Origin of the sequence: Providencia xihuensis (assembly GCF_041953405.1) — a bacterium.
Classification (GTDB): domain Bacteria; phylum Pseudomonadota; class Gammaproteobacteria; order Enterobacterales; family Enterobacteriaceae; genus Providencia; species Providencia vermicola.
In genome coordinates this window covers 2,249,187-2,364,529 of the sequence record NZ_CP169565.1, presented here as the reverse complement: position 1 = coordinate 2,364,529, position 115,343 = coordinate 2,249,187, and the positions used below count along the sequence as shown (strand labels likewise).

90 protein-coding genes, 3 pseudogenes and 1 other annotated feature (1 of these 94 only partly in view) are annotated in these 115,343 nt (G+C 39.4%); of the genes and pseudogenes, 62 read left to right on the top strand and 31 right to left on the bottom strand.

Annotated features, from left to right (window positions below; translation table 11 throughout):
* On the top strand, positions 1-280 hold the final stretch of the coding sequence (locus tag ACE2AL_RS10480) for an ArsR/SmtB family transcription factor (protein WP_375083474.1). Its footprint begins 386 nt before the window's first position; only the last 280 of its 666 coding nucleotides appear in the window; its start codon lies off the left edge, out of view; it ends in the stop codon at positions 278-280.
* Positions 281-325: 45 nt separating this feature from the next.
* Here ACE2AL_RS10480 and mnmH read toward each other — a convergent pair whose 3' ends face one another.
* Positions 326-1,414 (bottom strand): tRNA 2-selenouridine(34) synthase MnmH, encoded by a 1,089-nt coding sequence (gene mnmH, locus ACE2AL_RS10475; RefSeq protein ID WP_206086201.1) that lies wholly within the window; start codon positions 1,412-1,414, stop codon positions 326-328.
* Positions 1,415-1,600: 186 nt separating this feature from the next.
* Between mnmH and ACE2AL_RS10470 the strand changes: the two genes are divergently transcribed.
* Positions 1,601-1,864, top strand: coding sequence for a DUF3811 domain-containing protein (locus ACE2AL_RS10470; protein WP_206086030.1), 264 nt, complete (start codon positions 1,601-1,603; stop codon positions 1,862-1,864).
* 109 nt (positions 1,865-1,973) lie between these two features.
* Here ACE2AL_RS10470 and ACE2AL_RS10465 read toward each other — a convergent pair whose 3' ends face one another.
* Positions 1,974-2,225 carry a hypothetical protein gene (locus ACE2AL_RS10465; protein ID WP_206086031.1) on the bottom strand — a complete coding sequence of 84 codons (252 nt, stop codon included), beginning with the start codon at positions 2,223-2,225 and terminating at the stop codon, positions 1,974-1,976.
* 576 nt (positions 2,226-2,801) lie between these two features.
* Between ACE2AL_RS10465 and ACE2AL_RS10460 the strand changes: the two genes are divergently transcribed.
* The 18 genes from ACE2AL_RS10460 to ACE2AL_RS10375 all read left to right on the top strand — a co-directional run bounded on the left by ACE2AL_RS10460 (position 2,802) and on the right by ACE2AL_RS10375 (position 38,016).
* Positions 2,802-3,524 carry a type IV pilus major pilin gene (locus tag ACE2AL_RS10460; RefSeq protein ID WP_375083473.1) on the top strand — a complete coding sequence of 241 codons (723 nt, stop codon included), beginning with the start codon at positions 2,802-2,804 and terminating at the stop codon, positions 3,522-3,524.
* Between the two features lie 63 nt (positions 3,525-3,587).
* Positions 3,588-5,213, top strand: a complete 1,626-nt coding sequence (locus tag ACE2AL_RS10455; RefSeq protein ID WP_349415131.1) for a hypothetical protein — start codon at positions 3,588-3,590, stop codon at positions 5,211-5,213.
* A 14-nt stretch (positions 5,214-5,227) separates the two neighbouring features.
* Entirely contained in the window at positions 5,228-5,677 is a 450-nt protein-coding gene (locus tag ACE2AL_RS10450; protein WP_375083472.1) for a TcpQ domain-containing protein, read from the top strand.
* Between the two features lie 15 nt (positions 5,678-5,692).
* Entirely contained in the window at positions 5,693-7,165 is a 1,473-nt protein-coding gene (locus tag ACE2AL_RS10445) for a type II and III secretion system protein (RefSeq protein WP_206086035.1), read from the top strand.
* A gap of 3 nt (positions 7,166-7,168) precedes the next feature.
* Positions 7,169-7,711, top strand: coding sequence for a hypothetical protein (locus ACE2AL_RS10440; RefSeq protein ID WP_349421845.1), 543 nt, complete (start codon positions 7,169-7,171; stop codon positions 7,709-7,711).
* Positions 7,712-7,721: 10 nt separating this feature from the next.
* Positions 7,722-8,540, top strand: coding sequence for a hypothetical protein (locus ACE2AL_RS10435; protein ID WP_206086037.1), 819 nt, complete (start codon positions 7,722-7,724; stop codon positions 8,538-8,540).
* Positions 8,528-9,043 (top strand): hypothetical protein, encoded by a 516-nt coding sequence (locus ACE2AL_RS10430; protein WP_206086038.1) that lies wholly within the window; start codon positions 8,528-8,530, stop codon positions 9,041-9,043. The genes ACE2AL_RS10435 and ACE2AL_RS10430 overlap by 13 nt, the downstream gene beginning before the upstream one ends.
* 1 nt (position 9,044) lies before the next feature.
* Positions 9,045-10,589: an ATPase, T2SS/T4P/T4SS family gene (locus tag ACE2AL_RS10425; RefSeq protein ID WP_349421847.1), complete on the top strand. Its 1,545-nt coding sequence runs from the start codon at positions 9,045-9,047 to the stop codon at positions 10,587-10,589.
* Entirely contained in the window at positions 10,573-11,601 is a 1,029-nt protein-coding gene (locus ACE2AL_RS10420) for a type II secretion system F family protein (RefSeq protein ID WP_206086040.1), read from the top strand. The genes ACE2AL_RS10425 and ACE2AL_RS10420 overlap by 17 nt, the downstream gene beginning before the upstream one ends.
* Positions 11,602-11,612: 11 nt before the next feature.
* On the top strand, positions 11,613-12,827 hold the full coding sequence (locus ACE2AL_RS10415) for a hypothetical protein (protein ID WP_375083471.1): 1,215 nt from the start codon (positions 11,613-11,615) through the stop codon (positions 12,825-12,827).
* A 70-nt stretch (positions 12,828-12,897) separates the two neighbouring features.
* Positions 12,898-13,659, top strand: coding sequence for a prepilin peptidase (locus ACE2AL_RS10410; protein ID WP_375083470.1), 762 nt, complete (start codon positions 12,898-12,900; stop codon positions 13,657-13,659).
* A gap of 440 nt (positions 13,660-14,099) precedes the next feature.
* Positions 14,100-21,263, top strand: coding sequence for a neuraminidase-like domain-containing protein (locus ACE2AL_RS10405; protein ID WP_375083469.1), 7,164 nt, complete (start codon positions 14,100-14,102; stop codon positions 21,261-21,263).
* A 44-nt stretch (positions 21,264-21,307) separates the two neighbouring features.
* A complete protein-coding gene (locus ACE2AL_RS10400) occupies positions 21,308-25,705 on the top strand; it encodes a SpvB/TcaC N-terminal domain-containing protein (RefSeq protein WP_375083468.1) in 4,398 nt (1,465 codons plus the stop codon).
* Between the two features lie 13 nt (positions 25,706-25,718).
* Positions 25,719-28,601, top strand: coding sequence for an RHS repeat-associated core domain-containing protein (locus ACE2AL_RS10395; protein WP_375083467.1), 2,883 nt, complete (start codon positions 25,719-25,721; stop codon positions 28,599-28,601).
* A gap of 35 nt (positions 28,602-28,636) precedes the next feature.
* A complete protein-coding gene (locus tag ACE2AL_RS10390) occupies positions 28,637-31,501 on the top strand; it encodes an RHS repeat-associated core domain-containing protein (protein WP_375083466.1) in 2,865 nt (954 codons plus the stop codon).
* Positions 31,502-31,526: 25 nt separating this feature from the next.
* Positions 31,527-34,376 (top strand): RHS repeat-associated core domain-containing protein, encoded by a 2,850-nt coding sequence (locus ACE2AL_RS10385; protein ID WP_375083465.1) that lies wholly within the window; start codon positions 31,527-31,529, stop codon positions 34,374-34,376.
* 35 nt (positions 34,377-34,411) lie between these two features.
* On the top strand, positions 34,412-37,267 hold the full coding sequence (locus ACE2AL_RS10380) for an RHS repeat-associated core domain-containing protein (protein WP_375083464.1): 2,856 nt from the start codon (positions 34,412-34,414) through the stop codon (positions 37,265-37,267).
* Between the two features lie 218 nt (positions 37,268-37,485).
* Positions 37,486-38,016, top strand: a complete 531-nt coding sequence (locus tag ACE2AL_RS10375) for a beta/gamma crystallin-related protein (RefSeq protein ID WP_206086049.1) — start codon at positions 37,486-37,488, stop codon at positions 38,014-38,016.
* Positions 38,017-38,092: 76 nt separating this feature from the next.
* Here the strand turns inward: ACE2AL_RS10375 and ACE2AL_RS10370 are convergent, their stop codons facing one another.
* Positions 38,093-39,220, bottom strand: coding sequence for a DNA alkylation repair protein (locus tag ACE2AL_RS10370; RefSeq protein WP_375083463.1), 1,128 nt, complete (start codon positions 39,218-39,220; stop codon positions 38,093-38,095).
* A gap of 124 nt (positions 39,221-39,344) precedes the next feature.
* On the opposite strand from ACE2AL_RS10370, the gene ACE2AL_RS10365 reads away from it, so the two are divergent.
* Positions 39,345-39,944, top strand: coding sequence for a TetR/AcrR family transcriptional regulator (locus ACE2AL_RS10365; protein ID WP_272573576.1), 600 nt, complete (start codon positions 39,345-39,347; stop codon positions 39,942-39,944).
* Between the two features lie 53 nt (positions 39,945-39,997).
* The gene (locus ACE2AL_RS10360; protein WP_206086052.1) at positions 39,998-41,098 is read left to right on the top strand and encodes an alkene reductase; all 1,101 of its coding nucleotides are present in this window, start codon (positions 39,998-40,000) and stop codon (positions 41,096-41,098) included.
* A gap of 112 nt (positions 41,099-41,210) precedes the next feature.
* Here the strand turns inward: ACE2AL_RS10360 and ACE2AL_RS10355 are convergent, their stop codons facing one another.
* Positions 41,211-42,518 carry a type II toxin-antitoxin system HipA family toxin gene (locus tag ACE2AL_RS10355; protein ID WP_206086053.1) on the bottom strand — a complete coding sequence of 436 codons (1,308 nt, stop codon included), beginning with the start codon at positions 42,516-42,518 and terminating at the stop codon, positions 41,211-41,213.
* Positions 42,515-42,862, bottom strand: coding sequence for a helix-turn-helix domain-containing protein (locus tag ACE2AL_RS10350; protein ID WP_206086054.1), 348 nt, complete (start codon positions 42,860-42,862; stop codon positions 42,515-42,517). The genes ACE2AL_RS10355 and ACE2AL_RS10350 overlap by 4 nt, the downstream gene beginning before the upstream one ends.
* A 188-nt stretch (positions 42,863-43,050) precedes the next feature.
* Here ACE2AL_RS10350 and ACE2AL_RS10345 point away from each other — a divergent pair, with 188 nt between their 5' ends.
* A complete protein-coding gene (locus ACE2AL_RS10345) occupies positions 43,051-43,593 on the top strand; it encodes a hypothetical protein (protein WP_206086055.1) in 543 nt (180 codons plus the stop codon).
* A 394-nt stretch (positions 43,594-43,987) separates the two neighbouring features.
* Here the strand turns inward: ACE2AL_RS10345 and ACE2AL_RS10340 are convergent, their stop codons facing one another.
* The 3 genes and pseudogenes from ACE2AL_RS10340 to ACE2AL_RS10330 form a co-directional block, all read right to left on the bottom strand.
* Complete coding sequence (locus ACE2AL_RS10340) at positions 43,988-44,440, bottom strand: GNAT family N-acetyltransferase (RefSeq protein ID WP_272680992.1); 453 nt, start codon at positions 44,438-44,440, stop codon at positions 43,988-43,990.
* Positions 44,441-44,810: 370 nt separating this feature from the next.
* A pseudogene (locus ACE2AL_RS10335) lies at positions 44,811-45,140 on the bottom strand (type II secretion system protein GspD); the annotation flags it as partial.
* Positions 45,141-45,239: 99 nt separating this feature from the next.
* A pseudogene (locus ACE2AL_RS10330) lies at positions 45,240-45,413 on the bottom strand (ASCH domain-containing protein); the annotation flags it as partial.
* Positions 45,414-45,589: 176 nt separating this feature from the next.
* Between ACE2AL_RS10330 and ACE2AL_RS10325 the strand changes: the two are divergent.
* The 5 genes from ACE2AL_RS10325 to ACE2AL_RS10305 all read left to right on the top strand — a co-directional run bounded on the left by ACE2AL_RS10325 (position 45,590) and on the right by ACE2AL_RS10305 (position 49,289).
* Complete coding sequence (locus ACE2AL_RS10325; protein ID WP_241016886.1) at positions 45,590-45,997, top strand: hypothetical protein; 408 nt, start codon at positions 45,590-45,592, stop codon at positions 45,995-45,997.
* 105 nt (positions 45,998-46,102) lie between these two features.
* A complete protein-coding gene (locus tag ACE2AL_RS10320; RefSeq protein WP_272538402.1) occupies positions 46,103-47,731 on the top strand; it encodes a DUF4139 domain-containing protein in 1,629 nt (542 codons plus the stop codon).
* A gap of 74 nt (positions 47,732-47,805) precedes the next feature.
* The gene (gene ydfG / locus ACE2AL_RS10315; protein ID WP_375083462.1) at positions 47,806-48,555 is read left to right on the top strand and encodes a bifunctional NADP-dependent 3-hydroxy acid dehydrogenase/3-hydroxypropionate dehydrogenase YdfG; all 750 of its coding nucleotides are present in this window, start codon (positions 47,806-47,808) and stop codon (positions 48,553-48,555) included.
* An 81-nt stretch (positions 48,556-48,636) separates the two neighbouring features.
* The gene (locus ACE2AL_RS10310) at positions 48,637-49,011 is read left to right on the top strand and encodes a DUF1283 family protein (RefSeq protein ID WP_206086059.1); all 375 of its coding nucleotides are present in this window, start codon (positions 48,637-48,639) and stop codon (positions 49,009-49,011) included.
* A 44-nt stretch (positions 49,012-49,055) separates the two neighbouring features.
* Entirely contained in the window at positions 49,056-49,289 is a 234-nt protein-coding gene (locus ACE2AL_RS10305) for a DUF1161 domain-containing protein (RefSeq protein WP_206086060.1), read from the top strand.
* Between the two features lie 64 nt (positions 49,290-49,353).
* Here ACE2AL_RS10305 and bioD read toward each other — a convergent pair whose 3' ends face one another.
* The 3 genes from bioD to ACE2AL_RS10290 all read right to left on the bottom strand — a co-directional run bounded on the left by bioD (position 49,354) and on the right by ACE2AL_RS10290 (position 52,382).
* Complete coding sequence (gene bioD, locus ACE2AL_RS10300) at positions 49,354-50,028, bottom strand: dethiobiotin synthase (RefSeq protein WP_206086061.1); 675 nt, start codon at positions 50,026-50,028, stop codon at positions 49,354-49,356.
* A gap of 140 nt (positions 50,029-50,168) precedes the next feature.
* A complete protein-coding gene (locus ACE2AL_RS10295; RefSeq protein WP_375083461.1) occupies positions 50,169-51,380 on the bottom strand; it encodes an ROK family protein in 1,212 nt (403 codons plus the stop codon).
* Positions 51,381-51,476: 96 nt separating this feature from the next.
* Positions 51,477-52,382 (bottom strand): LysR family transcriptional regulator, encoded by a 906-nt coding sequence (locus ACE2AL_RS10290; RefSeq protein WP_206086063.1) that lies wholly within the window; start codon positions 52,380-52,382, stop codon positions 51,477-51,479.
* 115 nt (positions 52,383-52,497) lie between these two features.
* On the opposite strand from ACE2AL_RS10290, the gene ACE2AL_RS10285 reads away from it, so the two are divergent.
* The 3 genes from ACE2AL_RS10285 (at position 52,498) to tus (ending at position 55,457) form a co-directional block, all read left to right on the top strand.
* Positions 52,498-53,769 (top strand): MFS transporter, encoded by a 1,272-nt coding sequence (locus ACE2AL_RS10285; RefSeq protein ID WP_206086064.1) that lies wholly within the window; start codon positions 52,498-52,500, stop codon positions 53,767-53,769.
* A gap of 82 nt (positions 53,770-53,851) precedes the next feature.
* Complete coding sequence (locus ACE2AL_RS10280; protein WP_206086065.1) at positions 53,852-54,430, top strand: lytic polysaccharide monooxygenase; 579 nt, start codon at positions 53,852-53,854, stop codon at positions 54,428-54,430.
* A gap of 118 nt (positions 54,431-54,548) precedes the next feature.
* Positions 54,549-55,457: a DNA replication terminus site-binding protein gene (gene tus / locus ACE2AL_RS10275; RefSeq protein WP_272538400.1), complete on the top strand. Its 909-nt coding sequence runs from the start codon at positions 54,549-54,551 to the stop codon at positions 55,455-55,457.
* 58 nt (positions 55,458-55,515) lie between these two features.
* Here tus and fumC read toward each other — a convergent pair whose 3' ends face one another.
* The gene (gene fumC, locus ACE2AL_RS10270) at positions 55,516-56,913 is read right to left on the bottom strand and encodes a class II fumarate hydratase (protein WP_206086067.1); all 1,398 of its coding nucleotides are present in this window, start codon (positions 56,911-56,913) and stop codon (positions 55,516-55,518) included.
* Positions 56,914-57,092: 179 nt separating this feature from the next.
* On the opposite strand from fumC, the gene manA reads away from it, so the two are divergent.
* The 3 genes from manA (at position 57,093) to add (ending at position 61,223) form a co-directional block, all read left to right on the top strand.
* On the top strand, positions 57,093-58,268 hold the full coding sequence (gene manA, locus ACE2AL_RS10265) for a mannose-6-phosphate isomerase (RefSeq protein ID WP_206086068.1): 1,176 nt from the start codon (positions 57,093-57,095) through the stop codon (positions 58,266-58,268).
* 110 nt (positions 58,269-58,378) lie between these two features.
* Positions 58,379-60,025, top strand: a complete 1,647-nt coding sequence (locus ACE2AL_RS10260; RefSeq protein WP_375083460.1) for a YdgA family protein — start codon at positions 58,379-58,381, stop codon at positions 60,023-60,025.
* Between the two features lie 196 nt (positions 60,026-60,221).
* Positions 60,222-61,223, top strand: a complete 1,002-nt coding sequence (gene add, locus ACE2AL_RS10255; protein WP_272573569.1) for an adenosine deaminase — start codon at positions 60,222-60,224, stop codon at positions 61,221-61,223.
* A gap of 240 nt (positions 61,224-61,463) precedes the next feature.
* Here add and ACE2AL_RS10250 read toward each other — a convergent pair whose 3' ends face one another.
* Positions 61,464-62,438, bottom strand: a complete 975-nt coding sequence (locus ACE2AL_RS10250) for a bile acid:sodium symporter family protein (protein WP_206086071.1) — start codon at positions 62,436-62,438, stop codon at positions 61,464-61,466.
* A 393-nt stretch (positions 62,439-62,831) separates the two neighbouring features.
* Between ACE2AL_RS10250 and ACE2AL_RS10245 the strand changes: the two genes are divergently transcribed.
* The 11 genes and pseudogenes from ACE2AL_RS10245 to nadS all read left to right on the top strand — a co-directional run.
* Positions 62,832-63,272 (top strand): DUF2569 domain-containing protein, encoded by a 441-nt coding sequence (locus ACE2AL_RS10245; RefSeq protein ID WP_206086072.1) that lies wholly within the window; start codon positions 62,832-62,834, stop codon positions 63,270-63,272.
* Between the two features lie 88 nt (positions 63,273-63,360).
* Complete coding sequence (gene rsxA, locus ACE2AL_RS10240; protein ID WP_206086073.1) at positions 63,361-63,942, top strand: electron transport complex subunit RsxA; 582 nt, start codon at positions 63,361-63,363, stop codon at positions 63,940-63,942.
* Entirely contained in the window at positions 63,942-64,556 is a 615-nt protein-coding gene (rsxB, locus tag ACE2AL_RS10235) for an electron transport complex subunit RsxB (protein WP_206086074.1), read from the top strand. Before rsxA ends, rsxB begins: the two co-directional genes overlap by 1 nt.
* A complete protein-coding gene (rsxC, locus tag ACE2AL_RS10230) occupies positions 64,549-67,083 on the top strand; it encodes an electron transport complex subunit RsxC (RefSeq protein WP_375083459.1) in 2,535 nt (844 codons plus the stop codon). Before rsxB ends, rsxC begins: the two co-directional genes overlap by 8 nt.
* A gap of 11 nt (positions 67,084-67,094) precedes the next feature.
* Positions 67,095-68,174, top strand: coding sequence for an electron transport complex subunit RsxD (gene rsxD / locus ACE2AL_RS10225; RefSeq protein ID WP_375083458.1), 1,080 nt, complete (start codon positions 67,095-67,097; stop codon positions 68,172-68,174).
* A 9-nt stretch (positions 68,175-68,183) separates the two neighbouring features.
* Positions 68,184-68,813 (top strand): electron transport complex subunit RsxG, encoded by a 630-nt coding sequence (gene rsxG, locus ACE2AL_RS10220; RefSeq protein WP_206086077.1) that lies wholly within the window; start codon positions 68,184-68,186, stop codon positions 68,811-68,813.
* Positions 68,813-69,526 (top strand): electron transport complex subunit E, encoded by a 714-nt coding sequence (locus ACE2AL_RS10215; protein WP_375083457.1) that lies wholly within the window; start codon positions 68,813-68,815, stop codon positions 69,524-69,526. Before rsxG ends, ACE2AL_RS10215 begins: the two co-directional genes overlap by 1 nt.
* A gap of 20 nt (positions 69,527-69,546) precedes the next feature.
* Complete coding sequence (nth, locus tag ACE2AL_RS10210; RefSeq protein ID WP_206086079.1) at positions 69,547-70,188, top strand: endonuclease III; 642 nt, start codon at positions 69,547-69,549, stop codon at positions 70,186-70,188.
* Between the two features lie 134 nt (positions 70,189-70,322).
* Positions 70,323-72,266 carry an exoribonuclease II gene (locus ACE2AL_RS10205; RefSeq protein WP_206086080.1) on the top strand — a complete coding sequence of 648 codons (1,944 nt, stop codon included), beginning with the start codon at positions 70,323-70,325 and terminating at the stop codon, positions 72,264-72,266.
* A 200-nt stretch (positions 72,267-72,466) separates the two neighbouring features.
* Positions 72,467-72,685, top strand: coding sequence for an osmotically-inducible lipoprotein OsmB (gene osmB, locus ACE2AL_RS10200; protein WP_225819467.1), 219 nt, complete (start codon positions 72,467-72,469; stop codon positions 72,683-72,685).
* Positions 72,686-72,764: 79 nt separating this feature from the next.
* Positions 72,765-72,926, top strand: a pseudogene (gene nadS, locus ACE2AL_RS10195) (NadS family protein); the annotation flags it as partial.
* A gap of 55 nt (positions 72,927-72,981) precedes the next feature.
* On the opposite strand, the gene yciH reads toward nadS, so the two are convergent.
* The 5 genes from yciH to ACE2AL_RS10170 form a co-directional block, all read right to left on the bottom strand.
* Positions 72,982-73,308 (bottom strand): stress response translation initiation inhibitor YciH, encoded by a 327-nt coding sequence (yciH, locus tag ACE2AL_RS10190; protein WP_272539854.1) that lies wholly within the window; start codon positions 73,306-73,308, stop codon positions 72,982-72,984.
* A complete protein-coding gene (pyrF, locus tag ACE2AL_RS10185) occupies positions 73,305-74,030 on the bottom strand; it encodes an orotidine-5'-phosphate decarboxylase (RefSeq protein ID WP_206086083.1) in 726 nt (241 codons plus the stop codon). Before pyrF ends, yciH begins: the two co-directional genes overlap by 4 nt.
* Positions 74,031-74,075: 45 nt before the next feature.
* Positions 74,076-75,248 carry a lipopolysaccharide assembly protein LapB gene (gene lapB / locus ACE2AL_RS10180; RefSeq protein WP_206086084.1) on the bottom strand — a complete coding sequence of 391 codons (1,173 nt, stop codon included), beginning with the start codon at positions 75,246-75,248 and terminating at the stop codon, positions 74,076-74,078.
* A 6-nt stretch (positions 75,249-75,254) separates the two neighbouring features.
* Entirely contained in the window at positions 75,255-75,572 is a 318-nt protein-coding gene (locus ACE2AL_RS10175) for a LapA family protein (protein ID WP_206086085.1), read from the bottom strand.
* A 127-nt stretch (positions 75,573-75,699) separates the two neighbouring features.
* Positions 75,700-76,440 (bottom strand): phosphatase PAP2 family protein, encoded by a 741-nt coding sequence (locus tag ACE2AL_RS10170; protein ID WP_375083456.1) that lies wholly within the window; start codon positions 76,438-76,440, stop codon positions 75,700-75,702.
* A 215-nt stretch (positions 76,441-76,655) separates the two neighbouring features.
* On the opposite strand from ACE2AL_RS10170, the gene ribA reads away from it, so the two are divergent.
* Positions 76,656-77,252, top strand: a complete 597-nt coding sequence (gene ribA, locus ACE2AL_RS10165; protein WP_206086203.1) for a GTP cyclohydrolase II — start codon at positions 76,656-76,658, stop codon at positions 77,250-77,252.
* Between the two features lie 182 nt (positions 77,253-77,434).
* Positions 77,435-78,412, top strand: a complete 978-nt coding sequence (gene hemB / locus ACE2AL_RS10160; RefSeq protein ID WP_206086087.1) for a porphobilinogen synthase — start codon at positions 77,435-77,437, stop codon at positions 78,410-78,412.
* Between the two features lie 110 nt (positions 78,413-78,522).
* On the opposite strand, the gene ACE2AL_RS10155 is transcribed toward hemB, so the two are convergent.
* The 5 genes from ACE2AL_RS10155 to cysB form a co-directional block, all read right to left on the bottom strand.
* Complete coding sequence (locus ACE2AL_RS10155; protein WP_206086088.1) at positions 78,523-78,966, bottom strand: hypothetical protein; 444 nt, start codon at positions 78,964-78,966, stop codon at positions 78,523-78,525.
* A 270-nt stretch (positions 78,967-79,236) separates the two neighbouring features.
* Positions 79,237-81,909, bottom strand: a complete 2,673-nt coding sequence (acnA, locus tag ACE2AL_RS10150; RefSeq protein ID WP_375083455.1) for an aconitate hydratase AcnA — start codon at positions 81,907-81,909, stop codon at positions 79,237-79,239.
* 214 nt (positions 81,910-82,123) lie between these two features.
* Entirely contained in the window at positions 82,124-82,636 is a 513-nt protein-coding gene (locus tag ACE2AL_RS10145) for a GNAT family N-acetyltransferase (protein WP_375083454.1), read from the bottom strand.
* Complete coding sequence (locus ACE2AL_RS10140; protein ID WP_375083453.1) at positions 82,633-82,926, bottom strand: DUF1778 domain-containing protein; 294 nt, start codon at positions 82,924-82,926, stop codon at positions 82,633-82,635. The genes ACE2AL_RS10145 and ACE2AL_RS10140 overlap by 4 nt, the downstream gene beginning before the upstream one ends.
* 135 nt (positions 82,927-83,061) lie before the next feature.
* On the bottom strand, positions 83,062-84,036 hold the full coding sequence (gene cysB / locus ACE2AL_RS10135) for an HTH-type transcriptional regulator CysB (RefSeq protein ID WP_206086092.1): 975 nt from the start codon (positions 84,034-84,036) through the stop codon (positions 83,062-83,064).
* A 310-nt stretch (positions 84,037-84,346) separates the two neighbouring features.
* On the opposite strand from cysB, the gene ACE2AL_RS10130 reads away from it, so the two are divergent.
* Positions 84,347-86,380, top strand: coding sequence for a M13 family metallopeptidase (locus ACE2AL_RS10130; RefSeq protein ID WP_375083452.1), 2,034 nt, complete (start codon positions 84,347-84,349; stop codon positions 86,378-86,380).
* A gap of 335 nt (positions 86,381-86,715) precedes the next feature.
* Here ACE2AL_RS10130 and sodC read toward each other — a convergent pair whose 3' ends face one another.
* Positions 86,716-87,240: a superoxide dismutase family protein gene (gene sodC / locus ACE2AL_RS10125; protein ID WP_206086094.1), complete on the bottom strand. Its 525-nt coding sequence runs from the start codon at positions 87,238-87,240 to the stop codon at positions 86,716-86,718.
* 509 nt (positions 87,241-87,749) lie between these two features.
* Here sodC and ACE2AL_RS10120 point away from each other — a divergent pair.
* Both ACE2AL_RS10120 and ACE2AL_RS10115 read left to right on the top strand, forming a co-directional pair.
* On the top strand, positions 87,750-89,102 hold the full coding sequence (locus ACE2AL_RS10120) for an MFS transporter (protein ID WP_206086095.1): 1,353 nt from the start codon (positions 87,750-87,752) through the stop codon (positions 89,100-89,102).
* Positions 89,103-89,179: 77 nt separating this feature from the next.
* Complete coding sequence (locus tag ACE2AL_RS10115) at positions 89,180-90,025, top strand: phosphatidylinositol-specific phospholipase C domain-containing protein (RefSeq protein ID WP_272539861.1); 846 nt, start codon at positions 89,180-89,182, stop codon at positions 90,023-90,025.
* Positions 90,026-90,092: 67 nt separating this feature from the next.
* On the opposite strand, the gene topA is transcribed toward ACE2AL_RS10115, so the two are convergent.
* Entirely contained in the window at positions 90,093-92,699 is a 2,607-nt protein-coding gene (gene topA, locus ACE2AL_RS10110; RefSeq protein WP_206086097.1) for a type I DNA topoisomerase, read from the bottom strand.
* A 289-nt stretch (positions 92,700-92,988) separates the two neighbouring features.
* On the opposite strand from topA, the gene ACE2AL_RS10105 reads away from it, so the two are divergent.
* Positions 92,989-93,246, top strand: a complete 258-nt coding sequence (locus ACE2AL_RS10105; RefSeq protein WP_206086098.1) for a DUF2498 family protein — start codon at positions 92,989-92,991, stop codon at positions 93,244-93,246.
* 92 nt (positions 93,247-93,338) lie between these two features.
* Here the strand turns inward: ACE2AL_RS10105 and sohB are convergent, their stop codons facing one another.
* Positions 93,339-94,385 (bottom strand): protease SohB, encoded by a 1,047-nt coding sequence (gene sohB / locus ACE2AL_RS10100; RefSeq protein ID WP_375083451.1) that lies wholly within the window; start codon positions 94,383-94,385, stop codon positions 93,339-93,341.
* Positions 94,386-94,563: 178 nt separating this feature from the next.
* On the opposite strand from sohB, the gene ACE2AL_RS10095 reads away from it, so the two are divergent.
* From ACE2AL_RS10095 to ACE2AL_RS10085, 3 genes are all read left to right on the top strand, one after another.
* Positions 94,564-95,328, top strand: a complete 765-nt coding sequence (locus ACE2AL_RS10095) for a YciK family oxidoreductase (protein WP_272539862.1) — start codon at positions 94,564-94,566, stop codon at positions 95,326-95,328.
* A 6-nt stretch (positions 95,329-95,334) separates the two neighbouring features.
* Positions 95,335-95,925, top strand: a complete 591-nt coding sequence (cobO, locus tag ACE2AL_RS10090) for a cob(I)yrinic acid a,c-diamide adenosyltransferase (protein ID WP_206086101.1) — start codon at positions 95,335-95,337, stop codon at positions 95,923-95,925.
* Positions 95,926-96,407: 482 nt separating this feature from the next.
* Entirely contained in the window at positions 96,408-98,555 is a 2,148-nt protein-coding gene (locus ACE2AL_RS10085; protein WP_375083450.1) for a filamentous hemagglutinin N-terminal domain-containing protein, read from the top strand.
* A 60-nt stretch (positions 98,556-98,615) separates the two neighbouring features.
* Here the strand turns inward: ACE2AL_RS10085 and aphA are convergent, their stop codons facing one another.
* The 4 genes from aphA to ACE2AL_RS10065 all read right to left on the bottom strand — a co-directional run bounded on the left by aphA (position 98,616) and on the right by ACE2AL_RS10065 (position 102,429).
* Positions 98,616-99,329 carry an acid phosphatase AphA gene (aphA, locus tag ACE2AL_RS10080; RefSeq protein ID WP_225819487.1) on the bottom strand — a complete coding sequence of 238 codons (714 nt, stop codon included), beginning with the start codon at positions 99,327-99,329 and terminating at the stop codon, positions 98,616-98,618.
* Positions 99,330-99,681: 352 nt separating this feature from the next.
* On the bottom strand, positions 99,682-100,599 hold the full coding sequence (gene rluB / locus ACE2AL_RS10075; protein ID WP_206086104.1) for a 23S rRNA pseudouridine(2605) synthase RluB: 918 nt from the start codon (positions 100,597-100,599) through the stop codon (positions 99,682-99,684).
* A gap of 164 nt (positions 100,600-100,763) precedes the next feature.
* Entirely contained in the window at positions 100,764-101,384 is a 621-nt protein-coding gene (locus ACE2AL_RS10070; RefSeq protein ID WP_206086105.1) for an L-threonylcarbamoyladenylate synthase, read from the bottom strand.
* A 148-nt stretch (positions 101,385-101,532) separates the two neighbouring features.
* Positions 101,533-102,429 (bottom strand): PHP domain-containing protein, encoded by an 897-nt coding sequence (locus tag ACE2AL_RS10065; RefSeq protein ID WP_206086106.1) that lies wholly within the window; start codon positions 102,427-102,429, stop codon positions 101,533-101,535.
* Between the two features lie 141 nt (positions 102,430-102,570).
* Positions 102,571-102,673: a sequence feature (Trp leader region), on the top strand.
* Positions 102,674-102,699: 26 nt separating this feature from the next.
* On the opposite strand from ACE2AL_RS10065, the gene ACE2AL_RS10060 reads away from it, so the two are divergent.
* The 8 genes from ACE2AL_RS10060 (at position 102,700) to ACE2AL_RS10025 (ending at position 114,216) form a co-directional block, all read left to right on the top strand.
* Entirely contained in the window at positions 102,700-104,274 is a 1,575-nt protein-coding gene (locus tag ACE2AL_RS10060; protein ID WP_375083449.1) for an anthranilate synthase component 1, read from the top strand.
* Complete coding sequence (locus ACE2AL_RS10055) at positions 104,274-104,885, top strand: gamma-glutamyl-gamma-aminobutyrate hydrolase family protein (protein WP_206086108.1); 612 nt, start codon at positions 104,274-104,276, stop codon at positions 104,883-104,885. The genes ACE2AL_RS10060 and ACE2AL_RS10055 overlap by 1 nt, the downstream gene beginning before the upstream one ends.
* A gap of 20 nt (positions 104,886-104,905) precedes the next feature.
* A complete protein-coding gene (gene trpD / locus ACE2AL_RS10050; protein ID WP_206086109.1) occupies positions 104,906-105,907 on the top strand; it encodes an anthranilate phosphoribosyltransferase in 1,002 nt (333 codons plus the stop codon).
* Between the two features lies 1 nt (position 105,908).
* Positions 105,909-107,285: a bifunctional indole-3-glycerol-phosphate synthase TrpC/phosphoribosylanthranilate isomerase TrpF gene (trpCF, locus tag ACE2AL_RS10045; protein ID WP_206086110.1), complete on the top strand. Its 1,377-nt coding sequence runs from the start codon at positions 105,909-105,911 to the stop codon at positions 107,283-107,285.
* A 59-nt stretch (positions 107,286-107,344) separates the two neighbouring features.
* A complete protein-coding gene (gene trpB, locus ACE2AL_RS10040; protein WP_272539865.1) occupies positions 107,345-108,535 on the top strand; it encodes a tryptophan synthase subunit beta in 1,191 nt (396 codons plus the stop codon).
* Positions 108,535-109,341 (top strand): tryptophan synthase subunit alpha, encoded by an 807-nt coding sequence (trpA, locus tag ACE2AL_RS10035; RefSeq protein WP_206086112.1) that lies wholly within the window; start codon positions 108,535-108,537, stop codon positions 109,339-109,341. Before trpB ends, trpA begins: the two co-directional genes overlap by 1 nt.
* Before the next feature lie 507 nt (positions 109,342-109,848).
* Positions 109,849-112,005: a filamentous hemagglutinin N-terminal domain-containing protein gene (locus ACE2AL_RS10030; protein WP_375083448.1), complete on the top strand. Its 2,157-nt coding sequence runs from the start codon at positions 109,849-109,851 to the stop codon at positions 112,003-112,005.
* Positions 112,006-112,536: 531 nt separating this feature from the next.
* Positions 112,537-114,216, top strand: a complete 1,680-nt coding sequence (locus ACE2AL_RS10025) for a ShlB/FhaC/HecB family hemolysin secretion/activation protein (protein ID WP_206086114.1) — start codon at positions 112,537-112,539, stop codon at positions 114,214-114,216.
* Positions 114,217-114,561: 345 nt separating this feature from the next.
* Here ACE2AL_RS10025 and ompW read toward each other — a convergent pair whose 3' ends face one another.
* Positions 114,562-115,200 (bottom strand): outer membrane protein OmpW, encoded by a 639-nt coding sequence (gene ompW / locus ACE2AL_RS10020; protein WP_375083447.1) that lies wholly within the window; start codon positions 115,198-115,200, stop codon positions 114,562-114,564.
* Positions 115,201-115,343: the final 143 nt, after the last annotated feature.

Genomic DNA, 115,343 nt, shown 5'->3' with positions numbered 1-115,343 from the left:
ATTAACGGATGGCAGTGTCACTTTATTAGATGTTCGTCCTGAACGCGAATTTAACCAAGGTCATCTACCTGGTGCACTAAATATTAGCGTGGAGAAGCTTGCAGAGCAGTTGTCCCAACTCCCTAAAGGAATGGAAATTGTGGCGTATTGCCGTGGCCCGTATTGTTTGTTATCACTTGACGCCATTGAATTACTTACAGCCCAAGGATTTAAAATTAGGCGGCTTGAGGAAGGTTTCCCTGAATGGAAAGCAGCAGGCCTGCAAATAGAAAATGCTTAAACTTTTAAATGAGAAAAGGCCCACAGCGTGGGCTTTTAACGTCTATTAACGGAGGTTTAGCCACTGTTCAACTTCTTGATATGTACCTTGAAAAACAATTCTCTCTTGTTTCTGGCTTAATTGATAACGATACATTGGGTCATAATATTCATGTAGTAATGGGCAAAGCCAAGAAAAATGTGATTGGGTTTCGCCCGTCACTTGCTGGTGAATTAATGCAGTATCTAATAACGCCGTTAATTCAGCAGCCCGTTGAGAGCCCAATCGCTTTCGAATTGCAAACAGGCCATGATGTAAATACTCACTGTAAAATTGCCAGCCTTTCTCTTCACCGTATGCACCAAGGAAATCATGTGTCATCCGGTCAAAATATTCATTTTTAAGGCGTTCAAGACGTAATTCAAAAGGGTCATCAATAACAGCGATAGCCGCTGTTTCCATTTGAGAACGTAATGATATAGGCAGGCTATTTGCACCAATTGCTCGCCCTTCATCTTCAAGTACCCAACGCGTATGATTTGAAGACTTTTTGAGCATATCGACAGCAAGATGATTTTCAAAAGTCGCTTGGGAAAATTGTGCTTGCAAAGTGCGACCGAAAGACGAGCCGCGGTGATGGGCAATACCTTCTAAATCAATCCCATCTGGTTGGTTATGTACCAGAGTTGTTTTACCATTTCCTGTGCATCCACCGATTAAAATAGTCGGGCGTAGGGATAACTCATTAATGGCATCAATAGTGGTTTGACGAAGTTTTTTATAACCGCCATTAATTAGAGGGTAGTCTATGCCATTCTCTTTAAGCCATGCTTGTACAATATGTGAACGCATACCACCGCGAGCACAACAAATAAAACCACTTGGATATTGTTGGCAAGCCGTTTGCCATGCAGTGATACGGTTGGCTTTGGTTTCACCACTCACTAATTGATGACCAAGCTCAACCGCTTTATGTGACCCATACTGTTTGTAGCAAGTACCAACAGCAGCGCGTTCTTCATCATTCATTAGTGGAAGATTTACCGCGGCAGGCATTGCACCTTGTTGAAACTCAATGGGAGCACGGACGTCAATAATGGGGGTATCAGAAACAAGTATCTGGTGAATATTTTGCAGTGAAGGGATTAATTCCATAATAGTAAAAATACGCTTATCCAAGTAGCAATACCGAATACTATACGCCTAATTCCGTATTTTTACAGCTATCGCTGAATCAAAAAAGGCCTATTAAGGTATAACGATTGTTGTTTTTCATATTATGGTGTTGCGAATAGTGTTATATTGTAAATCGGAATTTGAACATGAGTAAGGGGCTGTACGATGAAAATGTTAACTATCCAGGAAATGACAGAGACACAAAAAAACCGAGTGCGAACACGACTTGCACAAGAACGTAAGAAATTAGAACGTGAATTAACCAATTCTGAGCAAACGAAAGTCAAAAAAGAAATTATTGCGGAAATTTCTAAAGAAGTTGATAAAGAAACTAGAAAAATTCGAGCGCAACAGAAAAAAGATAAACTAGTTCCAAGCGATACAACATACAGTTGGTCTTCGAGTAATCATCGACGGGGTTATCGCTAAATTAAATGAATGAGTAATATATTTTTTAATTGTTAGTATAAAAGAATCGCGTATTTCATTAAATATGAAGTACGCGATTCTTTTATTAGATACTAAATACTAATATAGGTCACGAATCAAGCCGTGAAACATCACAAATAATTTTCTCCTTCAATGCTTCAATAAGATAAGAGGAGAAGGATAGTGAGGTATAACCTTCATTTTTTATGTTTTCAAAAGCATCTATATATATCATTGGGACTTGTATTAACTTTGCTTTTTTTAAGTCAGGTTTCATCGGTTTTTCTGTTTTTTGATTCAGCGTGGATTCATGATTAGAGGTAAAAGATGTACTTGAAAAAATTAATTTAGAATATGTCATATTATTAATCTCATATCAATGCTATCTGCCACACAGGTTATTGAGGCTATAGCTATATCATCTAGTAAAAGTAGTAGTTCGGCTAAAACACATGTCATTGTGTTAAACTAATTCAGTGAACTTGCAATATATTAATTACCTAAAATAAGTGTATTTAGCCGAATACAGAGTAAAATATATTAATATTACTTATTTGTATATATTTATAATGATTGTATTTAAATAAATAATGTAAGAGAATGTTTCTTTTGGCTTAAATAACATTAGGAATAATCCTAATAATACTTTATATGCATACAGCTCTATTATTTAAAATATATGATAGGCATATAGTCGGTGTATGTAATATTAAGATTAAGTTAATGTTTTTCACAATTGATTTACTGTCTAAATATTTTTTTGAATAAAACTATATTGACTGATAAATAATTTAAACTAATAATTATTGTAATGAAGGGAAGTTATAAGGAACTTAATTAGTAAGCGTAGTTATTGGTTTAATTAATATAGTTTTTGCCTGTAATATTATTTTATAAATTATCAAATTAAATTTGATTAAATTCTTGAGGAATACCTATGTTTAAAGTCTATCAGCAGACACAGAGCTTAAAAATGGAATTACTAAAAAAATCACGTAAACATCACGAAGCTAAAAAACAAAGAGGGATGACTCTATTAGAGATTATCATTGTATTAGGTATTATTGGGACAATTGCAGCGGGTGTTGTGATATTAGCGCAGCGTGCATTTGACAGCCGTGCTATTTCTGATGTCGTCAGCAATACCAATACAGTGAGAGTTGCTATGAAAGATGCATATCAGCGGGCTGCGGGATACCCAATTTCAACAGGTGCAGCGAGTGGTTATAATGTCGATAGTATTAAAGATACTGCAAAATCTAAAGAGCCGATTGCACGCCTTGTTCAATTAGGTAAGTTATCTATCGATGAAGCGCGTAATAGCATTTCGAATGACTTCCTGAATATTGGTGGTGCAAAAACAGCGACAACACAAGTTGATACGGGTCTTAAAGGTTTTGTGATTGAGATTAATGGGTTAAATCAAGATCAGTGTCGTAATATTATTTCCCAAGTGGGTAATCAGTGGGATTATGTTGCTGTAGGTGTAGCGGCAGCGGGTGCATATAGTGTAGCAGAAGCTGTTGATATGTCTGTTGAGCCATCAGCGAGCATATTACGTACATTAAATGCGAAGGGTAATCTCAATATTACACCAGATAAAGTTGCTGGTGTATGTACCGACAGCCCTGGAAACTCGGTTATTTTAGGTAGCCGTTAATAATAAGCAGTAATAACTTGCTAAAGAACCTCCCTATAATTAGGGAGGTTCAAGAGAATAAATATGAAAAATAATAGAATAGCTGGTTATTCATTATTTGAAGTTATTGTCGTTCTTGGAATTATTGGTGTGATTATGATTCCGTTGAGTCGCTTTATGATTAATCAAATTGAAAATAACCACAGGCAACATATTTCAGATGCTATTGTTGATGAAATTTATCGGTTTATTGATTTTATTAATAATGATGAACTGGAAAAAAAAGATAACAATTTTATTCGTAATCCTTTATTTCAAAAAGAACAAAAAAACATAGCTTACAGTAAGCGAACGAGTAATTATAAAATTGAAGATGCAATCACGACGGATGGTAAACATTTTAATTGGGGGACGGGGGAGAACAGCGATAGAAATTTGTTTATTGATGAAACATGTAAAGGAAGCTTGTTAGGAATTTCATTAAAAAAAGAATTTTTAAAATGCACAATGGATGCATTACTTGTTGAACATCCTGAGTTTTCTATTGAAAGAGTTGATCTTGTTGGCGATGAAGTAAAAAAAACAATTGAACGCGTAGATTTTATTATTTTATATCACCCAATTGAGGATAAGCAGGGTTTATATATTGAGTCCTTCTATGGCAATTTTAGTGAGGCGTTTAAAAATAAATTTTTATATTTAACACAGGCAAGTTTTGTTAAAAGAAATCGCTCTATAGCTAGTACTGGTTGGGAACTCATTAAGGTAGATAATGAGAATCTTCAGTTTGGTAATTTGGCATCCCATGCTGAATTAGTCAAAAGCTCGAGCTTTGATTATGGATTAAGACTTAGTTTTAATGTTAAGGCAGGGAAGTTTTTAAGGGCTGACGGCTCGGTGAATGCCGACAAGTTATGTTGGAACACCAAAACCAATCAATATGGCCCATGTTTAAAAGCTAAAGATGAAAATACGTTAGTATTGACGAGTGGTAAAACAGATAACGAAGAAAAATCACCGACTCTTTGCTGGGACAGGGAAAATAAAACAAAAGCGACATGCTTAGCATTAAAAGGACAAGACCAAAAATTTCCAATTACAGAAGCACAATATCTTCCTGAAAGTAACTTTATTTTAACAGAAACGGATATTAGAGGAAATGAAATTGCAGGTACGTTAGTAGCGAACGTTATTATCGAGGATAGTCATTATGAGGGTAATAAATTAATAAAAGAATATCGTACTGTGCCAGAGGTTAACTATCATAATTTTACGGGAAATGATGAAAAAATGATTAAGGAAGAAGACTATGTTGGAGATGACCAAAAAGAAGACGGTAAAATCATTATCCCACGTATAGTATGCCCAGTAGTGCAAAATGTTAGATTGTGGCCAAGGCTTACTGTCGCCGTTTCATCGATGATGCCTGTTGTATACCAAAATGATAAAAAGTTAGATATTGATCTTAGTAAGGAATATAGCACGCGAAAAAATAAAATCACGAATGTGGGGTTAGCTGCAGGCGTTGTTTTACAACCCCGCCTTGGTTTTATTGATGGTAAACGTGTTTGGGTGATTAGCGCCTCTTTAGGGGTAAATAATCCAGCACTGGCGGAATCAAAAACATATGTTAACCCAAAATCGTTATCCATCATGTCGGTTGAATGGTGTAGCTCAACTAAAGGTGATTACCAAACAGTATTTGATTAAAAGGTACAAGCAATATGAAATATAATTATTTGATTGTGTTATGTGGTTTTACGTTAAGCAGCTTTGCAAATACAGATATAGAAGTGCAAGAGTGGATTAATTTAAAGCCTATGAAAGAAATAAAAGCAATAGCTAACGAGCCCCAAATTAACGGACAGTTTAATACAGAAATAAACAGTGAAAAAAAATTAGTAGGTACAGAAAATAAAATTGATGCTCTTAGTGAGTTAGTATTGAAAAAGAATGAGCTTCTCAGCCAAAGTGTTGAGGATTGGGCTCGGTTTAATGGAATTGATTTTATTTGGAACAGCCCAAAAGATATTGTCGTTTTTAATGAAATAAAAATTGATGGTAAGAATAAAATTGAAGTTATGGAAAAACTAGGTAAGCAATTGTCTTACCAAAAAGCAGGGTTTTACCTTAAATTTTATGAAAAAAATAATGTTCTTGTTATAGATAACTAATAAGTAGAAACAGTAATGAAACTAAATAAAATGATTTTTTTACTAATTCCTTTTTTTATTCAAGGATGCAACAGCTTTTTTGAAGAAAAATATGATGAAAAAGAGTTGTTCGACCGTGTGACAGGATTGCAAGATATCAATGATAGTAAGCAAAGTGCATTTATGTCATTAGATTCACCTTATTTGGGAAAAGAGGTTGATTACGATCGCCAACAAAAAAAAGTCTTGGACAGAGAAATTTCATTAACTTCTTATTCGCCAGTTAATATCTATACGGTAATGGAAATGCTTGGCGAGCAAATGGAAATTACGTATAAAATTGATGCAAACACGCCTGGTGAAATTGAAAGTCAAGTATCTGGCGAGGAAATACTTAAGAGTACGGTTTATACGATTAACTTTAATGGTGATTTAAAAGAGTTTATTAGTTATCTGTCCAATTTATATGATGTAAATATACAGCTAAAGAAAAATAATTTACTCGAAGTTAATTTGTATACAAATTATGCTATTAGCCTTGATTACTATGGTAAAGATAATAATTATGAGGCTAGTTTAGATATCTCAAATAATGAGGCTGCTTCTTCTAGCGGATTAAAAGGTAAATCGACAACATCGTTTAAATCCTCATTTTGGGACGATGTAAAAGATATGATGGATAAATATATTTCATCAGGCGTTTATAATATCTTCCAAGATTCTTCAATATTGACGTTTGTTGGCCGCCAGTCGGAATATGAGCACGTAAGTAAAGTGCTAGAGCAATACAAACAAGCAAATAACCGTCAGTTTGTTGTGAGCTATAAAATTTATATTATTGATAAAGGAAAATCAAAAAATCTCGAAGCTGAATTAGGGTTTTCTTATAATAATGGAGGGACTCAAATTGGTTTTAATCAGCATTTATTGACAAAACTTACTGGAAAATTAAACGCAAATTCTAACTTCCATGGCGGGGAGGATGCAAAATTCCGTTTAGCCAGTCAATTAGATGCCGTATATAAGTTAACGGGAAGCAAAATATTACAAAGTGGCTCTTTTATTACTCGTAATAACATGCCAATACCATTGAACCTAACAAAAACACATCATTATGTTTCAGGTGTAACCAGTACCAAAAATGCCAGTATGGATATCACAGAAAGCCAATTAACAACGGACCAGATCGTAACGGGGAGTAGTTTTATCATTACGCCTAGAGCACTATCTGATGGAAAAATCGAAGTGGCTAGTGGCTTTACGCGTAAGAATTTAATCAGTATTGATAAATTTGATGGCGTTCAATTACCGAATTTTACAACAACAGAAATGTTTAATACTTCAACGATTAAACCTGGTGATTTACTGATTGTTGGCAAATATGATGAAGATAGTGATTCCGATATGCAACAAGCTGGTATTTTCTCAGGGATATTAAATGGGGAAGATACTAATTCTACTGTGATCATGATTGTTGGTATAGATAATTATTTTTCAGTTAATGAGTAAATTATGACATTAAATGAATTGCTAAAAAAGAAACTAGCGATTAATGGTATATGGGTTGACTCTTCTCAGATTAATGAACATCGGCATCGCTTCTGGTTAGAGTCAACAAAGAAAAAATATAAAAAAATACGTTATCAAACACAAAACGGTATGAAGGAAGTTTTATTTCCTCGGCATGTTAGAGTTTACGAAATTTTAGCTTTGTATATAAAGGAATTGTATGGTGATGGCTTTTTTTATGCCCCCGTAATTGAAAATGACGTAACAAACTATTATTTAATTTGTATAAAAGATGATTGTATTATTTCACCTTCGGATACCATTATTACTGAAAGCATGCTGACATACATATTAAATCAAAAAGACAGCTCTGAATATGCTTCATTGAATGTTACTGTGTTTAATAATGAAATATTTAATGCCATTTATGAAGAGTACAAAGCTCAGGAAGAAAAATATCGTATAAAGTCATTTAAATTATACTTATTAATATCAATGTCTATTTTTTTATTTACTATGGTCGTTTTTATTTTATTTCTATATTAAGGATATTAATATGAAAGATATTCTTTCTGGATGGCGTGAACATGGGTTATTGAAATCTAAAAGCATGTTGATTTCTCTAGTAGTGATTGTTGTTTTTATCATTATTTCCATCGGTACTTACTATATATATCAAAAAAAGGTTGATGAAGAAAACCGAGAGTACCAAAGGCAACAATTAGCTATTAGTGAAAAGAAAAAAATATCTGATTACTATATTAGTCAATCACAGGGATACCAAATTAATGACTTAATAACCATACTTGAGCAAATTATGGTGAGCCGTTACGCGTTTACACTTAGTGGTTTTTCTGAGGATTCATTTAATTGTAATACGGAAAGTTGCGATTTTCTCTATAAATTAAAACAAGGCGCTATCTTTAGTGCTCAAGAAAAAATATTTTTTAATGAAAAATATGATGGAACAATCAGTCCTGATAGCATTGGGTTCTCTAATTTAAACATAAGCTACACGAATGGTCTAGTTATAGAAAATATCATTAATCATGTGTACGGTAAGACTCCTTTATGTAATGATTATATCAATTATATTTATGCATTTAATTCATCTAAAAATAATTCTCATGAGAAAATAACATTTATTGAGCTTCCATCATCATCAGTAGCTAGTTTAGAACAGAAATACTCAGATTATGTAGATAGTCACCATCTGCTATTTTCAAAATTCGAGTTAATACTTCCTGAAAACCCATTGAAAATTAAAAAAATACTTGAAAGACAACCGTATATCAATTTTTATACTTTTAAGTCTATCGAAAAATTAGATAGCAACAATATTAAAGTAACAGGAGTTTTTACATGCACAAAATAATTCTTCCATTATTTATCGTTATGATAGGCAGTCAAAATGCTTTTGCAGAAGAGCAGAATGAAAGCGTAGATGCAGTGGCGCCTGAAACTGCTGAACTTTCTATCGAACAGAAAAACATCATCGATTTAATGCAAAACAACCTGAAGTTTGAATCTGAAAAACTGAATATAGAAAATCAAATCACATTAGCGAAGCTAAAAAAAGAACTTAAAGAGGTTAATGAGCTACTTAATGAGCCAATGGTTCAAGAAAGAACTATTGTGAATGAGCCTGAAAATGAAGCTTATGAACAGAAAATCAATGAATTAATGGATGCCCCGATTAAACCCGCTGAAAGGCCAAAGGTAATTATGATTTCTCATATTGCGGGGGTAAAAAAAATTGGTGTCATTAATCCTGAAAATAAACAAGTCACGTTTACTACAGAAAATACACCATTTAAAATGAATGGGACGCGTTATCGTGTTGTTCTAAAAAATCAACAATATAGAGTTATTGAATGAAATGAATCTACCAGTTGATTTTATTTATTTGAATAATATAGAAAATGGCGTAAAAGCTTTAGAGAAATGTCAATTAAATTTATTAGAAAAAGATTTAATTACAGTTGATTATAATAATAAAAAATATCTGATTGTTAATAAGTTGAAAATTAACCACCTGGCTGCTGCTTATATGGATTTGCATTATGCAATATCTGTATATAAAAAGGCAATTAACGGGTTTATGTTAAGTAGTGAAGCCCAGTATTATCAAATAATTGAAAGCGCAACGCGGGCAACAAGTAACAGTATTTTACTTGAAACGAGTCATGTTCAAAAGGAACTTGAAAGTTTATTACAAATAGCGGTAGATACAGGGGCGAGTGATTTGCATATTACACGAGGAGATGTGATTTCAAAAATTGAATTTAGAGTTAATGGTTCTTTAATTCTCTATTCACAAATGACATCAACAAGTTGTGATGAGTTAGTTTTTGTCTTGTATAACGTTGAAGCCACAACGAAAGAAACAACGTGGAATCGTCAGCAGCCACAAAGTGCGAATATTCTTTATGATTTACAAGGTAAAAAATACCGCTTTAGGTATGCACATTTTCCTATATTTGGTGAATCGAGTGACTGTTATCACTGCGTTTTACGAATAATCCCCGCATCCATCGATACTAATCCAAATCCGAGACTCGAAAATACAGGGTTGTCGCCAATAGAAATTGACGATATTAAAACGATTTTAAGCAATCCTTATGGTGCATATTTTATCGCAGGTACAACAGGATCTGGAAAATCAACAACACTTAAAACAGTCATGGAGTGGCTGCAAATTAACCGCTTCAATAATAAAGGTTGCTTTTTAACTGTTGAAGATCCAGTTGAATATTATATCTATGGCACTAAACAGAGTTCAGTATTGGATGTCGATGGAGGAGGGTTTCATTCGGCTATAAAGTCTGCACTTCGCCGTGACCCAGACGTTTTAATGATAGGAGAAATTCGCGACAAAATTTCTGCTAATGCGTTATCTGGCGCAGTTGAAAGCGGACATTACTGCTTCACTACAGTCCATGCGGGAAGCATTGTGACGTTATTACAAAGATTATCTGCATTAGGAATAGCAGGTGACAAACTCTCCACACCTGGTTTTATTGCTGGTTTACAGTGTCAGAAGCTAATGCCTCTTTTATGTCCCCATTGTAAAAAAACAGAGACCGTTATCTTGGGTAAGTTTCAAAAAGACATTTCTATTATCAATCGTGACGGGTGTAAACATTGCAAAAATACAGGAATTAGCGGGAGAAAGTTAGTGGTTGAATATATGCGACCTTCAATCGATGAACTGTCAGCAATTGCTCAAAATAATTGGCTAGAAGCCTATGTTCATTGGCGGAAAAAGCGCTTTATAGGTGAGGGAATTGGTGAAGGGTTTCAAATAAAAGAAAAAACGATGTTACTCGTGATTGAAAATAAAGTTTGTTATCAATGGTTTACTCATGAGTTTGGTGTTATTCCCCCTGATGATCTGGAGGTGATATTTGAAAAAATTCACTAAGTCTCAACGATTATACTTATATCAGTTTTGTGCAGATATGATTAATTCTAACCTTCCAATATATGATTCAATCATAAAACTTAAAAAAGAAGGAGGTTCAATTATTGGAAAAGGATTTGTGAAAAAATTGAATTTCCTTTTAGATAAAATGGCTAATAAGGAATCTATCGCTTCTGTTTTTGATGGTATGGTGCCCAAAAATGAACTTAGTTTAATTTATTCGGCAGAAAAAAGTGGGGCATTAGCAAATGGTTTCACCAGCATTATTGATGTGATTAAATATAAAGATCAATTAATGGCCAAGGTGATTAAATCAATAACTTTTCCTATGATTATGTTTGTTTTGTCATTAGTTGTGATTACGGGGTATTCACTAAAGGTTTTCCCTGCTTTTGAAAAGGTTTTACCTGTGAGCCGTTGGCCTGGAGTGACTAGTTCGCTGTATAACTTCGGACTAGCATTATATGAAGGGTTATGGATATATATGCTTATTTTTTTAGTAATAAGCATCATCGTTATTCGTCTTATTATGGCAAACTTAACAGGTTTAATGCGTGACCGTTTTATTGACAAAGTTATTCCATTTTCGACATTCAAACAATTAAATGCCTCTATCGTATTAAACAGTTTATCTGGCATGCTTAAAAATAAAATACCAATTAACGATGCTTTAACAATATTAAGTTTAAATGCAAATCGCTGGTTACAAAGCCACATTAAAATTATGCAAATTAATATGTCAAAAGGTATGAACTATGGTGATGCACTTAATACTGGGTTGTTGAATGTTCATGAACTTTTGAATATTAGCTTATATTCTGCACTGCCGTCATTTCATGAGGTTTTAACATCAGTATCAGAAAAATCTAAAATAAATATTAATGAGAAAATGGATAAATTAGCAGCATTATTAAAGTCATTTTCAACTTTGATATTAGGCGGTTGCGTCATTTGGGTATTTATTGCTTTATTTTCTTTATCCGACCAACTATCGAAAATGTCACAAATGTAATGAGTAGAAAAATGAAATTAAAAAAGTTATGTTTAAGTGCATTGCTATTACCAATGGCTGTTAATGGCGTTACGACAAAAGGGATTAAATATATTGATGGTTCAGGACCAGTAAACCCTGCTACGTTGGTTTGCGCTAATACCTCTACACCGTTACCACTTGTGGTTTCAACATTAAGAGATTTTGGCATGAATTCAGATTTTAGAAACCGAGTTTCAGTCAAATTTGAAGTGGATTATTGGACAGAAAAAGAACGAGGTATTCCATTAAAACTGGCTAATTTTTTTGGTGACCGACAAATCAATTGGGATGGCCCCCCCTCTTTTGGTGTTCAAGGAATAGGAGGCCCAGTTTCGCAAGTTCCGCTCAGTACAAGATTTATGAAGGGAATGAGTGTTGCTGATGCAGGGATTGGTTATCCTAAAAAACAAGATCAAAATAAAAAGTTCGAACCATATTATAACGAAGTTATAATATGGAAATCTCCGAGCTTCTATACTATTAAATACAACCCCGTCGTACAACGTGCGGACGGGGGATCGCGGGCCTTCGATTTAAGGCAACCTGATGAAATTATCTGGTTACCAACACGTTCAATTAAAAGATTATCAATTCGCATTGAGGACAGAAAATCTCCACCAAGACCTGAAATATCGAACATAACAGCTTTTGTTGCATTTACTTGGAGAGCTAAATTTGGTTATAACCCAAAATCAATGGATCCACCGATATTAGAACTGAGTAAAGTTGAGATGTCTGGGTGGGATAAGGAAAATGGCGGCAATATGCATATAGGAATTGATAACGATTTAAAAGTTTATTTTTTATCGAACTTGAGTGCTAAAGTGAGTATGTCATTAGGGGAAACCTATATTTTAGCGATGAGCTGGAGCCGAATTCCAGATATTCGAAATCTGGCAACTAATACCAATTATTCTAAAAAATATAGAGAAGCACGGAATGCTTTTGCAGGTCCTCGAGTTAATTTTCATGATTTATATTTTGGAATGGAACGTGGAGAAAAATTTCCACAATATGACATAAACTTAAAAAAAACTGATTTTATTTATACTAATGCGGACTTAATTAATGGAAACTTAGGTGAGTTTGGCTACAAAAAATATGCTCAGACGTATTTTAGGGGAAGTATTAGTGCCTACAATAACGTCTATATTAATGAGGATCAGTATCGTAAAGATGGTTCAGTCTTAAATATTTGTGATTGATATGTATAGTTTTATTTATTTTTTTTATCTCTTCCTTGCATTTATTGTAGGGTGCTGTATTGGAAGTTTTGTGAATGTGGTTATTTATCGATTGCCACTCATTATTTTTAATCGAGGAGGGGGGGAGTTATTAACATTAAGCTTTCCTCACTCTCATTGCCCACACTGTAAATTTAAGGTTTATAAACGCGATAATATCCCCGTTATTAGTTGGTTTTTATTAGAAGGTAAGTGTAGACATTGTAAAAATACAATATCAAAGATATATCCACTTTCGGAATTTATTTTTGGAGTTATTTTTAGTACGGTTTTTTATTTTTCTTACCAAAATAACGAATTGATAACAATAGTGATTTTCCTTATTGCTTTTAGTACATGTTACGCTATTTTTTTCATTGATTTAAAATGGTATATCATTCCTGACGAACTAAGTTACTTATTGATATGGTTAGGTTTAATCAGTTCAGTCATGAAATGGACATCCGTTATTCCTATTCAAGCCGTACTAGGTTGCGTTTTTATATGGGTATGCATAAAAACCATTATTATAGTATTTAAACGTGTGACAGGAAAAGAGGGTATGGGAGACGGTGATGCCAAGTTATTTGCAGCAGGAGCTACATTTATTGGCATTTCACAGGTACATTGGTTATTTTTACTATCGTCCATATTTGGCATAATATGTTATGTCATATTTAGATTATACAGTTATTCTCCTGATCGAGGTGATTATAAAAGTTACTATGACATTGATGAGAAACACCATGTGCCTTTTGGCCCTGCAATTTGCTTAGCAATTATTTTTTTATTCTATTACAACCAGATGAACTAACTTTTCATATGCTAAATATTCAAAAAGTATATTTTAATGTGTTTTAGTTAGATAGTACATGGATTGTTTTTTTGATTATTAATTTAATTATTTTTTTATTATTGTTTATTGGTTTTTTTTAGGGTATATTAATTTCGTAATTAATCTTTACTTTCATTTTCATGATTCGCTATTTTATGGGGTGCTGGTCACCCCTTTTTTTTATTCATAATTTTATTTATATATTATTTGTATTTTATTTATATTTTCATTATATGCTTCTCTCTTTTGTTTAGTGTTTACTAGCATTAATAAAAATAATTTATTATTTTTATTTTAGCACTAAATTGGAATTAGTTTAATTGGTCATAAGATTTTTACCTACTTAATGGCTGTTAAAGTAGTGTCTTATTGATTTTTAGATATGAGACTATGAAACCATAATGAGTAAGGAGTGTTTAATGCCATCATTTGAAATGATTTCAAATAAAGTTAATAAATTAAGTTCGAAAACACTATCATTAGCAGATATCATGTTAATGTCTCAAGAACAGTTACATGAGCAGTTTAGTCATATTTTAAACAGGGATGAAATTGTTAATTTATATCAAATAGCACAAGAAAAATACAATGAGAATCGATTATTTGAATCCCAATTATTGGCCCGTATTAACCCTCAAACATCTGCTTTACGATCATTAAAGGTAAAGCCTATCGCTGAAAAACACAGTTACATTGATATGTTCCCCGAGCGCTCTAATTATTTTGTTCGCGAGGGGTCTGTTTCTTCTTCTTTTTCTCCTGCTGCTTATTTAACTGAGCTTTATCGAGAGGCTCTGCCTATTCATGACAAACAGTCTGTATACAATTTAGGTAATAGGCGGCCAGATATAAGTAATATACTGTTATCTCAAGACAATATGGATACTGAAACTTCTACACTCACCTATGCAAATGAAATACTTGTGAGTGCAATTTCAAGCATTATGGTAGAACCACCTGATAAGATTGAAGAAAAATTATCATCATGCCGACAGGGTGGAGACCTACCTTACCATCATGCTTACAACACAGTCCGCCTAGGAATTTTTCAGCAAGATCCCCATTTAAAAACAATAACAAGCTTACCAATTTTCAATCAACTACTCACGGCACAAAAGTTGACGGCCCTTAGCTTAAATCTTCCACCTGAAAGCTTTGCCATTTTGACGGAAAACCTCACTGAGGACGAAGAAAAAATTAATGAACTTTATGATAAGAATTTTGGGGAGATCAGTGAGTCTGATTTGTCATCGATAACTCAGTTGTCTCGTTATTATCAAGTTTCTACAGATGAAATTGCCACTTTAATTGAATTAACTCGTCTAAGTTGCGGTTTTACAGATACGGGTGTTGATGGTAATTACAGCGCATTATTCCTTCTTTATTTCAACAAAATGGTTCGGTTATTCAGAGCGACAGAGCTAACGATTCAAGATATGGAGCGCATTGTTCTTAATACAGATTTACCTATTGATAAGTTAACACCCGATATTATTTATCAAATAGCATATGCGAAAATATTTGTGCAGCAAGGTTATTTAACTCTATCAGAAGCCTTCATTTTAGCTAATGCAATGATTGGCATAAGGTCAACATCGCTACAAGTCAGTCAGTTTGATCTTTTATTTAATACACCATTACTTGATGGGAAACGATACGAACTTGATGAGCAACTCATTACAGTTCATCCAGATAAACTCCTTCAAGGCGACAGCTTTCACCGGTCAGTATTAAAACGCAGTTTTAACGTTGATGATGCGGGATTATGGTTACTTCATCAAATGGGGTGCAGAAATAATTCCTATGCATTTAATAATACAAGGGAAAAGCTATCCGATTTATATCGGATCGTGTTGCTTGCACGTGCTCATGCATTAACCATTGATGAACTTGAGATTATCTTGCAGTTATCTGATTATCGTGAAGTACCACTCTATGATCTCGACAATGACCAACTACATGAAATTATACACTATGTATCGAAGATCACTTTGTGGTTAGCAGAGCAAAATTGGAACGTTTATCAGCTATTTATTATGGTAGGCGATATTACGAGTGCAGTGTGGACTCCAGCCCTCGATGATTTACAGCAAACGTTATTAAATGGTATTGGTGCTGTGCCTAATTTACATGGTGAAGCACTTGTGACAAGAATGGCGCCATTTTTTGTTTCAACATTGTCGTTAAATTCTAATTATATTTCAGAACTATGCTTGCATTGGGTTAACCAGATAAAGCCCAATGGGCAAACGGCGGATAAATTTTGGCAACTAATCCAAAAACAATTTCTTACAGATGCAGAACGCGCTGATGTTATTGCATTTATACAAACGCTAACACAATTATCTATTATTATTAATCAAATTCATCTAAGCGAACAAGAATTAGATCTGATTATTAAAAAGCCATCGTTATTGATTTCTAGCCTATCCGAATTAGGTTTAACGACCGAAATATTATTACAATTAACACAGTTTCATCAATGGGTGAATGGTTCAGGTGAATTTTCAAATGATGTGCTTACCGCACTGAATCATCAACAATTATCCGCTGAAATTTTAGCGAGTAGTCTAAACGATGATGTAGCAAAAGTGGGACAAGCACTTATGCTCGCTCGGCAAGTTGGGCTTCGCAGTAATCATAATGATGATGTCTCTTTGCCAACACAAGAACGAACCTATTTAGGGCACTGGGAGCAAGTTTCGATAGCAATACAGTTACTCTACGTGTCAAACCTACTTAATATCACACCTGATGGGATAGTTCAGCTGCTCGAATTATCTTACGAACCTAAAAAAGGCTACTTTTCCTGGACTGTACAAAGCCATCTTATCCAAGGCGCTTTGAATCAACCCGATAACGAAACAGTTTACCATCAATTAGAGGAACAATGGGGGAATGCATTAAGCACATTTTATCGTTTGAAAGCGGCTCCTGTTCCATTACCTACTCGTGATGATGTTTACTATTATTTATTAATTGATAACCAAGTCTCAGGGTCAGTCACAACATCACGAATTGCAGAAACAATTGCATCGTTACAACTCTATATCTACAGAGCACTCAATGATCTAGAAGACAAAACCGAAAGTGGCGTAATCAGCCGCCCATTTTTTATTAATTGGGATAAGTATAATGCCCGGTATAGTACTTGGGCGGGGGGCGCTCAATTACTGTACTACCCTGAAAACTATCTTGACCCAACAATGCGAATTGGGCAAACACAGATGATGGATGGCATGTTGCAAGACATTAGTCAGAGTAATTTGTCCCCTGATACGATAGAAACTGCGTTTAATTCTTATCTTAGTCAATTTGAACACATCGCAAATTTAAATATCGTTAGCGGTTATCATAATAATATTAATTTTGATAATGGGCTTACCTATCTTATTGGTCACTCCGCAGATTCTAGCGGGTTTTATTGGCGTAGCGTCGACCAAGGTCAGTTTAATGAAGACGGAAAATTCCCAGCAAGTGCTTGGAGTGAATGGAAAGCCATTCAGATGGGGATAAATGCAGTTCAAGACTGGGTCAGGCCATTTATTTTTAATTCACGGCTTCATGTTGCTTGGGTTGAGAAAGAAAAACAAACAGATAGTGACAATCAACCAATAGAACACTATATACTGAAAATCAGTAAGTTAAATTACAATGGCACGTGGGCCGCGGTCAACTCTTTTAGTCTTGATAGCACATTACGTATTTTTTCAAAAGACAAGTTATACCAAGTTGGGTTCTATTGTTCCTTGTATAGCAAAAGGGTCGATGGGCTAGATCAAGATACTATCTATATCCTTTTTTATACGAAAAAAGAATTTTATACAGAAGAAATGCCAACGACAGCTTCAGGCTTATTTATTTACCCGAATATGACCACCCAGAATATAAGTAGTCAAGATTCGAAAAATATTGTTCTCAAGGTTTATAATGATTTTGATACATTAAAAAACCAACATTTAATTAAAAAAATAGCGCAGGATAATTATTTATATAATAAATTTCAGTATACCTATATCTATGCGAAATATGGCTACGATAACTTAACTATGGTGAATGGTAGTGGCCTTAGCAATATTAATGTTGTTGAATCAGGAAATAGGGGAATTACATTAAGCCTTGACGCTAATTTGAGTATCTCTTACCGGGGGGAAGGAACACGTCAGCGTGAACAATGTAATATGATGAAAAAATATTACAATAATGAACCAAGCGAGTTTGTTATTTATCCCCAACAAACACTTGCTGGCAAACCGTTGTACAATGTCGTACATATGGTGAAAACGGAGGGGACGTATAATCAAAGTATTCTTCTTAATAACCCGAGTGCTGCTGACTTTTATGCATATAACTTAGGAAATAGAGGTGGTAGTGGGCCCATCCCGCCTTCAGAAGAATACTATCGACTTCCATCTTTAAAAGAATCAACGACACCAATAAGACAAATGGTTGTGTCAGATTCTGCCAACAATAAATCAAGAACAGATGGCTATTATGATATTAATACAGCACTCCCACCCCAAAATGTATATGTTCATATTTTTTCTGGGAATACAAAAAAAAGTTTTCTAGCCAGTAATTATGTTGAAAAACTACCAAATTTCAGCTTAGAGGAGATGATTTATAATTTTACGCACTTAGAGATTGATATTTCATTTTCTGAGTTTATTAATAATAAGCTAACGGTTACAGTGGATTATAATGCATACCCTATTGATATGCGCAGTTTAGGAACAAGAATTTATAAAATTGAAATACAACGGCAAAATCCCAATATCGAAGTAATTAGTTTTAATAAAACAAATTTATATGCGCAATACATGCAACGTGATATGCATCGAGTTCGAATTAATACTTTATTTGCACAGCAGTTAATTACCAAAGCGAATAAAGGTATTGATCATATTTTAACAATGGATACGCAATATTTGCCTGAACCTCAAATGGGAAATGGTGATTATATTCGTGTCACAATACCCAAATACGATACTGGGCTGCATGGTAATTCAAGAGCGGCTAAGTTACTTATCGGGTCAGAAAGCGCCTCTATGGCTGTTTTTTGGCAGGGCAGATTGAATGATATCGATACGAATATCGTGCTTTTTGTTCCTTTAAGCCGAAAGGCATCACCGTTCAATGATATTATTGATTTTCCTAGTAATACTGAATTAACTTTACAGCTGCATTTCCAAAGTCAGAGTGGTCTTTCATCTATTGGTGTACTCGCTGCCTCAGTGGAAAATAACCGACTTTATCTTTCCAATTATACGCCAAATAGTCATCAATCTGTACAAGTTGAATTGCTAAAAAATTATATTGAGCCAATGGATTTTACGGGGGCTAATTCACTGTATTTTTGGGAGATGTTTTATTACTTACCCGCTATGGTGTGTTCCCGGTTATTACAAGAAAACCAATTTGATCAAGCGCTTACCTGGCTTAAGTATATTTGGAGCCCAATGGGGTACCAAACATGGCAAGGCAATAAAGCGCCATACTCTTGGAATTGTAGACCACTTGAAGAAAGTATCTCTTGGAGTGCGTCGACGATTGATACCACAGATCCTGATGTTATCGCACAAAATGACCCTATACACTATAAGATCACAACATTTATGAAAATGCTGGACTTATTAATTGCTCGTGGGGATACAGCCTATCGGCAACTTGAAAGGGATATGTTGAATGAAGCTAAAATGTGGTATACCCATGCGCTGAGTTTACTTGGAGAAAAACCGTATATTCCTAATATAGGCGATAAATGGGGGGATATTAATTTAGGTGCCGCCGCAGAACAACAACGCATTAAGAATTATCATGATGATCTTATTCATATTCATCAAAGTGGGGTCTTACGTCGACCATCAGAAAGAGTTGAACAACTGATGCCATGTTTCTATCCGCAGGTGAATACAAAGCTTGAAGGCTACTGGGATCTATTAGAACTACGGTTATATAACTTGCGCCATAACCTTTCAATTGATGGGCAACCTTTGCATTTACCTTTGTATGCTGAGCCCCTTTCCCCAGAAGTATTAAAAAGTTCAAGCATTATTTCATCACACGGAGGGAGAGCATTACCGAAGGTACAATTACCCCTACAACGTTTTTCAGTTGCATTAGGTAATGCACGAGGATTAGTCAGTCAATTGATGCAATTTGGTAACATGTTGCAGGGGATTATTGAACGACAGGATAGTGAAGCGATGGCTGAGATGATGCAGCTACAGGCAAGTGATCTTTCGCAAGTATCCATTGCCTTGCAAGAATCAACCATTGCTGAAATTGAAGCGGATAAAAAAGTTCTACAGGCTAATAGACAAGGCGCTTTACAGCGTTTCAATAGCTATACCCGCCTTTATGATGAAAATGTGAATGTGGGCGAACAATTGGCGATGGATCTTTTTTTATCATCATCCATCACAGCATTGAGTTGCGAAGCATTACGTATGTCAGCAGCGATAATGAATATGATCCCTAATATTTATGGCCTTGCCGTTGGCGGTGGGGAGAGTGGCGCTATTTTCAACGCGTTAGCCATTGGTACAGAAATGAGCTCTCATGCTACGCGAATTTCAGCGGAACGCCTTAGTTATAATGAAACCTATAGACGCCGACGCCAAGAGTGGGGGATCCATAAAGATAATGCACAGAATGAGTTGGAACAAATAGATGCTCAGCTTGATCTGTTGGGAATTCGTCAGGAATCGGCAAAGCTGCAAAAGCGCTATTTAGAAATGCAAAGGGGACATACACAAGCTCAACTGGAATTTATACAACGCAAATTTAGCAATAAAGCCATGTATAACTGGTTACGTGGTTGTTTATCTTCAATTTATTATCAATTTTATGACCTTACATTGTCTCGTTGTTTAATGGCTCAAGAGGCTTTCCGTTGGGAGACCAACCAACGTGATGCCACATTCATCAAACCAGGCGCATGGAACAGTAATTATGCGGGATTACTGGCAGGAGAAAACCTTGCGTTGAATTTGACTCAACTGGATGAAGCATACCTTAAACAAGAAAGTCGCCCGATGGAAGTGACTCGTACAATCTCTCTGGCGCAATGGTATTCCTCACAACCTGATGGTAACGGTTTTATCTTAGCGGATGAAGTGAAAAACATCTTGATTAAAGAGGAAGGCGGGGTGGGAACTCGAGAAAATGGATTAATACTCGAGCATAATGGCATTTTAATGAGCACATTTAAACTTGCTGATTTTAATATCAAAAATGACTACCCAGATAATTTAGGCAATATTCGTCGAATTAAACAAATAAGTGTATCTCTTCCAATGCTAATGGGGGCTTATCAGGATATTCAAGCTGTGCTGAACTACAGTAGTAGCCTTATCGTTCCGAGGGGATGCAATACTATTGCACTTTCCCACGGCATTAATGATAGTGGTCAATTCCAACTCAATTTTGATGATCCCCAATTCCTACCTTTTGAAGGCATTCCTATTGATGATAGCGGGATTTTCACCCTCAGTTTTCCAAATGCAACAGGAAAGCAAAAATTATTACTTTTGAGTTTAAGTAATATTATTTTGCATATTCACTACGGTATACGTCAATAATCTCATGGAAGTACAGGCAGGAGACTGCCTGTCAGGAAAATACTATGGAAAAACAATCAGGTGTTAATATTGCGCCATTATCGCTCCCAAAGGGTGGTGGAACTAGCCAAGGTATGGGGGAGAACATTGCAAGTGCAGGCCCAAGTGGTATGTCATCAATGTCAATTCCACTTCCTTTATCTTCGGGGCGAACCTATTCCCCCTCTCTCTTATTATCCTATAGCAGTGGAGCAGGGAATGGCGCTTTTGGTTTAGGCTGGCAAGTAGGGCTGTTATCAATTAGCCTCAGAACACAACATGGCGTTCCCCGTTACGCAGGAAAGGATCAGTTTTTGTCGCCAGCAGGCGAGCTATTAGTGATAGCGGTCAATACATTAGGCGCTGCCGATGTTCAACGACGCACACAATTACAGGGTGTAACGCTATCATCGACACATTTAGTGACGACGTATCAACCGAGAGTGATTGAAGATAATAGCCGCTTAGAATATTGGCAACCGAGTAGTGAAGGTGAAGAAAAGCCTTTCTGGGTTATTTATTCACCTGATGGAAATATCCATTTTTTAGGTAAGACGAAACAGGCGCGTATTTATTGCGCTGAAAATACCAACCAAATTGCACAGTGGCTTATTGAGGAAACCATTACGCCCACTGGAGAACATGTTTATTATCAGTATAAGGCCGAAAATATCGCTAACTGTGATGAACAAGAGCAAGCGCTCTCTTCCGCAAGTGTGGGGGCACAACGTTACTTATGGCAGGTTTCGTATGGCAACATTCAAGCAGCACAAACGCCTTTCATTCTAAGAGATACCCCTATTCAAGAAAATAGTTGGTTGTTTCATGCCATCTTTGATTATGGCGAGCGCAGCATCATCGATATAGATAAGCCCGATTATCATGAGCAATCACTTTGGTTGTGCCGGCCTGACTGTTTTTCACGGTTTGAATATGGTTTTGAAATAAGAACACGTCGCCTTTGCCAACAAGTTCTGATGTTTCATCGGGTCGATTTATTGTCAGGCGCAACTGCCTCTGAACAGCCACCTGAACTCGTCGCCAGAGTGGTGTTTGAATATGATTTGCAGCCTACATTAACCACGCTGGTGGCTGTAAAACAAATAGGGCATGAAATTGGAGGGGAAATAGTTACCAGAGCGCCTTTAGAATTTGATTATCAACATCAAGAACGCCCTAAAGCGAGTCAATGGGGGGAGTTCACGGCGTTACAATATTTCAATTCACAGCAGTCATATCAACTGGTTGATTTATTTGGTGAAGGAATTTCGGGGATTTTATATCAATCGCCTGAAGCTTGGTGGTACCGTTCCCCTGAGCGTGATGCCACCATTGGGGAAAATGCGGTGAGTTATGCGGAACCCACTGCATTAGTGCAAACGCCTTCTTTGAAACAAAATGCGGTTTTGATGGATTTTACGGGGAATGGCCAATTAGATTGGGTTATTGCTCAACCTGGTCTTGAAGGTTACTACAGTCAACAGCCTGATAGTCGCTGGACTCAATTTATTCCCATCTCTGCATTTCCGACGGAATACTTCCACTCTAGATCACAACTTATTGATTTAACAGGTAACGGTATCATAGACCTTGTTTTAATAGGCCCGAAAAGTGTACGTATTTACGCCAATAACAGAGAGGGATTTTCGGCGGGTGAACTCACGATACAACCTGAGGGAGTGGTTTTACCGATTGCCAACGCAGAAACATTAGTCGGGTTTAGTGATCTTTTAGGATCAGGCCAACAGCATTTGGTCGAAATTAATGCTGGAGGGGTCACTTGCTGGGCAAATTTAGGTTATGGGCAATTTAGTCCCCCACGCACGCTCGACGGTTTTAGTTTGCCAAAAGCCTTATTCAATCCAAATTTTATTTATCTTGTTGATACGGATGGCTCTGGTTATGTTGACTTAATTTATGTGCAACCGACACAACTTTTAGTGTATAGCAATGAAGCGGGTAATCGCTTTAGTGAACCTTATGTCATCGCGTTACCCACAGGGGTGCAATTTGATAATACATGCCTGTTGCAAGCTGCAGATGTGACGGGTATGGGGGTAGTTAGCTTAATCTTAACTGTTCCACATCAAGCCCCTTATCACTGGAAATTGGATTTTGCCTCGGAAAAAGCGTGGTTATTAAGCACAATCAACAACAATATGGGGGCTGAAACGTCACTGAGGTATCGAAGTTCTGCACAATTTTGGCTCGATGAAAAAGCTAAGTTGCAGAGAATGGGCTTACCTATAGTTTCGCATCTTCCATTCCCTATCCATGTTTTATGGCAGACACAAAGCGTGGATGAAATTACGCAAAACTGTTTGATCAGCAGTATCCGTTATGAGCAAGGGGTTTGGGATGGTGTTGAACGTGAATTTCGTGGTTTTGGTTACTTGGAAATGCTCGATACTGATGAGCGAGCCCAAGGGAATGCCCCCGAACGTACTGCTCCAACCCTAACAAAAAACTGGTTTTTAACGGGAAATCAAACGGTTGACCAACAGCAATATCACTATTTTTGGGAAGGAGATCCTCACGCATTTGACCATTTATATCCACGCTACAGCCAATGGGTTGATGACAAAGATATATCACTGGATACTTTTCCTGATGGGGGAGAATATTGGCTTTCCAGAAGTTTAAAGGGGATGCCGCTACGTACTGAGGTGTTTGGTTTAGACGGGAGTGATAAACAACATGTTCCCTATAATATTGTAGAATTTCGGTTTCAATCGCGTTTACTCCCCTCCACATCGGCTCAATATGTCACCCAAGTTTCACAAATAGAAGAAAGAACTTATACCTACGAGCGAATTATCTCTGATCCACAATGTGCTCAATCTATTGTTGTTGAACAGGATTTATATGGGGCAGTCCTTAAGGAAGTCACGATTGCTTACCCTCGTAGACCAAAACCAGCAAGTGATCCTTATCCGACGACACTTCCAACTACCACTGTAGGAAGTAGCTATGATGAACAACAAACTATTTTACGCTTAGTGATAAAACAATCGCGATGGCATCAATTAATCTCCTCTGATACTTATGTTTTAGGTATTGCGGATTGTCAACGTAGTGATGCATTTGAATTTGTGGCCACAGAGGTGCCAAAAGAAGGGATTACGCTTGAAACGTTGATAGCTAACAATGGCCTATTAGGTAAACATCGTGCTTCGGCGTACTTAGGTCAACAGCGGATCGTTTATACCGATGGTAAACGCGAGTTTGTGGAGCCTATTTTCCCTGTTCTCGTGGCGTATACCGAAACCGCAGTTTTAGATGAACAAGCATTAAAAGCATTTGATGGACATATTGGAAAAGAGGAGCTTATTCAATATTTATATAAAGGTGGCTATACCCAAGCGCCACAGCTATTGGGTCATTCCACGGAGTTGGTTTGGTGTGCTCGTCAAGGTTACACCGATTATGGTGATGCAAAACAATTTTGGCGGCCATTGGCGACTCGAACGACGTTATTGACGGGGAAAACACATTATCGTTGGAGTCAACATTACTGTGTAATCACTGCGATGGAAGATGCTGCAGGCATGACAACATATGCACAGTATGATTATCGGTTTATGACGCCAATTCAAATTCAAGATATCAATAATAACCAAAGTCATGCCGCATTAGATGCCCTAGGGCGAGTCACGTCTACACGTTTTTGGGGAACAGAAAATGGCTTACCGTGTGGTTATAGCCCCCCGTCAGATAAACCTTTTAAGGCACCATTAACTGTTGAGGACATTCTAAGTTTGCCAAAAGGCACCCCTGTTTCCCAAGCGATTGTTTACTGTGATGATAGCTGGATGTATCAAATTGATAAACCACATGATTTACCTCAGGATTTTAAAATAACAATAGGGAAAAAAATAGGTTCTTTAGCGCTACGTCGGTTGCGAAGGTCTTGTGCATTAAAGCAAAAACCATTTGTCGCTTTGACGACGGGTATGCGTATTCCACCGCATTTTTGTACGATTACGACAGACCGTTATGATAATGACCCTGAACAGCAGCTACGCCAACAAGTGGCTTTTTTTGACGGTTTTGGGCGATCGTTACAAACGTCTATACGCCATGAAGCTGGAAATGCTTATATACGTGATGATTCAGGGGCTCTTCAGTGTGATCCTCAAGGAAAGTTAATTGAACGCTTTACATCAACTCGTTGGGCTGTAACAGGAAAAACAGAATACAACAACAAAGGTCTTGCCGTCAGAACTTATCAACCTTATTTCCTCAATAGCTGGCGTTATGTCAGTGATGCTAGCAGCCGGAGTGATTTGTATGCCGATACGGTTTATTACGACCCACTAGGAAGAGCTAGCCAAGTATTAACGGCTAAAAATTATTTACGGCGTACTCAAATATTCCCGTGGTTTACAGTTGAAGAAGACGAAAATGATACGTTAGAAGGGTAAACAGGGGGAGACGATGAAAAAAAGCGTAAACATGTCTTTTCATGCAGGAACACCCACAATACAAGTTACGGATAATCGGGACTTGACTATTCGCCATCTACAGTATTATCGGGAACCAAAACAACCTACAGATCTTGATGAACGAGTCACATTACAGCAGTTAAACATACAGGGGTATTTAGTCAGTTCAGCTGATCCTCGGTTAGGCTCAAGCAAGATAAACAACATGATTTCCCGCTATAATTTAATGGGAGAGACTCTGTTCACTCATGGGGTTGATGTGGGAGATTCCGTTGCGCTAAATGATATTGAGGGACGTTTATTATTTAGCATTGATGCGAATGGCATTCGTCGAACTTGCCAATATGAGGCCAAAATGACGTTGGGCCGTCCTATTAGCATCTCGGAACAAATAAATAACGAAGCTCCTTATATCAGCGAATGCTTTATTTATGCAGGTTCCTCCATTGACGAACAAAAAGCAAATTTGGCAGGGGCCTGTGTTGGTCACTATGACACAGCGGGGTTATTAGTATTAAAACAGGTTTCCCTTCAAGGGAAGCCGTTGTTAACGACTCGTCAATTTATACTGAAAATTGAAGAGAGGGAAACGGATGTTAATTGGACGAATAATGAAGCAAAACAAAAACTTGAAACGGAAGAGTACGGCTATCAAATACACGTTGATGCCACAGGGAGTTTGCTGAAATCTATCGATGCGAAAGGCAATCAGCAACGCTACGCATACAATATTGCTGGGCAACTTAAACATCATTGGCTAACTATTAATGGTCAAAAAGAGCGTTCGGTGATTCAATCGGTTGAATATTTAGCATCAGGGCAAAAACAGCAAGAAGAATTGGGTAATCATGTGCTCACACAGTATGAATATGAGCCACAAACACAGCGTTTATTGCGCGTCAAAACACAACGACCCAATACTAATTCGCTAGGCTTCAAACTTTTCCAAGACATCCATTATGAATATGATCCTGTGGGAAATAGGACAAGTATGCGTAATGATGCAGAAAAAACACGTTTTTGGCGTAACCAAAAAATCCCCCCTGAACAGTGCTATCAATATGATTCATTATACCAACTGGTTAGTGCTACAGGGCGTGAAATGGCGAATATTGGGCAACAACATCATCAAATACCTCACTATGTGCCTTTTGATAATGCAACTTATACCCAATATATTCGGCATTATGTTTATGACCGAGGAGGAAACCTAACCAACATCCATCATCACTCTCCTGCCACCAATCAAAGTTATATAATACAAATGACGGTAAGCGATAAGAGTAACCGTGCCATCAGTAAGTCATTAGCCACGGAATCAAACCAGGTTGATGATTTTTTCACTTTAAATGGCCAGCAAAAACAGCTGATGAAAGGACTATATCTCAATTGGAACCCGCGTCAGGAGTTACAACATGTTTCCAGCCTAAGCTTGAATGAACATTATCGTTATGACAGCGCAAGTCAGCGTGTTTTCAAAATGAGTCAACAAGATCATTCTTGTGTCCAAACAAGGTATTTAACGGATTTGGAAGTCAACATTACACAACGAAATGACATCATAAAAGAACGTTTACAGGTCGTTAACATCGGGGGTGAAGATAATGTTCAAGTGCACGTTTTACACTGGGAGGATAACGCGCCTGATGGTATCAAGAATAATTTATGGCGTTACAGTTTTGATTTTTGGGCTGGTAATGGGGGTTTAGAGTTAGATGAAGAGGGGCGAATTCTCAGCCAGGAGGAGTTTTATCCTTATGGCGGTACAGCTGTTTGGTTGGCAAGTAATCAGGTAGAAGCTGATTATAAAATACGACGTTATTCAGGTAAAGAACGTGATAAGACTGGGTTGTATTATTATGGTTACCGTTACTACCAACCGTGGGTTGGTCGTTGGTTAAGTGCCGACCCCTTGGGAACGGTGGATGGGCTGAATTTCTACCGAATGTCTCGTAATAACCCGATCAACTATCATGACCCTAATGGCCTATTTCCTTTTCATTTGCTTAATCCATTACATTGGGTCAGAGAGTTAAGGCGAAGATCAGCAGAAAGAAAAACGGCAGAAAATGCAGATTATAGTTATATTTTCATGGCTAATGGCCGTTATTGGAACAACCGTTTTAATGATAAAGCGAGCTTTGATCGGGTCACACATAAAAATATTGAGTACTTACGCAAGGTTACCTCACCATTGAATGAGGCGGAATCAAGTTTTGTTGAACGATTTACCAAATTGAATTTTACATTACTTCATGCGTCAAAGACGGATTTTATGGTTAATGGCGAGGTCACATTTAAGTCAAGAGTCGCATTACGAAATAATAATATTATTGATTACACACATAATCACACCAGCTATTCAGATGAAATGAATTTACAAACAAAGGAATTTGTTTTTTTCTCACTAGGTATTGAGGGGGCAGAAGGTAAGCAGGTTAGCCGATTTGGCGATAAATTATATTATACCCCTTTAAATAGTGTCGAAAACGAACAATACATGCCGTATTCACATATTTCGATTAATGACACCTTAAACTACAACACGCGACAATTCTCAAGGCGCTTAGGGCGTACGTTTGGTCGTGATGATGGCAATATCTTTAAAGAAGAAAGAATTGCTAAAGAAGCTAGCGAAACGGTCTATGCCTACCGTAATTTTAAAGAAGCAATCGCGTTAAGGATGATCAACTCTGCAAAGTTACTTTCTCCAGCAGGATATAGCCGAATAGTTAATACTCAGAGCAATCAAGAGTTTGATATGTTTATGTCATTATTATTTCGTCCTCAACTTCTCGTTCCGAGAGAATTAAAATCAAAAAATACCACAATAAAATCAATTCAGCATAGGCCTGAACTCATGGGGACATGTTAGGAGGTAATTAATTTCTTTGTAATATAAGGAGAAACATGACTTTTTTATTGTCAACAAAAACACCAACAATCGATGTTGTTGATAATCGAGGACTAAATATACGAACGTTTGAATATCATCGACACCCTAATGCACTGAATATGACTGATGAGCGAATTTCATACCAGCAGTTTAATATAAAAGGGTATTTGTACAAAAGTACTGACCCACGTTTACATATTCATGTCCAAGCTAATTTTTGCTATCACTATGATCTGTTGGGAACACTACTTTATTCAAATGGCGTTGATAATGGTGAGGTACGACGGCTAAATGATATTGAAGGGCGTTTGTTAGTCAGTATTGATGCTAATAATATTTGGCGTACGTGTGATTACGAGGGTAAAAACACGTTAGGGAGATTAATTCGTTGCCTAGAACGTGACGCTGTCACTATTGTGAGTGATTATTTTGTTTATGCAGGTAATTCTCCTGTAGAGCAGGCAAACAACTTAGCAGGACACTGCATTTCCCACTATGACCCCGCAGGGTTATTACAGCTGAACCAAATATCCCTCACGGGATCGCCGCTTTCAACTGCTCGGTGTTTTATTCAAGACGCCGAGAATGCGGAAGTCATTGCAAATTGGCGGCAGGGTGAAATGGATAATACGCTTTCGCAAGAGATTTTTGTTAATCAAAAGGCCTATGATGCGACAGGTTCTATATTATTGACGCAGGATGCGAAAGGCCATCAGCAGCGCTTATTTTATGATATTGCGGGGCAGTGTATAGGGCATTGGCTAACGATTTCGGGTGAGCCCGAACGGGTTCTCGTTCAATCCATCACTTATACCGCCAATGGAAATATTGTGCGAGAGGAATGGGGGAATGGAGTGGTTTCATGGAATGAATATGAGCCTCAAACCCAACGTTTAATTCGCTCTCGAACAGAGCGACCAGTAACCCATCCTCTCGGTTTTAAACGCCTACAAGATTTACGTTATCAATATGATCCCGTAGGGAATATTGTTTGTATTTACAATAATGCTGAACCTGTACGCTTTTGGCGAAACCAAAAAATAGAGCCGAAACAAAGCTTTGTCTATGATAGTTTATATCAATTGGTGAGTGCATCAGGGCGTGAAATGGCAAGTAATATCACGGAAAAGACCAAACTACCCAGATATTGTTCGTTCGACAGTATGACTATCACCCAATATTTTCGTACCTATCAGTATGATCGCAGTGGCAATTTAATACAGATCCACCATCGAGCTCCTGCGACAAACCAATGCTATACCCAATCAATGACCACAAGTACGCACAGTAATCGCTCTGTTCTCGATTCACTTACTGCACACAGTGATGAAGTTGACCACTTTTTTACACCAAGCGGACAGCAGACACAGTTATTTCAAGGGCAATGCCTTGACTGGACGGTGCGGCAAGAATTACGACAGGTTTATCAGGGAGAGGTTAATGAACATTATCGTTATGATTCGAATAGTCAGCGTGTTTTAAAGGTTAGCCAACAAAAATCAAATAGTTACCAAACCTATTACTTAGACGACTTAGAATTGCGTTACAAACAAATTCATGGAAAAGAAGCAGAGCAACTACAACTGATTGTTGTAGGGAATGCGGGAATTGCATCTATTCGCGCTTTGCATTGGACAAACAGAAGGGCAGATATAATTAAAAATAACGTAATACGTTACAGTATTAATGCGTTAGCGGGGAGTGGTGATTTAGAACTGGATCAATCAGGGCAATTGATGAGTTATGAAGAGTATTATCCCTATGGTGGAACTGCAATATGGGCAGCACGCAGTGCGCTTGAAGGGGAAGATAAGACACATCGTTATTCAGGTAAAGAACGGGATGCAACAGGGCTTTACTATTATGGTTATCGCTATTATCAGCCATGGTGTGGGCGTTGGTTAAGTGCCGACCCTGGTGGAACTGTCGATGGATTGAATTTGTTTCGAATGGCAAGGAATAACCCACTGAAATATAAAGATAATAATGGGCTAAATCCGTTTAATCAAATTGTTGAATATTATCATCGGCGCATTGATGAAAAGGCTAAAATAAGAGCCAATGAAAGCTATAAAATCATGTCGACAGGTACAGATTGGGTTTCACGCTCTGATGATTCAATCCCGTTTATGGATCTCGATTCTTTCAATGCAATGACGCAGGATAATATGCAGAATTTACGCCTTGCTGTGGGTGAAATCAGGGGCGATTCGTTAGAATTTGTGAATAATTTCAACGAATTAAAATTTGACTTAATTCATTTCACAGATAAACGATTTTTAGAACGTGGTAGTCATGCCGTTTTTCGTTCCCGAGATAGCTTGCTAGACAAAATGCTGATCCGCTCTGACCACACGAACACCACAGATTTCGATTTTGTGGGTTTAAAAACAAAAGATTTTGTTTTTTTCTCTCTCGGTGTTGAGGGAGTGACAGGGAAAATGGGTAGCCGATTTGGTGATTTAAAATATGTTACCCCACTAAATTCAGTACGTGATTATAAGTATTTAAAATATGGGCATATGGCAATTAATGATACGATGCTGTTTGATAAAAGAATGACATCACAAGGTAGGCTTGTTGACAAATTTCGAGGTGATCTGTGTGCTGCCGCAACATTAACTCATGAAAAAATTGCAACAAAACCCAGTGATACGCTTTATCCGTATAGTGATTTTAAAGAAGCACTTGCATTACGCATCGTCAAATCAACGCGATTACTCAACAAACATTCGCAACAAATTGTTTTCTCAACAACTTCAGACGCAGAATTCGATAATTTAATTTCCCTTTTTTACCGCCCTCAAATTCTTGTCCCTAAAAAATTACATTCGAAGAATACTCGAATTGTACAAGGGCAGAGAATGAATATTCATTAATGATTTGAATATAAAGGAAAATAATATGAATTTGTCTTTGTTTACATCAACACCATTAGTGGTTGTAAGGGATAATCGAGGAAATAAAATCCGGAAAATTGACTATTATAGGCATCCTAATTTTGCAGAACAGACCGAGGAGCGTATTGAGTTTTATCAATTTAACACTCATGGTTTCTTAGCAACCGTTGCTGACCCGCGGCAATATGTAAAACAACAAGTTAATTTCAATTATAGATATAACCTTTTGGGGTTTTCACTGCAAACTCAGGGAATAGATAACGGTACAGTGAGGGTTCTTAATGATTCTGCAGGACGTTTGTTATTAAGTCTTGATGCCAATAATTTATGGCGTAATTTTATTTATGAAACGTCAGCGTCTTTAGGTCGGTTAACGCATATTTGGGAAAAAACTGCCGAGCAGGGGGAGCGTATTAGTGATTACCTTGAATATGCAGGGAACTCACTTCACGAGCAAAATGCTAATTTGTCTGGTCAATGTATTCGTCACTATGATACGGCTGGCCTATTGCAAATAGGCCAAATCTCTCTCACTGGGGAAGCAATTCACATTACAAGAAAGTTAATTCAATCACTTGATAATCAAGATTTTTATGTTAACTGGAATACAAATGACCGAGATGGGATGTTAAATCCTGAGCCTTTTTGTACAGAACTAAAAAATGATGCAACTGGGGCTAACATTCTTAGTATAAACGCAAAGGGGCATCAACAGCGTTTACATTATGATATCGCAGGGCAGTTACAATTTTGTGGGTTAACCATAAAAGGCGAGATTACACAATGCATGATCAAATCAATAGAGTATTCCGCAGCTGGGCAAAAACTGTGTAAAAAATTGGGAAATGGTGTTGTGACATATTATGAATATGAACCACAAACACAACGGCTTATTCGGTTTAGCACTGAACGAGCAAATAATCACGAATTGGGTTTTAAATGTTTTCAGGATTTGCGTTATCAATATGACCCCGTCGGAAATATATTATGTATTCGTAATGATGCAGAGCAAACACGTTTTTGGCAAAATCAAAAAATAGAGCCTGAACAAAGGTTTACATACGATACACTGTATCAGTTAGTGAGTGTAACAGGCCGCGAAATGGCGAATATTAATCAGCAAAGGCATGCATCTCCTCAACGTTTTATGTTCGATAGTTCAATGTGCACCTATTACAATCGCACATATCATTATGATAAATCAGGTAATTTAATCGAATCCCGCCATCGCACTCCAGCAATACATAGCGGCTATACAATAAAAATGACGGTCAGTGATAGAAGTAACCGCGCAATAGATTATTCATTGGCGATGGAAGCTAAAGATGTTGATGCATTTTTCACGCAGAGTGGACAGCAAAAGCAATTAATGAAGGGCCAAACGCTGGATTGGACTGTACGTCAAGAATTACTGAGTATGAGGGGGGAAACGATTTACGAACAATACCGTTATGGTAGCGACCACCAACGAATTTTTAAACTCACCGAACATAATCAACAAATAGCGACTGTCATTTACTTACCTAATCTCGAACTAAAAAATATTAACCATCAAGAGAAACTTCAGGTTATCCATATCAATGAAACCAATGGAGTGCGGGTTCAGGTTTTGCATTGGGAACAAGGAAAACCTAAAGAAATAGATAATAATTCAATACGTTATTCTATTGATTCATTTAATGGCAATAGCGGATTAGAGCTAGATAGCCAAGGTAACTTAATTAGCCTAGAAGAATACTACCCCTATGGAGGGACTGCAGTATGGCTTGTACGTAATGACGTTGAAGCGGATTACAAAACGATACGCTATTCAGGAAAAGAACTTGATGCAACAGGGTTATATTACTACGGTCATCGCTATTATCAACCATGGTGTGGTCGTTGGCTAAGTGCAGACCCTGGCGGAACAGTCGATGGTTTAAATCTTTTTAAAATGACGAGAAATAACCCATTAAAATACCAAGATAATGATGGTCTTAACCCAATTGACCGCGTTGTAGGATACTACCAGCAGTATAATAATTACCGGGCAAAATCACGTGCCAACCAGAGCTACCAGATTATGTCTTTAGGTGAACGATGGTTAGATAATAATAGCTATCGCCCTGTTTTTAATAACTTAGAGACATTTTTTGCGCATACTCAGGAAAATATGGTTCAGATTAGGACTAAGGTAGGTGACCTGAGTGATGATGAGAGAGGTTTTGTTGATAACTTTACTAAGCTAGATTTCACCTTACTGCATTTTTCAGACCAACAATTTCTTAAACCCCATAACCGTGCAACGTTTCGTTCAAGAAATGAGCTCATCAAGAAAGGGATCTTATCTGCGTGTGAAACCAATACCACACCAAGCGATGTACTGAACTTGAAAACGGTTGATTTTGCTTTTTTCTCATTAGGAATCAGAGGAGTGCGCGGAAAAACACGGAGTGAATTCGGTGATAACCTGTACGTCACTTCTGTAGATGATATCACGGGCTATAAGTATATGAATTATAGCCATATGGCTATCAATGATACCTTGGACTTTTATCGCAGAGAAACGGATATAAAACGTTTAGCAGCACGCTTTCCTGATGACTCATCAGGTGTCGCCGCACTAAAAAGTGAAACGATCGCAGAGAGTGCGATTAACACGTTGTATTCATTTCAAGATTTTAGAACAGCACTTGCTTTAAGAATCGTGGACTCAGCACGTTTGCTTTCTTCTGAGTCACAGTTAAGTGTTTATGAAACCTCAACCAATGACAGTTTTGACCAATTAATTTCGTTATTTTACCGTCCTCAAATGCTTGTTCCTAAGAAATTAAAATCCAAGGCAACGACGGTGTCTAATGTTCGGCTTAACTAATGGGGTCAAATTAAACGTTTTTTAAAGGAGGAAAAATGGATGAATTTTCAATGGGGAAAACACCTTCAATAACGATTACTGATAATCGCGGGCTCAATATTCGGTTAATTGAGTATTATCGCCACCCAGATACCCCCGAAATAACAGATGAAAGACTCACCTTTCAGTCAGTTGATATTCGTGGATTCCTGATTGGGATAAGTGACCCTCGTTTACAGAAGAAAACGTCTTTTAATTTTCGTTTTAAAGCAGATTTATCAGGCCTTGTATTGGTGAGTGAAGGCGTAGATAACGGACACACGGTGACGATTAACGATATAGAGAGTCGATTATTAGTGAGTATTGATGCTAATGGTGTTACCCGTACTTATGACTATGAAGATAGTACTTCCTTAGGTAGGCCATTGTGCTTGAAAGAAAAATTGGCTGGTGGAAAGACTCGAGTAACCGAATGTTTCGAATATGCGGATAATTCCATTATTTATCAAAATATTAATTTATGCGGCCAATGCATTTTCCACTACGATACGGTAGGATTATTGCAATTAGACCAAGTCTCATTATTGGGAAAAGCGATTTCACAAACTCGACGTTTAATCCAACATGCTGAAGATGCTGAATATGAGGTGGATTGGCAAACTGATGAAAGGGAGGAACAACTTGCGGTTAGCCAATTTGTCAGTTATTGCATCACGGATGCAACAGGGGCAAACTTAGTGACTGAAGACACTAAGGGCAATCAACATCGGCAATCTTATGATATTGCAGGGCAATTAAAAACCTACAGCTTAAAAATTAAAAACGCGTTAGAGCGGTGGGTTGCAAAAGAGATACAGTATTCTCCTTCAGGTTTGAAAACCAGTGAAGAACTTGGTAATGGCATTGTTGCAAACTACGAATATGAAGCACAGACTCAATATTTAGTTCGTGTGAAAACCCAAAGGCCAACGGATCATTTATTGGGGTTTAAATTAATTCAAGATTTAATTTATCAGTATGATCCCGTGGGCAATGTTGTTTGTGTTCGTGATCAGGCGGGGCAAACACGTTTTTGGCACAACCAAAAAGTTGAGGCAAGACAAGAGTTTCAGTATGACTCATTGTATCAATTAGTCAGCGCGTCTGGGCGTGAAATGGCAAACCAAGTTTACCAATCTTCAGCACCTTCCCGTTGTATTTCGTTTGATAATGCAACCTATACGCGATATTTTCGTACTTATTGTTATGATAATAGCGGTAATTTAACGAAAATTTCCCATCGCTCACCTGCAACAAACCAACGTTATTCAACACAAATAATCACTAGCAATCAGAGTAATCGCGCAGTATTAAACGAATTGGCTTCAAGCGCAGAAAAAGTCGATGAGTTATTTACTGCAGCGGGACAACAGAAAACACTGCTTCAAGGCCAACACCTTAACTGGACAACTCACCAGGAACTTCGCTCTGTCAAAAGCGCTGACGCTATAGAACATTACTGTTATGACCATCAATACCAACGAACAGTGAAAGTGACTGAACGTTCGGGACAAAAAATGAAAGTGATATATTTACCGAACTTAGAGTTAAGAAATCGCAACGATGATGAAATATTACAAGTGATTACGGTTAATAGCTTGATTGGGGTACAGTTTCAAGTTTTACATTGGGAATGTGGCAAGCCAAAAGGGGTTGCCAATAATGCCATGCATTATTCACTTAGTTCATTAACGGGAAACCAAGGAATTGAACTTGATAACGAAGGAAATATCCTTAGCCAAGAAGAATATTATCCTTATGGCGGAACAGCAACTTGGTTGGCAGATAATACCTCTTTAGCAGGTTATAAAACGCGGCACTATGGTAATAAGGAACTTGATATGACAGGGTTATATTATTATGGTCGCCGTTACTACCAACCATGGATTGGGCGCTGGCTGAGTGCTGACCCTCTGGGTGCTGCTGACGGGAATAATTTATACCGTATGGCGCGCAATAACCCAATGACATATTATGACGAACAAGGGCAATACCCTAAAATTGCTCATTATATTTGGCTTGGTCACAAAGAACTTCCCGCTGATGGCATCAGTAATATTGCCAGCTTTAAACATAATAACCCTCAATATCAGATTAATTTGTGGAGTGATAACCCAACAAAGTTGAAAAATAATCTCATTGAACGAGGTTATAGCCAAGCGATATTCAATGTTATCAATGTTCAAAAACCTGCCCCATTTGATTATCAATATCAAGCAGCGATTAACCGAGAATCGACTAATACAACCTATGCGAATTATGCGGCTGCATCAGATATGTTAAGAATCGGTATTTTAAGGCGGTTTGGTGGGTTATATATGGATATTGATGTTATGGTCGATGGACCAATTGGGGAAATTAGACCACTTTTAGACAACCAAGACGAACTTCCCGATCTGCTAATTCATCATGGGAGGGATTACAAAGGAAAAACTGCCTTAGGTAATGCCGTTATTGCCGCCAAAAAGAATGCATTTAGTCTACACAGTGTAATGCGTTATATTCGCTATCTTTATACGCATAATGGGGTAGAGCCTTTTCTTGACGTTGTGCCCCAAAGCAAATTTGATACCTTGACGGCTAAAAAGAATTATTATTACCCTAATATTCCTTGGTCAGTTCTCATGTGGCAAGGAAAGCGTTTAATTCCACATATGCGCCGTAATATTACAGTCGATGGTACAGGCCCTGGTATGTTTGTCAGTTGGATCCGCTCCAGTTGCCCATTTGATAAAAGCATGCGAGCGCGAAAACTCATCAATCAGTCAGGCTTTTTTGGTCATAGAGCATCACTAACAAGTTGGGGGTTTGGGCTTAATGCAGATGGGCAAACATGGTATAAACCCCGCAAAGCTCGACGCGCTTCTATCTAAAATTTAACCTCAATCTGGATAAAAAATAAGTGAGATTGGGGTTATCAACTTGTTTGGCGAGCATCACCGCTTGTGCTGCATTTAGTCACGGGGGGATCTTGAACTAATATAGATAAGTAAAATTCACTAAGTGACTGTTTATCAGAGTGTTCTACTAGAAAATTTAGCTTATTTACCGTAATTTGGCTGAATACATTTCCGCCAAAGATGCTTTTACGATGAAAAAACGTATTTTATTGCTGATTTTGTTTACCAGTTTTAGCTATGCAAAATCCAATTATCATAATAATTCCTCCCGTCATGATACACAAGTTGTGCATATCTGTGCATTATCACCATTTTCTGAATTTTATGCAGAAGCTGCGTTTTCAGAACAAAATGCACGGCAAAAAACGTCTCGTCGCTGTGAGTTAGGGCAAGGGAAAGGCAGTATTTTTTGTAAAGCCAAAGATGCGAAATGTAGCACCAGCAAAATATCATTCAATGGTGATTATCTCGAAGAGAGCATGTTTGTATACACAAAAACATGGCAAAAGGGAGAGTATCTTGAAATTGATGAAAATATTCCTAACTTATCCCGTTATGATTTTGCAGATAAAATTGCCTCTTACAGTATTCCTGATGGCTGGACAGTGCGTTTTTATGAAGGGGTTAATTATACAGGGAAATACCACACAGAATCGGGTGGCGAGCACAACGCATTAGGTTATGGTGAGAAAATACGCTCCATTAAAATCATACGTCGTTGATTATGTGAGTACATAAGGTCAGAGAACCTGACCTTATTCGTTATTTAAGATTCTAACATATTAACGAATTGGCTGTTTATTCAATGGCTAACAGCCAGTTTTGTTCCGCCATTACCTTACCATTAATTTGCAACTGTATTTGCTGTTTTCCTGCATAATATTGTCTTGTGGTGATGGGCTTAACCGTGTGTTTTTTTTCTAGGGTGAGGGTTTCATGGGCACCGAGCGTCATTGTGCGTAGCTTAAATACTTTTGGCGCTGTTTTTCCGTTCGCTTTCATAAAACCAATAATATAATCGATCACCAAATTTTGCGGTTTATCACTGAATGAACGTAGAGAAAGCTCAAGTATTAAATTTTCACCGAGTTTAATATTTGGAGTGACATTAAATTGTTCAATAGAAACTTGCGCCCCATGTTCCACACCAATAAGTGCCAACGCGTCGTGGTTTCCTTGTTTAATTAGCGTTCTTAATGCTTGTTTAGTGATCCATTTGATATATTGCTGTTCTTGTGGTGTATTGGCCTGTTGTTTCCATTCAGTCAGTAGTTGTGTCACGTAGCTAGGGTGGTCTTTCGAAATATCATTAAGGTGGTTGGCCACGCTTTTGCGGACATATAACTCACTATCAAACTTAAGTGCATCTAAAATTGGGCGAGTGATGATAGGGTTTTGGATAAACGCATGTAATTTCTCACCCCAAGGGAGGCGAGAACGAGTACCTTCAGATGCCCAACGGCGCACATGGACATTATCATCAATAGTGCATTTGGTTAGAAAGCTCATGGTTTCATTAGGGTATTGCTTGATAAAAGGGCGAATGGCCCATTCAGAGGTAAAATAGGTGGTGAGTAATTTTAAGGCATCGAGTGAAATGTCGTAGTGTGCTAAACCTTGTACTTGAATAAACTCAGCCAATGGCCAAATAGCAAATCCTTGTAATTGATTTTGTTTTAGCACCGAAATAATGATTTTAAGTGCGCTAGGGTAGTCAGATGGCAGTGCGGTAATTAAAACGTCTCGGATCGCATGGACTCGTGCTTTCATTTCAAGTTGGGACATTTTAGAGGCTAAATCATGCAATGTTTTTGCATTAAATTCTGGGTATTCAACACTAATGAGTTCAGCAAGTCGCTGTAACATCGCTTCATTAAAATGGTGCTTAAATGCTTTATCATTTTGTTCTTCGATTACACTCGTCATACCCATTCCCACCTCGCTATTTAAAGGAATATATTGCCTGAAATTGCCTTGGCAGAATATGCTATTTTTGTATTTTAGCAGGAAAAAACTTGTACTAGACCAATCAGTCCAGTACAGTAGTGCCATGAATAAACACACAGAACACGATACACGTGAACATCTTTTAGCTACGGGTGAGCGCCTTTGTCTGCATCTTGGTTTTACGGGGATGGGGCTTAGTGAACTTTTAAAAACTGCACAAGTACCTAAAGGATCGTTTTACCATTATTTTCGCTCTAAAGAAGCGTTTGGTGTTGCGATGTTAGAACGTTATTACACAGACTATTTACAACGCCTAACAAAGCACTTCGAACAAGGGGCAGGGAATTACGGCGACCGATTTTTAGCTTATTATGGTGAAATGCTGCAACAGGTCTGCCAGGTGGGTCATATTAATGGTTGCCTCACGGTAAAATTATCAGCTGAAGTGTGTGACTTATCTGAAGATATGAATAAAGCGATGGATGAGGGTGTTCGGCAAATTATTGGTTTGCTTGCGGATGCCTTAGAAAAAGGTCGCCAAGAAAAATCGCTTTATTTTATGGGGGATCCTTTATCAAAGGCTCAAGTTTTCTATGCGCTTTGGTTAGGGGCAAATTTACAATCAAAAATTACACGTAGCACGGTTCCATTGGAAAACGCGTTGGAACATGTAAAGAATACACTTCAGACGCCAAATAGTTAAATGGCGTTTTTATTTCTCTAATTACTAGTCGACTGGTCTAATATGGAGCTGTTATGTCGCAAAAACAATTATTCACACCACTTAAAGTTGGTGCTTTCACTGCAGCAAATAGAATATTCATGGCACCATTAACGCGTTTGCGTAGTATTGAGCCAGGTGATGTCCCTACAGAATTAATGGGGGAGTATTATCGTCAACGTGCTAGTGCAGGGTTGATCATTTCGGAAGCGACACAAATTTCAGCGCAAGCAAAAGGCTATGCAGGGGCTCCAGGGTTACATAGCCCTGAGCAAATTGTCGCTTGGAAAAAGATCACAGAAGCGGTACATGATGCAGGTGGTCATATTGCCGTACAACTGTGGCACACAGGGCGAATTTCCCATGATACGTTACAACCTGAGAATCAATCACCTGTTGCACCTTCGGCACTAAGTGCTAACACACGTACGTCTTTACGAGACGAGCAAGGTAAACCAGTGAGGGTTGAAACCTCAATGCCGCGAGCGCTAACATTACAAGAAATCCCTCAAATTGTTGATGACTTTCGCCAAGCGGTAGAAAATGCGCGCCAAGCGGGATTTGACATGGTGGAATTACATGGTGCTCACGGGTATTTATTGCACCAATTTTTATCGCCAGATGCAAATCATCGTGATGACCAATATGGTGGTAGTATTGAAAACCGCGCACGTTTTTTGTTGGAAGTGATTGATGCCGTATGTGAACAATGGGCACCAGAGCGCATAGGTATTCGACTATCTCCAATTGGTAGTTTCCAAAATACAGGAAATGGCCCCGATGAAGAGTCAGACGCATTATATGTGATTGATGCGTTAAATCAGCGTGGGATTGGTTATTTACATCTTTCTGAGCCTGATTGGGCAGGCGGTAAGCCTTATACAGAGGCATTTCGTCAAAAAGTTCGCCAGTGTTTTGATGGTGTAATTATTGGTGCTGGTGCTTATACTATTGAAAAGGCAGAAGACTTAATCGAAAAAGGATTAATTGATGCCGTAGCTTTTGGCCGTGATTTTATCGCAAACCCTGATTTAGTTGCGCGCTTGCAGCATGGTGCACCACTGAATCCTCAGCACCCTGAAACATTTTATGGCGGTGGTGCAGAAGGTTATATTGATTATCCATTTATGAAATAGAAATATAATAGATATAGGCGCAAGCAACGGATGACTACTAATTTTGCTTGCGCCAAATTGTAATGTATATATTGCAATATTGGCTTTTTTTATACTATTTGGAATATATACGTTACCATTTTAATCTGAGTGTATTCCAAACACTCTCCCTCAGTGCAGCTGGAACACCATGGTGTTCAGCAAGCTCTCGCCACGTTGAGACCACGGCAATTGTCTCATCAATTATTTTTTTTGCTTTATTTCTACGTAGGTGTGTAATTTGTTCTGTGATTGACAACAAGTCATCATGGGTAAAATTATCACGTTTACCCGCTAATGACAGTTGGTGAGATTGTACCCATTCTGAGTCTTTTTTATAACTCCAAGCGAGGTCATAAGCAGGCGCTAACTGCCATTCGTATTGGTCGTTCACCATAAATGACCAATTCTTGGTGTGGTCATCATGGTTACGGGCGATGATATTAAACACCATTCGGCGATATATTTGCTCTTGCTCTTTATTTGATAAACCCAACTGCCTTGCAGTTAACAGTAGCTCTTCGTAACTAAATGCACCTGGTTTTCTAAAGTCTGCATGCGCTAAGCCACATAAACTAAGGACGTGATATTTTAAATTTCCCACTCTGTCAAAGCGCTTAGTCATAAAATGAGCACGTCCACTCTGTGCTTCCCTTAATAACTCACATTCTGACATTTCAATACCCACTTGTGTGGCCATCAGGTAATAAACATACTCCATCACCCCAAATCCTTTTGGGTCGCCAAAGGTTTCTTTATTGCTTTGGTGCTCTACAACACCATCAAATTTAAGTAAGTAATGTTCAAACCCTTCTGGGACTTTTACTTGGCCTGAGCGGATTTCTGTACGGTCTTTATTGACTGCGACTACGGCTTTAGCACGTGCACCACCTGCAGAGGTGCCGATTTGTAGCAACTTAGACATCGAGGATTCTTCACTATCCGTTAAATGCAAATCATCTCGCGCATCCAACACTTTTTGGGCGATATTGACCAATTCTTCAATCAATATTGGGGTATCTTCTTCAATGTTCGGGTAATTCGTCGGTTGGTATTCAAGTGCGCCCATACCCCGAGTTCCAGTATAGAGTAATCGGTCTAAGGCTAAAAATTGTGATTTGTCTTTACCTTGGCGTGCCAGCCACGCATTGATCAAGGCGTTTCCGAAATCATCGGGTAAGGAGTCTGCAAATACAGCAGGTAAACCGCGATAGGTATCAACAGGTAAACTGCGGAAAGTATAGGTTTGTGAACTCAACGGTAAGTGAAGTGGGGAGAGACTAAAACCCTCTTTTTGCCACTCTTTGGTATATTCGAACGTCGCAAAACCGCTATCATCTGTATAGGCCAAATAGCCCGTGGGTATATTATCAAAAAAGACAGTGCAAGATTTGGCTATCATATCGAACCTTTATTTTTTCGGTTAGCTAACATTTCTTTGACAGAGAGTTTGGTCTGTATTTGATTACGCCTAACATTTTGTTGTTTAACTATTTCTGAAGGACGTAAAGACGGAGGGGGGATCAATGTGTCGAACCCTTCCAATAAATTCAGCTCGCGTAATACGCTGATAAATGTTCCAAGGCTGCAAGTGCCTTTTTGTATTCGTGCGTAGGTTGGTCGGCTAATACCTAGATTTTCGACAAGCTCTTCCTGTGACAGCCCCCTAGATTGCCTATAATATTCAAGGCGGTTATAGAGTTCTTGTGTTATTGCTAAATCTGACATTGCCATTGAAATTTTCATAACGGCCTCTTTTGTAATATATATATTACAATATAGTGTTTTTTTTGGCGATCTGCAACGTATACGTTACGGTTTATATCAGGGTTAAAAATTAGATGAATTAGGTTGATGAATAAGATAATTCACTCTTTTCTTTATATAGGTAAACCTCGTACAGTAAAGGTACATTTATTCTCGTTGAGCCACTTATGAAACGTATCCTTTCATTAATCACGGCGGGGTTTATCTCACTTTGTAGCATAACAAGTGCTTTTGCAGGTGATCCTGGTCCATACCGCTTAGTGTTTCTCGATATATCCCAAGACCCATATAAAGATGGACAAAAATTAGTGATAGAGCTGCGCGAAATGAACGCGCTTTCTGACGCTCAGGATCACAACTGTTTTATTTGTGATGGCAATGATGGCAGCTATTCTGTTGAGGTGCTGTATGTTTACTCCGCTCCCGTTGGCCTATTAACTGAAGACTTACGCAAAGCCGTGGAAGGGGATAAGCAAGCGAAAACCCGCATGCAAAAGGTATTAACTGAGTTCCATGATAAGCAAGGAGAGGGTGTTGATGGCTTATTATTATATGAGCATGTTGCTGGTAAAGTGAATATCTATACTATGGATAAAAAAATTGGATCTAAACTGGAGGTTGAAAGCAAAGCGGTGAAAAACCACTTACTGCATTCCAGCTTAGATAGTTTGTTAGAAAAAGCGGCCAATAAAATAGATAGGCCTGTTTGATTAAAAACGCCTCTTACTTATGTTAAGGGGTTTCAAATAGCGTTAAGGCGTTTGAAAACCTCTCAATCAACATCTTAAAGACGTCGATCTCATCATCACTCCATTGATTAAACATTTGTTGGTAAAACTGGTAGCGTGTTTGGTCTATGGCGAAAGATAGGCCTATATCCCTGGCTACAGTTATCACATTATTTTGGCCCGATGTCCGTTTTGAGTTTGAATATCCACCTCCAAACGTGACGCCGTAACCTAAATCATATGCCGCTGAGAAACCATAACCGTCACCATTTAGTCATTGAGAAAACGGTATGTTTAATCATACCGTTTTTAATAAAATCAACATGTTAATAATACTATTAAATAATCATAGTACTGAAACTATCAATAAACAGTTTTATTCCATTTTTTGATAAATATCTGGCCTAACAATTTCCCAAACAAAGTCTTCACGGTTTATGGGATTATATCCCACTTTTTCATATAACCAGGGGGCTGTTGATGTTACCAACATGAGCCGTCGTAGGCGCATCATTAAAGGGTGAGAATGGCAGCATTCCATTAACCAGAGCCCAAGTTTTTGGCGTTGATATTCTTCGAGGATATAAACATCACATAAATAACCAAATGTCGCCCAGTCTGTGACAACACGGGCAAAACCAATTTGCTTATTATCATAAAAAAGAGCAAAGGAAAGGCTATGAGAAATACTTTGGGCCACTGTCTCTAGATCAATTCCTTTTGCCCAACTTGAACGGACTAGATACTGGTGAATAGAAGGTATATCAAAATCGTCAGTATCTGTTGTTATTCGATAATTTTGGCGAGTCCATTGATAAATTTTTTTCATTTTTCACTCAGCATATAAGCAATAAGAAAGAAAATATACACGGATGGTAATATCATCCGTTTGTTCTGAAATGCTGATAAAGATAAGTCATGAGTATGAGGTCTTAGCTGATTCAGATAAACCATAGTTATGTTTAAGGGGAGGGAGAGCGTTTTTCATTTATAAATATTGGGTTAAGTTGAATTTCCCACCTTAATATTGAGTTGATCTCAAGAAACATAAGTCTAGCGTAATGGAGAGAAGGATCGTGAACTAATGAACCCTTATAGCTTATTTAACATAATATGCATTATGCGAACCTAAGTATAAAATGAAGAAATCCAGCGTTTTGGCTGGTTAATCCGTGTTGGTTCGTTTATTGTTGAAACTTAACGTTCGTTGCAATTTCGCGTTTAATCAGCGTTGGCGAGTTATTCACGCCCGTTTCTGTTTTTGCAAAATTGCTAAGTTGCTGATTCACATCAAGTGAAATGATATGTTGCGTAATCAATGGCTTAACTGTAAAAATAACACCGCTACTTCGATATTCAACGGACTGAACTGGCGTATTATCTTTATACGTCACAGATGATAAAACTGGCACATCAGAGCCAACGCTAAAACGCCCTTCATTTCCCGACGAGACGCGCAAATGCGGAGAGCTCACAACATGAAAACGGCTATCTTGACTGAATAACTCGTATAACACATCAATAGAGCCGCCTGAGAATTGCAAAAAATTACTATATTCATAGTAGGATGCGCAGGCTGCATCAATATCACTTTCAACGAATGGCCTCACGTTTTTCACTTTAACAATTGCGACAGCTTTCCCCATTTCTTCATTGCCATCTTTTAAAAGATAATTGTGATTTTCAACAATCAGTAAGTCTTCATTACAACCGATGTTTGGTGCCCATTTTCTTATTTCTAACGTTTTTTTTCCTAACGCAATATTTTTACCTGCTGGAGAGACTACAGATATGGCTTTCATTAATGAGATGTTTTTCCTGTTAAATTGATGTGTCCTTTATAAGGTTGATTAGTCCAATGCAAACGAACGGTTGTGCCATCAAAATTAGCGTGGTTAAATATTTTCATTTTTAACCGTTGAGCCATTAATGATAGATTAATATAGCTTTACTTCTTTTTGTTTTACAAGGAAATTTTATGAGTAAAAATGGACGGCATTACACAAAAGAAAAAATCGAGAAACGTAAGGCCTTGGAGCGAAAAAATAAACACCCTATTCGTCTATTTATCAAAAGTTGGGATTTTTGGGGTAAATCGTGCTTTGGATTTATGATCTTTGGAATGGCTATTTATTCGTTAAGTGAAAATGCGACAGCACACCTGTTATGGATAATCTATGCTTGTATTTGCCTGCCTTTATTTCCTTTTGCTAAAAAATGCAGTGATGATGTTCTTCTTCACTATTTTTCAGAGCATACATTTGAAGAGATAATTAATGGGGGGGGCGCTAGAGGCTTCGGCGCTTTGTATTTAATTGCGATTATTCCATTTATCATCCCTTTAGCGACTGGATACTTTATCTACCAAATGAAAAAGTACAAATAAAATATTTTAGGCTTTATCTGTTATCAAGTGACAAACGGATAAAATATGATGAGTGAATCGCCGATTTATCAATTTTTGCTCATTATATATTCTTGGAGTTTCACTATGACGGTTTCCATTCGTATTGTAAGTGGCCTACTTTTAACATCACTTCTTGCTGCAGGCCATGCTCTAGCGGAAGCAGAAAGTACTTTAAATCAAAATGTTAAATTGAATCATGCGACAATATTTTTACGTGGGGCTGAGTTGGATAATGATGTGACACTGTCACTTAAGCCGGGCCAAAATGATGTTATATTGACCAATATTGCAGCAAATATAGACCCACGAACCCTGTCCGTTAGTTTGAAAAATAATGATGTTATTATTCGTTCAATCAATGTCCAAAAGGTCGCTGTTCCCCCTATTTATTCACCTGAAATAATTACGCTTCAAGAACAACAAAAACAAAATAATCAACAAATTGAACGCTTAAATATTGCAATTAAAGTGGGAGAAGAACAATTATCGTTGTTGAAAGATCAACGTTTTTTTGGTGAAAGCAATAGCCAGACAATTGAGCAATCATCACAAAAATTGAATTTTATTCGTCAACAGATGACGCAAATATTGCAAGAACAGCAGCAGAACCAAACGTCAGTGGGTGAGCTTGAAGAAAAAAACATGTTGCTACAAGCTCAAATTGATGAAAACTTGCCTGCGGTTGTCGGGCAGCAAACTCAAGTGGTGATGGTCATTGATGCGAAAAACGCAACCACAGCACAAATGCAACTTTCTTACCTTACCCCTGATGCCGCCTGGTCCCCAAGTTATGATTTTCGTAGCGAAGATGTTGAATCCCCTATCGTTCTTACCTACAAAGCCAATGTTGTGCAAAACACAGGGATTGATTGGCGAGATGTCAATTTAACGTTATCCTCTGTGAATCCGTCTAAAAATATTACGCCATTTAACCTGCAACCTTGGCGCTTATCGGTTTATGATGACAGTATACAGTACGAATCCCAAGCCTTAATGCAACAGGCCCCTGCTCCCGTCGCAATGACGGACGCCAGTATGCGTGCAAAAAAAAAGCGTGATAGCTCAGGTATTGCCGATTTTGTCACTGCATCAAACAATGGCATCAATTTAAACTACGATATTTCATTACCTTATAGCCTAAAAAGCAGCACAAAACCCAACTCGTTAACCATCAAACAAACAGATATTATAGGGAAATACCAATACACGACGACACCGAAATTGGCGGAAGATGTCTTCTTACAAGCCGATATCGATAATTGGCAGGCGCTGAATTTACTGAATGGTAACGCCAATATTTACTATGGCAATACGTATATTGGTAATTTCCAAATTGATACCACTCAGTTGAATGATACTCTCTTTATTCCTTTTGGCATTGATAAAAACATTCAGATTTCTCGTGAAAATAACGAAAAAATGAAGAAAAAACCAAGTTTTATTGGTTCAACTATTGAACAGAAGGAAGGATATTTAATTAAAGCCAAAAATATGCATACTAAGCCAATTAATTTAACAATTGTTGACCAATTACCGATTAGTCAAGATAGCGAAATTAAAGTCTCTGAAATTGATAATAAACAGGCTGTTGTCAATAAAACAACAGGAGAATTAACTTGGGATGTGACTTTAGAAGCTAACCAACAGATTGAAATTCCATTTAATTATACGTTGAGCTACCCAAAAGATAAGCATATCGTTGGTCTTGAATAGTAACTTTTGTAGTTCCCTTTCGAAGGCGTTAGAATAAATTTACGCAAGACAACTATAATAGCTTAGAGGTTTTCATGATTATATTAGTGACTGGTGCATCATCTGGATTTGGCGAATCTATCGCGCGTAGATTCATTCAGCAAGGGCATACCGTTATTGGTTCAGGGCGTCGAACTGAACGTTTAGAAGCGTTACAACGTGAATTAGGCAATAGTTTTCATCCTCTAACATTAGATGTTCAAGATAGAAAAGCGATTCAAACTGCCGTCGCTAATTTACCTACCTCCTTGAAAAATATTGATGTTCTTGTCAATAATGCAGGTTTAGCACTTGGTTTGGAACCTGCGTTTAATGCAAACCCAGACGATTGGGCAGTAATGATTGATACCAATACCAAAGGTTTGGTCAATATGACCTATGAAGTCCTACAAGGCATGGTGGCAAAAGATCATGGTCATATTATTAATATTGGTTCAACCGCAGCAAGTTGGCCTTACAAAGGTGGTAATGTGTATGGCGCCACTAAGGCATTTGTTAAACAATTTTCATTAGGTTTACGTGCTGATTTACAAGGTAAAAAAATTCGGGTGACGGATATTGAGCCAGGTTTAGTCGGTGGAACTGAGTTTTCTAACGTACGTTTTAAAGGTGATGATGATAAAGTTGCAAACACCTATAAAGGTGCTGAAGCATTAACGCCTGAAGATATCGCTGAAACGGTATTTTGGGTTGCAACGCTGCCTGCGCATATGAACGTGAATACTCTGGAATTAATGCCTGTTTGCCAAACATTCGCTGGTTTAACCGTTCATAAACAACTTTAATTTTCGTACTATTCTCTACAGACGAAATGGTTTATCTTTGGCTATACTCAAGATATTGGCCCTGTTTAGTAAGGAATTTACATGAGTACTCAGAATATTTTGAAGAAAAGCGTAGCAGCTATGTGTGTCTGTTTACCATTACTTTGGACAACAGTTGCACCCGCTGCTCAGGGAAATACAACAACGTCATGCACTGCAGGCAGTACTTGTGTTTCTGTTGGTAAAGGTGATGATACTTTAAATAAAGAACAAGCTCGCCAAGAAAAAGAACAATGGGATAACACTCGAATGTTACGCAATAAAGTGAATACGCGTACTGAAAAAGAGTTCGATAAGATTGACGCCGCATTTGATGCAAAAGATAAGTGTGAAAAAAGCTTGAATCTGAATGCCTATTGGGAGCCTAGTACAAAGCGCTGTTTAGATGTTGGTACTGGTCGTCCAATTAACCCGTAAGTTGTTAACTTGTTCGTTATGGAGTCATTTACCAAGGAGGATCGATGCGAAAGAAATTGTTAGTTCCATTATTTTTAGTGATGTTGGCCCCTGCTTTTGCTCAAGCTTCATGTGAAAGTGTGATAGAAGAAATTAAACAGAAAATTATCAATAATGGCGTACCTGCCGATAGTTTTAGTTTAGTTGCAGTTCCTAATGATGAAGTTGACCCATCAAAAGGCCAAGTTGTCGGTCACTGCCAAAATGATTCATATAAAATTATTTATACTCGCCATTAGGCATGGATAAATAACACAAAAAGGGCGAATAAATCGCCCTTTTTATTTGTTTATTTTCAAATAATTATGCTGGTACAGTAATAAATTCCTGCAATTTTTCGATATGCAAATAGCGTCCTAAATCCCGCTCTTCTGGCCGTAATAAATACGGAATTTCACCAATTAGTGGCGCTTTAATGTGGTGCTGTAGACGGTCAATAATTTGTGCGTAATGAGCAAGACCTGGATTAATTCGGTTTGCCATCCAGCCAATTAGCGGTAAACCATCGGCTCTAATTGCATCCGCTGTTAACAAGGCATGATTGACACAACCGTGCTGAATACCCACCACTAAGATGACTCCGACAGATTGTCCTTTGAGCCAATCGGCATAAAAAGTATTATCATCAAGTAAATAGCGCCAACCGCCATTTCCTTCAATAACGACCATGTCGCATTGTTCATGTAAATGCTCTAAACCTTGTTTGATTTTACTAAAATCAATACTGTTCTCATGGCTGTAGTTGTCAGTGATGCGAACTGGATTAACTTCATCATAAGAAACGAGGTCTTTAGACACACTGTGAATCAATAATGCATCTTTATTCCTGACTCCTTCTGGGGTATCAATGCATTGATCTGCAATAGGTTTGTATCCTACGGCTTTAATTCCTTGTCCATTGAGTGCTTGCAAAATAGCAAGTGTCGATACTGTCTTCCCGACATCTGTATCTGTCCCGGTAATAAATAGATTGATCATGGTCTTTTTCTATCCTGAAGTGACAGACTAGCAGCAATAAGCTGTAAAAATGATATGGATTCAGTTTATGGGAATGGGAAAGTGATAAGTTTGCGTTAGCTCAATTTTGTGGTCGATAGTCAAAAGTTTATCTAATTGTTTTAGCCTTGTAGCAATTGTAGTAGCAGTGAACCATCATATAAAGCGCGCTGAATTAATGTGGATTCACTTTCTTTTACTGAAAAATTAGATTTTTCTATTAATAAATGAGAACTATACAGAGGAGATGCGTATTGATGTATATAATGATGCAACCGCTCAAATAATCTCTCTGATGCTATATTTAAGGGGGAGTTAATAAGAATAAGTTCAGTACCAAATAGGCTTACCATTAACGATAATGGTTTGGCCAATTGTTTTGCTACCATTTCTATTAGATAAACACAAAGGGGATCGCCTAATATTGCGCCAGCGCAAATTTTATCGATTGATATTTCACTTTGGAATAAGACGCTATCAGGGTAATGACAAGATAAATTACTGGCTTTTTGCAATACCACTGGAATGGAAATATGCGTTTCCAAGCAACCCTCACCTCCACAATAACAGGCAACTTGATTCGATTCACCTAACTGACTATGACCGAATAGAAGCGGTTTTTGTGTATTGGCATCTAATGTCACGCCACGGTTTAGTACAGTGGCATTCACCACATCCTGTATTTGAAGGTAAATAATATTTGTGGCTTGTCGTTTTGCTGAAAGCGAAAAATGATCCATTAATGCCAGTGCATCAACGGTTGAGTGTAAATAAACAGGTAAACCTGTCTGTTTAGTCAGATGTTGTGCTATTGGTAAAGAATTAATATTGAAACCCGTAAGTTGGAAAACAATCCCTTGGTAAGGATCTATGATACCTTCTGCAAGGATGCTGATCGCAGTAAGCCGCTCAATTAACATTTGATGATCAGCAAAAAACTGGCTGATTAACTCAAGCAATTCATGAATAAAAGCATCATTACCACACACATCAAATGGGTATGTGTTTTGCGCTAGCGTCACCCCATTAATTTCCTTCAAAGAAACCGTGATTTTACGTGGCTCAATAACCATCGAAAGAAACTGCCACCCTTCACTTTCAATGACCAGACCAATTGCGGGGCGACCTCGCAAACCCAATACTGGAAATTCTAGCTCTTTAATAAGGTGGGCATCCATTAGCTCACGGGTAATTTTAGTGATACTTGCAGGGGCTAATGAAGCTTGCTTAGATAAGGCAATACGCGATATTGGACCATGTTGATCAATTATTCGATACACAATACCTGTGTTTAATTGTTTTATTTGGTCAATATGACCCGTTTGGTTCAGCATAGCGATTGTCAAATCCTTTATAAAGCAATTAGTTATTATGCCTTATTCTGTATATGAATGATTCTGCATACATACCAAGTGTGATTTCGGTCACGTTTATTTGCCGACAATATTGGAAATCAAAATTTGAGTCAATTTTTTAGCGACTGCAGGTAAGGTTCTACGGGTATTGTAAACTAACCATACTTCAGATGATGCCTCAATATTAATTAATTTTACATATCTTACACCATCAATTTTCATGCGTGTGAATGATTCAGTAATAATAGATATTCCCATTCCTGCGGAAACTAACCCAAGTATTGTCATGGCTTCCCCAGCTTCTTGTGAGATTTTAGGGACGATCCCTGCGGAGGTTAATAACTGACTGATCTCATCATGTAACGCCGTTCCTACTTCACGTTCAAAAAAAATTAGAGGGTAATTAGCCAACAATTGAATATCGACGCCTTGCTCTTCGAATTCTAACAATGGGTGCCCTTCATAAACGGCAACCATAAATGATTCTTTAAACAGCAATTGATAGTCGAGTTGCTCAGGCAAAATAGTATTTCGCATAATCCCCATGTCAATGCGCCCAGTTACTAAAGGCGCAATTTGTTGTTTTGTATTCATTTGGTGCATGTGAATAGAGACTTCAGGGTAAGTTTCACGGTATTGCCTTAAGCTCATTGTGACTTTATGCATAAAGGGTGTTGTGGAAGTAAAACCAATAGATAATTCACCGAGCTCACCTTTTTCCATTCGAGCTGCTTTAGTTGCAGCCGCATTAACTTGAGCAAGTATTTGATAAGCCTCTTTTAAAAACATGGTTCCTGCCGGTGTTAGAGCGACATTTCGATTATTTCGCTCCAATAATTTAGCATGAATTTGTTCTTCAAGTGATTGTATTTGTTGGCTTAATGGAGGTTGTGATATATGTAGGCGCTCAGCGGCTCGCCCAAAATGGAGCTCTTCTGCTACCGCAATAAAATAGCGTAAATGCCTCAGTTCAATGTTCATAAGTATATTGATATCTTTAAAGTATCATTTTAGATAATTAATATATTAGACAAAAAACTTAGGAATTTCTATTCTTTGATCAAAATCAAATGAGTTAGTATGACAAGGAATACACATGGAACACTCATCCAATAGCCTGACTACTGAGCAACCTGCTGAAAGGGAAGAAACTGACTCCGCGGTACATGTCGCACCTAAAAAACATTATATTCAAAGAGATGACGCTTTATACCTACGTGTCACCCTCTCCTTTTTTACAGTTGGTTTTGCAACATTTGCGCTGCTGTATTTTGTGCAGCCTATCCTGCCTTTATTATCCACAGATTTTAACGTATCTCCTGCAACAGCCAGCCTAGCCCTTTCATTAAGCACAGGCTTAATGGCTTTAGGTTTGTTAATCACAGGGCCAATATCAGATGCGATTGGTCGTAAAAACGTGATGGTGATAGCGTTGACATGTGCGGCATTATTTACGTTATTAAGTTCAGTGATGCAAAGCTGGCAAGGTATTTTGATTGCTAGAGCCTTAGTTGGCTTATCCCTTAGTGGCGTTGCCGCTGTAGCCATGACTTATTTAAGTGAAGAGATACACCCAAGTTATGTGGCTCTTTCTATGGGACTTTATATCAGCGGGAATTCCATTGGTGGAATGAGTGGACGATTAATGACAGGGGTTGTTGCTGATTATTTTTCATGGCGTGTCGCTGTCGTGATTTTAGGGACCTTGGCTTTGATTGCTGCGATAAGTTTCTGGCGTTTATTACCCCCTTCCCAACACTTTCGTGCCAGCTCGTTAAAACCGAAAAATTTATGGGTCAATTTACATCTTCATTTTAGGGATAAAGGCTTACCTTGGTTATTTGTTGAGGGTTTTGTTCTCATGGGCGGGTTCGTCACCATGTATAATTATATTGGTTACCGCTTATTAGAAGCACCTTATAACTTATCACAATCTACCGTTGGTTTTTTATCTGTTATCTACTTAACAGGTACATACAGTGCGACAAAAACAGGCAGTCTCACCCAGAAATATGGATTAGGTAACATATTGATTGCTGCTATTTCATTGATGTTATTAGGTATTTTAATTACATTACATTCAAATGTCTGGATTGTTTTATTGGGAATGACCTTATTAACAACTGGTTTTTTCGCGGCACACTCTGTTGCTAGCAGCTGGGTTGGACGTCGTGCTAAACGGGCTCGAGGGCAAGCATCTTCACTGTATTTATTCAGCTATTATGCGGGCTCAAGTATTGCGGGTACAGTTGGTGGGCTATTCTGGGCTAATTATGGTTGGAACGGCGTTGCTTTATTCATCGCAGGAATATTATTGGTTGGTGTTATGATTGCATGCCGATTGAAATCAGGCTGTTATGACCATTAGCTTAGACACTGATAAAGGTTAAAATTTTCTCCCCCTCGTTATTACTGGATGATACACGCTCTTTTAATAACGAGGAAATGAGATGAAACCGTTGTTGTTTGCCCCAGTTCTTTTCTGTTGTAGTTTTCTAGTTTGGTCCCATGGATATGTCGAGTCTCCTGAAAGTCGAGCTTATTTGTGTAAAAAACAAGAAAACAAAAATTGTGGCCCTGTTCAATATGAACCCCAATCAGTTGAAGGACCGAAGGGGTTTCCAGAAAAAGGCCCGCTTGATGGTCAAATTGCGAGTGCAGGACTACCCCAGTTTAAACAGCTTGATGAACAAACTCCTCTTCGTTGGAAACGCTTGACACAATCCTCCCCTGAAATTGATTTCAGATGGCGGTTAACAGCGATACATAAAACCACGAAATGGGAATACTTCATCACCAAATTAAATTGGAATCCAAATGCACCGCTATCTCGTGCGCAATTTGAGTTAAAACCTTTTTGCAAATACGAACGCGTTGAAATACCACAGGAAGTTGTTCAACATAACTGTGTCCTTCCATTATCACATCAAGGGTACCATACCATTTTAGCAGTATGGACAATCGATGACACAGGTAATGCATTTTATCAAGCAATTGATTTAAATATACATTTTGTGAAATCGAACTGAAAGTGCTAAAATAAGGGGAGTCATCCCCTTTTTACTCTAGTTAACACAATCGAATTGAAAAACACTGTTGCTAATGTTAATTTATATTTAAACAAACTGTATGTTGTAACTAATTCATATGAATAAAAAACAAATATTAATCGAATTTTTTAACCAATTAGAATGCCAGATAAAACAGTTATCTGGGTTATTGTCTGAGCAGAAACAATATATAGCTAAAGTTTATACATTACCCGATGTCATTAAAGGTGATGAAAACAATGAGGTCAACGAAATTATTGTTGATGAGATTACTGGTAATAATGCAATAAAAGAAGTCATTGCCCTACTCAACCTACTGTTTATACATAATAAATCTACTGAAATTAGTAACAAAGCCGCTATTCGGCTACCAGGTGTCATTTGTATTCAAATAGACAACCAGGGTTATCAGCGGTTTAACCAATTAATAGATGAAATCAATCAGCTGAAGATATCCATTAAAACCCTTGTTACGCAGATAGATGAGACTCAACGATTTGAGTTTATTAGAGAAAGTTTGCATGGCCTACTCACGTTAAATACTTACCGTACTATCACAAGCTTAGTGGATGTAGATACATTAGGCTTTGGTTGGGCAAATAAAAAAGTGATCAATAAAATCACTAAAGAAACATTGCTCGATAAATTACAATATAGTTTAGAAAATGGCCGTTGCCCTGCTCATTTACCGCGAGAGCATTGGCAATTGCAATTAAAAACAGAAATACAATTGATTGAGTCCCTTCCCCATGATGCCATTTTAAAAACCCAGCGCCCTGTAAAAGTGCAGCCAATTGCACGCGTTTGGGATAAGGCTCAGCAAAAACAGACTCAATTTGCCTGTGCAACACCATTATTCGTTTTTGCTGTAGAGAAAACATTGGCTGAAATCAAAATTGGGGAGTTGCCTGACTACCATGCAGATAATATCGCATTACGTAATCGCCCACGCGCAAAACCTGTTGAGTTATTGATCCCTCGATTAAATCTTTACATTGAGCGATAAAAAAACACCCGCTAGTTTAACCATGCGGGTGCCTTAAGATTTAATCTTAACGTTTAGATTAAGATTTCATACTGCCAACCATGTCCTCTGGACGAACCCAATCATTAAACTGCTCTTCAGTTAAATAGTTCAGCTTTAATGCAGACTCTTTTAATGTTAGGCCTTCTTTATGCGCTTTTTTCGCAATTTCAGCTGCTTTATCATAACCAATGTGCGTATTTAATGCGGTTACTAACATTAATGATTCATGTAGTAATTTCTCAATGCGCTCACGGTTTGGCTCGATACCCACAGCACAGTGTTCATTAAAGCTACGCATACCATCAGCTAATAAACGTACCGATTGCAGGAAGTTATCGATTAACATTGGACGGAAAACGTTTAATTCAAAGTTACCCGAAGCACCTCCTATATTCACAGCAACATCGTTACCCATGACTTGTGCGCACAGCATGGTTAATGCTTCACATTGTGTTGGGTTAACTTTACCTGGCATGATTGAACTGCCTGGTTCGTTTTCTGGAATTGAAATTTCGCCAATACCACAACGAGGGCCAGAAGCTAACCATCTAACATCATTAGCGATTTTCATTAATGATGCCGCTAAGCCTTTTAACGCACCGTGAGCATGAACCAAGCTATCGCATGTTGCTAATGCTTCGAATTTATTCGGTGCAGTGATGAATGGTTGCCCTGTTAATTCAGCAATTTTTTTAGCAACACGAACCGCATACTCTGGGTGAGTATTCAGACCTGTACCGACTGCAGTACCGCCTAATGCTAATTCACAAACATGAGGAACCGCGTTCTCAATGTGTTTTTCGCTGTGAGCTAACATCGCAGCCCAACCTGAAATTTCTTGGCCTAAAGTCAGCGGTGTTGCATCTTGTAAGTGGGTACGGCCAATTTTAACAATGTCTTTAAATTCTTTTGCTTTTGCATCTAGAGTTTTATGCAAAATTTTCAATTCTGGGAGCAGATGTTCACGAATAGCTACAACGGCAGCTACGTGCATCGCGGTAGGAAAGACATCATTTGAACTTTGGCTTTTGTTAACGTCATCGTTTGGGTGGATCAGACGGTCATTACCTCTTTGACCACCTAAAATTTCACTACCACGATTTGCTAACACTTCATTCATGTTCATGTTACTTTGTGTACCAGAACCCGTTTGCCAAATAGCTAAAGGGAATTCTGTTGGGTGTTTACCCGCTAAAACTTCGTCAGCAGCGGCAATAATTGCATCGCCACGTTCTTTAACGAGTAGTCCCAAATCCATATTCACACTTGCTGCCGCTTTTTTAGTGATCGCAAGTGCGTGGATAAGCGCGACTGGCATTTTTTCTACAGATATACGGAAATGTTCTAAAGAACGCTGCGTTTGCGCGCCCCACAACTGGTCAGCAGGTACTTCGATAGGCCCCATTGAGTCTTTTTCAATGCGAGTGGCTGCCATTACTATCTCCTTAGGTACATACACAGAATAATTAATTTTAGAATCGTCTGCTTGCAGGTAAGCAAATAACCGAGCAGTATAATGCCACAAATTGAATTTAATTTATGAGACTTGGTCGAGCTTATTGTACCCTGATGTTAAGGAAATGAGTTGATTTTTACAAAAAAGAGAATTTTGCTATGCTTAAAATGATAAACAAAGTCCAAAATTATGATTGGGGAAGTAAAAACGCCCTAACACAGCTGTATGGAATCGCAAATCCAGAGAATTTGCCAATGGCTGAACTTTGGATGGGAGCGCATCCTAAAGCTAGCTCCGACGTTATCGATAGCCAAAATAATCAAATTACTCCGTTAAATACATTGATTGATAGTCATCCTGAGTTGTATTTAGGAAAAAAGGTGGCGCAAACTTATCACCGATTGCCTTATCTTTTCAAAGTACTTTGTGCGGCTCAGCCGCTGTCAGTTCAAGTTCATCCCAATAAGAAATATGCTGAAGTTGGCTTTGCCAAAGAGAATGCGGCAGGCATACCACTCGATTCACCTCTCCGTAATTACAAAGACGATAATCATAAACCCGAATTAATCTATGCATTAACGCCTTTCAAGGCGATGAATGCGTTTCGTCCCCTGAATGAAATTGCAGCTTTACTTGATTTTGTTTCTGCAGCTCATCCTGACATTCAGTTATTTGTTCAATCTCCTTCTGAAGAGAAGCTTTCTCGATTGTTTGCACAACTTCTGAATCTAACTGGCGCACAAAAAGAGTTGGCTCTAGGGGTATTAAAGGCAGCCTTAAATAGCCGTCAGGGAGAACCTTGGGACTCAATAAAACAAATGGTTAGCTTATATCCTGAAGATAATGGCTTATTTACCCCTCTTCTTTTAAATGTCATTGAATTGCAACCTGGCGAAGCAATGTTTTTATATGCGCGAACACCACATGCTTATTTAGAAGGTGTCGGTTTAGAAGTGATGGCCAACTCCGATAATGTGCTACGCGCAGGCTTGACAAATAAGCATATCGATATACCTGAGTTAATTGCGAATATTGATTTCAAACCTACGCCTGCGCATGATTTGTTAAATATCCCCGAAAAATCTGGAAATATCTGGAAATATCATATTCCAGTAGAAGATTTTTCATTTAATATATATTCTATTAATCACTCGGGGATTACCCTAACTAACGATACAGCCTCAATTTTATTCTGTATTGAAGGCGAGTTAGTTTTAAACTCAGGTGATAAAGAAATTAGCATTGATTCTGGTGAGTCTATTTTTCTGCCTGCGTATGAGAAACATGTTTCCATTAAAGGTAATGGTAAACTTGCTCGAGTGTTTAATCTTTAGTGTCATATTCTGTATTAGCCGTCTTTCTTACGCAGCATTAAGACGGTTATATAAAACTTATACAAATTTATAAGTGCGTTAGAAACGTACTGAAAGGATGGATGTTTATAATGAAAAAGTCATTAGTCGCGGTTGGTGTTATCGTTGCTCTGGGCGCAGTGTGGACCGGTGCATCATGGTATACAGGTTCTAAAGTTAAAGATGAACTTGATAGAGTCATCCTGAAAACCAACGATTTTTTTGCTGTAAATGTGCCTGAATCAGGTGTGAACTTTAAATTAGAAAACTACAAAAAAGGCGTTTTCTCTTCACAAGCAGATATCGTAATTACGTCAGCAGATTCGACTACACCTGATGAATCAATCGTATTTAAAGCAAATATCGACCATGGCCCATTCCCTATTTCACAGGTTGCCAAATTTAATTTAATGCCTAAATTAGCAGCGACCCAAGTTGAATTAGCCAATAATGCTACAACTAAAGAATTATTTGAAGCAACCAAAGGGAAGCCATTCATTCATGGTAATGCTGTTATCGGTTACAGCAAAAGCATTGATACTAATTTAGAGTTAATCCCTGTTGAATACTCTAAAGATGATGCTACCGTTTCTTTCAGTGGTTCTAAGCTTGATATTTCAACAACGGCTGACCTTGCTGCGGTTGACGCGTCTTTAATTACTGACAGTTTAGTTATCGGTAAGAAAGATAAAACTGAATCCATGACATTAAAAGGCTTAAAATTAGTCTCTAATGTGACAAAATCTCAGTACGGTTTCTATACAGGTAAACAATCGTTTATTATTGCAGACACTGACTTTAACATCCCTGATACCAAATTCTCATTTAAAGATTTCAAAATCTCAAGTGATACAGCTATCACAGGTGAAGATGTTAAAGGGAATATCTCTTACAGTATCGCTGACTTAAAAGCATTAGAGCAAAACTTAGGTTCGGGCGAATTAACTGTTGCAATTGAAAAGTTAGATGCAAAAGCATTGGGCAAATTTGTTGAGCAATACAACGAAGCATTGGCACAAGGCTTAGCAAATGGCGATCCAACTGAAGCAACAGAACGTTTAGCGATGGAAATGATGTCTACTACATTACCTGAGCTGATGAAAAGCAAACCTGTTTTCACTGTTAGCCCGTTCTACTGGAAAAACGAAGCAGGTCAAAGCTCTGTTGACTTGAACATTACGTTTAACAAATGGAACCAAGACGAAATTACAGCCTTAGCAATGTCTAACAAAGTTGATGAAGCTATTAAGCAATTGATTTCATCTTTCGACTTCAACCTGAAACTGAACAAACCAATGTTAATCGAATCTATGACGCAAGGCATGATCATTGACCAAGGTACACCAGTTGATGCTGATACGAAGAAAGAAATGAAAGGCATGGTAACGTCTGAGTTCGAAGGCGTGCAGCAAATGTTAACGTCTGACATGTTCTCTTCCCCATTCGAAGAAATGTTCATGACAGATGAAGAACGTGCTGAAAAAGCAAAACAGAAAAAATCACCTTGGATGATTGATAGTGAAAATGATTTAACGATGACTATCAAGTTTGCAGGTAATGACCTCACATTCAACAATGATAAGTATACATTAGCTGAATTCCTGACTAAGATGAAAATTATGTCGAATCCAGATGATGCTTTAGAGTACGAAGCTGTTCCAGCCCCTGATGCAGAGCCTGCTCCAGAAATGGAAGCACCAGAATTAGCGCCTGCTCCGCAAGAAGCTCCAGCTAACTAATTAATTTCTGTTACCTAAAAAATTTAAAGCGCCAGTCAATTTGATTGGCGTTTTTTTTTACCTCACATAATAAATGTGATTTGAATCACAATTATTATGTAATAATTGAATGTGTTTCACATTTTTCGTGACTTAAGATTGCCTTTGGCGTTGTAACAGCCAAAATAAGGGAAGAAAATAGATAAAGGAACATTCCGTGATAAAAACAAATCTCCCTTTAACCGATTTACATCGCCACCTTGATGGTAATATCCGTCCAGAAACCATTCTTTCTTTAGCTAAAGAACACAATATTCAATTACCAGCCACGGAACTTGAAGCTCTTCGCCCTCATGTGCAAATTATAGGCCAAGAAGCCGACTTGGTGGGTTTCTTAACAAAATTAGATTGGGGTGTGGCGGTTCTTGCTGATTTAGATGCATGTCGTCGTGTTGCGTTTGAAAATGTCGAAGATGCATTCAATGCAGGTATCGATTATGCAGAATTACGCTTTTCACCTTATTACATGGCGATGAAGCACCAATTACCCGTTGAAGGTGTGGTAGAAGCGATTGTTGATGGTGTTAAAGCGGGTTGTCGCCAATATGATATTAAAATAAATCTGATTGGTATCTTGAGCCGTACGTTTGGGCAAAAAGCTTGTACCACTGAATTACAAGGTTTGCTTGCACATCGTAACCAATTATGTGCTTTAGACCTTGCGGGTGATGAGTTAGGTTTCCCTGGTGAGCTATTTGAAGAGCATTTTATTAAAGCTCGTGATACAGGTTTAAACATTACCGTACATGCAGGAGAAGCCGCTGGTGCTGCCAGTATTTGGCATGCAATCAAAGTATTAGGCGCACAACGCATCGGCCACGGTGTAAAAGCTATTGAAGACCCTGCTCTGATTGAATATTTAGCTCAACATCAAATTGGTATGGAAAGCTGTTTGACGTCGAATATCCAAACTAGCACTGTGCCTTCATTGGCTCAGCACCCACTCAAAACCTTTTTGCAACAGGGTGTGTTAGCATCAATTAATACTGATGATCCTGCCGTTCAAGGCATTGAACTACGCCATGAATATGAAGTCGCCGCACCACAAGCAGGTTTGAGCGTTACAGAGATAGAACAAGCACAGCGTAACGGCTTAACAATGGCATTTTTATCGGATAGCGAGAAAGTCGCGCTAGCCCAAAAAGCGGCCAAACGTTAATTAGTGAGTTATTGAGGGCACAGAATGATGCCCTTTTCCTTCAGTTCCTTCTTCCAGACAAACTCACATTGTTTTCAATCACGCACGCCTGTAAAGCTGCTAACCTGTTAATTACAATGCTAAGGTACTTTATTTAATAATAACAAATAGTATGTTGTAACTAAAAGTTAGAGTTAGAGAGACTGAAAAGAACAAAAACAGCTTAAATAAACATGTTATTCAAGCTATTCGATACAACGATTACTTCACTAAGCGTTTTGCATAACGCTGTGCCAATACCGCACTCACCATCAATTGGACTTGGTGGAAAATCATCAGTGGCAATAAAATCACGCCTACCGTGGCTGCGGGAAATAACACATTCGCCATTGGAACGCCATTTGCTAAGCTTTTCTTTGAACCACAAAAAACAATCGTGATTTCATCTTCTTTGCTAAAGCCAAGTAAACGAGCCGCTAACGTGTTTATCACTATCACAACAAATAAAATAATGCATGTCACAACAACAATCATCAATAGTGAATAAACATCAATTTTCTGCCAAATCCCCTCAACCACTGCTTCACTAAATGCAACATAGACGACAAGTAATATCGAAGATCGGTCAGTGATATTCACTAATTTACGATGACGATTAATCCAATTAGCAATTAATGGGCGAGATAAATGCCCCACAACGAAAGGCAACATTAATTGCATAAGAATAGAACCAATAGCATTGAGTGTGTCAACGGCTTGGCTACCATCTGCATCCATCAAAAGGCCAACTAAGATAGGTGAAAGAAAGACACCTAAAATGCTAGATGCAGAAGCACTGCAAATCGCAGCGGCGATATTCCCGCCTGCAACAGAAGTGAATGCAATGGCAGATTGGACGGTTGCTGGTAATGCACATAGATAGAGGAAACCCATATAAACCGTCGGCGACATCCATGCAGGCACAATAACGGCTAAGCCGAGACCAATAATGGGGAATAAAATAAATGTACTTGCAAATACCAGTAAATGTAATCGCCAGTGCCCTATCCCAGCCATTATTGACTCGCGTGATAACTTAGCTCCATGCATAAAAAACAATAGGGCAATCGCCGCAGTTGTTAGGTATTGGAAGCCCGTTTTAATATCTCCTTCACAAGGAAATAAGCTTGCCACGCCCACAACACAAATCATAATCAGTAAAAAAGGGTCAATTCTTAATTTTGCAAGTAAGTTCATTTGCTTATCCATAACAAAAGGCAGTGCTTTAATTGGCCTTAAAATCGGTTTTAGCCTTAAAAGATAGCCGTAATAATTCATTTTTCAATGGAAAAAATCTCAGCTTCCCTGAAATTTATTAAAGTGACAGCGTCACTCCATATTACCGTTTAACAACGCTTATTTAATAAGTTCGCTAAAAAAGCCTGTTTACAGTACAAAACAGCCAGTTATTATGAAGATCCTCGCTAGATCTTAATCGATCACGGGTTAATCGTCGTTATGCCTAAGCTTTTTCATCGCTGTAGATATAAATAAGGCTCGAAAAGTAGCATTAGAAGGAATGAGTTGGCAAATAAATCTATGATAGAATTGTTAAATCGATTGCGATTGGCTAAAAATGGATAATTATTTATGAGTTCAGTTTATGACGCTAACCGCCTGACGGGTTGGCTTTTGGTTCCTGCAATCTACTTGCTACTCACTTTCTTGGCAGTTTGTAGTATGACGGTGATGTATTGCATCAAGCTGTATGAAATTGTCTCCACGGTAGAGGGTTGGATAACGTTTATTCCTGCTGCGTGGTATTTGTCATTTGCAATCTCGATTGGTATGACAGTATTTAGTGTTCATGTGCTTCAATTAATGTTTTCTCGTTCAAAGCACTTCCCTCGCCGCTTTACGATTTGGTTACTTATTTTATTATTATTAGGACTAAAAACATTTGCATTTTCACCCATTGATGACAAAACGGCTCTGCAAGTCCTTGCTTGGCCCCTGTTAGGTGCGGGGTTCTTTGTCCCTTATTTAAAACGTTCTCAACGAGTTAAAATGACTTTCACACAAGATCGATAAGCATCACAAAAATTGCTTGATATCATAATGGCTGTTTAGCTGGCTTCGGCCAGTTTTTGTTCTTTATATTTTCATTTCAGGCAATAGCATGACTGATTATCTATTACTCTTTATTGGTACGGTGCTGGTTAACAACTTCGTCCTTGTTAAATTTCTTGGGTTATGTCCATTTATGGGGGTATCAAAGAAACTTGAACCTGCCATCGGTATGGGATTAGCGACAACATTTGTCATGACATTAGCCTCCATTTCTTCATGGCTAATTGATACACTGATCCTCGTTCCCCTTGACCTACTTTATCTACGTACACTCAGCTTTATTCTTGCAATCGCTGTGGTAGTACAATTTACAGAAATGGTTGTAAGAAAAACAAGCCCTACACTTTATCGGTTATTAGGTATTTTCTTGCCTTTAATTACAACAAACTGCGCAGTATTAGGTGTGGCATTGTTGAACATTAATATGTCCCATTCGTTCCTGCAGTCAGCCGTATATGGTTTTGGAGCCGCTATTGGCTTTTCCCTTGTGATGGTTCTGTTTGCAGCGATCCGTGAACGACTCGCTGTTGCCAATGTCCCTGCCCCATTCCGTGGCTCTTCCATTGGCCTGATCACTGCAGGGCTTATGTCCCTCGCATTTATGGGCTTTAGTGGTTTGGTGAAATTCTAATGATGTCTGTATGGATTGCCATCGGTATATTAGCCGTATTTGGTTTGATTTTCGGCCTAATTTTAGGCTACGCGTCGTTACGTTTTAAAGTCGAAGCTGACCCAATTGTCGAGCAAGTGGAAGCTATTTTACCTCAGAGTCAATGTGGGCAGTGTAGCTATCCAGGTTGCCGCCCTTACGCAGAAGCGGTCGCTAACAATGGTGAAATGATCAATAAATGTGCCCCTGGTGGCGAGCAAGTCATGCTAAAGATAGCCGAATTGCTGAATGTTGACCCACAACCTATTGATGGTGATGAAGCAGCGCAGAACCCTGTTCGTAAAGTTGCCATTATCGATGAAGAAAACTGTATCGGTTGCACGAAATGTATCCAAGCTTGCCCTGTTGACGCCATTGTCGGTGCCACCCGTGCAATGCATACCGTAATTGAAGATTTATGTACTGGATGCGATTTATGCGTCGCCCCCTGCCCAACTGACTGTATTGAACTTGTCCCCGTGAAAACCACAACCGCCAATTGGAAATGGGATTTAAACACTATTCCAGTGAAAAATATTTCTGTTGAACCTATTGAAAAAACTGAAGTAAAATCAAGGGAGAACTCCCATGCTTAAGTTATTTAAATGGTTGAAAAAAGACAATATCTGGGATTTTGATGGTGGCATTCACCCACCTGAAATGAAGTTGCAATCCAGCCGTACCCCTATGCGGGTTGCAACCATACCTAATGAGCTGATTATCCCATTGCAGCAGCATTTAGGCCCTGAAGGTGAACTTATCGTTCAAGTCGGTGATTCTGTGCTTAAAGGCCAGCCGTTAACTCGTGGTCTTGGTCGTACCGTACCAGTACATGCTTCAACCTCTGGAACGATTACTGCAATTGAACCTATGGTGACTGCACATCCATCGGGTTTGAAAGAATTATGTGTGCGTATTCAATCTGATGGTAAAGATACTTGGTGCCCATTAGAGCCAAACCCTGATTACTATCAATTAGCCAAACCAGATTTATTGCACAAAATTGAGCAAGCTGGAATTGCAGGCTTAGGTGGAGCGGGCTTCCCTACTGCCTCTAAATTGGCGGGAGGTAAAGATGCAATTAAAACATTGATTATCAATGCGGCTGAATGTGAACCTTATATCACCGCTGATGATAGGTTAATGCAAGAGCACGCCCAAGAAGTGATTGAAGGCTGCCGCGTCTTACAACATTTATTAAATCCAGACCAAGTATTAATTGGCATTGAAGATAATAAGCCAGAAGCTATTCAATCTCTGAATAAAGCCATCACTAAACAAGACTCAAACATTTTCGTCCGTGTGATCCCAACTAAATACCCTTCAGGTGGGGCCAAACAACTAACTAAAATTTTAACCGGCCAAGAAGTACCATCGGGTGCCCGCTCATCCCAAATAGGCGTGTTGATGCAAAACGTGGGCACTGTTGTGGCAATTAAACGTGCAGTCATTGATGGACAACCTTTAATTGAACGTGTTGTCACTGTAACAGGTGAAGCGATTTCCCAACCGGGAAATTTCTGGGCACGTTTAGGTACCCCAGTAAGGCACTTACTACAACAATCTGGATTCAACCCAGAACCTGAACAAATGGTGATCATGGGGGGGCCATTGATGGGCTTTACCCTACCCGACCTCAATGTTCCTGTTGTCAAAATTTGTAACTGTCTTTTAGTTCCTACAATGGAAGAAATGGGGCCAAAAGCCCTTGAAGAAGCGTGTATTCGTTGTGGATTATGCGTTGATGCCTGCCCAGCAGCTTTATTACCGCAGCAACTTTACTGGTTCAGTAAGGGTGACGAGCACGAAAAAGCGCAAAAGCACAATTTATTCGATTGTATTGAGTGCGGTGCCTGTGCGTATGTTTGTCCAAGCAATATCCCGTTAGTACAATATTACCGCCAAGAAAAAGCAGAAATTCGTGAAATCGCACAAGAAGAGCGCCGTGCCGCAGAAGCGAAATTGCGCTTTGAAGCGAAACAACAGCGAATGGAGCGCGATAAACTGGCCCGTGAAGAGCGCCATAAGAAAGCGGCTGTTCAAGTTGAAAGTGCCGATAAAGACGTAGTAAATGCGGCATTAGCAAGAGTGAAGACAAAACAAACTGCAAGCCAAGAGCCGATTAAAATTGTTTCTGGCGAATTGCCTGACAACAGCGCAGTTATTGCGGCACGTGAGGCACGAAAAGCCCAAGCTCGTGCTAAACAAGCTGAGAAATTGGCTAATGTGCAAGCTAATGCTCCTGTTAGTGGATCTGATGATGACCCACGCAAAGCTGCGGTTGCTGCTGCCATTGCCCGTGCGAAAGCCAAGAAAGCAGCGCAAGAGCCAACAGCTCCTGTGGTTGACGCTCAACAAGAAACAGAAGTCGACCCACGCAAAGCTGCAGTTGCTGCTGCCATTGCCCGTGCAAAAGCCAAGAAAGCGGCGCAAGAGCCAACAGCTCCTGTGGTTGACGCTCAACCAGAAACAGAAGTCGACCCACGCAAAGCCGCGGTTGCTGCTGCCATTGCCCGTGCGAAAGCCAAGAAAGCGGCGCAAGAGCCAACGGCTCCTGTGGTTGACGCTCAACAAGAAACAGAAGTCGACCCACGCAAAGCCGCGGTTGCTGCTGCCATTGCCCGTGCGAAAGCCAAGAAAGCTGCGCAAGAGCCAACGGCTCCTGTGGTTGACACTCAGCAAGAAACAGAAGTCGACCCACGCAAAGCCGCGGTTGCTGCTGCCATTGCCCGTGCGAAAGCCAAGAAAGCAGCGCAAGAGCCAACGGCTCCTGTGGTTGACGCTCAACCAGAAACAGAAGTCGACCCACGCAAAGCCGCGGTTGCTGCTGCCATTGCCCGTGCGAAAGCCAAGAAAGCAGCGCAAGAGCCAACGGCTCCTGCGGTTGACGCTCAACAAGAAACAGAAGTCGACCCACGCAAAGCCGCGGTTGCTGCTGCCATTGCCCGTGCGAAAGCCAAGAAAGCTGCGCAGAAACAAGCAACAATTGATGAGTTATCGCCTGCAGCTGAGCCCCCCATAGATGAAGAGACCGACCCTAGGAAAATTGCGGTTGCTGCTGCGATTGCCCGCGTTAAAGCAAAACAAGCTGAAAAGCACAATGAACAAACGATAACAGAGTAAGTGATAACGAAATGAAATTTAGGCCAATTGATGCGAAAAATCGCCGACTAAAAATTGCAAGCGCACCATTTACTCATAATAACCAAAGCACCAGCTTAGTGATGTTTTGGGTGCTTCTCGCTGCCATTCCAGGAATAGCAGTACAAATTTACTTTTTTGGTATAGGTACGCTCTATCAAATTGTTTTAGCGATACTCACAGCGGTTGTAACTGAAGCTGTTTCCATACGCTTACGCAAGCAGCCTGTTGTTCCTGTGCTTAAAGATAATTCTGCCATTGTCACTGCCCTATTACTCGGGATCAGCTTACCCCCGTTATCACCTTGGTGGTTGATTGTATTAGGGACATTCTTTGCCATTACCATTGCCAAACAATGTTATGGTGGATTAGGGCAAAATCCATTCAACCCAGCAATGGTTGGTTATGTTGTATTATTAATATCCTTCCCTGTACATATGACCAACTGGCTGCCACCACAAGAATTGCAAAACATGCATATCTCTGCCATTGATAGCTTGTCAGTGATCTTCAGTGGGCAGACTTCTTCGGGAGTGACGCTTGATCAGTTACGAACGGGCATAGATGGTATGAGCCAAGCGACACCGCTGGATAGCTTTAAAACAGGCTTACTAACACACTCTATTTCTGACGTATTACAACAACCTATTTTACAAGGCTCATTAGCTGGGATTGGCTGGCAGTGGGTAAATATTGCTTATCTTATTGGTGGTTTAATTATGATTAACCGCCGTATTATTAGCTGGCATATTCCGTTGTCATTCTTAGGAACCTTAGCTGTTTTCTCCATAATCAGCTACCTGATTGATGATAACCGTTATGCGCCGCCATTGGTTCATTTACTGTCAGGTGCCACCATGTTGGGTGCGTTTTTTATCGCAACCGACCCTGTTACCGCTTCAACAACACCAAAAGGGCGAATTATTTTTGGAATGATTATTGGTTTCTTAGTGTGGGTGATCCGTGTTTATGGCGGATACCCTGATGCCGTTGCCTTCGCTGTATTATTGGCAAACATCACCGTGCCGTTAATTGATTATTACACTCAACCGCGTGCATATGGACATAAATAAGGAGCCAACATGTTAAATACAATGCGACGTCACGGAACTATCCTTGCCATATTTGCCGCAGGAACCACGGCATTGAGTGCAGCGGTCTATACTTTGACGAAAGACATTATTGCAGAGCAAGCCGCCATTGTGCAGAAAAAATTGCTCGACCAAGTCATCCCCAGTGACCTCTATAATAATGATTTAACTAAAGAATGTTATCTAGTCACCAATGAGGCTATATTAGGTAATAAACAGCCACGGCGTTTATATATAGCCCGTAAAAATGGTGAACCCGTTGCTGCGGCGTTAGAAACCACGGCATTAGATGGTTACTCAGGGGCTATCCACTTGTTGGTAGGCGCTGATTTTAACGGCACTGTTTTAGGTGTCCGTGTGACCGAACACCATGAAACACCTGGGCTTGGTGATAAAATTGAAACGCGTATTTCAGATTGGATCACCCATTTAAGCGGGAAGAAAATCGAATCGCCAAATGACCCCAAATGGGCTGTAAAAAAAGATGGTGGCGAGTTTGACCAATTCACTGGCGCCACCATCACACCAAGAGCGGTGGTCAATGCCACCAAACGAACTGCGGTCTTTATGCAAACTATTCCGCAAGAATTAGCAACTTACCCAAATTGTGGGGAAGAATAATGAGTGAATCTAAAGATTTATTAGTCCAAGGGTTATGGAAAAATAACTCTGCATTAGTCCAGCTTTTAGGGCTTTGCCCGCTATTGGCTGTTTCTTCTACAGCAACGAATGCTCTCGGACTTGGCCTTGCAACAACACTTGTGCTGATATGCACTAACGTAGCTGTTTCTGCCCTGCGCCGTTGGGTGCCATCTGAAATTCGTATCCCAATTTATGTGATGATCATTGCATCGGTTGTGAGTGCGGTACAAATGCTAATCAACGCCTATGCTTTTGGTTTATATGAATCGCTCGGGATTTTTATTCCGTTGATTGTGACGAACTGTATCGTCATTGGCCGTGCAGAAGCCTACGCATCTCGCAACCCCGTTTCGTTATCAGCATTAGATGGCTTAGCGATGGGCTTAGGGGCAACGGCGACATTGTTTGTTTTGGGGTCAATTCGTGAAATTTTAGGTAACGGTACCTTATTTGATGGCGCTGATTTACTGTTAGGCTCATGGGCTACTTCATTACGCATTGAAGTTATTCACCTTGATTCTCCATTTTTACTCGCTATGCTACCACCAGGTGCCTTTATTGGCCTTGCCCTATTGTTAGCTGCAAAATATTTAATTGATGAAAAAATGAAAAAAAGAGCGGCTTTGCAAGCTGATCATCAGTCAGTACGCAAATATGAAAAACAACAAGGTTGCGGCGGTCATCTTTCTTAATAAACAAATTAATGTGAGCAATGAATAAATCAAAACGTATTGAAATTTTAACTCGCTTACGGGACAACAATCCCCACCCAACGACGGAGCTAGAGTTTAGCTCCCCGTTTGAGCTATTAATCTCTGTGTTACTCTCCGCTCAAGCGACTGATGTCAGCGTTAATAAAGCCACGGCAAAGCTTTATCCCGTAGCAAACACACCTGAAACAATTATGGCGCTGGGTGTTGATGGTATTAAAGAATATATCAAAACTATTGGCTTATTTAATACTAAAGCAGAAAGTGTTTATAAAACCTGCAAAATACTGATTGAAAAGCACAATAGCCAAGTTCCCGAAAACCGTGAGGCCCTTGAAGCGCTTCCAGGCGTTGGCCGTAAAACAGCCAATGTCGTTCTTAATACAGCCTTCGGTTGGCCAACCATTGCCGTCGATACTCATATATTTCGCGTATGTAATCGTACCAACTTTGCCCCAGGTAAAGACGTTGTCGCTGTTGAAGAAAAGTTACTGAAAGTCGTCCCTGCTGAATTTAAGGTCGATTGCCATCACTGGTTTATTCTACATGGGCGTTATACTTGTATTGCGCGCAAACCCCGCTGTGGTTCGTGCATCATCGAAGACCTCTGTGAATTTAAAGACAAAGTCTACCCAGAGGATTAACTATATATCGTGCTTTTGATGACGAAAAAGATAGGTCATCGTGCTAATCATAAGCACAACGCATTTTTTCCTTGCTCTAGGACTTTGTCTTACGTAACAATAGAGCCAAATTCAAACTTAATAAAACGGTAAGTATGTTTCAAGACAACCCACTGCTCGCACAACTTAAACAGACATTACATGCCCAAACACCTCGTGTTGAAGGGTTGGTAAAAAGCACTGAAAAAGGTTTTGGCTTTTTAGAAGTTGATGGCCAAAAAAGCTATTTCATTCCGCCTCCTCAGATGAAAAAAGTGATGCACGGTGACCGTGTCATCGCCGCAGTACATACGGATAAAGACCGTGAGTTTGCTGAGCCAGAAGAACTTGTCGAGCCTTTTTTAGAGAGATTTGTCGGTAAAATTCAGAAAAAAGAAAACGACAATCGCTTATTTGTTATCCCCGATCACCCGTTACTCAAAGACATGATTTTATGTCGTCCTGTGAATGGTATTACCCATGAATTTAAGCAAGATGATTGGGTCGTCGCTCAAATGCGCCGTCATCCCTTAAAAGGCGATAAAAACTTTTACGCAGATATTACAGAATACATCACTGAAGGCGATGACCACTTTGCACCATGGTGGGTAACGTTACGCCGTCACCAATTAGACCGTGATGAACCTCAAATGGTGGAAAGCGAGCGTGATGATCAGGGCATTGAACGCGTTGATTTAACTGACTTACATTTTGTGACCATCGATAGCGCTAGTACTGAAGATATGGATGATGCGCTGTATGTTGAGAAAACCGCTGAAGGCAATCTCAAATTATTCATCGCTATCGCTGACCCAACCAGCTATATCCGCGAAGGCAGTGAATTAGATAAACTGGCCCTTGCACGTTCTTATACTAACTATTTGCCTGGTTTCAATATCCCAATGTTACCGCGTCAATTGTCAGATGATTTATGCTCCTTGCGCCCAAATGAACGTCGCCCTGCTTTAGTATGTGTGGCGCAAATTCTTGCAGATGGCAGCCTTGATAGTCACATTGAGTTTTTCAGTGCTTGGGTCGAATCAAAAACCAAATTAGTGTATGACGAAGTTTCTGATTGGCTTGAAGAAACTGGAAATTGGCAACCCGCCAATGACACAGACAAACAACAAATATTGCTGTTAAAAGAAATGGCTGATAAACGCTTACATTGGCGTGAAACTCATGCATTAGTCTTTAAAGACCGCCCTGATTACCGCTTTGTGCTTGATGATAAAGGCAATGTCGTTGATATTGTATCAGAAAGCCGCCGCAGTTCTAACCGCATTGTTGAAGAGGCGATGATCACCTCTAACCTTTGTGCAGCCAGCGTGTTAAAAGAAAAACTCGGCTTCGGCGTTTTCAATGTGCATATGGGCTTTGAGCCATTGCAAATTGACCAGGTTGTTCAAACCTTAAAAGACAATGGTATTGAAACCACCGCAGAATCATTATTGTCTCTGGAAGGTTTCCGTCAATTACGTCGTAAGCTTGATGCCGAACCTACCCAGTTCTTAGATAGCCGAATTCGTCGCTACCAAACTTTTGCCGAAGTTAAAGCTGATCCCGGCCCTCACTTCGGCCTTGGTTTTGACGCTTACGCAACATGGACATCCCCCATTCGTAAATACACCGATATCGTTAACCATCGGTTATTAAAGTCCATTATTGCGGGCAAGCCTTCAACGGATAAACCCACTGAAGAGCTTTCCATTAAATTGGCAGAACGTCGCCGTGCAAACCGTATGGCGGAACGCGATGTGGGTGATTGGCTCTATTCACGTTACTTAAAACCGTTTGAAGGCACTGACACTAAATTCCCCGCAGAAATTATTGATATTACCCGTGGCGGTGTACGTGTACGTCTCGTGGATAATGGCGCGGTGGCATTTGTTCCTGCACCATTTATTCACAGTGTTCGTGATGAAATTCAGTGTAGCCAAGAAACTGGCAGCGTTCTGGTTAAAGGCGAAAAAGCATATCAACTCAATGATATTATTAATGTCACCATTGCGGAAGTTCGTATGGAAACACGTAATATCGTTGCTCGCCCTGCAGAATAATACTTTCTGTGCTATCTTTAAAAGACCATAAGTTAATGCTTATGGTCTTTTCTTCGTTCGCAACCTAATCAGTAGTGATTAATTCGCATTTTACGTTAAAATTTATATGCTATTCGCTATTTTTTCCTGATTATTCTTATTCGTAAATTTACCTATCATGCTAATTTATGATTTGTTTAATACGTGTTAAGGATTAAAAAATGAATACTGTCAGCAAACGCATTTTATCATTTATGGTTATCGCAACCGTCGCTATTAGCGTGAGTGCCTGTTCCAACATGTCTAAGCGCGATAAAAATACTGCCATTGGTGCTGGTGTCGGTGCCGTCGGTGGTGCAGTGCTTACTGGGGGTAGTTCACTTGGTACGGTAGGCGGTGCCGCCGTTGGCGGGATCATTGGCCACCAAATTGGCAAATAACCGACAATAAGCTATGCCCCTATTCTCTAAATAGCGCCATCCATTTGGCGCTATTTTATTTTCAGTGTTCTAACGCTAACTCAATGTTTCACAAAGCGAATTAGCTAATGCATTAGGAACTAGCGTTGATACCATTAAAAGCTGGGAACTCAAACGACCTAACCCAACAGGGTTAGCGGCTAAAGTATTAGTGGCAATAAAAAGAAACCCTGAATTATTCAAAGAACTCGCGGCAATTTAACCCATAAAAAACGGTGATTACACCTGCAACCACCGTTTTTCTTTAATCATTTTAATCAGCCACCAGCTAATTTTACCTGCATGCCTTTTGCTTCAAGGAGTTGCTTAATCACATCTCGCTTATCCCCTTGAATTTCAATATTTCCATCCTTTACTGCACCGCCGCAACCACATTTCTTTTTCAGTTCAGCGGCAAGTTTTATGAGCTCAACATCATCAAGATCAAGGCCCGTCACGACACAAACCCCTTTTCCTTTACGACCTGATGTTTCACGGCGAATTCTAACGATGCCATCACCTTTTGGCCTTTCTACCTTCGGTTTTTCTTCATCAATACGCCCAACGTCTGTGCTATATACTAGACGGCTGTTTGAATCACTCATGAGAGACCTTTAATAGATTGGTTAATTTGCTGTAATGTTAACGTTGGGTTTTCACTACGCGTGATCGGGCGTCCAATCACCATATAGTCAACCCCTGCTTTGACAGCATCTTGTGGTGTCATGATACGGCGTTGATCGCCAACATCACTACCTTCTGGGCGAATACCTGGTGTGACTAATTTAAAATCTTTGCCACATAAACTTTTTAAGCGTTTTGCTTCATGGGCAGAACAGACAACGCCATCAAGACCACACTGTTTGGTCAGCAATGCAAGACGTTCTGCATGAACCGCAGGAGAGTCTTGGATCCCCACGCCCACTAGATCTGTCTCATCCATACTGGTCAAAACAGTTACTGCCGTTAATAAAGGCGCATCTTTACCATAAACTTCGAGTGATTGACGAGCCGCTTCCATCATTCGAGCCCCACCGCCCGCATGCACATTGACCATCCAGACGCCCATTTCAGCAGAAGCGGCGACGGCACGAGCAACCGTATTTGGAATATCGTGAAATTTTAAATCAAGGAAAACATCAAAGCCGCGATCATGGAGTGATTTGACAAATTGAGGACCATTGAACGTGAACATTTCTTTGCCTACTTTAAGACGGCAATCACGCGGGTCAATGCGGTCAACAAACGCCAGTGCAGCATTAGCATCTTCATAGTCAAGTGCCACAATGATTGGCGAGTGTGTCTGGTTCTCAGTTGAGGAAATCATTTCATAGCCTTTAATGAGTTGTTATGAGGTTAAAAAGTGACGTTGTCACTGGCCATCTAACCCACGAATGGGTTTAATCGTATCCCAAGAACGACAAGATGGGCAGTGCCAATATAATGAACGAGAAGTAAAGCCACATTTATGGCAACGGTAATCAGGCTTTGTTCGGATTTGTTCGCCCACCATTTTTCTTAGCAAAATCAAACTTTCTTTTGCACGGCCTTCTTCGGCTTCTTCAAGGTGGTAATCCATTAAACGATAAAACAGTCGCATGGTTGGGTGACGTTGAATTTGGTCATTAATATAATTTGCAGCAGCTTCATGATTTTGCTTTTCAACAATAATATCGGCGAGATACAGCTCTGCAATTGCACCTGAATTACCCGCTACACATTGACGCAAGTAATCTTCCCATTCATCCAATTGACCGGTGCGTTGATAGCAATCATGGAGCAGTGGCAGCGTTTCAGTAACCAACTCTCTATCTTGATCATATACTTGCTTTAAAACATGAATGGCCTTTTCATAAACGCCTTGCTCAATAAAAATACGCCCTTTCATAATCGAAACGCGCGCACAGTTTTTATCGGCTTGTTCTGCTTTATTTAATAAGGCTTGTGCATCATCAAGATCATCACTCGCCAATTGTTGTACCGCAAGCTCACAGTAAAAATGTGCAATTTGCTCGCGTAATTCGTTATGGCCTAATTTAACCAGTTTACCTGCAACATCGATAGCTTTCGACCATTCACTGGTTAACTGGTAAATATTTAATAAAGATTGTAAAGCACTTTGCTTGAAATCCACTTCATCAGTGAGTTGCTGGAACATATTTTCGGCGCGATCATACACCCCAGCGGTCATGTAATCACGGCCAAGTTGTTGGGTTGCAAGGAGGCGTTGTTCGAAGGATAACGAAGCACTTTCCACCAGCGATTGGTGAATGCGGATAGCACGTTCAACTTCACCTCGAGAACGAAATAAATTCCCTAAGGTTAAATGTGCTTCAAATGCAGAGCTATCATAATTCTTAAGCATATCTAGAAACAAATCAACCGCTTTATCTTGCTGATTTGACAAAAGAAAGTTCACGCCTGTCACATAATCACGGGACAAGCGGTTAGCATGTAGTTGTTTATCTTGTTGAGCACTTCTGCGCCCCATATACCAACCATAAGCGGCAGCCACAGGAAGCAACAGAAACAGCAACTCGAACATACAGGATTATTCCTTGTTCTGAGTCGTCACTAATGAGGTTGAGTCAGAAATATTACTTTCTCCAGCACCTAATTGTGATTCTAAACGTCTAATTTTACGACGTGCGTTTTTCAGGCTAACGATTGTACGTAAATAAAATGCCGCACACACCAGCCATCCCAGCACAAAACCGACACCAAAAAGTGATGCAAGAAGGGTTGATAAAGAAAAATCCCCTTTTGCAATCAGGTAGTTAAATGTAATAACCTGATCATTGCTTGAACCTAGCGTAATCGAGATAATAAAAAATGCGACCGCCAGTAATAAAATCAGAAAGTATTTCACATTTGTTCCCGTTATCAGTTCTTATCCATTCAATAATATCTACCTGATAAGGTAGCATTTCCCGCGCATCCAGACAAAGCAATTTATTTTATACAAATTCGAAAATTCACAGAGTTTGTCGCAACAATCACTCCCTTGATGAAAGATTAACCGACTTTTTTTTCCGCTTAAGAAACAGAAATACACCGTAAGCCAAAATGGCAAAAATGGCACTGATAAATACTGACGTAATGACATCAATTGGCCAATGCATACCTAATAACATGCGGCTAAATGCGATCCCCTCTGCCCAGAGTGCTAGGCCAATCGAAAAGCCATAGTAGCCCCTTTGCCAAAAAAAGGCGATAAACAAGAGTGCCCAGCCAGCAGCAAATAACATATGTCCTGATGGAAATGAGTACCCTGTTTCTGCTTGCCAATGCTTTCTTTGCCACTTAGCAATATCATCATGTTGTTTAACGACCGTTTTAATCAACTTGGCTCGAGCGGCTCGTGTTAATTCATAAAAATCCGAATGCGTCACATCATATTGCTCTTCGAGCCAAACCACATAAGGTCGAGGCTCTTGAAAATGGTTTTTAAGTAATGTTTTGGTACCTTGTTGCAGTAACAAAGCGCTAGCAACAATAATCACAATCTTCAAGACCATACTTTTTTCTGCACGTAGTCTGAATATGATTATCCCCATAAGTGCTAATGACGTAATAATACTGTATGGTGCACCTGCTGTATCGGTCAGCCATAATAGCCATTTCATTGATTTAAATTGATTTTCTGGCGTCCATTGCCACTCCGAAATTAGCATTATCATGGGTGGTAATGCTAATAAAATAGCAAACAGGCTAACGACGAAAATAGTTTTTCTCATTTAATGCATTCCATAAATATTAATCCACCTTATGAAGAAATATTCCATTCACTCTCGATTAACTCTGTTATAGTAATACAGTGTTGGTTGTGTGCAAAGATTACCAGCCTCTATATGCAAAACGTCATATAGCTTCGATATATTATACTCATGTACCTTATATCGATTTACGTTATTACATTAAGCAAGAGTTACTTTAACTAATGAATGAAAATATGCAGCTAAAACGTGTTGCTCAAGCAAAACTCCCAACACCGTTCGGTGAATTTCTGATGGTAGGTTTTGAAGAAATTGCAACGGGTCATGACCATGTCGCGTTAATCTTTGGCGACATCTCTGGGGATACCCCCGTTCTTAGCCGTATTCACTCTGAATGTTTAACGGGTGATGCGCTATTTAGCTTACGTTGCGATTGTGGTTTCCAATTAGAAGCCGCGCTTTCTCAGATTAGTAAAGAAGGCCGCGGGGTGTTACTTTACCATCGCCAAGAAGGCCGTAATATTGGCTTGCTCAATAAAATCCGTGCATATGCGCTACAAGACCAAGGTTTAGACACTGTCGAGGCAAATTTAAAACTGGGTTTTAAAGCCGATGAACGTGATTTTACCCTCTGCTCAGATATGTACAAATTACTGGGGATCAACGAAGTTCGTTTGCTAACGAATAACCCGAAAAAAATCGATATCATGCGTGAAGCGGGTATAAATGTGGTTGAACGTGTGCCTTTGATCGTTGGGCGTAATCCAAGTAATGAACATTATTTGGATGTTAAAGCACAAAAGATGGGTCATATGCTGTTTAAACACCAGTAAGCTACACAATAAGGGGAGAGTTTCTACGTTCTTCCCTTTTCTCTCAATTATCCTCTCAATGTGTGCCATTTCTTGATGGTTATATTCACTTTCTTTCTATAAGGTTTATACTGTTCTCAATATTATGACTTTGATGAATGACCTTTATCTTTTGCTTATTCATCAAACTACAAGGAGATATTGTGAACAACCTGCATTCTATTCAACGCATGAGAAGACTGCGTAAAACTGAAAAACTCCGCACTTTATTCCAAGAAACCCATCTATCGATTAATGACCTTTGTTTACCTATTTTCGTTGAAGAAGAACTCGACGATTATATGCCGATCAATAGCATGCCTGGTGTTATGCGTATTCCTGAAAAACGCTTAGCGTATGAAATTGAACGCATCGCAAATGCAGGCATTAAGTCAGTCATGACATTTGGCGTTTCCCACCACCTTGATGATAATGGTAGTGATGCATGGCAGGAAAATGGTTTAGTCGCTCGTATGTCCCGTATCTGTAAAGACACAGTTCCTGAAATGATTGTGATGTCAGATACTTGTTTTTGTGAATATACTTCCCATGGTCACTGCGGGGTGATGCATGACCATGTTGTTGATAATGATGCCACTATTCACAATTTAGGTCTGCAGGCAGTTGCTGCTGCCCGAGCAGGTGCAGACTTTATCGCCCCTTCCGCTGCAATGGATGGACAAGTTGCGGCGATCCGCCGTGCACTAGATGAAGCAGGTTTTACGGATACGGCCATTATGTCCTATTCCACAAAATTTGCATCCGCATTATATGGCCCATTCCGTGATGCAGCTGGCTCATGTTTAAAAGGTGACAGAAAAACCTACCAAATGAACCCAATGAATCGCCGCGAAGCGCTACATGAATCGCTGATTGATGAGCGCGAAGGTGCAGATGCGCTGATGATCAAACCCGCTGGGGCTTATCTTGATATCATTCGTGATTTACGTGAACACACACAATTACCGATTGGTGCGTATCAAGTTAGTGGCGAATATGCGCAAATCAAATTTGCAGCACAAGCGGGTGCGATTGATGAAACACGTGTGGCACTGGAAACATTAGGTTCAATTAAACGCGCAGGTGCTGACCTTATCTTCACTTACTTTGCCCTACAACTGGCTGAAAGTAAGGCTTTATAATTTTTAGCTTATAAAAAAAACCGCAATACTGGATATAAACACAGTGCTGCGGTTTTTTGGCATTTTAGATTAAAAAGCAAGCCAAAACAGATTAAAAATAAATCAATCGGTTATTTACCACGCTGAATTTCAAGCTGATGCGTTAATGTTTTTGCATAATGCTGAGCAACTTCTGCCGAAGGTAAGCCCGCTATCAATAAATCGTCTTTACCTGCAGTTGTCTTGGCAACAACGCCCCAAAATTCCACCTCAAAAGTAATACTCTCCGGGTTTTGATCCGGCATAGGCACAATATCAAAATACTCTTTTAATGGTGCGATAGTAATTGCAGTGTAATCTGCATTTAAGCCAAGTGGGAATTCTTTGTCCGCATAGAGACGTAAGTCGTGAACTTCCGTTTCAGGTGTTCTCATCACAATAGAATACAAATTAGGAATATGTTCTAAAATATCGCGAACCTCTTCATTCGACCCATCAAAATGAGAAGTTGTTAATAAGATATCTGCTGCCCACAATGCCCCTTTATAGAAATCGGTTTCATTGATATCTGCCATATATATTTCCTTTACGTTGTTTTCGATAAATTTAGCGAGCCCGAATCCATTACATGGATACTAATTCAAACAAAGAAACTGATTTATGGCGAACTTAATTCAGTACTCACTGAATTAAGAATGGTTTTCTCCCCTATATTTAACCATCTACCTAACACCATAACGTAGATCCACATCGAAAATATTGAGAAAAAACAAGATTAAGAAATAAGATAGGAATAAAAAAACGTCTGCTGGATTAACCAAACAGACGTTTTTAGTTAACCTGTGTTAATGAAGCATTTGTCGAATGACATAATGCAAGATACCGCCATGGCGGTAATACTCCATTTCAGTACCCGTATCAATACGACAACGGGTAGTGATCTCCTTGACCTCACCATTACCCAGAGTAATATTCACCTTCAGGTCTTGCCCTGGTGTCAGGGATTGCAGACCAACAACGTCAATGCGTTCGTCTCCTTTTAGTCCAAGGGTTTTGCGGGACATACCATCTTTAAACTCCAGAGGTACAACCCCCATACCGATTAAATTTGAACGATGAATACGCTCATAAGACTCTGCAATCACCACGCGAACGCCTAACAAATTAGTTCCTTTTGCAGCCCAGTCACGACTCGAACCTGAACCATATTCCTTACCTGCAATAATCGCCAATGGGCGTTTTTCTTGCTGATACAACATTGCTGCATCATAGATAGCCATTTGCTGCCCTGTTGGAATATGTAAGGTATAACCACCTTCAACACCTGGTACCATTTCATTACGAATACGAATATTCGCAAAGGTGCCGCGCATCATCACTTCATGGTTACCTCGTCGTGAGCCATAAGAGTTAAAGTCTGCAACAGCAACACCATGCTCTTGAAGGTAGCGCCCTGCTGGACTGTCTTTCTTAATATTCCCTGCAGGAGAAATATGGTCAGTAGTGACTGAATCGCCAAGGATAGCCAAAATATTGGCGCCGTGAATATCTTTAACTGGCGCAGGCTGGGCTTGCATGCCTTCAAAGAATGGTGGATGGCGAATGTACGTTGAGTCCGCCTGCCAATGATAAGTTGATGAGCTTTCAACCTCGAGAGCACGCCACGCATCGTCACCTTCAAATACGGCATTATATTCTTTGCGGAACATCTCTGTTTTAACTTGTTGCACAGCTTGGGCTATTTCAGCACTGCTTGGCCAAATATCTTTCAGATAAACGTCATTACCGTGTTTATCTACACCAAGCGGTTCATTTTTCAAGTTAATATTCATATTTCCTGCAAGGGCATAGGCCACAACTAACGGCGGAGATGCCAACCAGTTAGTTTTCACCAGAGGATGGATCCGCCCTTCAAAATTTCGGTTCCCCGAAAGCACTGCACCAACGGTTAAATCGGTTTGTTTAATCGCCGCTTCAATTGGTTCCGGTAATGGACCTGAGTTACCGATACAGGTGGTACATCCATACCCAACAAGATTGAATCCCAATTTATCTAAATAAGGTGTTAAGCCCGCTACCGCAAGGTAGTCCGTGACCACTTTGGAGCCTGGTGCAAGGGATGATTTAACCCAAGGTTGACGAGACAGCCCTTTTTCAACCGCTTTTTTCGCTAACAGCCCCGCCGCCATCAAAACACTCGGATTTGAAGTATTGGTACAAGATGTAATCGCCGCAATCACGACCGCGCCATCAGTGAGATCAAAGGTTTGATTTTGATATTTCACTTCTGGGTGTGCATTTTTATCTTGTTTATTCACTTCGAGTTCAACTGCACCTCGGAACGCTTTTGGTACTTGACTCAGCTCCACTCTATCCTGTGGACGTTTTGGCCCAGCCAAGCTAGATTCAACCGTCGACATATCTAATTCAAGGGTACTGGTAAATATAGGTTCATCACCTGCGTGACGCCATAAGCCCTGCTCTTTACTATACGCTTCCACCAGCGCCACTTCATCGTCGCTACGTCCTGTTAGTCGCATATAGGACAACGTAATATCATCGATGGGGAAGAACCCACAGGTTGCACCATATTCAGGTGACATATTGGCGATGGTGGCACGGTCAGCTAAGGGTAAGTCCGCCAAACCATCACCGTAGAATTCCACAAACTTACCGACCACGCCGTGTTTACGCAGCATTTGTGTGACGGTTAATACAAGGTCAGTTGCCGTAATACCTTCCGATAATTTGCCTGTTAACTTAAACCCAACCACATCGGGGATAAGCATCGAAACAGGCTGACCTAACATCGCTGCTTCAGCCTCTATACCACCCACTCCCCAACCCAGCACACCAAGCCCATTGATCATGGTTGTGTGAGAATCGGTACCCACTAGCGTATCTGGATAAGCGTATAGCTTCCCATCGATTTCCTCATACCAAACCGCTTTTCCAAGGTACTCTAAGTTAACCTGGTGGCAAATCCCAGTGCCCGGTGGCACAACTTGGAAACGGTTAAACGCTTTTTGCCCCCAACGCAGGAATAAATAGCGTTCGTGGTTACGTTCCATTTCAATTTCCACGTTTTCACCAAACGCAGATTGTGTGGCAAATTCATCCACCATCACCGAGTGGTCAATCACCAGATCAACAGGTGATAATGGGTTGACCTGATTGACATTTCCCCCTAACGATTTCACCGCTTCACGCATTGCTGCAAGGTCAACAACCGCAGGGACGCCAGTAAAATCTTGCATCAGTACACGAGCGGGACGATAGGCAATTTCCCTATCTGCATGAGCGTTTTTTTGCCAATCAATAATGGCTTGTAAGTCTTGTTCAACAACAGAAGTGCCATCGATATGGCGTAATAGGTTTTCGAGTAACACTTTGAGGGATTTGGGCAGCTTTGAACCATCGCCGATTTTTTTCTCGGCAAGCGCCAAACTGAAGTAATTATACTGCTTGTTTCCGACAGCGAGTGTTGAGGCACTCGTTGTTTTTAGACTCAACGACATAACTCCTCCTTGGTTTTTATGGCTATGGCAATAATGTTTATTTACCACCATTATTTTTTGTTAACCAATTGTAATCATAGTTGCTTTATAAATTTGATTTATAGATTTTGTGCCAAATTTGCAGTTTAGACCTATTTATCATAGGAAATTTGAGATAAGAATGGAAAGTATAAGCGTAAATGACGGTAAAAAGTTTGGGGGATGACGGTTATTTTCAGTTTGGATAGGCGCCGATTGCGAGCTGAAGATCAGCTAAAGTGACCATTAGCATCATTGAGTCTAGAGGTGAAGATACAAACCCAACATGTTCATAAAACCATTTAGCATCAACTGAAAGCGCATGAATAACCATTCCCCGAATACCGACAAGCCCTGATGCTTGGATAACTCTCAGCGCCGCATCCTTTACGAGCGCCCTGCCAACACCGAATCCTTTCACGTTTACATCCACTGCTAGGCGGCCAAGTAAAACAACAGGAATATCTGTTGGCATATTTTGCCGAAATTTACCCACCGCTTGGTTGGTAGTTATAATGCCTGTAGAAAGTGCATAATCCCCCATCACCGTATTATCAGATGCAGTGACAAAAGTGCGGGATGCACCCGTTTTCTGATTTCCCATCGCGCGGTTTTTTAACCAATGATCCAACGTTTCGTCACCCGAAGAGAATACATCCAGACGGTGGTTTAAATTGAGGGGCTCAGGAGCTGTCAGGTTCAATGTCATTTCTCCCACGGAGATTTGGACATCATGGTTTTTCTGAGCGCCTCATTATTGCTCGGCGGGGCATCTAATTGAGCAACAAACTCCTGATAAACTTCAGGGCTCACATTAATCACACGGTGATCGGCTAATGTTTCTTCCGCAGCACGACGAGCCGCTTCGAGTACAAACTCAGTACGATTTTTCCCAACAGCGTTAGCAGCTCGGTCAATCAGAATTTTATCTTCTAATTTAATTCGTAAATTCAATGATGAACGTGTAAGCACCGTATCATTATCACATGTATTTTGCATCGCAATGGTTAACGCCTAACTGATGACTTATTTTTTAAGCACACAGTTTTATCCGCATTGCGGTGAATAGATGATTAATGGTAGCCACTGTTCATCATGTGGCTACCATTAGATGGGCAGGCAATAATACAAAAATCAAATAATCGGTAACTGAATATCTTTAAAGAAAGCTTCAATTTCATCATTGTTGCGAATGGCAATCGCCTTATCCACCACATCACGCGTTAAATGTGGGGCAAAACGCCATAAGAAATCATACATATAGCTACGCAAGAAACTGGTGCGTTTAAAGCCAATTTTCGTGGTGCTATAGCTGAACTTATCACGCATATCAATGACAACAAGGTCAGAATCATTTACCGCATCAACCGCCATACTGGCGATAATACCAATACCCAATCCCAGTCTGACGTAAGTTTTAATCACATCCGCATCTGTTGCTGTAAAAATGATCTTCGGCTCTAGGCCTATTTTTTGAAAAGCGACATCCAGTTCTGAACGCCCAGTAAAGCCATGGGTGTATGTCACAATTTGGTATTCCGCAATATCTTCAATGGTCACATTCTTTTTCGTCGCCAACGGATGGTCTTTTTGCACCACCACACAACGGTTCCAATGGTAGCAAGGCAGCATAATTAAGTCGCTATACAGATGGAGTGCCTCCGTGGCGATTGCAAAATCACTGTTCCCCTTGCATACCTCTTCCGCTATTTGGGTTGGTGTGCCTTGCTGCATATGCAAAGACACATGTGGGTAGCGTTCAATAAAGCCTTTAATAACCGGCGGTAATGCATAACGCGCTTGCGTGTGGGTCGTTGCTATATTTAACGTACCGCGATCTGGGTAGGTATGCTCCCCCGCAACTGAACGTATTGCTTCAATCTTCGACAACACTTCCCTTGAAATACGAACGACCTCTTCTCCCGCAGGGGTGACATGCGTTAAGTGTTTACCGCTGCGAGCAAAAATCTGAATGCCTAGCTCATCTTCTAGCATCCGCACTTGCTTACTAATACCTGGTTGCGAAGTAAAAAGCCCCTCCGCCGTAGAGGAGACATTTAAGTCATGATTAACAACTTCAACAATATAACGTAATTGCTGCAATTTCATATTTCTGCCTACCCCTTACTGGATCACGATAGAGTCGCTATAGCTAAAAAACATTAGTTATAACTAAAAATTATATACAATTGAATCGATATAACCAATATAACATTATTCTAACGAGAATAAACAGTATGATGACAAAATTTCATCTAAGGTGAATTTTTCCTGCCTCAACGTCGTAATGTATTGCAAAGACGGGTTATCTTTAATTCGTGATATGTTTCAATGAATAAAACGTAATTTGAAGGATTTCCACTTCAGTATAAGCTTGAAAAAGTGGAGTTATAGATTCTCAACGAAGAGAGGTTTTTACATGCGTATAAATATTTTGGCACTGCTTATTGGTATGTCAACGGTTTCCTTTGCACCTCAACTAGTTGCAAAGGAAGTGACTTACGGACAACAGAAAATTGTTTTATCCGACACAATTAACCCTGGTAATGATTTCTACCGCTACGTGAATGAGGATTGGATAAGCAAGGCAAAAATCCCAACGGGTATGCCCCGCATTAACTCTTTTGTTGATTTGTATTTAAATACCGAAAAACAGACCCAAGCTATCATTGATGAACTACAGAAAAAACCAGAAAGCGAACTAAACCATAATCAACGCAATATTCGTCATTTGTACCAAAGTTTTCTCAATGAAGACGCCATCGAAAAGGCTGGACTTTCACCTATCAAACAGGATTTAGCCGAGATTGCAAAAGCAAAAAACCATCAGGATATCAGTCAGCTAATGACTAACCCAGATTTCAATTCATTGATTTCTTATTGGGTAGATTTAGATGCAAAATCCCCTGAAACGTATGTGTTGTATATTGGCCAAGGGGGTTTAGGATTACCTAATCGGACTTATTACCTCGATGACACCCCACAAATGCAAGATATACGAAAAAGTTATATCGCTTATATCGCAACGATGCTGAAACTGGCGGGTGAAAAAGACGTTGAACAAAAAGCGCAAAAAATATTCGATTTAGAAAAAGCCATTGCAACCGTACATTGGAGTCCTGAAGCGCGCCGTGACACCATCAAAAACTACCATGCTATGTCATTAGCTGAAATGAAAAATCATACCAAAGGCTTTGATTGGAGCAGTTTTATCAGCCGCTACAAACTCACCGATAAGCAGCTTGAAAAAGTGGTAGTAGAAACAGACAGCGCCGTTGAACAAACCGCAAAAATTTTCGCGCAAACACCTGTTTCAACCTTAAAAGATTATTTAACGTTCCAATATATTAGCGATCATGCACGCTATTTAAATAAAGCTGTTTCTGATGCCAACTTTGATTTTTATTCGAAAAAACTCAACGGTGTCGAGAAACAACGTACCCGCCAAGAACGTGCGTTACAAACAGTAAACTCCCTTCAGGGCGAAGCATTAGGGCAAATCTATGTTGAAAAATATTTCGACCCGCAATCCAAAGAAAAAATTCAAGATTTAGTGAGCTATGTCAGAGGCACATTTAATTCACGTTTAAAAGACAACGATTGGATGGATGATAGCACACGCCAAGAAGCCCTGAAAAAACTGGAACAGTTCACCGTAAAAGTGGGCTACCCTGACAAATGGAATGATTTCAGTGACATTAATTTAAAACCAGATTCACTGTTTGATAACTACAAACAAGTTGTTGCATGGTCCTACAACGACATGATTAGCAAAATGGGCCAGCCTGTTCGTAAATGGGAATGGGGAATGACACCACAAACGGTGAATGCCTATTTCAACCCTGTACAAAATGAAATCGTGTTCCCTGCTGCGATTTTACAAGCCCCATTCTTTGACCCTAACGTTGACCCCGCTTATAACTACGGGGCAATTGGTGCAGTGATAGGCCATGAAATGGGTCATGGTTTTGATGACCAAGGCAGTTTATATGATGGTACAGGGCAACTACGTAATTGGTGGAGTGAAAGTGCCAAAACGCACTTCAAAGAAAAAACTGAGAAGTTGGTCGAACAATACAACGCGTTTGATGTCGATGGTTTGAAAGTTAATGGGCAATTAACTCTAGGCGAAAATATTGGGGACTTAGGCGGGCTAAATATCGCGTTGAGTGCCTATAAACAATTCGCCAAAGAAAATTACCCAAATGGTGAACCGCCGATTATTGACGGCACAACCGGCTTACAGCGTTTTTTCATCGCATGGGCACGCACATGGCAAGAGCTGTCGAATAAAGAGTCTGAGCGTAATAAAATTATGACTGACCCGCACAGTCCAAACCAATTCCGTGCCAATGGCGTTGTGCGTAATATTGATGATTGGTACCAAACCTTTGGTGTCGATAAAGACAATGCTCTCTATTTGGAACCTGAAAAGCGTATTCGTATTTGGTAGTCGATTGATAAATAGATAAAAAGAAAGCTCGGCATATTTCCGAGCTTTCAAACCACATCATCAGTTAAGTATTGCTTTGAACAATTAGATATTGCTCTAAATAGTCTGCGTTGTGGCTAGGCAATATATGACGCTATATCATCATTTAAATTACTTAATACCCAATGCAATACTACGCTATTAAGTATTGCTTTGGACAATTAAGACCTTGCTCTAAATAGTTTACGTTGTGGCTAGGCGGCAAATGAGGTTATCGTGGGGAGCATACTCCAGTATGTGACCCACATAACCGAATGAAGCCAACAACGCCACACCGTAAAATATGACGAGCAAAGTTATTTGATGACGCCACAGGCCATCCTAGCCCCCCCACCACCTAACGCTTCTGGATTATCGGAATAGTTATCGCCCCCCACATGCACCATTAACGCACGGTTTTGCACATCTTTCAGTGTTTTTAAACGTGGCGCTAAAACCGCATAATCGGCATTACCTTGGCTATCTGCAACGAGACCGGGTAAATCCCCTAAGTGCCCAGTATTATCATATGGCCCTTTGTGAACAGCCGTTTTTGCTGGATCTAAATGCCCACCCGCTTTTAGTGCAGGAACAGATTTGCCGTCTTTTTCCCCTGGCTCGCAGCTTGGGTTTTCGTGGACATGGAAACCATGAATACCAGATTGTAAACCTGAAAGTTTTGGTGTGAACAATAACCCATACTCAGTTTCAGAGATAACAACTTCACCAATCGTTTTACCCTCACCCGTTGGCGTTGCTTCCTTTAATACCACAGTGGATTGTGCTGCATAGGCAGTGCCCGCAGTCAGTAATGCAGCAAATAAGCACATCTTTAACTTCATATTGCCTCCAGTGGATAACATTTATCAATCATTCCATCCAATTACCTTATGATAAACAAGGTAAGAACGATTACTGTTGTTTCATTAGTACCAATGACTCTACTTAAGTTAACACAAATTTGTTATCACTTTGGTGCTGCATTTAGCTTTAGTTAATAAATGATAGTTATATCACAATCAATATTGTTAACTTAATCTTCAAAAATCACTCAATTAAGAATATTTATGCCGTTATAGACTTATTATAAAAACTTCATTTTAGTACATTTACGTAAAATAACTCTTTGATAAAAATGTTAACATGCTGTGAAAATGATCACAGTATATTATTTTCATTTCGCCTACATTTCAGACTATTCATTTCACATGAAATAAATAGGAAATAAAAATTTCATAAAATCCCACCCAGCAAAATAACGTTAAAGAGATTGGCTGTACCTTACAAAAACAAGTTAACAAAATATAACACTATGTTTTCTTTAATTTTTATAATAAGTGGAAAATAGATTATGAATACTCTTGCCAAAAAGTTTGGTTTTTCAGCACACACCATTATTCAACTGATATTTATTACTGCAAACGCCCAGCTATTGTATGCCTTTTGGGACTTGCGGAACTCCCTACCCCTTGGCTTTCCTGTCGCTATGGGGATCACTGATGCGCAAGCAGGCCAGCTCTATTCCATGCAAGGATTAGTTATCTTATTAGGCACTCTCGCTCTGGGTTGGGTCGGTGATAGATTTAAAGTCCGTGTGATTATGTTAATCACCACACTCGGAGTTGGCTTTATTTCTCTCTTTATCGCCTTAAACTCACCAGGGTTAAGCATGCCAACTTTATTGCTGTGTTTTTTCTCCATGTTATTACTCAGTGAAGTGTTATTTAAACCCGCCAACTTTAAGGCGGTGAGTTTATCTACCACCAAAGAGCACCAAGGTGTTGCTTTTGGTATGTTTGAATTTGGACGAGGTTTATTAGCATTTTTGATGAGTCTATTATGGGCTGCAATGGTTTATTACGAAGCAAGTAGCCGCACCATGATGATCACATCATCCATTATTGTGCTCGCTACTGCGATATTCATTTTCTTGGCTGTACCGAAGGACGCGCGAGTCAGTGAGGACGCTGATACCGTAAACTCAGTGAAAGAAGCGCTGCTTGGTGTATTAAAAGTTATCAAATTACCGATTGTTTGGGTAACAGGCCTCAACGTTTTCTGTATTTACGGTACTTTTGTTGCAGCGGGTACCTACTTTGCCCGTTTCTTACAAGCAGGTTATGGTACATCTGCAACCGTCGCTGCAGTATTTGTTTCTGTTGTTATTGCATTGCGAATGTTGCCATTATTATCCACATTGCTGGTCACATTAGCGTTTAAATCCACCGCCCACTTTATGCGTTTTATGTCATTCGTTTTAGTGTTCCTACTCGCCGCTATTGGTATTTTGTTCTATATGAACCCAGCTTCTATCACGGAATTTATGGCTGGCCAAGCTCCTGACAATATCATTAGCCCTGCAGTTCGTAACACTATAATGATCCTGATGTTATGTGCCTCCGCATGCTGCTTTATGATCCGAGGCGTCTACTATGCCCCGATCGGTGAGTTTGGGATTGATAAAAAGCATGCTTCCGCTGCAATGTCTTTGGCTATCACGATTGGATACCTTCCTGCACTGCTAGCGCCATTAATTTTAGGTAAGATCATTTTTAGTCCACAATTAGGTGAGCAAGGGCAAGTTGTCAAAGAAATTCTGACTCCAACGAATATTATTGGTAATGTTTTTATTGGGTTATCTGTCTTAACATTAATCGCCGCCTTACTGTCTTGGACCGTTATTAAAATGAAAAAAGCGCAATAACACATTGATATTATGACGACATAAGCCGTTGTAATAACGGCTTATTGTCTATTTAGAAAATGGACTAGGTAAGCACTATGCGAAATAATAATTATATTGATTGGCTCAAATACATTGCAGATGAATTATCCGTAACTGATTTATTGATCCCAGGAACTCATGATGCCATTACATCAACCTGTGATCTGCCTTATTACCAAACCCAGACATTATCGCTAGTGGAGCAGCTTAACTGCGGCGTGCGTTTTTTTGATTTAAGGCTAACTCGCAATCTAAATATTGCACACCGTGAATGGCATAGCGACATCATGGCAGAAGACCTTCTTCACTGCTTTATTTCTTTCCTTGATACACACCCTACTGAATTTGTCATTTTACGCATTCAAAATGCCAATGAGAAAAAAAATGACTTTGAGGCCTATAAACAGGCTCTTATCCCATTTATTGAGCCTTACCTAAAACACCTTTTACTGCCTGAGCGAGTTGATGAAAACACATTCAAGTGGCCCAGTGTAAAACAGTTAAGAGGCAAAATCTTGGTGATTGAATGTGCACCACCAGAATTGCATGTTTCAACGTTAAAGGATGGCACTCGTTGGGCGCATAATTGGCATCAAAACCCCTTAATTTCATTACAAGATAACTGGAATGGCCCTGAGATCCAGGAAAAAATCAATGACATAATGGCGTTAATTCATGGCGATGATAATACCAAAGAGCATCAGCTCGTTCTCAATCATATTAGTGCAACGAATGGTCAGCTGGGCAGTCCAATCGCGTATGCAAACATCATTAACCCTATTATTCGCGATGAATTAGCTACGTTAGATCAGGCTACGCCAAAAGGCATATTAATCTTTGATTTTATTGATGAAGATTTAGCAAAGAAAACGATTAAAGTGAATCAATTACAATCTGCTTAACGCAAAAAAATGCCAATCAATAACAGATTGGCATTTCTATTTTTATCTGAAAAATAACCTTAACGAATTATTTCTCTTTGACTTCCCATTTACCATCAACATAAAAAGCACTCCAACCTGTTGCTTTACCGTCTTTTTCCGAAGAAACATATTGTTGCTTGGTTTTACGGCTAAAACGAACAACTGTTGGGTTACCTTCAGCATCTTCAGCAGGTGCTTCTGCCAAGTAGGCAAGCTTTTCAGGTAATCTGTCCTTAAAGCGTTGTAACTCAGCCACTAATGGCGCACGTGTTTCTCTGGATTTCGGGAAAGTGTTGGCAGCAAGGAACACCCCAGCGGCACCATCACGCAATACAAAGTAAGCGTCAGACTTTTCACACGGTAATTCAGGCAACGGAACAGGATCTTCTTTCGGTGGCGCAACTTCACCACTTCTTAGGATTTTACGTGTGTTTTTACATTCTTCATTGGTGCAACCCATGTATTTACCAAAACGCCCCATTTTCAGGTGCATTTCAGAGCCACATTTATCACATTCAATGACAGGGCCATCATAGCCTTTAATACGGAATTCGCCTTCTTCAATTTCATAACCTTCACATGCAGGGTTATTACCACAAACATGTAATTTACGTTGGTTATCAATCAAGTAGCTATCCATCGCCGTACCACATTTAGGGCAACGACGTTTTGCTCTTAACGCGTTAGTTTCTGCATCATCCCCTTCAAGAATATTAAGTACTTCATCTTCAGGGATCAGATTGATGGTTTTTTTACAGCGTTCTTTTGGTGGCAATGCATAGCCACTACACCCCAGGAATACCCCTGTAGATGCAGTGCGAATACCCATATGGCGTTCACAATCAGGACAGGTTATTGATGTTATAACCATCGGATTGGTACGCATTCCCCCTTCTTCTGGATCTTTTTCCGCAACATCAAGCTGGGTACTAAAATCAGAGAAGAATTCATCAAGAACAGCTTTCCACTCGGCATCATGATTTGCAACATGGTCGAGCTGGTTTTCCATGCGTGCGGTAAAATCGTAGTTCATCAAATCGTTGAAGTTTTCTTCTAAACGATCAGTAACGATTTCCCCCATTTTTTCCGCATAGAAGCGACGGTTTTCAACTTTGACATATCCTCTATCTTGGATAGTCGAAATAATTGCCGCATAAGTTGAAGGACGACCAATTCCACGTTTTTCGAGTTCTTTAACCAGTGAAGCTTCACTAAAACGTGCAGGCGGTTTAGTAAAGTGCTGACTTGGCAATAATTCAATTAATGATAGTTCCGTACCCACTTGAATTGGCGGTAAGGTTTTATCTTCATCGTTTTTGCGCAGTGCAGGCATTACTTTCGTCCAACCATCAAAACGTAACGTACGCCCTTTGGCTTTCAGTTCAAAGTCTCCCGCTTTCACTGTTAAGGTCGTAGAGTCATATTTCGCTGGCGTCATTTGACACGCAACAAATTGGTTCCAAATTAATTGGTACAACCGTTTTGCGTCATTTTCCATATCTTTTAGCGAATCAGGTAATACATCAACACTAGAAGGACGGATGGCTTCATGCGCCTCTTGGGAATTATCTTTGCTGCTATATACATTGGCATCTTTCGGCAGATATTTCGCCCCAAAGTTGTCATTGATATAACCACGAACCATATCCAACGCATCTTGACTCAAGTTAGTTGAGTCAGTACGCATATAAGTAATGTAACCCGCTTCATACAGACGCTGGGCCATCATCATGGTTTTCTTCACCCCAAAGCCTAAACGCGTACTTGCCGCTTGTTGCAATGTTGAAGTGATATAAGGTGCACTTGGTTTACTTGATGTAGGGCGGTCTTCACGGTCAATAACCTCAAAGCGCGCCTTTTCAAGTAATTTTACCGCAGCGGTAGTTTGCGCTTTATTAACAGGTTTGAACGATTTACCTGCTTGCGACGTCACTTCCATGCGTAAATTTGCAATATCTTTATCTGCTAAGTCCGCGTGTAATTCCCAATACTCTTCAGGAACAAACGCTTTAATTTCTCGTTCGCGTTCAACAATCAGTTTCACTGCAACAGACTGAACACGCCCCGCAGACAAACCTCTAGCCACTTTTTTCCACAATAATGGAGATACCATGTACCCCACAACGCGATCCATAAAGCGACGTGCTTGCTGCGCGTTAACCCGATCAATATTTAGCTCACCTGGGCTATCAAATGCTTGGGTGATGGCGTTTTTCGTGATTTCGTTAAATACAACACGACTAAAACGCGAATCATCACCGCCAATCACTTCACGTAAATGCCATGCGATCGCTTCCCCCTCGCGGTCCAAGTCCGTTGCGAGGTAGATGTGATCGGCATCCGCAGCCAGAGATTTCAGCTCAGAAACCACCTTTTCCTTACCTGGTAGAATTTGGTAATTCGCCTTCCAACCATGATAAGGGTCGATACCCATGCGATTCACTAATGCATCGCGTGGATCTTTTTTAACTTTCTTTGTTTTCTCGGTAGATGAGCCTGTACTCTTTTGTGAGCCGGTTTGTGAACCAGAGCCGCTTTTCGGCAGATCACGAATATGGCCGACGCTGCTTTTCACAACGTAGCCACTGCCAAGGTATTTATTAATTGTCTTGGCTTTTGCCGGGGACTCCACGATAACAAGAGCTTTACCCATATTTACCTTTACCTAAATATCAACTATGACGCACTTTTACATTAAAATGCGTAAAATGAGAATCTGTTTTTTATATTGCGACACAATCACAATATATCAATATATTTTCAATCAATTATTTGTGTTGAAACAAAACTTATAATCTCAATCACGTTATTCTACAAGTCATGAAAGTCTTCTAGCTGACTGATTTTAACCATATAAAGGCATTAAGCCATAATTGAAAACCACACACTCTACCTGATAAAATGCGAGAAGCAACCAATTATTTTTTCAAGGGAGCCCTATTATGCAAGACGATCTACCGTACATTACAAAAACAGAGTTACTTGAAAAAGCTAACGATATCATACAGAAACATGACGAATATATTCACGGTATGTTTGTAGACACCGTGGAGCAGCATCGTGGTACGCTGGTTTTTAAAGGGGAATTCTTTCTCGATGAAAATGGTATCCCAACATTAAAAAGTACCGCTGCTTTTAATATGTACAAACATCTTGCCCATGTTCTTTCAGAACAATACCAATTACGTGAAAATGATTAATTAACATTCAATAATTGATAAAAAATTACCGGCTTCAGTGCCGGTAATTAATAGTAGAATTAAAACAGAATATTTGCGAGGCGACTATTCATTTATAACATTGGTTTTTGGCCACGCTGCCACCAACGCAATAAAAGGTTATCAACACTATTTGCTGCGCTTCCCATGACTTTATCCACCATTTTTTTACTTAGAACATAACGGACACCAACAATCTCTTTAGCATCAACTGCATCAACAATAATGTCATCACTGACGCCAATGCTATCCACAAGCCCTTTTTCTAACGCCTGTGACCCGTACCAGTATTCACCCGTTGCAACCTTATCAATATCTAATGACGGACGATTTTGATGAACAAATTGCTTGAAAAGATCATGCGTTGAATTTAAATCTTCCACAAACTTTTTACGGCCTTGCTCGGTATTTTCCCCGAGCAATGTCAGCGTTCTTTTATATTCACCTGCCGTATGAAGTTCAACATCAACATCATGTTTTTTCAATAAGCGATGAATATTAGGAATTTGTGCCACAACACCAATTGAGCCAATAATAGCAAATGGTGCAGCAACAATTTTATCTGCAATACAGGCCATCATATAGCCACCACTTGCTGCCACTTTATCAACAGCAACCGTCAACGGAATATTCTTTTCTTTTAAACGACGTAATTGTGATGCTGCAAGCCCATAACCATGAACCATACCGCCAGGGCTCTCCAAACGCAGTAAAACTTCATCTTGTGTATCAGCAACAGCCAGAACTGCACTGATTTCCTCCCTCAAAGATGCCACTTCGCGTGCATCCATGCTGCCTTTAAAGTCTAAGACATATAAACAGGGCTTTTTAATGGATGTTTGCCCAAGTTTAGCCCCTGATTTCTCACTTTTTGATTTTGCTTTTTGCTGTTTTTTGAATGCCTTGAGCCATGCTTTATGCTCAGATTCATTCATTTTCACTTGCTGCATCTGACGCTGGCGTTCGCGATAATTCTCACCCAAATCAGTGAGTTTTAACGAACCTTTAGCACTTTGGCGACGCATACCTACACCAAAGACAAAAACAGCCAGCAAAACGATAGCCACCACGATAGTGACAACTTTTGCTAAAAATAATCCATACAAAGAGAAATACTCCACAACATGATCCTTCTGATATTTATCTTCAACACAAAAATAATCTCACGATTATGGGTAAACAACCAGAAAAAATCGTATTTCACACCATAAACTACGTAGATATCTATGTTAGATTAGCCAAAAAACCAAATCAGTGCGATGATATCGTTACATTTAATTCACAATCATAGGAAAGAATATGCTTCAATATCAGCCTAGACAAGACCTATTGAAAGGCAAAACGATACTCATAACTGGCGCAGGCGATGGCATTGGTCGTGAAGCCGCCCTAACCTATGCCCGATTCGGTGCATCATTGGTTCTTGTCGGAAGAACGCAACATAAATTAGACGCTGTTAGCCAAGAAATCACTGCAATTTCTGGCAAGAAATCGCCATGTTATGTTTTAGATTTATTGACAGCAACCAATGAAAACTGCCAATCATTAGCCACGAAAATATCTAACACTGTTCCTTATCTAGATGGCGTCTTGCATAATGCGGGTATTCTTGGTGTTGTCGCCCCCATTTCAGAACAACCGCCTCAACTATGGCATGATGTCATGCAGATCAACGTCAATGCGACCTTTATGCTTACGCAATCCCTACTCCCCTTACTCTTGAAAGCGCCAAATCCATCATTAGTTTTCACAAGTTCGAGTGTTGGGAAACAAGGCCGCGCTGGTTGGGGAGCTTACGCTGTTTCTAAATTTGCAACAGAAGGTCTAATGCAAGTGCTTGCTGAGGAATATAAAAATAGTCATTTACGCGTTAACTGCATTAATCCTGGAGGAACCAGAACCAGTATGCGTGCCAGCGCATTCCCCGAAGAAGACCCCGAAAAACTCAAAACCCCAGCAGATATTATGCCTATTTACATTTATTTAATGGGTGATGATAGCATCCGTAAAACAGGAAGCAGTTATGATGCACAACCAGGCCGTAAACCAGGTGCAGCGGAGTAATTTATTATGTCACAAAGCCGACATGAAGAACGTCAACAACGCTTAAAAGAAAAAGTCGATGCGCGTATTGAAGCCGCTCAAATTGAGCGTGGGATTATCATCATCTTCACTGGCAACGGCAAAGGTAAAACGACCGCCGCATTTGGTACGGTTTGTCGTGCCATCGGCCATGGTAAAAAAGCGGCTGTTGTGCAATTTATTAAAGGAAGTTGGGATAATGGTGAACGTGAACTCTTAGAGCCGCTTGGAGCGCCTTTTTTTGTAATGTCCACTGGCTTTACGTGGGAAACACAAAATAAAGAGACGGACACACTAGCCTGCCTTGAAACCTGGCATCATGCAAAACGACTTTTAAGTGATCCTCAATATGATTTGGTTGTCTTAGATGAGCTAACCTATATGGTCAGCTATCATTACCTTGGGTTAGACGACGTTATACAAGCCTTGCTAGATCGTCCTGCCAACCAATCCGTCATCATTACAGGTAGAGGATGCCACCGTGATTTAATTAATTTAGCGGATACAGTTACTGAAATGCGCCCTGTTAAACATGCGTTTGATGTTGGTATTAAAGCGCAAAAAGGCATTGACTGGTAAACGATAAAAGTTAACTTAGCAATTATAAGCTAAAATAAGACTATTGCTAAGTTCTCTTTTTATGCATGATAAGTTTAATCAAACCATCTTGCGTGTTAATTTAATCATTCGCATATATTCCCAATTCGGCTTTAATTATATCGACCATTTTTACAATATAAATTCAGACCATAAGTTATTCTAATGATTAAACTCACCTTTTCTCTATTAAATATAAACTAGTACGTGTTACCCCTTGAGTAAACATACCGAAAATCACAATACAGAAAGAAATTTAACCAACTGATAAAAAACAAGTTAAATACAAAATAACGCATTTATTCTAGCTTTATTCATACTAAGTTATTATTCAATACCGAATAAAAACTTAACTCATGTTAACATTATTAATTTTATTTAATTTTATATTTCCGCATAATTAAATTGCAATAATGGATTGTTAGTTATTTTAGATATTGTCTATTTTAATTTAAGGGATATATATGCAAAACGTTTCAATGAATACTTTCAATGCACCTAAATTGAAATTCAAACCTTTATTTCTGTGTGTTTCAATGATTGTCGGTTCAACAACGGTTGCTCAAGCCGCTATTACGCCAACAAATGGCGCTGGAGTAATGGTTCAAGGTAATGGTCCAACCATTGTTTATATTAATAAACCGTCTGAAAGCGGTGTTTCTCACAATATTTATAGCCAATTTGATGTTGACCAAAAAGGCGTTATTTTAAACAATAGTGCAGGCCTTTCTAATACCACAATAGGGGGTAAAATTGGCGGTAATGGCAATGTCGCAGGTAAACGCGCAAAAGTGATCCTAAATGAGGTCAACTCAAATACGGCAACAACATTAAACGGCATGATTGAAGTCGCTGGCGGTAAAGCGCAAGTGATTGTCGCAAATGCATCAGGTATCACCTGTAATAACTGCGGATTTATTAATACCAACCGCACCACATTAACTACGGGTAAAGTTTCCTTAGATGGCAATAACTTAGTCAATGACTACAATGTGCAGCAAGGAAAAATTGCCATCAATGGTAGTTTCAATGCAAACTCACCTACTGATATAATTGCACGCTCTGTCGCGATTAACGGTGCTGTCACAGCTCAACGTCTAAACGTTATTGCAGGGAATAACCGTGTGAATTCCGCTGGTGATGTTATTGGTACGACAACAGCCATTGGTGCAAAACCAAGTATTGGTATTGACGTTTCCGCCTTAGGCGGCATGTATGCGAATAAAATTTCGTTAATGGCGACCGAAACAGGTGTTGGCGTATCTAACGCAGGTGATATCGCTTCACATAATGGTGCAATTACCATTGATAGCGCAGGCACCGTCAATAATATTAATGGCAACATTCACTCAGCAAATACCCTCTCGATTAATGCGACTGGGCTGACAAATAGCGGCACTATTTCCGCAGCAAAAAGTGTCAACATTCAGGCTGCAGGCACAGGTGCAATTAATAACGATCGTGGGCACATTACGTCCCTGAACAACGATGTAAATTTAACGACGTTAGGTACTTTGTCAAATAACAACGGAACCATTGAAGCCCAACAAAATGTGACCACGTTATCTGATACTATCGTCAATGATAATGGGTCATTTAAAGCCACTCGAGGTGACCTCAACGTCCATTCTACCAATGTAATCTATAACCGCGATAATATGGGGAATCCAAATGATCCAGCGAAGGGTTTTATTGCTGGTCAAGATATCACTATTGATGCTGTTCGTATTGTGAATGAGAACTCCAACATCACTGCGGGTCGTGATATCATCTTAAACGCACAAAACTCTATCGAAAACATGGCTAACAGTAAGATTGTGGCACAGCGACGTGCTGAGGTGAATACCATGTATTTAACACAGTCTAATTCAGAGTTAAATGCTGTTAAAGGCCGTATGGATCTTGATGCTTCTGTCGCATTGACTAATGACCCTCGTTCAAAAATTCATAGTGGTAAACTACTGAATATCAATGCAAACCAATTAACAAACTCAGGCTCAATTATTTCTGATAATGGCAAAACAGAAATAAAGTCCAATATACTCAGTAATCGTTCTGGTTATATTAAAGGTAAAAACTTAACAATAACTGCGCATAATATTGATAACCAATCTGGTTTAATTAACGCTGAAAGCAACTTAGATATTGAAACTAGCCATTTAAACAATAACTATAGTGCTGATTTTAAAAACGTAAACGCACAATTTGGTTTAACAGACCAAAATGGTGGTTTGCAAACCAATGATGGTACTATCAAAGTTAAAAGTGATAACCTTTATAACGTATATGGTTCAATCGCAGCCAATGCGAATAATAACGTTGCCTCACGCAGCGATATTGATATTAAAACAAAAGCAACCCTGAACAATAATTATGGCCAAATTACGGGGATTAATAACCATAATGTGAGTACTGGTACACTCGATAATTATGCAGGAAAAATGGTATCTGGCAAAAACATGACCATTGAAGCTAAAAATCGCGTGAATAACCAATATGGAACTATTAGCTCTAACAATACGACGAAGGTCACTAGTCCAATTGTAACAAGTGGAACAACAGGTTCTATCACGGGTAACCGTGTTGTTATTGACGCAATTGTGAATAACTAACTGTCATTCAAGTATTAAAAAAGGCGACCTCCAAGTCGCCTTTTCATATTCAAAATTCAATTAGAATTCAGAATTAATCACCACTTCTTCACCAAAACGCCCTGCTTTTGGCAGCGGTTGATAAGATGAGTTGGCTGCACGTAAAATACGAACGCCACGAATACCTAGTTCATGAGCCGCTGCAATATCCGCATCTGCATCTCCATAATAAATAGTTAATTTATGGTCACGCATCCAACTTACTTTATTATTTTGGCCAGGCTCATCACCCGCAAAAATAACAGGTTGCATTTTATCGGCTGGGATCGCCAAACCTTCTTGAACGTACTTAGTCACAGTTTCAGTTTTCGTTTTAGTACGGCCAGTAATAAAATAAACGGTATCTCCTCGGTCTAAGTGCATTTTGACTAAATCAATACCCACTTGTTTTGGCATACTGAATTTGTCCCACTCATTATTCATTTTCTCCCAAAACTGCTGATTTTTCAAATAACTAAAATCATTTGGGGAAAACTCGAGTTTACCACGGTAAAAACCTGGGCTAGAAAATAACACTGTATCATCGATATCAAAGCCAACTGCCATTGGCGCTTTACCTTCTAGGCTTTGTTTAATTTGTTCAATAGAAACCCAATGAATAGGTTGCTGCTGCGCTAATTCAACAACGGTAACGCCTGGGCTGACAGTTTCTGGCATTGGTATTTTGGCTTGAGACGTTGCCGTAAACGTTAAAGCTAATGCAACCGCGCTCAGCGTCAGTGTTATTTTTTTCATCTTTTATCCTTATCGAGTTTACCCACTTAGAAACCATTCTTTATTCACTTGGATAAACCACATTTTTATATGTAAGTAATAGACATTGCTGCTTATCGTGTTCAGGTGTTTATAAGTACATTTTGCAGCAATTATGTGAGTTAAATCTCACATAGAGCTTGATGTTAAGTTTTTTTGTTACATTAAAATGAGACTTAAATCTCATTTTAATTATCTATTACAGACAAGTGTTGTGATTCTGTGACCTAAACCCGCAATTTACAGACACATACAGACAGTAAGCTGTAATTTTTAGGCAATAAAAAAGCGATGGTGTTATGCCATCGCTTCTTAAATAATGATAACGCAGTAATTAGATGCGCGTACGACGCTTCGCTGTCGGGCCTGAAGATTGACGCTTAGATGCAGGGCGTGATGCCACTTGAGTATGACGTTTCACAGCACGACGAATTTGATTCGCTTTGATTCTACGTTGATCACGTTCAACTGCCACTTTACTTTCTGTTTCAGCTGGCAGCTCAACTAATTCACGCAAATAGTTAGTTTGCTCTAAACCCAGCTCCGTCCAACCACCACGCGGTAGCCCTTTTGGCAAATCGATATCACCATAACGCACTCGGATCAAACGGCTAACTTGTACACCAACCGATTCCCACAAACGACGGACTTCACGATTACGCCCTTCTGTTAACGTAACATTGAACCATTGGTTCATCCCTTCACCACCACGATAAGAGACAGTTTTAAAGGACGCAGGACCATCTTCAAGTTGAACACCTTGGGTCAACTGGCGAATTTTTGCATCGTTAACTTCACCAAAAACCCGCACTGCGTATTCACGCTCAACTTCACGGCTTGGGTGCATTAAACGGTTCGCTAACTCACCATCGGTTGTGAATAACAGTAACCCACTAGTATTCACATCAAGACGACCTACCGCAATCCACCTTGCCCCTGTCAGTTTTGGCAAACGCGTAAAAACGGTTGGACGCCCTTCAGGATCGTGGCGAGTACACAATTCACCTTCAGGTTTGTAATAGGCCATCACACGGCAAATTTCTTTTTCCGCTTCTTTAATCGCTAATAAACGACCATCTAAACGAATTTTGGTTGATGCTTTGACTTCGACACGGTCACCCAAAGTGGCGATTTTACCGTCTACGCTGATCCGACCTGCTTGCAGGAAGGTTTCGATTTCACGACGTGAACCATGCCCTGAACGGGCAAGGATTTTTTGTAATTTCTCTGTATTTTGCGGTTTAGCGCTCATGTAACCCTCTACTGTCGCCTTCACAGGCGTCAAATAACTTTTCATCGAGTAAAAAAACGAGTGCAAAAAGTCATAAATTTGAAAACCCGCGCATTATACACAGGTTTCCCCTGAACCCCTATCTTTTATCACCTTATCGCACATTCGCTACCTAAATAGCTTATTTATTCAAAGGGTGATGGATCCCCTGTGCCAACACGGGCTACAACAGGTGTATCATCAGTAAAATCAATGACTGTGGTAGGTTTCTGTCCGATATAACCACCGTGGATCACTAAATCCACTTGTTTATCTAATAAATCACGAATTTCTTCTGGATCAGATTGGGTAAAATCATCACCAGGCATAATTAAACTCGTTGACATCAGTGGTTCGCCAACCGCTTCAAGTAAATCTCGTGCAATCGGATTTGATGGTACGCGCAGGCCGATTGTCTTACGCTTTTCATTCATTAAACGACGAGGGACTTCTTTGGTGGCTTTTAAGATAAATGTATAATTACCTGGGGTATTATTCTTAATTAAACGAAAAACTGTATTATCTACGTGTGCATAGTTAGAAAGCTCAGAAAGATCACGGCACATTAATGTAAAATTGTGGTTAGTATCTAACTGACGGATACGACAAATTCGCTGCAATGCATCTTTTTCTTCTAAACGACATCCAATGGCATACCCCGAATCAGTAGGATAAACAACCACACCGCCTTTATTTAGAATTTCAACACTTTGACTGATTAACCGAGCTTGCGGGTTATCCGGATGGACATAAAAAAACTGGCTCATATATACCTCAACAATTTGGTATCGACAGCATCACCCGGCAAAATACCTAAAAATGGCACTATCTCTTTGCTCAATCGAATGATTGATTTTAATCTAATCACTCTATGTATAGTATTATTTTACACCGACCGACCAATACATCAATGAATTAGCGATTTTTTACGTCCTGCCACAATGTCCAAACTGCTTGCTCATCATTTGGTAACCATAGGTTTCGCCCTAATTCAATCCAAGAACAAGGACGGTGAAAATCAGACCCCACAGATGTTCGTAAATCCGCCATTTTAGCCAATTCAGCTAAATATTGTTTTTCATTAGGGGGTTGCTGGCAATGGGAAATTTCCATCGCATCGCCCCCATGCTCTTTAAAATAAGCAATCACACGTTTTAACCATTTATTTGAAAGCTGATATTTAGATGGATGCGCTAAAACAGCCACGCCGCCAGCGGCATGAATCGCCGCAATGGACGCTTCAATACTACACCATGTTGCAGGCACATAACCTGTTTTGCCTTTAGACAAATAGCGTTTAAATACATTGTTGATGGTTTTTTCTTTGCCTATTTTCATAATATATTGCGCAAAATGAGCTCGGGTAACTTGCCCGCCACCCGATATACTTTGGGCGTTCTCCCACGCATCTTCAATGCCCGCTTTTTGTAAACGGCGCCCTATCTCAATACCCCGAGCTTCACGACGAGCCGATTGCTCCGTAAGTAACGCAACCATTGCTGGGTGTTCAGAGGTGAAATTTAAACCGACGATATGGATTTCAATATTTTCCCAAAGTGTTGAGATCTCAACACCATTCACTAACTCAATCGGCTTTTCGTTATCGCGTATATACTGTCTTGCCTGTATTAAGCCATCACACGTATCGTGGTCAGTGATCGCTAGAACATTGACGCCTTTTTCAATGGCTCGCTCGATTAATTCCTCTGGCGTTAAATCCCCATCAGAGGCTGTCGTATGGCTGTGTAAGTCGTAGCGAGTCAGTAGCGGTGTAGATACAGGTTGCAAGGTGATATCGTCTCCAATTTCCATAAATAGCTATTTTTTCCTAATAAATTAACAAAATACTTGACACTTCAAATGCGATCCAGTTTACTAGTACGCAAGATGGCTTACAGCCAATAACATTCAGTTTATCCAGTGAGGCACATTATGGCTTTAATTAACTTAACAAATCGTTGGTGGCGTGACTTCCCAAATTGGGCGGAAGCCGCACGCGCATAGTTAAACCATGCCTCAGTGCCAAACCCGCCCTTCATACGGCGGGTTTTTTAATGTCAAAAATTAGCGTAAGGCAACAAAATGAACAAACAAAACACCACATTAGCACATTTTACGTATCTGGATAGCCCAATTAACTATCAGCCAGACCCAACGTTGTTATTCAATCACTTATGCCATGCAATTCCATCAACCATGTTGCTGGAGTCAGCTGAAATCAATAATAAAGCTAACTTACAAAGCTTATTGATTGTTAACAGCGCATTGCGTATTCGCGCTTTTGGCCAACGCGTTGAAGTTGAAGCGTTAACATTAAACGGCCAAGCCTTGCTGCCATTATTGTTAGCGCAACTTTCTGGGGTAATTTCCACCCATACCATTGAAACGGCATTATTAATTGTCACCTTCGAGCAACCTAACCCTGCTTTAGATGAAGACAGTCGTTTAAAAGCAGCATCATGCTTAGACGTGTTACGTGCATTACCTGCCTTAGCTCAAACTTATTCGACTAAGCCAGAAACGGTATTTGTAGGAGGCTTATTTGCCTATGACCTTGTGGCAAACTTTGAGTCCATCCCTGACGTTAAAACTGTCAATCAGTGCCCTGATTATTGTTTCTTCGTCGCGGAACACTATTTAGTGATCGACCATCAAAACCAAGCGGCTCGCATTAAAAGCTGTGTTTTCAATCAAGATGAGCAAACGCTGGCGTCAGTTAAACAACGCCACAATGAAATTATTGCATCTTGCCGTCCATTTTTGCCCGCACTCCCTTTGCAAAGCGAGCCTAACTTTCAAGTTACACTGAGCAAAAACGACCAAGAATATGGCGCTATTGTCATATCATTAAAAGAGGCGATTTATCGTGGAGATATCTTCCAAGTAGTGCCCTCACGAAAATTCACCATGCCTTGTTCACATCCACTGATTGCCTACCAAAAATTAAAAGCGCAAAACCCAAGTCCTTATATGTTTTATATGCAAGATCAGGATTTTACGCTATTTGGCGCATCACCAGAAAGTGCATTGAAATATGCCACCAGCGACCGGAAGGTCGAAATTTACCCTATCGCAGGTACTCGCCCACGCGGTCGTGATGCACAAGGGGATATCGACCTCGATTTAGACAGCCGCATTGAACTATCAATGCGTACAGATGAAAAAGAGCTAGCAGAGCACATCATGCTTGTTGATCTTGCACGTAATGATCTTGCCCGTATCTGTGAAGCAGGCACCCGCTATGTGGCTAACTTAACCAAAGTCGATCGTTATTCCTTTGTGATGCATCTCGTTTCCCATGTTGTGGGAACATTACGTCACGATTTAGACATTTTTCATGCTTATCAAGCCTGTATGAATATGGGCACATTAACGGGAGCCCCCAAAGTGAAAGCCATGCAATTAATTGCGCAGTATGAACAACAGCGTCGTGGCTCCTATGGCGGTGCGGTGGGTTATTTCAACGGCAGAGGTGATTTCGATACTTGTATCGTGATCCGCTCAGCCTATGTAGAAGATGGCATTGCGACTGTGCAAGCTGGTGGTGGCGTCGTATTGGATTCGTTCCCTCAAGCTGAAGCAGATGAAACGCGCAATAAAGCACGCGCCGTGATCCGTGCGATTGCCCAAGCCCACCAAGTGAAGGAGTTATTCTAATGGCGAATATTTTACTGCTCGATAATGTGGATTCTTTCACTTACAACTTGGTCGATCAACTGCGTGCGAATGGCCACCAAGTCGTTATTTACCGTAATACCGTGAGCTCAGAACATATTTTATCTGTATTAAACCAAATGAACTCACCAATTTTAGTGTTATCACCAGGGCCAGGAAAACCGAGTGAAGCAGGCTCTATGCCTGAAGTCTTAAAACAGGTTATCGGCAAAATTCCTGTGATTGGTATTTGTTTAGGCCATCAGGCTATTGTTGAGGCTTACGGTGGTGTTGTCTCTTCCGCGGGGGAAATACTACATGGTAAGGCTTCACTTGCTACCCACGATGGGCAAGCGATGTTTGCTAATCTCGAAAATCCTGTTTCAGTCGCGCGCTACCACTCTTTAGTGGGTAGCCAAATTCCTGAAACACTGACTATTAATGCGCAATCCAACGGAATGGTCATGGCTGTGCGAAATGAGCAAGACAAAGTGTGTGGATTCCAATTTCACCCTGAATCTATTTTAACCACTCAGGGTAAACAGTTGTTAGAAAATACTGTGGCATGGGCTCTTTCTACACCCAATGCAAGCACCACGACTCATTCGCACTAACGGGATATAGAGAGCCAATTATGCAAAATATTTATGATAAATTATTCAACGCGCAGCCACTGACACAACAAGAAAGTCAGTATTTATTTAATGCCATTATTCAAGGTGAATTAACCGAACCACAACTGGCAGCCGTACTTATCAGTATGAAAATGCGTGGTGAACAACCTCAAGAAATTGCAGGTGCCGCCCTTGCCTGCTTAGAAAATGCCCAACCATTCCCTCGACCTGATTATCAATTCAGTGACATTGTGGGTACGGGGGGAGATGGCGCAAACAGTATTAACATTTCAACGGCTAGCGCATTTGTAGCCGCTGAAGCTGGAATTAAAGTCGCTAAACATGGCAATCGCAGCGTATCTAGTCGTTCTGGATCATCAGATTTATTAGCGGCCTTTGGTATTGCACTTGATTTAAGCGCTCAAAGTGCTCGGGACATTTTGGATGATTTAGGCGTGTGTTTCTTATTTGCCCCTCAGTACCATAGTGGATTTCGCCATGCAGCACCTGTTCGTTCACAACTGAAAACACGAACATTATTTAACGTCCTTGGGCCATTAATCAACCCAGCTCGCCCACCCATCGCGTTAATCGGCGTTTATCAAGAAGCGCTGGTAAAACCCGTCGCTGAAACCTTAGATATGCTTGGTTTTACCCGTGCAGCTGTGGTACACAGTGGAGGGATGGATGAAGTTTCACTTCATGCCACAACCCAAGTTGCTGAATTAAAAGACGGTGTGTTACATCATTACCAATTAACCGCCGACGATTTTGGCTTAACGCCGTATCAATTACGTGATTTGGAAGGCGGCACTCCTGATGAAAACCGTATTCTACTGACCCAGTTATTACAAGGCCATGGTAAAGCCGCTCACGAGGCTGCAGTCGCGGCTAATGTGGCAATGTTAATGCGGATTAATGGCCATGAAGATTTAAAACAAAATAGCGAACATGCTCTCTCAATTATTCGCAGCGGCAAATCATTCGACCGAGTCACTGCGCTCGCGGCAAGGAACCAGTAAAATGAAAGCGACTGTATTACAAAAGATTGTTGATGACAAAGCCGTTTACCTTGTTGAACGTAAGGCTAAACAGCCCTTAGACAGTTTCATTGACACATTACAGCCAAGTCAACGCAGCTTCTATGATGCATTAAGCGCTAAGCGCCCAGTGTTTATTTTAGAATGTAAAAAGGCGTCTCCTTCAAAAGGGTTAATTCGAGAAAATTTCGATCCCGAAGTGATTGCGAAGACCTATGCACCCTACGCATCTGCGATTTCCGTCCTCACTGACGAAAAATATTTCCAAGGCAATATGGATTATCTGACGATTGTCAGTAACACAGTTAAGCAACCTGTTTTATGTAAAGATTTTATTATCGATCCATACCAAATATACCTTGCACGTCATTATCAAGCTGATGCTATCTTATTGATGTTATCGGTATTAAATGACGAAGAATATGTGGCCTTAGCGAATGTTGCACATCAACTAAATATGGGCATTCTAACGGAAGTCAGTAACGAAGAAGAATTAGAACGAGCCATAAAATTAAAGTCTAAAGTGGTCGGTATTAATAACCGTGACTTGCGTGATTTATCCATTGATTTAAATCGCACCCGCGAATTAGCACCGCGTTTAGCGCCAGAAACAATTGTGATCAGTGAATCTGGTATTTATTTACACCAGCATATTCAATCTCTTAGCCAATATGCTAACGGTTTTCTGATTGGTAGCGCTTTAATGGAACAAGATGACCTTGCAAAGGCACTACAAAAATTGCTCGTTGGTGAACATAAAGTGTGCGGCTTAACCCGTGAACAGGATGCAAAAACCGCTTTCGACGCGGGTGCTTGTTTTGGAGGATTAATATTTGCTGAATCCTCTCCTCGAAAAGTGACACTGTCACAAGCTGAACGTATTGTTCATTCTGCCCCGCTAAAATATGTTGGTGTATTTCGTAATCAATCGGCCGATTTTGTCGCGCATATAGCGAAAAAGTTAGCGCTCTTTGCCGTGCAGCTACACGGTAATGAAGACCTACAATATATTCAAGAAGTTCGCTCTCAATTACCAAGTTATTGTGAAGTGTGGAAAGCGCTGGATATGTCGCAAGCAAACGTATCTGAATACGAAACTCAAGATATTGATGTTCTATTACTCGATAACGGGCAAGGCGGAACAGGTAAAAGTTTCAATTGGTCGGCCATTCCAACAACTGCAAAGCAAAAGCTAATGATAGCGGGCGGATTAAATCCTCAAAACTGCCTTCAGGCCGCGAAATTGCTGTGTAATGGGCTTGATTTTAATTCTGGTGTAGAAATTGAGCCGGGTATTAAGAGTGAGCAAAAAATTAAGTTAGTGTTATCAACGTTGCTGGCTGAATCAACAATCCAATAAAGCAATAAGATAAGGCTAAACAATAATTACGTTTTAACTGATGAGATGGATAACAAATAATGAGCAAATTAGATCCGTATTTCGGTGAGTTTGGTGGGCAATATGTGCCAGAGATTTTAATCCCTGCACTCAATCAATTAGAAGATGCCTTTATTGCCGCACAAGACGACGCAGAATTTATCAAAGAATTCCATGACCTACTTAAAAACTATGCAGGTCGTCCGACAGCTTTGACCCTCTGCAAAAATCTCACAGCAGGCACCAAAACAAAGTTGTATTTAAAGCGTGAAGACCTGCTTCATGGCGGGGCGCACAAAACAAACCAAGTTTTAGGCCAAGCGCTACTGGCTAAACGTATGGGCAAAACAGAGATTATCGCTGAAACAGGTGCGGGGCAACACGGTGTTGCGACAGCATTAGCTTGTGCGCTTCTCAACATGAAATGCCGTATTTATATGGGCGCTAAAGACGTTGAGCGTCAATCCCCTAACGTATTTCGCATGAAACTGATGGGCGCAGAAGTTATCCCTGTCCACAGTGGTTCCGCCACCCTAAAAGATGCTTGTAATGAAGCACTGCGAGACTGGTCTGGCAGCTACGATAACGCGCATTATCTACTGGGCACTGCCGCTGGCCCACACCCTTACCCAACCATCGTGCGTGAATTTCAACGCATGATTGGTGATGAAGCAAAACAGCAGATTCTTGAAAAAGAAGGCCGTTTACCCGATGCAGTGATTGCGTGTATTGGTGGTGGATCCAATGCCATTGGCATGTTTGCGTCTTTTATCCCTGAGGAAAATGTCAATCTTATTGGCGTTGAACCTGCAGGTTTAGGTATCGAGTCAGGGCAACATGGCGCCCCATTAAAACATGGACGCGTGGGTATCTACTTTGGAATGAAGTCCCCAATGATGCAAACTCGCGAGGGACAAATAGAAGAATCTTATTCAATATCTGCAGGGTTAGACTTCCCTTCAGTTGGGCCACAGCATGCACATTTAAATAGCATCGGTCGTGCTGAATATGTCTCTATTACCGATGATGAAGCATTAAATGCCTTTAAACTTTTATCTCGCAAGGAAGGCATTATACCTGCGTTAGAATCTTCTCATGCTTTAGCTTATGCGTTAAAAATGGCAGAACAAGAACCCAATAAAGAGCAATTATTAATTGTGAATTTATCAGGTCGCGGCGATAAAGATATTTTTACTGTGCATGATATTTTAGCTAACAAAGGGGAAATTTAATGGAACGTTATAACCAACTTTTTGAACGTCTAAACAGCCTAAATCAAGGTGCTTTCGTTCCCTTTGTGACATTAGGTGATCCCGATGCTGAAACATCACTGAAAATTATTGATGCTTTAATTGAAGGTGGCGCTGATGCGCTAGAGATTGGTATTCCCTTTTCAGATCCTCTGGCAGATGGCCCGACAATTCAAAACGCCAACCTGCGAGCATTTAAAAGTGAAATTACACCCACAATTTGCTTTGAATTATTAAGCCGCATTCGAGCAAAACACCCAACCATGCCAATCGGTTTATTGGTATATGCAAACCTCGTTTTTACAAATGGAATTGAAAATTTCTATATCCGTTGCCAGAAAGCAGGGGTTGATTCTGTATTAGTTGCAGATGTTCCCATGAGTGAATCAAAACCTTTTCGTGAAGCTGCCCTTACCCATAATATTGCCCCTATTTTTATTTGCCCTCCTAATGGTGACGATGCCTTATTACAACAAATCGGCGAACATAGCCGTGGGTATACTTACTTATTATCAAGAGCTGGTGTGACGGGTACTGAACAACGTGCTCAAATGCCATTAACACATTTGGTCGATAAGCTTAAGCAATATCAAGCCGCACCTGCACTCCAAGGGTTTGGCATTTCTGAACCAGAACAAGTCACCGAGGCAATTAAAAATGGTGCCGCTGGTGCCATTTCAGGCTCTGCTGTGGTTAAAATTATTGAAAATAACCTTGATAAGCCAGATGTCATGCTAAAAGCATTAACTGAATTTGTAACTAAAATGAAAGTAGCCACACAAAAATAATATATTTAAAATTTTAGCCACCCTATTTTACTGGGTGGCTTTTTTTTAAAAAAAATATTAAATACGCAATATTAGGATTAATTGCTTATTTATTTATCTAACTTATTTTTATTTATTAAATTTTTTAAATAAAAATTTCCAGCAACCATCTAAATTATTAACCTTAATAATAAAATTACGTACCTTTTCTTAATAAACATAAATAACTCTGAATTATCAATTTATAAATCAATATCATGGTTACGTGTTACTACCCGCGTACTATCCCTTACGATATCCATTACAGAGTAAATATAATTCGATGATTTATATCATATTTATGCTTACAATAATATAAAAGACCACTATTAAAAACATAAAGCTATTTTGTTCTTTTAATATTTAACTCAATCAACTTAAGTACAATTAAATTTTATTGCAAATAATAATAACGCATAATCCCTACGCTTTAATGGAATTTTAATTAGCTATTTTTAATTTTATCTATAGTCAATTTTAGGGATATTTATGAAACAATTTAATCATAAATCTATCAGCCAGCCTACGCTGAAGATTAAACCTCTGTTCTTAAGTGTATGCGTTATTTTAGGATCAGTTTCAGTCTCACAAGCTGCAATTACTAATATTAATGGCGCTGGAGTAATAAACCAAAATAATGGCCCGACTATCGTTCATATCAAAGGTGCAAGCGATAAAGGCGTTTCTCATAACATCTATAGCCAATTTGATGTTGATCAGAAAGGCGTTATTCTCAATAACAGTGCAACCAACACAAATACCACTCTGGGTGGTCAAATCAATGGGAACCTCAACCTAAATAATGGTAACGGCCCTGCAAAAGTGATTCTTAATGAAGTTAACTCCACAAATGCAAGTACCCTCAACGGTATGGTTGAAGTGGCTGGTCAGAAAGCACAAGTCATTGTCGCTAACGCATCTGGGATTACATGTAATAACTGTGGTTTTATTAATACCGACCGCGTTACCCTAACAACAGGTAAACCTATTGTTGCGGGGGGAGAAGTACTTGGCTATAACGTAGAAAAAGGCCAGATCATCATCAATAGCCGCTTACAGTCTGATTCTCCAACAGATATTATTGCGCGCTCGGCAGTGATCCGTGGTGATATTAACGCAAAAGAAATTAATATTGTTGCAGGTAATAACTTTGTTGATGCAAAGGGTAACTATGTCACTAATGTACAAGGTGTAGGTTCAACAGCTCGAGTCGGTATTGATGTGTCCGCATTAGGGGGTATGTATGCCGATAAAATTACATTAGTTTCAACAGAGAGTGGTACTGGTGTATCCAACTATGGCAGCATGGTTGCAGGCTCGGGCGGTATCAATATTGATTCAAAAGGCCTGGTTTATAATCAAAACGCCAAAATGAATGCCAACGGTAAAATTAATATCAAAACTAACTCAGGATTGTACAACAACTCCACAATCGCGAGTAACAATGATATTGATATCAATACTAACAATGGCATTTTAAGTAATGTGAATGGCCAGATTAAATCCAATGGCGGTAGTGTTACATTAACCACAGGATCAAACATTGATAACCGAAGTGGTATTGTTGATGCACAACAAAATATTAATCTGGTATCAACTAACTTGTATAACACTAACGGCTCAATCAAAACTAACCGTGGTGATATCGATATTCGTTCTACGGGAACCATTGAAAACTATTATAACTTACGTAATAACGTCATTAATACAGATAATCGTGGGATCCGTTCAGGAAACAACGTAACTATCAATGCGGGTAAAGTTGTCAATAGTAACTCAACAATTTCAGGCCGTGATATTGCGATTAATGCACGTACTTTAATTGCTAATGAAAACAGCAGTGAGATTGTAGCTAAACGTCGCATTGATATAGATGCTGAGACATTGCAAAACAGCAATTCACTGATCAAAACCACCAATGGACAAACGAATATTACGTTGTCTCACAACCTAGTAAACAATGGTTATGCAGCTATAGATAGCGGTAAAGCACTAAACATTACGGCTAATATCCTTCAAAACCAAGGTTCTTTAGTTTCTAACTCGGGAAAATCTAAATTTAATGTTTATAGCTTAATCAACCAATATGGTTACATCAAAGGAACTAATTTAGATATTAAAGCAACGAATGTAACAAACAATCGTGGCCTGATTACCGCTGACAACGACGTTGTTATCAATACGACTTCTCTGGATAACAGCTATGCAAGCGGCTTCAATGCTTATGCCAGTAAGTTCGGTGTTTCAGGTAGAACAGGCGGAATCTATGCTGAAGACGGCGCGGTTAACATTAACGCAAATAGCTTGAACAACTACTCAGGTATTATTGCTGCGGATGCATCTCAAAAAGCGGGAGTCAAAGGTGATATCAATATTAAATTGAGAAATGACTTAGATAACCGTTACGGTAAAATTCAAGGTGCAAATACTGTCAAGCTTGATGTTAACAAGTTAAATAATACTTATTCAGGCTTAGTAGATGCAGGTAAAGATTTAATCATTGATGCATTTACTCGTGTTGATAATAATAATGGCCGTTTAAGTTCTATGGGAACCACTAAAATTACAAGCCCTGTAATTTATAACAACCCATACGGAAAAATCTTAGGCTCCATGATCATTTTAAACACACCTAATTATTACTAATTAGAGCATAAAGGAGGCTAATTAGCCTCCTTTTCATATTAAATTTACCTCTTTCAACCTAATTAGTTGTTATTCCTTACTCTATATAAATTCAGTTAAAACTATTTAATATCTCATTGAAATAAATCATAATTAAAAAACCAAAAAAACAAGTAAAAACACCTAAATACACCATTTTGGGATTTATTGTATCTAATTAATATTTAATAAAAAAAATATAAAACCAATATTTTATATCATTATCATAATATACACCGAACTAATGGCTTTTCACTTATTTCATAACTTAATTAATATAATTAATTTTTATTAAATCCCATTTTAACGCATAATCTAAAAGTTTATAAACTTACTTAAGACTATTTTTCTCGGTGAAAGCCCATAGGGATATACATGAAAAAAAACTCAAAAAAAAATTAATTACCAATAAGAACAATCTTATATAATAAAGAATAAACCTTCATCATAAAAATATTCTTAATTATATTTCCAATATTTTTTAATGATCATTTAAGAATAAAAGTGGTGGCCATGAATTTTCGTTTTATTTTTTTATCCAGTACCCTATTCGCTTTCCCATTTTATGCATCAGGGACTCCCTCTTCGACCGTTGATCAACAAATCAATAATCAAATAAGCCAAGATAAATCTCGCCAGCAACAAATACAATTAGAAGCTAAAGATGTTTTAGGGAAAAAACAAGAACGCGCTAACAATATTCTAATCTTTGATAAAGAAGAACAATGTTTTGATATGAAAAAAGTAATTTTGGTGTCTGAACCTAAATTACCGTCAATGCGCCCTCTTGAAACTTATGCTAACCAAGTTGTAGGAGTCTGCATTGGAATTAAAGGGGTTGAAACATTAGCAAAAGGCTTACAAGATAATATTATTAAATCAGGTTATGTCACCACTCGAGTCAATATCCCTGAGCAAAATATTAGCGAAGGCATTTTGACGCTAGAGATAATACCCGGCAAAGTCGCTAATGTAAAATTATCTGAAGATAGCGATACCTATATTACGCTCGGTGCAATCATGCCCGCAAAAGAAGGCGATATTCTGAATATTCGCGATATAGAACAAGGCTTAGAAAACTTGGAACGCATTCCTGGTGCCAAAGCCAATATCGAATTATCCCCAGGGAAAGATTTCTCTACATCAGATATCACTATTCAACGAGAAAAATCTCCCCATGTTAATGTCGGGGGATATTACAATAACTCAGGCAGCCGCCAAACGGGTAAAGACCAAGTTGGTGTAACCATTTATGGTAATAACTTAACCAGTTTGAATGACACAGTGTATATTTCAGCAGGTAAGAACCTAAAAAACCAAGAACGATACAGTACAAGTAATGCCGCAATTTACTATGCTGTACCCTACAATTATTGGCTTTTTTCTATCTATGCTAGCAAAAGTGATTATAAACAAACGATTAAAGATATTGTCAGTTATAAATATTATGGCGACAGCAAATATTACAATGCGACTGCTAGTAATGTTTTTTTACGTGGACAAACATTCAAAGATACCGCGTCTATTCAGTTAATAAAGCGTAAATCAGAGTATAAGCTTGAAGATGTCAAACTATTGTCTCAGGAGAGGAATTTAACCACCTTTAAAGTGGGAGTCAATCACCGACAAAATATCGACAATTCAACACTGGATGCCTCAATCAATTATCAGCGTAACGTTCCTTGGTTAGGTGCGGAACAGAGCTGGGACATGAAATACGGCGATGCAAGCCATATGGCCCGAGTTTTTACACTGGATGTGTCTGGCATGATCCCTATCTCTTTTGATAATTTTGTCATGAGTTACAATCCTCAGCTTTTTGTTCAGTACAGCAAGGACAGATTAACAATTCAAGATCAATTTTCACTCGGTAATCGATGGACAGTACGTGGTTTTGACGAAGAATTTTCACTTATTGGTGATAAAGGCTTCTATTTAAGGAATGAATTTAACTTTTATATTCCAGGTTTTTCTTTCTATCCTTATTATGCGATTGACTACGGCCGTATATTTGGTGGTGTATATCCTCTTGGCCTTTATTCCGATGACCAACTTTTAGGAACGGCAATTGGTATGCGTGGAAGCGTCAATATCTTCAGTTATGATTTATTTCTAGGCGCTCCACTTTATAAACCCGATGAGTACGAAACCAATAGCGTCAACGCAGGATTAAATGTTCAATGGTTTTGGTAATGTGACAGCTTAGATCAGCTGACTAAAAGCTAAATATCACAATGAGGTATTTAGCTTTTATGTCCCTGTAAATATTTCCCCTCACCTAATGGCGCTATCATTTATTTCGTTCTTTAACAATCAAGATAATAAAATAGACAAAAAAAGTGGTAACTCTATATTTTTAATATTTAAAAACCAAGTAATTGTAATGCAATATGCGCTTTATTGTTATAAAAATGTTTAATTGATCTTACTGTCTTTATATAATGAAAAATCCGAGAATATAAATACTCTCGGATTTCCTACTGCACTCTATTCCATCAGAATTCAGGTATTAACCTGTATTGCATCCTATCAAAACTATTAGAAGCGATAACCTGCTCCAAACATAAATACAAATGGGTCTAAACGAGTATCAATTTTTTGCTGGCCTAATGTTTCATGCTTAAATTTCACATCAGTCTCTATATTCATCCACCAAACTGATGCGTTTAACATCCAGTTATCAGTCAGCATATAGTCCATACCCGCTTGTGCCGCAAAGCCCCAAGAACTTGATAAATCTAAGTCAGACAAGTCATTAGCTTTACCTGTTGAGTTAAACTTTTCATCAAAGAAGAAGGTATAGTTAACACCGGCGCCTAAATAAGGGCGCAATTTATCTTGTTTGCTACCAAAATAATATTGTGCCATTAATGTCGGTGGTAAATGTTTAACGGTTGCAATATTACCTAATGGGCCAACGCCTACCTTATGTTCAAATGGCGTCGCCGCTAATAATTCCACACCGATATTATCAGTAATCATATACCCAAAGGTTAAACCTAATTGCGTATTATTATTAACATCAAATGAACCTAAACCTAATACATTTTCAGATCCCGCATTTGGGCGAACTGTAGCAGTCCCCGTACGGAAAATAAAATCGCCAGCTTCATGAGCAATAGAAGCAGCTGGAGCTAAAGTTGCAGCCGCTAATACAAGCGCAGTGAGTTTTTTCATTATCAATCCCATTCCTGTGTTTTTATTTTAGTAAAATATACCGCATTATATAAATTGATGTTCAAATCAAGATCACATCTTTTACCAATTTATAGGTAATCCAATAAATATAGTTTTATTATTCCATCTATTCTTTTTTTAAT

What these genes read in the sequence shown, in the direction of transcription:
- ACE2AL_RS10400 (WP_375083468.1), top strand. Translation starts at nt 21,308, where the DNA reads ATGGAAAAACAATCAGGTGTTAATATTGCGCCATTATCGCTCCCAAAG.
- ACE2AL_RS10290 (WP_206086063.1), bottom strand. Translation starts at nt 52,382, where the DNA reads ATGAACATTGAACTGAGGCATTTACGCTATTTTATTGCGGTAGCAGAA.
- cobO (WP_206086101.1), top strand. Translation starts at nt 95,335, where the DNA reads ATGTCACAAAGCCGACATGAAGAACGTCAACAACGCTTAAAAGAAAAA.
- bioD (WP_206086061.1), bottom strand. Translation starts at nt 50,028, where the DNA reads ATGATCAATCTATTTATTACCGGGACAGATACAGATGTCGGGAAGACA.
- ACE2AL_RS10435 (WP_206086037.1), top strand. Translation starts at nt 7,722, where the DNA reads ATGAAAGATATTCTTTCTGGATGGCGTGAACATGGGTTATTGAAATCT.
- ACE2AL_RS10170 (WP_375083456.1), bottom strand. Translation starts at nt 76,440, where the DNA reads ATGAGAAAAACTATTTTCGTCGTTAGCCTGTTTGCTATTTTATTAGCA.
- ACE2AL_RS10340 (WP_272680992.1), bottom strand. Translation starts at nt 44,440, where the DNA reads ATGAAAAAAATTTATCAATGGACTCGCCAAAATTATCGAATAACAACA.
- trpCF (WP_206086110.1), top strand. Translation starts at nt 105,909, where the DNA reads ATGAAAGCGACTGTATTACAAAAGATTGTTGATGACAAAGCCGTTTAC.
- sodC (WP_206086094.1), bottom strand. Translation starts at nt 87,240, where the DNA reads ATGAAGTTAAAGATGTGCTTATTTGCTGCATTACTGACTGCGGGCACT.
- ACE2AL_RS10320 (WP_272538402.1), top strand. Translation starts at nt 46,103, where the DNA reads ATGACGGTTTCCATTCGTATTGTAAGTGGCCTACTTTTAACATCACTT.
- trpA (WP_206086112.1), top strand. Translation starts at nt 108,535, where the DNA reads ATGGAACGTTATAACCAACTTTTTGAACGTCTAAACAGCCTAAATCAA.
- ACE2AL_RS10140 (WP_375083453.1), bottom strand. Translation starts at nt 82,926, where the DNA reads ATGCAAAATACATGTGATAATGATACGGTGCTTACACGTTCATCATTG.
- ACE2AL_RS10105 (WP_206086098.1), top strand. Translation starts at nt 92,989, where the DNA reads ATGCAAGACGATCTACCGTACATTACAAAAACAGAGTTACTTGAAAAA.
- ACE2AL_RS10145 (WP_375083454.1), bottom strand. Translation starts at nt 82,636, where the DNA reads ATGACATTGAACCTGACAGCTCCTGAGCCCCTCAATTTAAACCACCGT.
- topA (WP_206086097.1), bottom strand. Translation starts at nt 92,699, where the DNA reads ATGGGTAAAGCTCTTGTTATCGTGGAGTCCCCGGCAAAAGCCAAGACA.
- ydfG (WP_375083462.1), top strand. Translation starts at nt 47,806, where the DNA reads ATGATTATATTAGTGACTGGTGCATCATCTGGATTTGGCGAATCTATC.
- ACE2AL_RS10450 (WP_375083472.1), top strand. Translation starts at nt 5,228, where the DNA reads ATGAAATATAATTATTTGATTGTGTTATGTGGTTTTACGTTAAGCAGC.
- ACE2AL_RS10465 (WP_206086031.1), bottom strand. Translation starts at nt 2,225, where the DNA reads ATGACATATTCTAAATTAATTTTTTCAAGTACATCTTTTACCTCTAAT.
- ACE2AL_RS10285 (WP_206086064.1), top strand. Translation starts at nt 52,498, where the DNA reads ATGGAACACTCATCCAATAGCCTGACTACTGAGCAACCTGCTGAAAGG.
- ACE2AL_RS10155 (WP_206086088.1), bottom strand. Translation starts at nt 78,966, where the DNA reads ATGGCAGATATCAATGAAACCGATTTCTATAAAGGGGCATTGTGGGCA.
- ACE2AL_RS10380 (WP_375083464.1), top strand. Translation starts at nt 34,412, where the DNA reads ATGGATGAATTTTCAATGGGGAAAACACCTTCAATAACGATTACTGAT.
- ACE2AL_RS10120 (WP_206086095.1), top strand. Translation starts at nt 87,750, where the DNA reads ATGAATACTCTTGCCAAAAAGTTTGGTTTTTCAGCACACACCATTATT.
- rluB (WP_206086104.1), bottom strand. Translation starts at nt 100,599, where the DNA reads ATGAGCGCTAAACCGCAAAATACAGAGAAATTACAAAAAATCCTTGCC.
- ACE2AL_RS10405 (WP_375083469.1), top strand. Translation starts at nt 14,100, where the DNA reads ATGCCATCATTTGAAATGATTTCAAATAAAGTTAATAAATTAAGTTCG.
- ACE2AL_RS10060 (WP_375083449.1), top strand. Translation starts at nt 102,700, where the DNA reads ATGAACAAACAAAACACCACATTAGCACATTTTACGTATCTGGATAGC.
- ACE2AL_RS10095 (WP_272539862.1), top strand. Translation starts at nt 94,564, where the DNA reads ATGCTTCAATATCAGCCTAGACAAGACCTATTGAAAGGCAAAACGATA.
- ACE2AL_RS10395 (WP_375083467.1), top strand. Translation starts at nt 25,719, where the DNA reads ATGAAAAAAAGCGTAAACATGTCTTTTCATGCAGGAACACCCACAATA.
- rsxB (WP_206086074.1), top strand. Translation starts at nt 63,942, where the DNA reads ATGATGTCTGTATGGATTGCCATCGGTATATTAGCCGTATTTGGTTTG.
- ACE2AL_RS10350 (WP_206086054.1), bottom strand. Translation starts at nt 42,862, where the DNA reads ATGAAAATTTCAATGGCAATGTCAGATTTAGCAATAACACAAGAACTC.
- ribA (WP_206086203.1), top strand. Translation starts at nt 76,656, where the DNA reads ATGCAGCTAAAACGTGTTGCTCAAGCAAAACTCCCAACACCGTTCGGT.
- ACE2AL_RS10375 (WP_206086049.1), top strand. Translation starts at nt 37,486, where the DNA reads ATGAAAAAACGTATTTTATTGCTGATTTTGTTTACCAGTTTTAGCTAT.
- ACE2AL_RS10115 (WP_272539861.1), top strand. Translation starts at nt 89,180, where the DNA reads ATGCGAAATAATAATTATATTGATTGGCTCAAATACATTGCAGATGAA.
- ACE2AL_RS10030 (WP_375083448.1), top strand. Translation starts at nt 109,849, where the DNA reads ATGAAACAATTTAATCATAAATCTATCAGCCAGCCTACGCTGAAGATT.
- manA (WP_206086068.1), top strand. Translation starts at nt 57,093, where the DNA reads ATGCTTAAAATGATAAACAAAGTCCAAAATTATGATTGGGGAAGTAAA.
- ACE2AL_RS10055 (WP_206086108.1), top strand. Translation starts at nt 104,274, where the DNA reads ATGGCGAATATTTTACTGCTCGATAATGTGGATTCTTTCACTTACAAC.
- ACE2AL_RS10345 (WP_206086055.1), top strand. Translation starts at nt 43,051, where the DNA reads ATGAAACGTATCCTTTCATTAATCACGGCGGGGTTTATCTCACTTTGT.
- pyrF (WP_206086083.1), bottom strand. Translation starts at nt 74,030, where the DNA reads ATGATTTCCTCAACTGAGAACCAGACACACTCGCCAATCATTGTGGCA.
- ACE2AL_RS10365 (WP_272573576.1), top strand. Translation starts at nt 39,345, where the DNA reads ATGAATAAACACACAGAACACGATACACGTGAACATCTTTTAGCTACG.
- ACE2AL_RS10085 (WP_375083450.1), top strand. Translation starts at nt 96,408, where the DNA reads ATGCAAAACGTTTCAATGAATACTTTCAATGCACCTAAATTGAAATTC.
- cysB (WP_206086092.1), bottom strand. Translation starts at nt 84,036, where the DNA reads ATGAAATTGCAGCAATTACGTTATATTGTTGAAGTTGTTAATCATGAC.
- ACE2AL_RS10070 (WP_206086105.1), bottom strand. Translation starts at nt 101,384, where the DNA reads ATGAGCCAGTTTTTTTATGTCCATCCGGATAACCCGCAAGCTCGGTTA.
- ACE2AL_RS10310 (WP_206086059.1), top strand. Translation starts at nt 48,637, where the DNA reads ATGAGTACTCAGAATATTTTGAAGAAAAGCGTAGCAGCTATGTGTGTC.
- lapB (WP_206086084.1), bottom strand. Translation starts at nt 75,248, where the DNA reads ATGTTCGAGTTGCTGTTTCTGTTGCTTCCTGTGGCTGCCGCTTATGGT.
- osmB (WP_225819467.1), top strand. Translation starts at nt 72,467, where the DNA reads ATGAATACTGTCAGCAAACGCATTTTATCATTTATGGTTATCGCAACC.
- ACE2AL_RS10415 (WP_375083471.1), top strand. Translation starts at nt 11,613, where the DNA reads ATGAAATTAAAAAAGTTATGTTTAAGTGCATTGCTATTACCAATGGCT.
- ACE2AL_RS10460 (WP_375083473.1), top strand. Translation starts at nt 2,802, where the DNA reads ATGTTTAAAGTCTATCAGCAGACACAGAGCTTAAAAATGGAATTACTA.
- ACE2AL_RS10025 (WP_206086114.1), top strand. Translation starts at nt 112,537, where the DNA reads ATGAATTTTCGTTTTATTTTTTTATCCAGTACCCTATTCGCTTTCCCA.
- ACE2AL_RS10470 (WP_206086030.1), top strand. Translation starts at nt 1,601, where the DNA reads ATGAAAATGTTAACTATCCAGGAAATGACAGAGACACAAAAAAACCGA.
- trpB (WP_272539865.1), top strand. Translation starts at nt 107,345, where the DNA reads ATGAGCAAATTAGATCCGTATTTCGGTGAGTTTGGTGGGCAATATGTG.
- nth (WP_206086079.1), top strand. Translation starts at nt 69,547, where the DNA reads ATGAATAAATCAAAACGTATTGAAATTTTAACTCGCTTACGGGACAAC.
- ACE2AL_RS10280 (WP_206086065.1), top strand. Translation starts at nt 53,852, where the DNA reads ATGAAACCGTTGTTGTTTGCCCCAGTTCTTTTCTGTTGTAGTTTTCTA.
- ACE2AL_RS10245 (WP_206086072.1), top strand. Translation starts at nt 62,832, where the DNA reads ATGAGTTCAGTTTATGACGCTAACCGCCTGACGGGTTGGCTTTTGGTT.
- ACE2AL_RS10250 (WP_206086071.1), bottom strand. Translation starts at nt 62,438, where the DNA reads ATGAACTTACTTGCAAAATTAAGAATTGACCCTTTTTTACTGATTATG.
- ACE2AL_RS10445 (WP_206086035.1), top strand. Translation starts at nt 5,693, where the DNA reads ATGAAACTAAATAAAATGATTTTTTTACTAATTCCTTTTTTTATTCAA.
- acnA (WP_375083455.1), bottom strand. Translation starts at nt 81,909, where the DNA reads ATGTCGTTGAGTCTAAAAACAACGAGTGCCTCAACACTCGCTGTCGGA.
- mnmH (WP_206086201.1), bottom strand. Translation starts at nt 1,414, where the DNA reads ATGGAATTAATCCCTTCACTGCAAAATATTCACCAGATACTTGTTTCT.
- ACE2AL_RS10215 (WP_375083457.1), top strand. Translation starts at nt 68,813, where the DNA reads ATGAGTGAATCTAAAGATTTATTAGTCCAAGGGTTATGGAAAAATAAC.
- ACE2AL_RS10130 (WP_375083452.1), top strand. Translation starts at nt 84,347, where the DNA reads ATGCGTATAAATATTTTGGCACTGCTTATTGGTATGTCAACGGTTTCC.
- yciH (WP_272539854.1), bottom strand. Translation starts at nt 73,308, where the DNA reads ATGAGTGATTCAAACAGCCGTCTAGTATATAGCACAGACGTTGGGCGT.
- ACE2AL_RS10325 (WP_241016886.1), top strand. Translation starts at nt 45,590, where the DNA reads ATGAGTAAAAATGGACGGCATTACACAAAAGAAAAAATCGAGAAACGT.
- ACE2AL_RS10360 (WP_206086052.1), top strand. Translation starts at nt 39,998, where the DNA reads ATGTCGCAAAAACAATTATTCACACCACTTAAAGTTGGTGCTTTCACT.
- ompW (WP_375083447.1), bottom strand. Translation starts at nt 115,200, where the DNA reads ATGAAAAAACTCACTGCGCTTGTATTAGCGGCTGCAACTTTAGCTCCA.
- fumC (WP_206086067.1), bottom strand. Translation starts at nt 56,913, where the DNA reads ATGGCAGCCACTCGCATTGAAAAAGACTCAATGGGGCCTATCGAAGTA.
- rsxD (WP_375083458.1), top strand. Translation starts at nt 67,095, where the DNA reads ATGAAATTTAGGCCAATTGATGCGAAAAATCGCCGACTAAAAATTGCA.
- ACE2AL_RS10305 (WP_206086060.1), top strand. Translation starts at nt 49,056, where the DNA reads ATGCGAAAGAAATTGTTAGTTCCATTATTTTTAGTGATGTTGGCCCCT.
- ACE2AL_RS10370 (WP_375083463.1), bottom strand. Translation starts at nt 39,220, where the DNA reads ATGACGAGTGTAATCGAAGAACAAAATGATAAAGCATTTAAGCACCAT.
- ACE2AL_RS10385 (WP_375083465.1), top strand. Translation starts at nt 31,527, where the DNA reads ATGAATTTGTCTTTGTTTACATCAACACCATTAGTGGTTGTAAGGGAT.
- ACE2AL_RS10295 (WP_375083461.1), bottom strand. Translation starts at nt 51,380, where the DNA reads ATGCTGAACCAAACGGGTCATATTGACCAAATAAAACAATTAAACACA.
- ACE2AL_RS10355 (WP_206086053.1), bottom strand. Translation starts at nt 42,518, where the DNA reads ATGATAGCCAAATCTTGCACTGTCTTTTTTGATAATATACCCACGGGC.
- ACE2AL_RS10425 (WP_349421847.1), top strand. Translation starts at nt 9,045, where the DNA reads ATGAATCTACCAGTTGATTTTATTTATTTGAATAATATAGAAAATGGC.
- rsxC (WP_375083459.1), top strand. Translation starts at nt 64,549, where the DNA reads ATGCTTAAGTTATTTAAATGGTTGAAAAAAGACAATATCTGGGATTTT.
- rsxG (WP_206086077.1), top strand. Translation starts at nt 68,184, where the DNA reads ATGTTAAATACAATGCGACGTCACGGAACTATCCTTGCCATATTTGCC.
- ACE2AL_RS10440 (WP_349421845.1), top strand. Translation starts at nt 7,169, where the DNA reads ATGACATTAAATGAATTGCTAAAAAAGAAACTAGCGATTAATGGTATA.
- aphA (WP_225819487.1), bottom strand. Translation starts at nt 99,329, where the DNA reads ATGAAAAAAATAACACTGACGCTGAGCGCGGTTGCATTAGCTTTAACG.
- ACE2AL_RS10065 (WP_206086106.1), bottom strand. Translation starts at nt 102,429, where the DNA reads ATGGAAATTGGAGACGATATCACCTTGCAACCTGTATCTACACCGCTA.
- ACE2AL_RS10455 (WP_349415131.1), top strand. Translation starts at nt 3,588, where the DNA reads ATGAAAAATAATAGAATAGCTGGTTATTCATTATTTGAAGTTATTGTC.
- ACE2AL_RS10205 (WP_206086080.1), top strand. Translation starts at nt 70,323, where the DNA reads ATGTTTCAAGACAACCCACTGCTCGCACAACTTAAACAGACATTACAT.
- tus (WP_272538400.1), top strand. Translation starts at nt 54,549, where the DNA reads ATGAATAAAAAACAAATATTAATCGAATTTTTTAACCAATTAGAATGC.
- rsxA (WP_206086073.1), top strand. Translation starts at nt 63,361, where the DNA reads ATGACTGATTATCTATTACTCTTTATTGGTACGGTGCTGGTTAACAAC.
- trpD (WP_206086109.1), top strand. Translation starts at nt 104,906, where the DNA reads ATGCAAAATATTTATGATAAATTATTCAACGCGCAGCCACTGACACAA.
- ACE2AL_RS10390 (WP_375083466.1), top strand. Translation starts at nt 28,637, where the DNA reads ATGACTTTTTTATTGTCAACAAAAACACCAACAATCGATGTTGTTGAT.
- ACE2AL_RS10260 (WP_375083460.1), top strand. Translation starts at nt 58,379, where the DNA reads ATGAAAAAGTCATTAGTCGCGGTTGGTGTTATCGTTGCTCTGGGCGCA.
- ACE2AL_RS10430 (WP_206086038.1), top strand. Translation starts at nt 8,528, where the DNA reads ATGCACAAAATAATTCTTCCATTATTTATCGTTATGATAGGCAGTCAA.